Genomic DNA, 109456 nt, shown 5'->3' with positions numbered 1-109456 from the left:
TCGTTTCCGAGTGGTTCTGGTTTTTCCTGTGTCTTCCGTTGGCGGCGCTGGCCGGCTGGGTGATCGGACGTCGCGGCGGTCAACGCCACGGTGACAACCAGGTCAGCCACCTGTCGAGCACCTATTTCCGTGGCCTGAACTACCTGCTCAACGAGCAGCCGGACAAGGCCATCGAGCTGTTCCTGCATATCGCCGAGCTGGACAAGGAAACCTTCGAGACCCAGGTCGCGCTGGGTCATCTGTTCCGCCGCCGTGGCGAAGTGGACCGCGCGATCCGTCTGCATCAGGGCCTGGTCAACCGCCAGGACCTGAGCGATGCGCAGCGCGTGCAGGCCCTGCTGGCGCTGGGCGAGGACTACATGAAGTCCGGTCTGCTGGATCGCGCTGAAACCGTGTTCACCGAACTGGCGCAGCTGGACCAGCGCGCACCGCAGGCGCTCAAACACCTGATCGGCATCTACCAGGCCGAGCGTGACTGGGAAAAGGCGATCGACAACGCCACCCGTTTTGAAGATGTCACCGGCGAGCCGATGGGCAAGCTGATCGGACAGTTCGAATGTGAGCTCGCCGAGCGCTTCCGTGGCGCAGGCAAGCTGGAAGAGGCGAGGGGGGCCATTGCCCGGGCCTACCAGGCCGATGCCATGTCGGTCCGTGCCGGCATCATCGAGGGACGCCTGGAAACCGATTCAGGCAACGCCGAGGCCGCCGTGCGCGCCTTCGAGCGCGCTGCCCGCAACGATCCGGAGTACCTGCCGGAAGTGCTGCCGGCGCTGATGGACAACTACCGCAAGGTCGGCGACCTGGGCGGCGCACGCGCCTTCCTGTCCGAGATGACCGAGCATTACCGCGGCATTGCGCCGGTGCTGGCCCTGACCCGCCTGATGGAAGAGCAGGAAGGGGTCGCGCCTGCCCGTGCCTACCTCGGTCGCCAGCTCAAGGATCGCCCGTCGGTGCGGGGTGAATCGGCTCTGATCGACCTCACCCTGGCCGAGGGCGCAGATTCCACTGCGACCCTGCATGATCTCAAGCACATCACCGACCAGTTGCTGGTGCGCAATCCTGCCTACCGCTGTACCCGCTGCGGATTCGGCGCGCGCACCCACCACTGGCAATGCCCCAGCTGCAAGGAGTGGGGTACGGTCAAACCGCTGTTGAACTACGCGGTGCTCTGAACCATGCCGTGGCTCGTGATGGCCGCGCTGCTGGGCCTGGCCCTGCTCAGCGCGGCGTTGACCTGGGCGGCACGCGTGTATGCCCTGCGCAGGCAGTTGCTGGATCAGCCCGGCGAGCGCCGCAGCCACAGCATCGCCACCCCGCGTGGTGGCGGCATCGCCATCGTGATCAGCCTGCTGGTTGCTGCGGCCGTGGCCGCTTGCGTCTGGCCGGACGCTGCGCCCAGCCTGGCTGTCGCCGGCCTTGGCCTGCTGCTGGTGGCCGGCATCGGCTGGTGGGATGACCATCGGCCGCTGCCCGCCATGCGCCGGTTGCTGGTGCATTTCCTCGCCGCTACGTTGCTGGCGGGGTTGGTCAAGGTACATGGAGGCAGCTGGCTGTTGAGCCTGCTGGTGCTGTTCTTTACCGCCTCGCTGATCAACATCTGGAACTTCATGGATGGCATCAACGGGATCGCCAGCAGTCAGGCGGTCATCGTTGCGCTGGGCTTCGCCACGGTGCTTCCCTGGCCCTACTCGCTGGTGCCCATCGCCCTGGGCCTGGCATGCCTGGGTTTTCTGCCATTCAATTTTCCGCGGGCGCGGATCTTCATGGGGGATGTGGGCAGTGGCGCGCTGGGTTATGCCGTTGCCGTGGTGCTTGCCGTCGCTGCCCTGCAGACCGACATCAACTGGATCCTGCTCCTGCTGCCATTGTCTGCATTCCTTGTGGACGCGGGCTTCACGCTGTTCGCGCGCATCCTTTCCGGGCAACGCTGGATGGAACCCCACACCCAGCATGTCTACCAGCGCGCGGTGCAGGCAGGAGCCAGCCATGCGCAGGTGACAGGGATGTACTTTGTTTTGGGCCTGTTCAGTATTACAGTGCTCAATATCTGCTCCAATTTGCAGCCGAGGTGGGAGGCTGCCGTAGCGGTCGCGTGGTTTGTCGCGCTGACCCTGCTGTGGCTCCTCCTGCGCAATGGATTGCGCCACCGATAAGGAATTACTCGATCTATGTCTTCACCCTGGCGGGATAGAATCCTCGGTCTGATGCCGCGTACGGCCATCGTCTGCCACGACTTGTTCATGGTATGGGCCTGTTGGCAGTTGCTGCATGCGGGTCGCTACTCGATCCTCGCGGACGCTCCCGCATTGCCGCTGTGGAACGTGGATACCACGCTGGTCCTGGCGCTGCAGGGGCTGGTGTTCTGGCGTATCGGCCTCTATCGCGGGCTGTGGCGCTTTGCCAGCGTCAGCGACCTCTTGAACATCTTCAAGGCCAGCTTCATCGGTCTGATCGCCATTGTGCTGGTGCTGGCCTGGAAGCGCTTCAACGGCGTGCCGATGTCGGTGCTGGTGATCTACCCGTTCGCACTCTCGGCGCTGCTGGGTGCGCCGCGCCTGTTGTACCGGGCGTGGAAGGACTACCAGTCGCTGCAGTCCGATTCGACCGCGCGCCGCGTACTCATTCTCGGGGCGGGCCAGGCCGCTGAGACGCTGGTGCGCGACCTGCGCCGATCCGGCAATTTCGAGCCGGTCGGCCTGCTCGACGACGCGCCGCACCTGCGGGGTGCCAAGCTGCAGAGCCTGCCTATCCTCGGTACCCTGGATGATGCGCCGGCGGTGGCCCGTGAGACCGCGGCCAAGCTGCTGGTGATCGCCATGCCTTCGCTGGATGCCGTTGGCATGCAGCGCGTGGTGGCGATCTGCGAGAGCACCGGCATTCCATTCCGCACCGTGCCCAAGCTCAGCGACATCCTGCAGGGACAGTCGCTGCCGGGGCAGCTGAAGGAAGTGGCGATCGAAGATCTGCTCGGGCGCAAGCCGATCATGCCGGACTGGAACCTTATCCGTGGCTGGTTGGGCGGGCGCACGGTGATGGTGACCGGTGCCGGTGGCTCGATCGGGTCCGAGCTGTGTCGCCAGTGCGCGCGCCATGGCGCCGGTCGCATCGTGCTGCTGGAGATCAGCGAACTGCTGCTGTTGACCATCGAGGGCGAGCTGCGCCGCAGCTTCCCCGATGTCGAGATCGAAGCCGTGCTGGGTGACTGTGGCGATCCCGCGGTGATCCGCCATGCGCTGTCGCTGCATCCGGTCGACACCGCCTTCCATGCGGCCGCCTACAAGCACGTGCCGGTGCTGGAGCGCCAGCTGCGCGAAGCCGTGCGCAACAACATCCTCGCTACCGAAAACGTAGCCCGTGCCTGCCTGGAAGCCCACGTCGAGCACTTTGTGTTCATTTCGACCGACAAGGCGGTGGACCCGGTCAACGCGCTGGGCGCCAGCAAGCGCTATGCGGAGATGATCTGCCAGAGCCTGGACCAGAAGTCGACGCACACCCGTTTCGTGACCGTGCGCTTCGGCAACGTGCTGGCGTCGGCCGGCAGCGTGGTGCCGCTGTTCCGCGAGCAGATCCTCAAGGGCGGCCCGGTCACGGTGACTGACCCGGAGGTCAGCCGCTATTTCATGACCATCCCCGAGGCGTGCCAGCTGATCCTGCAGGCGGCCGCGTCGGCATCGCACGGAGCGATCTACACCCTGGACATGGGCGAGCCGGTGCCGATCCGGGTATTGGCCGAACAGATGATCCGCCTGGCGGGCAAGCAGCCCTACAAGGAAATTCCGATCATCTATACCGGCCTGCGCCCGGGCGAGAAGCTGCACGAGACGCTGTTCTATTCCGACGAGGACTACCGGCCGACCGCGCACCCCAAGATTCTCGAGGCAGGCGTGCGTACGTTCTCGCGGGACATCGTGCTGGGCAACGTGCCCAAGCTGCGCGAAGCAATTGCCCGGTACGACATCGATACGATCCAGGAAATCCTGTTTGCGACCATGCCGGAATTCTCGCCAATCGAACAGGATGCTTACATTTCATCCGCTAAGGTTGTGCCCTTTCCGGCACGTGAGGCCAGCAGGCACCAATGAGCAAGCGCATTCGCAAGGCGGTATTCCCGGTAGCAGGTCTGGGCACGCGTTTTCTTCCGGCGACCAAGACGGTGCCGAAGGAAATGCTGCCGATCATCGATCGGCCGCTGATCCAGTACGCGGTGGATGAAGCGATCGAAGCAGGTTGTGACACCCTGGTGTTCATCACCAATCGCTACAAGCACGCCGTCGCCGATTACTTCGACAAAGCCTACGAGCTGGAGCAGAAGCTCGAGCGTGCGGGCAAGCACGAACAGCTCGAATTGATCCGCCATGTGCTGCCGGAAGGTGTGCGCGCGATTTTCGTCACCCAGGCCGAAGCTCTGGGTCTGGGCCACGCGGTGCTGTGCGCCAAGGCGGTCATCGGTGACGAGCCGTTCGCGGTGCTGCTGCCCGATGATCTGATCTGGAACCGCGGCGCCGGTGCGCTGAAGCAGATGGCCGACCTCAACGAGGCCAGCGGCGCCAGCGTCATCGCCGTGGAAGACGTGCCACACGACAAGACGGCCAGTTACGGCATCGTCGCCACGGAGGCGTTCGATGGCCGCAAAGGCCGCATCTCGCAGATCGTGGAGAAGCCGAAGCCGGAAGACGCGCCGAGTGACCTGGCCGTGGTGGGGCGCTACGTACTGAGCCCGAAGATCTTCGAGCTGCTTGAGCAGACCCGGACCGGTGCCGGTGGCGAGATCCAGCTGACCGATGCGATCGCCGAACTGCTGAAGACCGACGAGGTCGATGCCTACCGCTTCGAGGGCACCCGATTCGACTGCGGTACCCATCTGGGGCTGGTCGAAGCGACGATCCGCTTCGCGCTGGACAACCCGAAACTGGCTGGCCCGGCGCGCGAGAAGCTGGCGGCGATGCTGGCGGAATAAGGTGTTTTCAAGCGCTCCGTTCGCGGCGCCTTGATTGATACGTGATAGGCGGGATGGGCGGGGCGGAATCAAGAGCAGGGCAGAAACAAAAAAGGCAGCCGATGGCTGCCTTTTTCGTTTCCGTAGCATCCACGCATGGCGTGGATCTACTGCCTTTGCTCACCCCTCCGCCGCGCGGAATGTTAGGTGGTCCGGGTGGGTGAGGCTGACCGGGACTGTCAGCGGCATGGATGCCGCTGCCAAGCCCCCATGGATGGGTTTACGGCGTGTCCCGGGCAGCCTCACCCACCCGGGCCCACAGCCAGCAATCAGCCGGCAGCGCTTTGAACCTTACAGCGCCTCGAAAATGCCCGCCGCACCCATGCCGGTGCCGATGCACATCGTCACCATGCCGTACTTCTGCTGGCGACGACGCAGGCCGTGCAGCAGGGTCGCGGTACGGATCGCACCGGTCGCACCCAGCGGGTGGCCCAGGGCGATCGCGCCGCCCAGCGGGTTGACCTTGCTCGGGTCCAGGCCGCAGTCACGGATGACGGCCAGCGACTGCGCGGCGAAGGCTTCGTTGAGCTCGATCCAGTCCAGCTGGTCCTGGGTCAGGCCGGCCTGCTTCAGTGCCTTCGGAATCGCGGCGATCGGGCCGATGCCCATCACTTCCGGGCGCACACCGGCCACCGAGAAGCTGACGAAACGGGCCAGCGGGGTCAGACCGTAGTCCTTGATCGCCTGCTCCGAGGCGAGCAGCACCGCGCCGGCGCCATCGCTCATCTGCGACGAGTTGCCGGCAGTCACTGTGCCGCCGAACTGGCCGTTGCGGAACACCGGGCGCAGCTTGGCCAGGCCTTCGGCGGAGGAATCCGGACGCGGGCCTTCGTCGGTGTCGGCGACCTTGTTGCGGGTGATGATGCGCTTGCCGTCGGCCAGGTCGGGCTGGTGCGAGACGATCTCGTACGGGCTGATCTCGTCCTTGAACTCGCCGTTCTGGATGGCGGCCATGGCCTTCTGGTGCGAGGCCAGGGCGAAGGCGTCCTGTTCTTCGCGCGAGACCTTCCACTCTTCAGCGACCTTCTCGGCGGTGATGCCCATGCCGTAGGCGATGGCGACGTGGTCGTTGTCGAACACGCTCGGGGCCATCGCGATCTTGTTGCCCATCATCGGCACCATCGACATCGATTCGGTGCCGCCGGCGAGCATCAGGTCGGCGTTGCCGAGGCGGATCGCGTCGGCTGCCTGCGCCACGGCCTGCAGGCCGGAGGAGCAGAAGCGGTTCACGGTCTGCGCGGCAATGGTGTTGGGCAGGCCGGCCAGCAGCACGCCGATGCGGGCCACGTTCATGCCCTGCTCGGCTTCCGGCATCGCACAGCCGATGATCGCGTCATCGATGCGGTTGACGTCCACGCCCGGCGCCTGCGCGACGACGCTGCGCAGCACGTGGGCGAGCATGTCATCGGGGCGGGTGTTGCGGAACATGCCCTTGGGCGCCTTGCCAACCGGGGTGCGGGTGGCGGCGACGATGTAGGCGTCCTGGATTTGCTTGGTCATTGCAGTGATCTCTTGAGTTTTTACCGGCGTGCCGACCACGGTCGGCACCTACCAGAAGCAGGGGACGGTGCGGCCCCGAATCAGGGGCGGCACCCACCATCAATCAATTACGCAGCGGCTTGCCGGTCTTGAGCATGTGCGCGATGCGGGCTTGGGTCTTTTCCTGCTGGGCCAGTTCGACGAAGTGCTTGCGCTCCAGGGTCAGCAGCCACTCTTCGTCGACCAGGGTGCCGCGGTCGACCTTGCCGCCGCACAGCACGGTGGCGATGCGCTCGGCGATCTCGTAGTCGTACGGGCTGATGAAGCGGCCTTCCAGCATGTTGACCAGCATCATCTTGAAGGTCGCGATGCCAACGTCACCGGCCACCTGGATGCGGCGTGCCGGCAGCGGCGGACGGTAGCCCGCTTCGGCCAGCGCACGTGCTTCGGCCTTGGCGATGTACAGCGCCTCGTAGCTGTTGAACACCACCTTGTCGGTGCTGCGCAGCAGGCCCAGTTCCTGGGCGTTGACCGCCGAGTTGGACACCTTGGCCATCGCTACGGTCTCGAAGGTCTTCTTCAGTTCGGCGAACACGTCACCGCCCGGGCCTGCGGCCTGCGAGGCGCGCACGGCCAGTTCCTTCAGACCACCACCGGCCGGCAGCAGGCCGACGCCGGCTTCGACCAGACCGATGTAGCTTTCCAGGAAGGCTACGGTCTTGGCGCTGTGCATCTGGAATTCGCAACCGCCGCCCAGCGCCAGGCCACGCACCGCAGCCACCACCGGCACCAGCGAGTACTTGATGCGCTGGCTGGTGCGCTGGAAGTTGTGCACCATTTCCTCGAACTGGTCGACCTTGCCGGCTTGCAGCAGGCCGAGGGCGCCGGCCAGGTCGGCACCGGCGGAGAAGGGCTCCTTCTGCTGCCAGATCACCAGGCCCTGGAAGTCCTTCTCGGCACGCGTGACGCACTCCTGCAGGCCATCCAGCACGTGGTCCGACACGGTGTTCATCTTGGTCTTGAAGCTGACCACGGCGATGCCATCACCGTCATGCCACATGCGCAGGCCGTCGTTCTCGAACACGGTCTCGCCCGGGGCGAACGTCTCGCCCAGCAGCGGATCGGGGAAGCGCTGGCGCTGGTACACCGGCAGCGACGAACGCGGCAGCTTGGCGTTGCGCGACGGGCTGTAGCTGCCCTCGGCGGCGTGCACACCATCGCGGCCATCGAACACCCAATCCGGCAGCGGGGCGTTGCTCATGCTCTTGCCGGCGACAATGTCGTCGGCGATCCACTGCGCGACCTGCTTCCATCCGGCGGCCTGCCAGGTTTCGAACGGGCCCAGCGACCAGCCGTAGCCCCAGCGGATGGCCAGGTCGACGTCGCGCGCGGTCTCGGCGATGTCGGCCAGGTGGTAGGCGCTGTAGTGGAACAGATCGCGGAAGGTCGCCCACAGGAACTGCGCCTGCGGGTGCTGGCTCTCGCGCAGCTTGGCGAACTTCTCGGCCGGGTTCCTGATCTTCAGGATCTCGACCACTTCCGGCGCGGCGGCGCGGTCAGCCGGACGGTAGTCCTGCTTTTCCAGGTCCAGCACCACGATGTCCTTGCCGACCTTGCGGAAGATGCCGGCGCCGGTCTTCTGGCCCAGCGCGCCCTTGGCAATCAGCGCGTCCAGCCACTTCGGCGACTTGAAGAATTCATGCCACGGGTCGTTCGGCAGGGTATCGCCCATGGTCTTGATGACGTGGGCCATGGTGTCCAGGCCGACCACGTCGGAGGTGCGATAGGTGGCCGACTTCGGGCGGCCGACCAGCGGGCCGGTCAGGCCGTCCACTTCATCAAAGCCCAGGCCGAACTGCTGGGTGTGGTGGATGGTGGACAGGATCGAGAAGACGCCGATGCGGTTGCCGATGAAGTTCGGGGTGTCCTTGGCGTACACCACGCCCTTGCCCAGGGTGGTGACCAGGAATGCTTCCAGGCCTTCCAGCACGCTGGCGTCGGTGGTGGTGGCCGGAATCAGCTCGGCCAGGTGCATGTAGCGCGGCGGGTTGAAGAAATGCACGCCGCAGAAGCGGTGGCGCAGCTGTTCCGGCAGCACGTCAGCCAGCTTGTTGATGCCCAGGCCCGAGGTGTTGGAGGCCAGCACGGCGTGGTCGGCCACGAACGGCGCGATCTTCTTGTACAGGTCCTGCTTCCAGTCCATGCGCTCGGCGATGGCCTCGATGATCAGGTCGCAGTCCTTCAGCTGTTCCAGGCCGGTCTCGTAGTTGGCCGGGGTGATCGCTTCGGCCAGCGACTTGCTGGCCAGCGGCGCCGGGCTCAGCTTGCCGAGGTTGGCGATCGACTTCAGCACGATGCCATCGGCCGGACCTTCCTTTGCGGGCAGGTCGAACAGCACGGTGTCGACGCCGGCATTGGTGAGGTGGGCGGCGATCTGGGCACCCATGACGCCGGCACCCAGCACGGCGGCGCGGCGGACTAGCAGGGAATTGGACATGGTGTAGGGCCTTTGTTGGTCAGCAGTTACTGGGTGGAATCAATGGAGGCGGGCAGGGCGCTGCCGCTGCGGGCGGCGGCGCGGAATCCGGCCTCGGCGAAATGGATCAGTTCATGCGCGGCATGGGCACGATGCGCCGTTTCGGTGACATCGGCGGGTCGCTTGATCAACCCGAAATCGGCCATGGCGTAGGTCAGCGAGCCGGCCAGGAAATCCAGGCGCCAATAGAGCTCTTCCTTGCTCAGGCCGGGCACGCAGGTGGCGATTGCTTTGCCGAACTCACGCAGCACGTGGCCGTAGTGGTCGGACAGGAACTTGCGCAGGTTGTCGTTCTTTTCAGCGTAGGCGCGAGCGATCACGCGGACGAAGGCGCCGCCGTTCTGGCGGTCCTGGGCCAGCGCCAGGGCCGGCTCGACGAAGGCGGCCAGCACCGGTCGCAGTTGTCCCGGATGTTCGTTGCGGGCGCGCTCGAGCTGGGCCAGGCGGGCGCCGGTCATCTCGTCCATGCGGCGGCGGAAGACCTCGTTGACCAGGTTTTCCTTGGAGCCGAAGTGGTAGTTCACCGCAGCGATGTTGACGTCGGCCTGGCTGGTGACCTGGCGCAGCGAGGTGCCGGCAAAGCCGTGCTGGGCGAACAGCTCCTCGGCGGCGCCGAGGATCCGGTCCTTGGTCGAGAAGTGGGCGGGCTTGGCCATCGGGCGGGCGACCTTAATCAAACGATTGTTTGATACTAGAACCAGACGGTAGCGTATGGCATTTTGCAGTGCAGCAAAAATGCTCGGGCCGGTCAGAATCCGCTCAGGTGGGTGAATGCGGTGGGTGCGGTCGGATCCCCGCCCGGGGCTCCGACCCCCGGTGCTGGCCCCGGAATGGGGGTCAGAGCCCCTGCGGGGATCCGACCCCGGCCGCCACAGCGGCCGGCACTACCACGTTGGCGCGTTATCTTTTACAATCCGCGCACGTTTATCAGGCTAAGCCCGCGTTTCGACGCGGCTTTTTTTTTGTTACCCTTCGGGCCATCAGCGGCCCGATTCCATTGGAGACATCCCATGGCGCTGGAGCGCACCCTTTCGATCATCAAGCCGGACGCCGTTGCCAAGAACGTCATCGGCGAAATCTACGCCCGCTTCGAGAAGGCCGGCCTGAAGGTCGTGGCCGCCAAGTACAAGCAGCTGTCGCGCCGTGAAGCCGAAGGCTTCTACGCCGTGCACCGCGAGCGTCCGTTCTTCAACGCGCTGGTCGAGTTCATGATCTCCGGCCCGGTGATGATCCAGGCCCTGGAAGGCGAGAACGCCGTCCTGGCCCATCGCGACCTGCTGGGCGCCACCAACCCGAAGGAAGCCGCTGCGGGCACCATCCGCGCCGACTTCGCCGAATCCATCGATGCCAATGCCGCCCACGGCTCGGACTCGGTCGAGAATGCAGCGATTGAAATCGCCTACTTCTTCGCCGCCACCGAAGTCGTCTCGCGCTGAGAGTAATGCCGTGAACGAGGTCGTACAGAAAATCGCCATCCAGCCGCTGCCGAAGTCGGCACCCACGGCTGGCAAGCAGAACCTGCTCGACCTCGATCGCGCGGGCCTGGAGAAGTTTTTCGTCGAGGTTCTCGGCGAGAAGAAATTCCGCGCCCATCAGGTGATGAAGTGGATCCACCATCGCTACGTCACCGAGTTCGATGAGATGACCGACCTCGGCAAGGTCCTGCGCGCCAAGCTGCAGGAGCATGCCGAGGTCCTCGTCCCGAACATCATCTTCGACAAGCCTTCCGCCGACGGCACCCACAAGTGGCTGCTGGCGATGGGCGTTGATGGCAAGAACGCCATCGAGACCGTGTACATCCCCGACAAGACCCGCGGCACGCTGTGCGTGTCCTCGCAGGTCGGTTGCGGCCTGAACTGCACGTTCTGCTCCACCGCTACCCAGGGCTTCAACCGCAACCTGACCACCGCCGAGATCATCGGCCAGGTGTGGATTGCGGCGCGCCACCTGGGCAACGTGCCGCACCAGATGCGCCGCCTCACCAACGTGGTGATGATGGGCATGGGCGAGCCGCTGATGAATTTCGACAACGTCGTACGCGCCATGAGCGTGATGCGCGACGATCTGGGCTACGGCCTGGCCAACAAGCGCGTGACCCTGTCGACCTCCGGCCTGGTGCCGCAGATCGACCGCCTGTCCACCGAAAGCGACGTGTCGCTGGCGGTGTCGCTGCATGCGCCGAACGACGAGCTGCGCGAGACCCTCGTGCCGCTCAACAAGAAGTACCCGATCGCCGAGCTGATGGCCTCCTGCGCACGCTACCTGCGCGCCAACAAGCGCCGCGAATCGGTCACCTTCGAATACACCCTGATGAAGGGCATCAACGACCAGCCCGAGCATGCCCGCCAGCTGGCGCGGCTGATGCACCAGTTCGACAACGCGGTGCAGGCCAGGGACTCGGGCAAGGTCAACCTGATCCCGTTCAACCCGTTCCCGGGCACCCGCTACGAGCGTTCGGAAGAAGCGCATATCCGCGCCTTCCAGAAGATCCTGCTCGACAGCAACGTGCTGACGATGGTGCGCCGTACCCGTGGCGACGATATCGACGCCGCCTGCGGCCAGCTCAAGGGCCAGGTCATGGACCGCACCCGCCGCCAGGCAGAGTTCAACAAGACGTTGCAGGCAGGGAAGGGGAGCGATGCGGCGGCCTGATCGCCTGCCGGTGGCCCTGTTCGCAGGCGCGCTGGCACTGGCAGCGGGCGGTTGCACGACCACGAGTGAGATTCCGATCGGCCCGGGCGGGGTCGCGCCGATCCACAGCGTCCGCGATGCGCCGGGCGTACGCCAGAAGTTCCACTACGAGGATCTGCTGGCGCTGGCCGCCCGCGACATGCAGGTGGGCAATCTGGACGAGGCCGAGCGCAAGGTGCGCCGTGCGCTGAAGCTCCAGCCCAGCGGGGTGGATGCGGTGATGCTGCTGGCCGGAGTCGAAGACCGCAGGGGGCGCGAGCAGCAGGCGGGGGATGGTTTCCGTCGCGCTGCGGAGCTGGCGCCGCAACGCGGTGACGTGCTCAACAATTACGCGGCATGGTTGTGCCAGCACGGCCACTCGGCCGAATCGCTGGTCTGGTTCGATCGTGCTCTGGCTGCGCCAGGCTACGCCACACCCGCCGCTGCGCTGGCCAACGCCGGTGGTTGCGCGCTGGATGCTGGCCAGCAGGAACGTGCCGAACGCGACCTGCGTGCCGCCCTGGCGCAGGTGCCGGACAACCCGGTCGCCCTGGAGGCGATGGCCCAGCTGAGCTACCGACACGGCCAGTTCATGGAGGCCCGGGCCTTCGCCGAACGTAGGATTGCGGCTGCACCGGCCACGCGTTCCGTGTTACAACTTGCGTCTGAAATCGAGGCGCGACTGGGTGATCAGGCGGCATCTGATCGCTATCTTCAGCGGATTCGACAGGAATTTCCGCAGGACGCGGGCTCCTAACTCCAGGGTTGATGCATTGTGATTGATGACCAGACTGTGAGCGATCTCGAGACTGTGGCCGGCTGCGGCACCCGCCTGCGCCAGGCCCGCGAGGCCGCCGGACTGACCCTCGAAGACGTCGGCCAGCGCCTGCGCATGCCGGTTCAAGTGGTGAAGTCGCTCGAGCAGGAGCAGTGGCAGAAGCTGGGTGCGCCGGTGTTCGTCCGCGGCCAGCTGCGCAGCTATGCCCGCCTGCTCGGTGTCGATGTCAGCGAACTGCTGGAACAGGCCCAGGTCGGCCCGGTGGTTCCGCCGACCCTGGTCAGCCATACCCATACCCCGCGTGCGCGCCGGATCGCCGAGAACCTCGGCCGCCGTGCGCTGTATGTCGGTATTACCGCCGTGCTGGCGGTCCCGGTCTGGTTTGCCACTCGGGGTCACTTCGATGGCGCCACACCCTCGCCGAGCACCGCCTCGCTGGACGTGATCCCGGCCGCCGTACCTGTCACCCCGGCCGGTCCCGGGTCTGCGGCTGCGGCGCCCGCCGAAGTGGCGGCCGCGCCCGTCGCCAAGCCGACCGCCACCCCCTACGTTGCCTCGCTGGCCCCGGTGCCGCGCGCCGCGCCGGCGCCTGCCGCCAACCTGGACATGCAGTTCAGCGGCGACAGCTGGGTCGATATCGGTGGCCCCGATGGCGCCACCGTGGAGAAGGCGCTCATCAAGTCCGGTGAGAGCCGCAGCTTCACGCCGGGCCAGGTTGCCCGCGTCACCTTGGGCAATGCTTCGGCGGTCCAGGTTCAGCAGAACGGCGCTATCGTCGATCTGACCCCCTACCAGCGAGCCAACGTGGCACGCTTTCAGGTATCCTCTGAAGGCTCCGTAGTCCCGGTTTCGCACTGAGGCGCGGTTTCACCACCTTCGATTAATCCCAATGGTCCCTCCCGATGGGCGGGGCGAGAGTACGCATGGCGATCGACGACCTGCTCGACGAGCACGAACAAAGTGAACGCGTCCGCAGCTGGCTGCGGAAGAATGGCGCCAGCATCCTCGGTGGCGTAGTCATCGCCATCGGTGCCATTGCTGGCTGGCAGTGGTACCAGAAGGATCAGGGCGGCAAGCTGGCCTCGGCCAATGTCGAGTACCAGAAGGCCCTGGCGGGTCTGCAGGCAAACAAGCTCGACGACGCCGCCAAGGCGGTCAAGGCGCTCGAGGCTGGCCCGTCCAGCATCTACGGCGACCTGGCTGCGCTGCAGCTGGCCAAGGCCCAGGTCGATGCGGGCAAGAATGAAGAAGCGCTGGCTACCCTGCGCGCGGTGAAGGTCGAAGGCGACCTGCAGCGCGTGGTCGACCAGCGTGTGGCACGCCTGCTGGTGGCTACCGGCAAAGGCGATGAAGCGATCAAGCTGCTGGGCAGCGCCACCGACAGCAGCAGCCTGGAAATCCATGGCGATGCGCTGATGGCGCAGGGCAAGCGTGACGCAGCCCGCGAACAGTATGAGAAGGCGCTGAAGACGCTGGACGTGGCAGCGCCGCAGCGGCGCCTGCTGGAAACCAAGGTTATGGACGCCGGCGGCACCGTCGCCGCCCCTGCGGAGTCGGTTTGATGAGTCAGAAGGTCATGATCACGCGCGTCGCCACCGTACTCCTGCTCGGTATGGCGCTGTCCGGTTGCAGCACCGTGAAGGGCTGGTTCGCCGGCAAGGACGCGGCAGCGAAGAAGGCGCAGGAGCCGGCCGAACTGGTCAAGTTCGAGCCGACCCTGAAGGTCAACAAGGCCTGGTCGGTCAACCTCGGCAAGGGCGAGCGCCGCATCGGCGTGCGTCAGGGTCCGGCAGTGGCCAACGGTCACGTGTTCGCCGCGGCGATCACCGGTGGCGTGCACGCCATCGACCTGCAGACCGGCAAGAAGGTCTGGACCTGGGAGCCGAAGAAGGAAAAGAAGAAGGCCAAGCTGCGGCTGTCCGGTGGCCCGGGCGTCGGCGAGAACCTGGTGGTCATCGGTACCCTCGATGGCCAGGTGATCGCGCTGGACATCAACGATGGCAGCGAGAAGTGGCGCGCACGCGTGCCGAACGAAGTCATCGCCGCGCCGGCCATTGCCCAGGGCATGGTCTTCGTGCGCAGCAATGATGGCCGCGTCACCGCGTTCGATGCCGGCAACGGCACCCAGAAGTGGTTCAATCCGAGCGAGCTGCCGGCGCTGACCGTGCGCGGCAACGCGCCGGTGGTGGCTGGTCCGGGCGTGCTGTTCATCGGCAAGGACGAGGGCGGTGTCGCTGCGCTGGCCATGCAGGACGGCCGCACGCTGTGGGACCAGAACGTGGGTTCCGGCGAAGGCCGTACCGAGCTGGATCGCATGGCCGACGTCGATGGCGCCCCAGTGCTCGACGGCAATACGCTGTTCGTGAGCAGCTTCAAGAACCAGACCATGGCCATCGAAGGCCCGACCGGTCGCCCCCTCTGGGCGCGTGACCACGGCGGTGCCGGTGGTGTGGCGGTGTCTTCGGGCAATGTTTTCGTTACCGACAACAAGGGCGGCGTGTTCGGCCTGGACAAGGCCAGCGGCGCGGCGATGTGGTCGCAGACCGCACTGGCCCGGCGCTCGCTGACCGGTCCGGCGCTGCACGGCGACTACGTGGTGGTCGGTGACTACAAGGGATACCTGCATTGGCTGCAGGCCTCCGATGGCGCGATGGCGGCGCGGGCGAAAAGCGGCGGTGATGCGCTTCTGGCCCAGCCAATCGTCGTCGATGGGGTGCTGCTGGTGCAGAACGTTGATGGCAAGCTGACCGCATTCCGGTTGGCAAATTAATACGGAGTAATCGCGATGCTGCCTTTGGTCGCCCTGGTTGGACGGCCGAATGTCGGCAAGTCGACCATATTCAATGCACTGACCCGTACACGTGACGCCCTGGTCCATGACCAGCCCGGCGTCACCCGGGACCGCAACTATGGCGTCTGCCGGCTTGACGAGGACAACCATTTCCTCGTCGTCGATACCGGCGGCATCGCAGAGGAAGAAGAAGGCCTGGCTGGCGCTACCACGCGCCAGGCCCGTGCTGCCGCTGGCGAAGCTGACCTGATTCTGTTCGTCGTTGATGCCCGCGAGGGCACCTCGGCGATGGACGATGAGATCCTGGCCTGGCTGCGCAAGCTGTCGCGGCCGACGCTGCTGCTGATCAACAAGATCGACGGCACCGACGAGGACACCGTGCGTTCGGAGTTCGCCCGCTACGGCTTCAGCGAGATGCTGACCGTGTCGGCTGCCCACCGCCAAGGCCTGGACGACCTGCTGGACGAGGTCATCCAGCGCCTGCCGGAAGAGGGCAGCGGCGAAGAACTGGACAACGACCCGAACCGCGTGCGCATCGCCTTCGTCGGCCGCCCGAACGTGGGCAAGTCGACCCTGGTCAACCGCATCCTCGGCGAAGAGCGGATGATCGCCTCGGACGTGCCGGGTACCACCCGCGATTCGATCTCGGTGGACCTGGAGCGTGACGGTCGCGAGTATCGCCTGATCGACACCGCCGGCCTGCGTCGCCGTTCGCGCGTGGACGAGGTCGTCGAGAAGTTCTCGGTGGTCAAGACCATGCAGTCGATCGAGCAGTGCCAGGTGGCCGTGCTGATGCTCGACGCCACCGAAGGCGTGACCGACCAGGACGCCACCGTGCTCGGCGCCGTGCTGGATGCCGGCCGTGCGCTGGTGATCGCGATCAACAAGTGGGACGGCCTGACCGACTACCAGCGTGAGCAGGCGGAAACGATGCTGTCGCTGCGTCTGGGCTTCGTGCCGTGGGCCGAATCGGTGCGCATCTCGGCCAAGCATGGCTCGGGCCTGCGCGAGCTGTTCCGTGCGGTGCACCGTGCGCACGAATCGGCGAACAAGACCTTCACCACCAGCGAAGTGAACAAGGCGCTGGAAGTGGCCTACGAGACCAACCCGCCGCCGACCATCCGCGGCCATGTCTCCAAGCTGCGTTATGTGCACCCGGCCGGCGCCAACCCGCCGACCTTCATCGTGCACGGCACCCGCCTGAAGGAACTGCAGGAGTCGTACAAGCGCTACCTGGAGAACTTCTTCCGCAAGCGCTTCAAGCTGATCGGTACGCCGGTGCAGTTCATCTTCCGCGAGGGTGCCAACCCGTACGAAGGCAAGAAGAACGTGCTGACCGAACGGCAGGTCAAGGCCAAGCGGCGCTTGATGAAGCACGTCAAGGGCAAGTGATCCACGAGAAGGCGGCCGCAGGGCTGCCTTTTTCGTTGTGGCCCATGGGCTGGCGCTACCCCCCGTTTGCGATGGTCCTGTAGAGCCGAGCCCGTGCTCGGCTCTACAGATTCTGGTCAAGGCGGGTAGGCGTGGCCTGCGTGATAATGCGGGCATGAGCATTCCAGAGATTTCCCCCGAGCAGGCACGGGCGCGCGTGGCCCATGGCGCGGTGCTGATCGACGTGCGCGAGGCGCATGAGCGGGCCGGCGGCATGGCCGAAGGCGCGCGTGGCGTCGCCAAGGGCGAGCTGCTGGCTGACGCGGCCGCGCACCTGCCGCTGCCGGAACAGGAGATCCTGCTGATCTGCCAGAGCGGCAAGCGCTCGGCCGATACGGCGCAGGCGCTGCTGGATGCGGGCTATACGAACGTGAGCTCCGTCGCTGGCGGCACCGTCGCCTGGCGTGAGCTGTCGCTGCCGTTGGTGCAGCCGCTGACCAGCGCCGCCGACCGCGATTTCTACGACCGCTATTCGCGCCATCTGCTGCTGCCGCAGGTGGGCGAGGCCGGCCAGCGCCGCCTGCAGCAGTCGCGGGTGCTGGTGCTGGGCGCCGGTGGGCTGGGCGCACCGGCCGGCTTCTATCTGGCGGCCGCCGGGGTAGGGCATCTGCGTTTCGCCGACCACGACCGCGTGGAGCGCAGCAACCTGCATCGGCAGATCGTGCATACCGAGGCCAGCGTCGGCCAGTTGAAGGTGGATTCGGCGCGTGAGCGGCTGCTGGCATTGAACCCGTCCATCGAGGTCGAGGCCGTGCCCGAGCGGGTGACCTCGGAGAACGTGGACCGCCTGTTGCAGGATGTCGACGTGGTGCTGGACGGCTCGGACAACTTCCCGCTGCGCTACCTGCTCAACGACGCCTGCATCAAGCACGCCAAGCCCATGGTCTATGCCGCCATCGAGCGCTTCGACGGCCAGGTGAGCGTGTTCGATGCCGGTCGCCAGCGTGGCGTGGCGCCGTGCTACCGCTGCCTGTTCCCGGAACCGCCGCCGCCGGAGTTCGCGCCCAACTGCTCCGAGGCGGGTGTGCTGGGCGTGCTGCCGGGCCTGGCCGGGGTGCTGCAGGCCACCGAAGTGCTGAAGCTGCTGCTGGGCATCGGCGAGCCGCTGGTGGGGCGCCTGCTGCGCTTTGACGCGCTGGGCATGCGCTTCCGCGAGACTGGCATCGGACCGGACCCGCAGTGCCCGGTGTGCGCGCCGGGGATCCCGTTCCCCGGGTATATCGATTACGCCGCGTTCTGTCGGGGCGGGTGAACCGCCTGGGTGGGCGAACCCGGTTGGGCCTCATCCACGCATGGCGTGGATCTACTGTAGAGCCGAGCCTGCGCTCGGCTGCTCTTCGCGCTGAGGCCGGAATCAGCCGAGCGTGGGCTCGGCTCTACAGGTCATGGCTTCGGGATTGTGCCAACCAAGGTTGGCACCTACCGAAGCACATGCATGGTTTCGGGATGATGCCAGGGGCTAGTCCGGGCATCGTTCCATCTCCAAGACAATAAAACGCAACACACGTGCTATTGCCGTCATCGGTGTTGCTCTATCGTTGAGTCCGATTTCGATTTCCGGGGAACCCACCGCATGGCGGTAGAAGCAGCGACCAGCGAGCTGGTCAAGGTCGTCGCCCTGTTGGGCGCAGCGGTGGTGATGGTGCCGCTGTTCCGTCGGCTCGGCCTGGGCTCGGTGCTGGGCTACTTCGCCGCCGGCCTGGCGATCGGCCCGTTCGGACTGGGCTGGTTCTCCGACCCGCAGGCGATCCTGCATACCGCCGAACTCGGCGTGGTCATGTTCCTGTTCGTCATTGGCCTGGAGATGCGGCCGTCGCACCTGTGGAGCCTGCGCAAGGAAATCTTCGGGCTGGGTACGCTGCAGATTGTCACCTGCGCGCTGGTGCTGACCAGCATCGTCAAGCTGTTCGGGCTGCCGTGGCAGATCGCCTTCATCGGCGCCACCGGCTTCGTGCTGACCTCCACCGCCGTGGTGATGCAGCTGCTGGCCGAGCGCGGCGACATCGCGCTGCCGTCGGGGCAGAAGATCGTCTCGATCCTGTTGTTCGAAGACCTGCTGATCGTGCCGCTGCTGGCGCTTGTCGCGTGGATGGCGCCGGCCGCCGGCAGCGCCGACGGCGAGGGCTCGCGCTGGATGTCGGTGGCGATCGGCGTGGGCGCCATCGTCGGCCTGGTGTTGGTCGGTCGCTTCCTGCTCAATCCGCTGTTCCGCGTACTGGCCGAATCGAAGGCGCGCGAAGTGATGACCGCCGCCGCGCTGCTGGTGGTGCTGGGTGCGGCGCTGCTGATGCAGCTGTCCGGCCTGTCGATGGCGATGGGCGCGTTCCTGGCCGGCGTGCTGCTGAGCGAATCGACCTTCCGCCACCAGATCGAAGCGGACATCGAGCCGTTCCGCGGCATCCTGCTGGGCCTGTTCTTCCTCAGCGTGGGCATGGCGCTGGACCTGGGCGTGGTGGCCGGCAACTGGCCGATGATCCTCGGCCTGGTGGTCGCGCTGATGGCGGCCAAGGCGCTGTGCATCTACGTGGTGGCGCGCTTGATGGGCAGCGACCATGCGCAGGCGCTGGACCGCGGCGTGCTGATGGCGCAGGGCGGCGAGTTCGCCTTCGTGCTGTTCTCGGCCGCTGCGAGCGCCGGGGTGATCAGCCTGGACATCAATGCCAACTTCACCGCCGTGGTGGTGCTGTCGATGGCGCTGACGCCGCTGGTGGTGCTGGTCTACAAGCGCGTGGCGCCAAAGCCGACCGTCAGCCTGGAAGGCGTGGATACCGCCGATGGCCTGTCCGGCAGTGTGCTGCTGATCGGCTTCGGCCGCTTCGGCCAGGTGGCCAGCCAGTCGCTGCTGGCCCGCGACGTGGACGTGACCATCATCGACAACGACGTGGAGATGATCCACAACGCCGAGCGCTTCGGTTTCAAGATCTATTACGGCGACGGCACCCGCTTGGACGTGCTGCATGCGTCCGGTGCGGGCAGTGCGCGGGCGGTGGCGGTGTGCGTGAACAATGCCGACGACGCCGACCGCATCGTCGAGCTGGTGGCCCATCAGTTCCCGCAGGCCAAGCTGTTGGTGCGCTCGTTCGACCGCGAGCATTCGCTGCGGCTGATCCATGCCGGTGTGGATTTCCAGATCCGCGAAACCTTCGAGTCGGCGCTGCTGTTCGGGCAGGCCGCGCTGGTCGAACTGGGCGCGGAAGAAGACGACGCCCGCGAGATCGCCGAGCAGATCCGCGAGCGCGACGCCGAACGCTTCGAACTGGAAATGGCCGGCGGCAACCTGCGGGCCGGCGCACACATGGTGTTCGGTAGCGCGCTGCCGGGTGTGCCGACGCCGACGCCGTTTACCGCGCCCAAGCGCAAGGCACGCACGCTCAATGCGGATGAAGTGCCGGAAGAAGAAGAGGAATGACCGCCCAAGGTCGGATCCCTTTCCAACGGAAAGGGCTCTGACCCCGTGGGTCGTCGCGCGTGTGGTTCGTGGGGTCAGAGCCCTTTGCCTTTGGCAAAGGGATCCGACCCCGTCTGTGCCGGTGGGCGAGGGGGCGTGAATCGGGGACAATAGCGTCCCCGCCGCCCCACGCCCGCACCCGATGACCGACTCCGCCCCCCAGCTTCCTGCCCGCATCCTCGATGGCCGCCGTATCGCCGAGGACCTGCTCGACAGCCTGAAGGTGCGGGTCGACGCCCGTGTTGCCGCCGGTGGCAGCCGCCCCGGCCTGGCCGTGGTGCTGGTGGGTGGTGACCCGGCCTCGACCGTGTACGTGCGCAACAAGCGCCGCGCCGCCGAGAAGGTGGGCATCGAGGCCTATGACCACGATCTGCCGGCCGGTACCACCGAGGCCGAGCTGCTCGACCTGATCGACCAGCTCAACGCCGACCCGAAGATCAACGGCATCCTGATCCAGCTACCGCTGCCGGGCATTCCCGATGCGCGCCGGCTGATCCAGCGCATCGACCCGCGCAAGGACGTGGACGGCTTCCACCCGGAAAACGTCGGCCATCTGGCCCTGCGTGAGTTCGGCCTGCGCCCGTGCACCCCGCGTGGCATCACCACGCTGCTGGGCCACACCGACCAGCCTGTGCGCGGCCGCAACGCCACCATCGTCGGCGTCAGCAACCACGTCGGCCGGCCGATGGGCCTGGAGCTGCTGATTGCCGGCTGCACCGTGACCAGCTGCCACAAGTTCACCCCCAAGGACGTGCTGGAACAGGCCGTGCGCAACGCCGACATCCTGGTGGTGGCGGTGGGTCGTCCGGGCATCGTGCCGGGCGAGTGGGTGAAGCCAGGTGCGGTGGTGATCGACGTCGGCATCAACCGGTTGGACGACGGCCGGTTGGTGGGTGACGTCGGGTTCGAGGCCGCAGCGCAGCGGGCGAGCTGGATCACCCCGGTGCCGGGCGGCGTGGGCCCGATGACCGTGGCCACGCTGATGCAGAACACGTTGGAAGCGGCGGAAGCCGGGGCCTGATCGGTACTACCGGCCGCTGGCCGGCACAGTGCCAGAGGGGTGGGATTCCTGCTGGCGTACAGGTGTCTGAGGGATTGTGCGGACCAACGGTCCGCACCCACCTAAGGCGGAGGATCTGGCCGGAAGGGCTGTTGGGGGGCCTGCTGTTGGTGGGTGCCGACCGTTGGTCGGCACAGTGCCAGAGAGTGGGATTCCTGCTGGGGTATAGGTGTCTGAGGGATAGTGCGGACCAACGGTCCGCACCCACCTAAGGCGGGGGGAATCTGTCCCCAGGGGGCTGTTGGGGAGATCTGCTGTTGGTGGGTGCCGACCGTTGGTCGGCACAGTGCCAGAGAGTGGGATTCCTGCTGGGGTATAGGTGTCTGAGGGATAGTGCGGACCAACGGTCCGCACCCACCTAAGGCGGAGTGCATCCGCCAAGGGCAGTGACCCGGGTGTCCTGAATAGATCTTCGCCCGCGCGACACTGCGTCGCATCTACCCCCTGCCACAGGCCGCCAAAACAGGGTAAAATGTCGCGCTTCCCCACATCTCGGGTATGCCGATGCTGCGCATCCAGGCTGAAGCTCTCACCTACGACGACGTCTCGCTCGTCCCCGCTCATTCGACCATCCTGCCCAAGGACGTCAACCTCGAAACGCGGTTGACGCGCGACCTGAAGCTCAAGCTTCCGATCCTGTCCGCAGCCATGGACACCGTCACCGAAGCACGCCTGGCCATCGCCATGGCACAGCTGGGCGGCATGGGCATCATCCACAAGAACCTCAGCGTGGAGCAGCAGGCCGCCGAAGTGGCCAAGGTCAAGAAGTTCGAGGCCGGCGTCATCCGCGACCCGATCACCGTCGGCCCGGAAACCACCATCCGCGACGTGCTGGCCCTGACCCAGGCGCACAACATCTCCGGCGTGCCGGTGGTGGGCAGCGACGGCCTGCTGGCCGGCATCGTGACCCATCGCGACATGCGCTTCGAGACCGAGCTGGACGATCCGGTCCGCCACATCATGACCAAGAAGGATCGCCTGATCACGGTCAAGGAAGGCGCCGCGTCTGATGAAGTGCTGCAGCTGCTGCACCGCAACCGCATCGAAAAGGTGCTGGTGGTCAACGATGATTTCGCCCTGCGTGGCCTGATCACCGTCAAGGACATCCAGAAGAACACCGACTTCCCGAACGCTGCCAAGGACATCGCCACCCGCCTGCTGGTCGGCGCGGCCGTCGGCGTTGGCGGCGATACCGATCGCCGCGTGGAAGCGCTGGTCGCTGCCGGCGTGGACGTGATCGTGGTCGATACCGCGCACGGCCATTCGCAGGGCGTGCTGGACCGCGTCAGCTGGGTCAAGAAGAATTTCCCGAACGTGCAGGTCATCGGCGGCAACATCTGCACCGGTGAAGCCGCGCTGGCGCTGCTGGACAGCGGCGCGGACGCAGTGAAGGTCGGCATCGGCCCGGGCTCGATCTGCACCACCCGCGTGGTGGCGGGCGTGGGCGTGCCGCAGATCACCGCGATCGACCTGGTGGCCGAAGCGCTGCAGGACCGCATCCCGCTGATCGCCGACGGTGGCATCCGCTACTCGGGCGACATCGGCAAGGCGCTGGCCGCCGGTGCCTCGACCATCATGATTGGTGGCCTGCTGGCCGGTACCGAGGAATCGCCGGGCGAAACCGAGCTGTTCCAGGGCCGTTCGTACAAGAGCTACCGCGGCATGGGTTCGCTGGCCGCGATGGAGAAGGGGTCCAAGGACCGCTACTTCCAGGACGCCGCTACCGCCGACAAGCTGGTGCCCGAAGGCATCGAAGGCCGCGTGCCGTACCGCGGTCCGGTGGGCGGCATCATCCACCAGCTGATGGGCGGCCTGCGCGCCACCATGGGCTACGTGGGTTGCGCCACCGTCGAGGACATGCGCAGCAAGCCCAAGTTCGTGAAGATCAGCGGCGCCGGCCAGCGCGAGAGCCACGTCCACGACGTGACGATCACCAAAGAGCCGCCGAACTACCGCTCCTGATGCGGGACGAGCAAAGAGGAACGAGGAAGCTGATTCCCGTTCCTCTTTCTCCATCTGCCGCTGAAAAATTCTGACGTTTTCGTTTTCCCTACTGCATTGCCGGGCGCCATGACCAACATCCATAACGACAAGATCCTCATCCTCGATTTCGGCGCGCAGTACACGCAGCTGATTGCCCGCCGCATCCGCGAGCTGGGCGTCTACTGCGAAATCTGGGCGTGGGACCACAACCCGGCCGAGATCGCCGGCTTCGGCGCCAAGGGCATCATCCTGTCCGGTGGCCCGGAATCGACCACTCTGCCGGACGCGCCCGCCGCGCCGCAGGAAGTGTTCGACAGCGGCCTGCCGATCTTCGGCATCTGCTACGGCATGCAGACCCTGGCTGCGCAGCTGGGCGGTGCCACCGAAGCGGCTGATCAGCGCGAATTCGGCCACGCCGAAGTGAACGTGATCAACCCCGATGCACTGTTCAAGGGCCTGAGCGACCACGGCGGCGAGCCGAAGTTGAATGTCTGGATGAGCCACGGCGACCACGTCTCCGTTGCACCGCCGGGCTTCACCATCACCGCCACCACCGACCGCATTCCGGTGGCCGCCATGGCCAACGAAGAAAAGCGCTGGTACGGCGTGCAGTTCCACCCGGAAGTGACCCACACCCTGCAGGGCCAGGCGCTGCTGCGCCGCTTCGTGGTGGACGTGTGCGGCTGCCAGACCCTGTGGACCGCCGCCAACATCATCGACGACCAGATCGCCCGCGTGCGCGAGCAGGTGGGCGATGACGAAGTGATCCTGGGCCTTTCCGGCGGCGTCGATTCGTCCGTCGTGGCCGCGCTGCTGCACAAGGCCATCGGCGAGAAGCTGACCTGCGTGTTCGTGGATACCGGCCTGCTGCGTTGGCAGGAAGGCGACCAGGTGATGGCGATGTTCGCCGAGCACATGGGCGTGAAGGTGGTGCGCGTGAATGCCGCCGACCGCTACTTCAACGCGCTGGAAGGCGTGAGCGACCCGGAAGCCAAGCGCAAGATCATCGGCAACCTGTTCGTTGAGATCTTCGACGAAGAGTCGAACAAGCTGAAGAACGCCAAGTGGCTGGCGCAGGGCACCATTTACCCGGACGTGATCGAGTCGGCCGGCAGCAAGACCGGCAAAGCGCATGTGATCAAGAGCCACCACAACGTGGGCGGCCTGCCGGAGCACATGAAGCTGGGCCTGGTGGAGCCGCTGCGCGAGCTGTTCAAGGACGAAGTGCGCCGCTTGGGCGTCGAGCTCGGCCTGCCGCGCACCATGGTCTACCGCCATCCGTTCCCGGGCCCGGGCCTGGGCGTGCGCATTCTGGGCGAAGTGAAGCGCGAGTACGCCGAACTGCTGGCCAAGGCCGATGCCATCTTCATTGATGAGCTGCGCAAGGCGGATCTGTACGACAAGACCAGCCAGGCGTTTGCCGTGTTCCTGCCGGTGAAGTCGGTGGGCGTGGTGGGCGACGCGCGCGCTTATGAGTGGGTGATTGCGCTGCGGGCCGTGGAGACGATTGATTTCATGACCGCGCACTGGGCGCATCTGCCGTATGAGTTCCTGGGGACGGTGAGCAACCGGATCATCAATGAGTTGCGGGGGGTGTCGCGGGTTGTCTATGACATCTCGGGGAAGCCGCCGGCGACTATTGAGTGGGAATGAGTTGAAAGAACGAGGGCGCCGAGAGGCGCCCTTGTTGTTTGGCGATGACCTCAACTTCTCGGATGCTTCGGTAGATCAGCGAACATTCGGTCATGCCCCAACTTGAGAATTCCATACGATCCTTGCTCTGGTACGACCTTCTCATCCAACGCGTGAATACGGATGAGAATTCTTGATCTGATAGGCTAGAAACTGCCCTTTAGAGCTCGCCTGCATCAACTGATCAAAGATCATCTGCGTCACGTTGTAATATTGGTAGATGGCGCCGCCAGTGAACTCTACTTCTAAAGTCTGAGATGGCTCGTCATACCCGATGGCGGCGATATTGGAAGAGGCTACTGGTTCTCGATTCAATCTCTATCCCCCTGCGATTCTGTTGTGTCTTCGACCGGGGCGCGCACAATGCCACGGTCCTGCGCAACTGCAAAAGTCCTTTGTGCTCGCCAGGATGCCAGGACTCGGTCATACCCTTCTGCGATTCGCTTGGTGGCCCAAGCTTCGGAGACCTGTGGGTCAGAGCTCTTTGGCCGGTGCTCAGGCGCGGGCAACGTAACGCGGCATCGTACCGGAAGTCTGGCGGCTTCTCCGGCGACAATCGCCTCTCCTGTTCTCAGCACCGGCAGTAGGTCTACTAGACCACCAAGGTTGTCAGGTAGTGCTCCCTTCACGCGAGTGCGGTCTTCTGGGTTCGATAAGCGTAGGGCCATGATGGTACCGCACTGCGACAGTATGGTCTCGTCGACCTCGGCAGGTCGTTGTGAAACAACCATCGCACCAATTCCGTATTTCCGTCCCTCCTTTGCAATGCGCTTAACTATCTCAGAAGCCGAGGCGTCTTCCTTGGCGCCTGACAAATAGCGATGCGCTTCTTCCATCACAACCAGCAGTGGGCGATGTACTCCGCCTTCGGATTTCTCTCGGCTCCAGTAAAGCGCCTCATAGACGATCCGCAAAATTGAGCCCACGAGAGTTGTCAGAACGGAACTCGGTACGCCAGAAAGGTCCAGGATGGTTACCGGCTTCTCATGTCCCACCCAGTCATCAAGAAGCTTATCTAGATCGAGTTGAACAGTCCCGTCCAGAGCGGGCTCCCAAGGGCCCGGATGAAGGATGAAGTCGAATCTGTGGTCGAGCAGGCGAGATCGCATCAGATTAAGCTGTCGGCGAATGCCCTTTGCTTGTCCATTTAAAAATGGGCCAGCAGACCCCAGTGCCGCAGGAGTGTACCTAGGCGGCGTCAGCGACATGGCGTCACCTGCTTGTTCTAATGCTGGTATGTCTCGCTGTGCTCCATTCAAGGTTCGAATTTCGAAATCAATGAGGTCGTACCAGCACTGCTTGAGGCTGAACGGTACTGGGCTATCCACAGTAAGTGACTGTGGATCCAGGCCGGGGAAGTTGGCCGAAGCCAAGACTGACGCCTTCATTTCCTGGATCTTGTCGGAAAACGCGATCTCCTGATTCTCATTCAGGCCTCCAGCCACGAAGTTGAGGAGGTCCTTCGCTTGGAGCGCCCAATAGGGTACGAATAGCGGGAGCTCTCCTGGCTGCGGTGTGGCACTGTAGACTCGGGAAAAATCTGCCAAGGCATGGGTGTATTCGCCATGCAAATCGAGAAGGAGGATTCGAGACGCTGGAGCTCCACCCTTTTGATCTGGTCGAACGATTGAGCGCAATAGACTGGCGACGGTTGTCGATTTGCCAGAGCCCGTTGATCCCAAAATTGCGGAGTGCCGGGTGACCAATGCGTCGAGTGAGAGCTTAACGGTGATGCTCTCTGAACTAGATAGAGTGCCTATTGCGATTTGGTCCAGTCCTTCGCTGCCGTAAATGCGCTTCAGGTCTGCCTCGCTAACGATGTGCACCGAGTCATTGATGGAGGGTAATTGACTGAGGCCCCGCTCAAAACTTTGGCCTAAGGCTTCCCCAGCGAGTTCTACGGTCATCCAGCGCCCGCCGTTTCCAGCTTTGGGCTCTCCTGATGCGCCGACCTCGCTCACGATGCCGAACAGATCTTGGTATCCCTGCGGTATCCGCACGAAGCCTCCAACCTGTGCAACGCGGTACATGTGTCCCTCAATTAGGGCGATGCCTGAAGCCAAGGACTCTGCAAGTGACACCTTAACTGTTGGGCCTGAAACCGAAGTTACCAAGCCTAAGAAGGTTGGATCCTTGGCACTCATGGTTTAGCCTCACCGGTCACCGCGACGGCAACCGCGATGGCGGCAGGAGCATCTCCATCCAGTACTGTGGCCGGGAGATCGGGTGCTGCTGTCTGTGAACTCATGTCGGTTGCTTGGGCGAGAGCGCAGAAGCGCGCTAGCAACGCAAAGTCGCCGAGCAGGAACTGGCTCTGCTCACCTCGCTTCCGACGTCCCCAGAACGTCGCACGGATATCTTCCCAGTTTTTAGGAGGGTCTCCAGGTCGCCACGTTCCCTTGATGCCTCCAATTACAGCGCCGTCGGACGCATACACTGAGAGGTTGGGACGTTCATACGCCAGTTTGCAGGCTGGCTCTTCGGATGCCAGTGGCATGTATTGAAAGGCCATCACCGAGGCGTTTGCATTCATAGCAAGCGCTTCGTCTAGCACAGCGCAGATGTGTGCGTCGCGGAACGAGAAGCCGGATACCAGTAAGATGCTGTCGGGGCTCAAGAGGAACTGGCGGAGTCGCTCGAACAATGCCGAATAAGGCTGTTTCTGGGTCAATTCATATTTCAGATGGTCGGGATAGACGAGTTGTGATGCAGCCCGCCCGCGTCCACGAACCACGGAGTCCCCCTCTAAAGCCCAGCCCAGTGATCCGTGCAGTTTCCACAGGCGAGACCATCTTGGTGGCAGATCGTCGCTTGCGACACTGACGGGATCAAAGAAAGGCAAATTTCCCCCGGTGAAGCCATCAAAGTATGAGGCCCGGGAGCGTTCGAAAGCCTCTTCGAACAGCAAGTCATAGTTTGTTGTGAAGATCTCGACGGCATGGGCTCGGAGCGTTCCGCTGACCCAGGACACCAGTTCTGTGTAGGCGTTTCGCTCCTTCGGAAGGGACGCACCCACTACTTCGCCGATCTTCTTGCACATCTCTGTACCGAGGGCCTTGTATCCCTCGCAATCCAGTCCATGAACTTGCGCGGGCCCCAGTGCCTGTTGCAACAGACGGACTCGGGTAAGTATTGATTCGATGTTTGCAGCTAACCCAAGTTCCTTCTGGATCGCTTCGGCAGCGATCTTCTGTTGTCCGGCTAACGCCTCGATCGACTGGGCGGTAAGTGCCTCAACCCCAGGCATCAATGGAGACCCGCCCTCTGCAACCAGCTCCCCCGCCTGGTTCACTCGAAGCGACATCGGCGCCCCGGCTCCCACGAGCAGGCCAAAGCGCTTTCGCCCCTGAGATAGGATCTGCCGAAGATCCGACATGAAGCGGTCGGGGTTATGGAAGGTATTCAAGCGAGGTCCCTCTCCAACTTGTCTGGCAGACCCATTCTGCACCTGAAGTGTCGGAGTTAACAATCCCCGAAGCATGCTTGTGCTGCAGACTCAGGAAGTCTGTGCCCCGTCCGAATTTTTGCGTGGCGCTTAGGGCCTGAAGGTCATCGAGCGGCACCCTTCTGGCCCCCTCTATTTCAGAGCGAACAGAGCCGCGCTAATTCGGCAAGTATTGGACTGCTCGCAGTCTGGGCAGCGTCGCCAGTTCTCCGGTGCTCGAAAGATGCCCGGCTCGTCGGCGCAAATTCCGCTCATGGTCGCGGCTGCGACGACGACAAAGCGTCGTGCTAAGCAGGCGGTATGGTTGCGCTGCTCAAACGGTTCTTTACATGGAAACGTCCTGAAAAGTTACTGCGCTCCTTGGCGGTCGCCGTTGCGTGACCAATGTTTGAAAGTGGATTGTGGCAATCAAAAGTGTGGCGGTGAATAAATGCCATCTCGGCCTCTTGGTTTGCCGGCTCGTAGTATCGGCATTGTGCTTGGCATTATTGAGCGGAAAGAAAGGTGCGCCAGCCTGCGCCTGCGCGGATCAATTCGATCTTCGCTGGATTGCTATGTGCGGATAATTATAAATCTATGGATAGCCCCGGTAATTTCGTGTCGAACAGATTTAACTCCATGTTGTTGGAGTGCGAGGATGAAGGGCAGCAGGTCGAGGTTCTGGGTGTCCACAAACTGGCGCAGTTGTTCAATGCTCCTGCCTATCCTGCCCTCAATATTCGACAGCTCCTTGCTCATTTCCCCGAGCTCGTCTGGCGTTGAGGAATCGTTGCCAACCAGTGCTTTAGCTCTTTGGAGGAGGGCTGGGGTTTCCACTTCAACAATATTATCAAGTCTTGCACTTGGCCGAAGGGCGGCAAGCCCACGCAGTCGTCCGCGCGAAACAGTTATTGTCTTAGGTCGCGGCAGTCTATTGTGGGCATGGTTTTCCCGAAAGGCTCGAAGTCTGACCTCTTCGGGAGTTTCTTGGCGAAGTTCGAAAATGGACGGGTCCGCCGAATTTGCGCGAATCTCAATTGCCTTGCGGAGAGTGTCTGGGATTTCATCGAAGGCTTTAAGAAGCGCGCGTGCCCACGCCGTTTCTTTGTTATCTAAGCTGCGCCAGTTGTCGATCTGGTCCCGAAGGCCGGAGCGTAGTGTGCGAATCGCTCGATCTTTGGATAGCTTATGCTTCTCCATTGAAAATGTCTTGCGCATCTTCTGCCAATCCGCGCCAAACTGGGATTTTCCGCAATCCTTCCCCACGTAGCTCCGCACTCCATTGTCCAGCTCCACAATGTAGCCACGCCTATGATCTTTATGGCATTGGGCGATGCCACAGGGTCTGAGTCCTGATCTCGGATCCATTTCGTAGTCGCCAACTATTCTGCCGTTGATCATTTGATCGCGCGGAATGTAGGAATCGCTAAGATTAGATATGCTGAATAGCTCTTCCCAGGTTCTTGGTGCAAATAATGTGCTCACGGAGCCTCTGCTGTTCGTGGAGTTGCAGCATCCTGGCAGAGGTCTGTCTCAGTAAATGCGACGCCACAAATGATCGAGCGATCTTTACGATCAACCGTTGCCAAAGGGGCAGTAAACGTAGATGTTCGAGGATGATTTCGTTTCACTGTCGGCATAATGTCAGGATGTTCACTCCGGCCTAACCTCACGACAAGCCCACTCAACCAACCCGCGGCAAGCCAGAAACAACCCATCAACCACCCCCTCATCCAGATGCCGCTCCGGCTCCGCTGCCACCCGACAGCGGTCCGCTGAATGCAGCACCTCGAGCACTGTCAGCAGCCCCACCAACGCGCGCTCGGTTCTCGCCAGGCTGACGCGGCGGCCGGGTGACACATCGTTCTCCGGCCAGGGCAGTCCGTCGGCGCCCTCACACCCGCGCATGCGCTTGAGGATGCCGAGGAGGGAGTTCAGGTCGGGCAGGGGAGTGTCGTCGTTGATGGGCTCAACAACGGTGTACGAAGAGAATGTATCGGAATCGTTCATGGCGTCGGTTTCCTTGGCTGTGCTTAACAGCGCCACCGCGTAGGCGGGGTGGCGGACGATGCGTGGCTGCAAACCGGTTGATGCAGCGCTATTGGCCGGTGAGTCCGAAGACTCCCACGCACCGCCCGCCAGAAAGGCCGACGGATTGCCCGCCGGCACCGGTTAAGGACGGTGCCGACGGGCAAGCGTAAACAACTTGCGCGTGCATCAAACGGGTTTGCAGACCCGTTGCCACCCGTTGTCGGTGGCGCGTCATGGTGTTTACGCGGTCGCTTCGAATGCAAATTGAAATTCGCGAAGAAATCGCGTGATTCGAGAGCGAAGAACTATTGTTGCACGCACCATTCGTGCAGCACGCGACGGCATCAGACGCATTCGCGCAGCTGCTCAGTTGATTGCGAATTAAAGTGCCGTAATCGCCCATGCCGCAAGCGAATAGTGCGATGGCCTTCTTTGCAACAGTTCTTAGTCGGCCTCGGCAGGGAGCTGCGCCGCATCAGCCGCGTGGTGCGAAAATCGGTTCAAACCCGACACCGCTAGGGAGGATCAGATACCTCAATCAACGCCGTCCTCGACGACCGCCGCATTCCCCACCAGCAGCTCAATCATCGCCCGCGCCGCCGCAGATTGCCGCCGATGCGGCGCATAGATCACCGAGAACGGTCGCGATCTACCCCGCAGCTGCGGCAGTACTTCCACCAGCTGCCCGCGCTGCAACCGCTCGCGCACGATGAACTCATAGCTCTGGCAGATGCCGATGCCCTGTTCGGCCAGCGACACCACGCCCAGCACATCGTCGGAGGTCTCGATGGACGAACGTGGCAGCCAGTCTACGTCGCGCCCGTCGTCGCGGAAGATCCACGGCGCCAGCCGCCCGGTGCGCGGCATCACGAAGGGCAGGCACAGGTGCTGCTGCAGGTCGTCCAGCGTCTGCGGTGTGCCGCGACGCTGCAGGTAGTCCGGCGCGGCCACCAGCAGCAGTGGGGCGTCTTCCAGCTTGCGCGCCACCAGCCCGCTGTCTGGCAGTTGGCCCAGGCGGATGGCCAGGTCGAAACCCTCTGCCACCAGGTCCACGTTGCGGTTGGTGATGTTCAGTTCCACCTGCACCTGCGGGTACTGCTGCGCAAAGCGCGCCAGCACGGGCGGCAGCCGGTAGTGGCCATAGGTGGTGGGCACGCTCAGGCGCACGCGGCCGGCCAGCGCACCGTCCTGGGCCAGTACGTCGCGCTCGGCGTCGTCCAGCAGGCCGAAGGCGGTGCGCACCTGTTCCCGGTAGAGCCGCCCGGCGTCGGTCAGGCCCACGCGGCGGGTGGTCCGCTGCAGCAGCTGGCGACCCAGCCGCGCTTCCAGGCGGGTGACCGCGCGGCTCAGCACCGAGGGCGTGGTGGACAGCGCCACCGCGCCGGCCGTGAACGAGCCGTGCTCGACCACCGCCAGGAACACCTCCACATCGCCCAGGTAGTCGAACTTGCGGCTCATTTGGCTCTCCGGGGAACAGATGTTTTGCGATGGGGCCAATTTATCGCCGCTGGGGCGATGAATAAAGTGGCGGCCATTCCCAGATAGGAGCTCCCCATGAACCTGATGACCCGGCTGGCCGCAGCGCTGGCCCTGACCCTGGCCGCCAGCGGCGCGCATGCCGCCAACGTGCTGGTGGTGCTGTCCGACGAAAACCACCTGGACCTGAAGGACGGCAAGGTGCTGTCCACCGGCTTCTATCTCAACGAGCTGATGCAGCCGGTCAAGCTGCTGCTGGACGCGGGCCACGAGGTGGCCTTCGCCACACCGCAGGGGCGGGCGCCCACGGTGGATGCGTCCTCGGTGACGCCGGCGTACTTCGGCAACGATGCCGCGCAGCTGACGCTGCACAAGGACCTGCCGGAGAAGCTGGCGCTGACCTCGCCAACGGCCTCGCCGGTGGTCAGCCTGGCGCGCGTCGAGCAGCAGGGCTACGCGCGGTTCGACGCGGTCTACATTCCCGGTGGACACGCGCCGATGCAGGACCTGCTGAAGAGCCCGGCGCTGGGCCGGTTGCTGGCCGACTTCCATCTGCGCAACAAGACCACCGCGCTGGTCTGCCACGGGCCGATCGCGCTGCTGTCCACGCTGCCGGATGCGGATGGTTTCGTGGCGAAGCTGGAAGCCGGTGCGATGCCGGCGATGCCGAAGTGGATCTACAGCGGCTACCAGATGACGGTGATCAGCAACCAGGAAGAAGAGCAGGCCAAGCCGATGCTGGGCGGCGGTGAGATGAAGTTCTACCCGCAGACTGCGTTGCAGCGGGCGGGTGCGCGGTTCAGCAGCAACGCCACGCCGTGGACGGGGCATGTGGTGGTGGACCGTGAGCTGATTACCGGGCAGAACCCGGCTTCGGCGCTGGAGGTGGGGCAGCGGTTGGTGGAGCGGTTGAAGTAAGTCGGTTTTTTCATCGCATGCTGCGCCATGGCACCATGGTGGACTGGCTTCGCTCCTTTGGGCGGGGCCGGTTATCCAGGGAATCCATTCAACACGACATGCGAACGTCCATCCGCTTCATTCTCTCCGCCCTGTGCCTGGTTCTGCTGTCTGGCTGCGCCAGTGGGCCGGACTACCACCATTCCAATCGCGAGATTACCGGCGCGTTCGTGGCCGATGACGGCAAGCTGTACCTGCTGCCGGTCTATGACGAGCCGATGCGCTTCGACGCAGCGCCGTTCCGTGATTACCGTGCGCTGATGGACAGCCCGCTGCGCGAGGCCGTGGTCTGCGCGCAGCTGTATTTCCGTGAGGACTGGCGCGTGCCGGCCGACAGGACCAAGGTGCATGGCAGCTACGCGCTGCTGCTGCGGCCGGAGCAGGTGACGCCGAAACAGGCCGCGCAGTTCAAGCTGGAGCGGTTGGAGATCAGCCCGCGTGTGGCCAAGGCCATCGACGAGTTGACGCGCCGGCCGTACATCCTTGAAGCCCGGAGCCGCTACGAGCTGGCGGCCAACCCGGACTGCAATCTTTCCAGGCAGGGCGGCAGCTATTACAGCGCGCTGTTCGAGAGTGATGGCGAGCGGGTGACGTTGCCGGACGCTGCGGCGCTGGCCGAGGAGGCGAAGCTGGCGCAGCCGATTGTCGCGCGGGCTGAGCGGATCCGGCCGGACGATACGGACAAGCCGGGGGTGGGGACGACGGCCGGGAAGGTGCTGGGCGCGGCGTTGGTGCCTGTGGCCGTTCCGGTGTTTGTGTTGAGCCTGCCGTTTTTGGGGCCGGATCATTGGAAGTGATGGGTTGAAGCCAAAGCATCCACGCATGGCGTGGATCTACTGGGCGTCGCCAATGCCTGAAAGTTCATCGTGGAGATCTGTGTGGCAAGCGCATTGGAAGGTGTTTTGAAGACCGTGGGCTTCATTGTCCTTGCGGCGCTTCCGTTGGTGAGCCTTTGGTTCATCCTTCGGCGAATGTCAGCGACCGCGCGTTCCGCGTTGGGATCAGGGCTGCGTTTGAATCCCCCTCGCCGGATTTCCGGCACGTCCATGACCTTGGTGATGGTGGATGGAAAGGAGGATCGGGAGCACTACTTCTTTGATGCGGAGTCCTTTTACCTGCGACGGGGTCCGGTGCCCACGGTTGTTCCGCTGTCGCAGATCACCTCAGTCACACGAACGCCTGACAGGATCTACGGGCGTTATGTCTGGCAGGTGTGCTTCAGCAAAGCAGCGGGCAGAAAGAGCGTAACGTTCACCAATAACCTGACGCTGTTCAACCGCGATTTTCTGCTGTTCCTGGAGGCGGTGCGGAAAGCCAATCCCCTGGCGACCGTTGAGCGAGCGGGCGTCCTCTTCTAACCGTGGTCCGCGACATGGGTAGCGCCATTCAAGGGGGCGGGCCCGTGAGGCTACACTGGCCACATACGCCCGATGGAAGCTCGCCCATGTTCAACGGAAAGGTTGCGGTAGTCACCGGCTCCACCAGCGGTATCGGTCTTGGCATTGCCACCGCACTGGCGCGGCAGGGCGCCGACATCGTGCTGAATGGATTTGGCGATGCGGCGGAGATCGAACGCATACGGTCCAGCCTGGAAGCCGATTTCGGCGTGCGGGTGGCGCATGACGGTGCCGACCTTTCGCGTGGCGATGCGGTGCGGGATATGATCGCCAACGCCGTTGCGACGATGGGGCGCATCGATATTCTGGTGAACAACGCGGGCATCCAGCACACCGCGTCGATCGAGGAGTTTCCTGTCGAGAAGTGGGATGCGATCCTCGCGCTGAATCTCTCGGCGGTGTTCCATTCAACTGCGGCGGCCTTGCCTTACATGAAGCAGCAGGGATCCGGTCGCATCATCAACATTGCATCGGTGCATGGGCTGGTTGGGTCGGTGAACAAGTCGGCCTATGTGGCGGCGAAGCATGGCGTGGTGGGGTTCACCAAGGTAACGGCGCTGGAGAACGCGGGCACGGGCATCACCGCCAACGCCATCTGCCCGGGGTGGGTGCGAACGGCGCTGGTCGAGCAGCAGATCACGGCATTGGCGGAGCGCGAGGGAACGGATCAGGAGTCCGCGGCGCGCGCGCTGCTGGCCGAGAAGCAGCCTTCATTGCAGTTCGTGACGCCTGAGCAGCTGGGGGAGATGGTGGTGTTCCTGGCCTCGGATGCTGCGGCGCAGATTACGGGCACGGCGCTTCCGGTGGATGGCGGCTGGACGGCGCGCTAGCTGGCCGGCTGCCCGCCGGGCATGGCCCGGCGCTACCGGGAGATCAGTGTGGGGTCCGGTGTTATCGGGAGGTTGGCGCGGTGGTTCGGCGTTACCGAAGGCGGGCGGGATCGATCAGGGGAACCTCGTCGAGGTCGCCCAGCGTGATGTAATGGCTGCAGAACCCGAACGGGATATCCGAGGCGGGCCGCACCTTGCGGCGTGGCACGCTTTCGATGTCCCGCACCTCGTCCACGGCCAGAGCGAAGGTCTCCGCGCCGGCCTGCACCAGCAGCATGGCTGGGCAACCGTGGCCGAACGCGGTCAAGCCGATGGCCTGGCGCAGGTCGACCACCGGCAGGGCGTGTCCGCGCACGGTGAGGTGCGGGCGCGTGCCACTGCCGGGGCGATCAAAGGATTCCGGGCCGCGGATTTCAATTGCGGCTTCGACATCGATGGCAAACAGGTGGGTACCGGCCCGCACAACAACAACTTCAATGAAGGCCGGCGACGACGGGGCCGGTTCACCGGCCGAAGGGGAAGAGGGCTGCAAGAGGAACCTGTGGAAGGGTATTTAGACTGCGTCGCAATGATGCCGTGTTGACGTGACGTAACGCGTGCTTTGCGGATGAGCGGCCAGCACGCGTTGCATGCGTCGTTCAGCGGGATCAAGGCGCCTTCACGGGTTGGCTTGGGCCGTGGGCGGATTGCCAGCCATGGTCTGGCACTACTGGGGTTTGGCGAATACGTCCAGGCCTTTGCCGGTTTCCAGCAACGATTTCAGGCTCGACAGCACGATCGGCCAGCCCTGGCGGATGCCGGTATCCATGCCGCTGCCCGGTTCCAGCTCGTCATGGGTCACCGTCAGCTTGACCATGTCCTCATACGGCACGATCTCGAACGTCACCCGGCTGTAGGCCTTCGGGTTGTCTGCCTGCGAGGCGGCCGCCCAGGTGATCACCAGCCGCGAGGGTGGGGTGTTTTCCACCACTTCGCCGACCAGTTCGACCTTGCGCTCGTCGTTGGCGCGCACGTGCTGCCAGCGCGAGCCGGGTGTCCAGTCCGATACGTTTTCATGGCCCCAGTAGGTGCGGGCAATCTCCGGCCGGGTGATGGCTTCGAACACCTTCTGCGGCGTGGAGGCGATATAGATCACGTGGATGAAACGGGTGGATTCAGCGCTCATCGTCATTGTCCTTCCAGTTCCTGTTTGAGGTCATGCAGCAGGCTCAGGCGCTGCTGCTCGAACTTGCTTACCCAGCGCGTATAGACTTCGTGCAGCGGCACCGGGTTGATGAAGTGCAGCTTCTCGCGGCCACGCCTGACGGTGCTGATCAGGTTGGCGTCTTCCAGCAGGCCCAGGTGCTGGGTGACCGATTGCCGGGCCATGTCTAAATGCTCGCAGAGCTGGCTGAGGGTCTGGCCGTTGTCTTTGCAGAGCAGGTCCAGCAGCGTGCGGCGCGTGGGGTCGGCCAGTGCCTTGAACACCTTGTCTGCATCCATGGGGTGCCTTCAATTCCAGTTGTCGATCTTGACGTCGTGCGGGCTGGGCTGACCGCGCCCGGTTTCCAGCAGGGATTTCAGGCTCATCAGGAAGATGGCCCACTTGGTGCTGCAGTGGTGCAGGAACTCCACGCGCTCCTTCCAGCCTTCATGGCTGAACAGCACGATGCAGTAGTCGCCGTCCTGGTGCAGGGCGAAGCGCGCGGTGGTGCCGATCCATTCCGGCGGGCCGTCGATGAATTCCCACTGCACGAGCTCGTTTGGCTGAAGTTGCAGCAGCTTCATCTGAATGGCGCCGATTTCCTGGCCTTCGGCGGTGAAGCGGGCGGTGACGGTGCCGCCGAGGTGGCGGTCGCCGGTGGTGTCTTCGGCCCACCAGGCGGCGATACCTTCGGGGGTGGCCAGGGCCCGGTAAACCTGGGCCGATGGGGCGTTGATGCCGACTCTGTGTGCGATATCCACCATGACTGCGGCTCCACGGTGGGCGGCGGGGTGCCGTCCGTGGGATTACAATAGGCAGGTAAATGCCTGCATGTCAACTCCGCTGCCGTGGAGCCTTGGCCGGCACTACCGGTCAGCGGTGCGCAATGGACTTTTGGCCGTGGTGATGCCTGGCGCGCGGCGGCATTCTGGGCGGAGCTGGGTGATTGCAGTCGTTCGGGTTCGTTGAATGAAAGGAGCACTACGCGTGAGTGATGCAGGAAAAGAGGCGCTGACGATCCGTCGCGCCAGCGTGGCCGATGCGCCTGCGGTGCTGGGCTTGTTCGATGAGGTGATTGCGTGGTTCGTGGCCATCGGCAATCCGCAGCAGTGGGGCACCGAGGCGTGGTCGTCCATTCCGCGCCGTATCACCCAGGTGACCGATGCCTGCGCACTGCCCGGTGCGTGGGTGGCGGAAACCGCGCAGGGCGAGGTGCGTGCGTTCCTGGCGTTGGGCGAGGCGATGCCGTATGTACCTGCGGCGACCGAACCCGAGCTGTACGTGCGCGTGCTGATTGCTTCACGCGATGCGCGGGTGCGTGGTATCGGCCGTCGCTTGATGGCGTTCGCGGACGAGCAGGCTCGCGCGGATGGATTGGATTACCTACGCGTGGATTGCTATGGCGGTGGCAGCGGCGAGCTGGTGCGCTTCTACGAATCGTGCGGTTACGAACGGCTGTCGACCTTCAACGTGGATGGCTGGCCGGGACAGGTGTTGGGTCGTCGTCTGTGAACTGACGGCGTCTCAGTTCTCTGCGTCCTGCAGCGCCGCATGCAGTTTGTCGGTGATCTGCTGCAGCGCGGCCAGGTCATCGGCTGAGAGGTGGTCGAGGAAATTCCGGCGCACGCTGGTGACATGGACCGGCCGTGCTGCGCCAAGCTGGGCGCGGCCCTCTGCGGTCATGCGGATCACCACCACGTTATCGCTGTCCGTGTCGCGCTCAATCAGGCCGCGGCCGGCCATGCGGGTGAGCTGGTGCGAGAGCCGGGTCTTGTCCCATTCCAGGTAGTCCAGCAGTTCGCGCTGGCGGCGGCAGCGGTCCTTGGCCTTGCTCAGTTCCATCAATACGACGAAGTCGGCACTGGAGAGCCCGGTGCTGCGGGTGATGTCGTGGACGATGCGGCCGGAGGTGATCTCGGCCATGCGCCGGAAGCCGCGCCAGGCGGCCCACTGGTCGGGAGTGATGGTGGGTGAGGTCATGAGCCCACGTTGCCCGTATGCGGTTGACGTGTCAACCAGAAGATTTTACGGTTGATGTGTCAACCATTCCATGGACCGCCTCATGCCGCACCCTCCATGTATCGCCATCATCGGCGGAGGCCCTGCCGGCCTGACCGCCGCCCTCATCCTGCATCGCGGCGGCCACCGCGTGTGCGTGTACGAGGGCGAGTCGTCGGGGCAGCAGCGCACCCAGGGCGGCACGCTGGATCTGCACGAGGATTCCGGTCAGGTGGCGCTGCAGCGCGCCGGTCTGCTGGAGGCGTTCCGCGCGGTGGCACGCCACGAGGGACAGGAACAGCGGACGGGCGATCCGTGGACCGGAGAGATTGTCGCCGGCGGATTCGGGCCGGAGGGAAGCATGGACAAGCCGGAGATCGACCGCGGCGACCTGCGCCAGTTGCTGCTGGGTGCGCTGCCGACCGACACGGTGCAGTGGGGCCATTGCCTGACCGAGCTGGAACCCGCAGATGCAGGCCACCACAGCCTGCGCTTTGCCAATGGTGTGCGGGCGGAGGCGGACATCGTGATCGGTGCCGATGGTGCGTGGTCGAAAGTGCGCGCAGCGCTGAGTGCCTGCCAGCCGCTGCCGACCGGCATTACCTTTTTTGAAGGATGGATCGCGCAGCCTGCGGCGGATATCGCGGCGATGGTGGGGCAGGGAAGCCTGTTCTGCTTTGGCGGCGAGGAGGCGATTTTCGCGCAGCGCAACAGCGGTGATCGGTTCTGCGTGTATGCGGCGCTGAAGCGGCCTTCTGATTGGCTTGATGCGCAGATCGCGCAGAAAGGCATGCGCGCGCTGGTGACAGGCAGCTATACGGGTTGGGCACCGAACCTGCGAAGGCTGCTGGACGCGTGCACCGACTTCGTGCGACGGCCGATCTACAGCCTGCCGGCGGATTTCCGCTGGACACCGCGCAACGGCGTGACGCTGATCGGCGATGCTGCCCATCTGATGCCGCCGGTGGGCGTCGGCGTGAACCTGGCGATGCTGGATGCCTCGGATGTGGCGATGGCGTTTTGCGCGCAGCCGGATGCAGTGAGTGCCATCCGCCAGGCCGAAGCGGTGGTCTGCAAGCGCGCCAGTGCGCTGATGCCGGATGCCATCGACGGGTTCCAGCGCTGGTTCACTACCGAAGCGACGGCTGACAGCGTTTGAGCGCGCTTGCATCGGGGCATGCGTCACTGCGTCGCAGTCTCTCTGCAGGATGCGGTACATCGGTTCAGCGCTAGAGTGGGCACACCCCATCCAGGAAGGAGACGCGCATGTACTACAGCAGTGGCAACTACGAGGCCTTCGCACGCCCGCGCAAGCCGGCGGGCGTGGACAACAAGACGGCCTGGTTCGTCGGCTCGGGCCTGGCTTCGCTGGCCGGTGCGGCGTTCCTGGTGCGCGATGGGCGCATGCCCGGCGAGCGCATCACCATCCTGGAACAGCATCAGATTGCTGGTGGCGCGCTCGATGGCCTGAAGGTGCCGGAAAAGGGTTTCGTGATCCGCGGCGGCCGCGAGATGGAAGATCACTTCGAGTGCCTGTGGGATCTGTTCCGCTCGATTCCGTCGCTGGAGATCGACGATGCCAGTGTGCTGGATGAGTTCTATTGGTTGAACAAGGATGACCCGAACTATTCGCTGCAGCGCGCCACCGTCAACCGGGGCGAGGACGCGCATACCGATGGTCTTTTCACCCTGAGCGAGCAGGCGCAGAAGGACATCATCGCGCTGTTCCTGGCTACCCGGCAGGAGATGGAAAACAAGCGCATCAACGAGGTGCTGGGCCGCGATTTCCTGGACAGCAATTTCTGGCTGTACTGGCGCACGATGTTCGCGTTCGAGGAATGGCACTCGGCGCTGGAGATGAAGCTCTATCTGCATCGCTTCATCCACCATATCGGCGGGCTGCCGGATTTCTCTGCGCTGAAGTTCACCAAGTACAACCAGTACGAATCGCTGGTGCTGCCGCTGGTGAAGTGGCTGCAGGAGCGCGGTGTGCGGTTCCAGTACGGCACCGAGGTGACCGATGTGGACTTCGCGCTGCAGGAAGGGCGAAAGCAGGCCACGCGCATCCACTGGACGCAGGATGGCCAGGCCGGTGGCGTGGATCTGGGCGCGGACGATCTGCTGTTCATGACGATCGGCTCGCTCACCGAGAATTCCGACAACGGCGACCACCACACTGCTGCGCGCTTGAATGAAGGCCCGGCACCGGCGTGGGACCTGTGGCGGCGCATCGCGGCCAAGGATGCGGCGTTCGGGCGCCCGGATGTATTCGGTGCGCATATACCGGAAACCAAGTGGGAATCGGCGACGGTAACCACATTGGACGCGCGCATTCCGGCGTACATCGAGAAGATCGCCAAGCGCGATCCGTTCAGTGGCAGGGTGGTGACCGGCGGCATCGTGAGCGTGCGCGATTCGCGTTGGCTGATGAGCTGGACGGTGAACCGCCAGCCGCACTTCAAGAACCAGCCGAAGGACCAGATCGTGGTGTGGGTGTATTCGCTGTTCGTGGATACACCGGGCGATTACGTGAACAAGCCGATGCAGGACTGCACGGGCGAGGAGATCACCCGCGAGTGGCTGTACCACTTGGGCGTGCCGGTGGAGGAGATCGACGAGCTGGCGGCGACCGGGGCGAAGACGGTGCCGGTGATGATGCCGTACATCACCGCGTTCTTCATGCCGCGCCAGGCCGGTGACCGCCCGGACGTGGTGCCGGAGGGCGCGGTGAACTTCGCCTTCATCGGCCAGTTTGCCGAATCGAAGCAGCGCGATTGCATCTTCACCACCGAGTATTCGGTGCGTACGCCGATGGAAGCGGTATACACCCTGCTGGGCATCGAGCGCGGCGTGCCGGAGGTGTTCAATTCCACCTACGACGTGCGCACGCTGCTGGCGGCGACCGGTCGCCTGCGCGATGGCAAGGAGCTGGACATTCCGGGACCGGCGTTCCTGCGCAACCTGCTGATGAACAAGCTGGACAAGACCCAGATCGGCGGGCTGCTGCGTGAGTTCAAGCTGGTGCAGGACGACTGAGCGAGCGCGTTATAGGTAGCGCCGGGCCATGCCCGGCGGTTTCTTTCGGCGCCGCTTCGCTCGCCGGGCATGGCCCGGCGCTACCGTCTGCACCTACGCCGCGTTGTCGGTGGAACGGCTCAGGCGCTCCCAGGCATCGATGCGTTCTGTCATGGCAGCCAGCTTGCCGCGTACCAGTTGCAGGGCATCGCTGCCCAACAGCAGGTGCGTGGGTGGGTTGGGGTTGTCGATCACCTGCAGCATGGCCTGCGCGGCCTTGATCGGGTCGCCCAGCTGATGGCCGCTCTTTTCCTCGCGTGCGCGGCGGATCGGGTCGAACAGCGCGTCGTAGTCGCCGATGCTGCGCGAGGCTCGCACCATCGAACGACCGGCCCAATCGGTGCGGAACGAACCCGGCGCGACAGCGGTCACGTGGATGCCGAACGGCGCGACTTCCTTGCCCAGCACCTCGCTGATGCCTTCCAGCGCGAACTTGCTGCCGCAGTACCAGGCAATGCCAGGCAAGGTGATGAAGCCGCCCATGGAGGTGATGTTGAGGATGTGGCCGCGGCGGCGCGCGCGCATGTGCGGCAGCACGGCCTTGATCAGCGCGGCGGGGCCGAACACGTTCACTTCGAACTGATGGCGCAGCTCGTCCAGCGTGGATTCTTCGAGGATGCCTTCATGGCCGTAGCCTGCGTTGTTGACCAGCACGTCGATGGCGCCGACGTTGCTTTCGATATCGGTGATGAGTGCATCGATGGTGCCGGCATCGGTGACGTCCAGCAGGCGGCCGAAGGCGCGGCCGGGGGCGAGTGCCTCGAATTGCTGGCGGGCCGATTCGCTGCGCACGGTGCCGACCACGCGATGGCCGGCCAGCAGCGCCTGCTGTGCGAGGGCGCCGCCGAAGCCGCTGCTGACGCCGGTGATGAGGAGGAGGCGGGATATGGTCATGGGCGAGGGCTCGTGGCTGGGGTCTTGCACGTTAGTGGTTGAGTGCGGGGTAGCCCAGGTCTAAGATTCGGTCGTTCTTGCCTATTCCTATGGGGCGCCCGATGCGATTGACCGATGATCCGCTGCAGCATCCCGCACAGGCGCGCATGGTCGGCCTGTTGCAGGCGCTGGCGGTGGACGAGGGCTACACGCTGACGGCAGTGCCCGGTGTGCGGCTGCTGCGCTCGAACCGGCCACTGGCGCGCACGCCGGTGCTGTACGACCCGGGCATCGTGATCGTCTGCCAGGGCGTGAAGCGCGGTTATCTGGGCGGGCAGGTCTACCAGTACGACGCGCAGCACTACCTGGCGGTGTCGGTGCCGGTGCCCTTCACGATGGAGACCGAGGCCACGGCGGAGGCGCCGCTGCTGGCGATCTACCTGCATCTGGACCTGCAACTGGCGGCGGATCTGCTGATTGAACTGGGCGAGCGCGCCGCCAGCACTGAAGTGCCCGCACAGAGCATGATGTCCAGCCCGATGCAGGGCGCGATGCAGGCCACCGTGCTGCGCTTGCTGGAAGCGCTGGCTGATCCGTTGGAGGCAGACGTGCTGGGCGCCTCGCTGGTGCGCGAGCTGTATTTCAGGGTGCTGACCGGTGCACAGGGCGGGGCGATGCGCGAGGCGCTGGCCATGCGTGGGCGCTTCGGCCGCATCGGCAAAGTGCTGCGGCATATCCATGCGGCCTATTCGACGGCGCTGGATGTTGACGCGCTGGCGGCGCAGGCGGAGATGAGCGTGGCCACGTTCCATGATCACTTCCGCAGCATTACCGGCACCTCGCCGATGCAGTACGTGAAGTCCACGCGGCTGCACCAAGCGCGGCTGCTGATGCTGCGGCAGGGCATGACGGCCGAGGCGGCATCGCTGGGGGTGGGGTACGCCAGCCCGTCGCAGTTCAATCGGGAGTTCAAGCGCCTGTTCGGGTTGCCCCCGGCGGCCGAGGTGACGCGCATGCGGCGAAGTTTTGCGTTGCCGCCGGCGTCGGCCGATGCGGTGTATGTGTCTTCGCATTGATGGCGGCATTCGGCGGGCATGGCCCGGCGCTACCAGGGAAGCCCGTGTCAGTTAGCGCCGGGCCATGCCCGGCGAGCGCAGCGGAGGGCGGTTGACAGGGAGTCTACCTACTAGTAGGTTTGCACCCATGAAAGAGTCACTCTCTCCCAAGGCCCACGAGATCCTGGCCCAGGCCCGTTCGCTGCTGGAAGCCGGTGGCTACAACGGTTTCAGCTATGCCGACGTGTCCGCGCGGGTGAACATCAGCAAGGCCAGCATCCACCACCATTTCCCCAGCAAGGCCGACTTGGTGCGTACGGTGGTGGAGCTGTACCGGGCGGAGGCACGCGAGGGCCTGGCGCTGCTGGACCGGCAGCTGGGCGACCCGCTGCAGGAGCTCAATGCGTACGTGGACTACTGGTCGACCTGCATTGCCGGTGGCACCGCGTCGTTCTGCATCTGCGCGATGCTGGCCGCCGAGATGCCGATGATTCCGCTGGAAGTTGCCGACGAAGTGCGCGGGCACTTCGAGGATCTGACCGGCTGGCTGACCGTGACGCTGGAGAAGGGCGTGGCCCGCGGCCAGCTGCGCCTGCACGGCACGCCTGCCGACGAGGCCAAGGCCTTCATGGCGTCGGTGCATGGCGCGATGCTGGCGGCGCGCGGTTTTGGTGATGCAGCGACGTTCGCGGCGCTGGCACGGTTGTCGATTGCCCGGGTGAGCGGGGCGGTCTGAGTGATTCCCGGAAGGCCTGCGCGAAGCGGGTCTTCTTTTTGTCCATCGAATCTACCTACTAGTAGGTTCATAACTCCAGCTGAGGTTGCCATGAGTCATCCGCTTTCTCCCTTGGGCGTCGTACACACCGCGATCAGCCTGATTCCCATCGTCGCCGGCGTTTACGGATTCATCCGCCATCGCGCTATTGATCCGGCTACGCGCGCCGGTAAGCTCTACCTGCTGGGATTGGTGCTGTCGGTGGTGACGTCGTTCACCGTCTCCAGCACCGGGGGCCTCAATCCAGGCCATGCGTTTGGTGTGGTGATCCTGCTGATTGCATTCGGTGGCGTGCTTGCGGCGCGGCTGCGGTTCCTTGACCGGTTGGCGCCCTATCTGTCGACGTTCGCGCTGTCTTTCAGCTTCCTGCTGTCGCTGGTGCCGGGCGTGAATGAAACGCTGACGCGACTGCCGGTGGCGCATCCGATTGCGGCTGCGCCGTTGGCGCCGGTGATCCTGCAGACGCTGCTGGGATGTACGGTGGTGTTTGCCATCGGCTTCGTAGCGCAGTGCTGGCGGATACATGCGCGCAACACGCGCGCACACGGCTGACGCTGCGCGGGACCGTCCGGGTGATCAGTCTGCCAGCGGTGCTGATGCGTGTTCGCCGTAAGTGGCGTTGGCGCTGCCGCAGGTCGCGTACGCCGCCGCGTTGGCAGGCAGGCCGGTGGCTTTGACGCCACGCCGCGAATCGCCCGCGAGCACTTCCACGTAGCGCTCTGCTGCCAGCGTGTCGTCGGGCAGAACGTAAAGCAGCACGCGCTGCAGGGTGGATTGGCCGTCCAATGGCTGTGGCTGGCGGAATGCAGGAACCTGCACGCGCGCGCTGTGCCATTCCTGCGGTGCGGCGGCAGTCTGCCAGCGAACCCGCAACGGCTGCTCGAGATTCAACAGCGCGACACCGGTGGTGTGGTTGGACGCCGTGCACGCAGCGGGGGGCGCAGCAATGGGCGCGATGGCGTCGTCGCCGATGTCCAGCGTCGCGCCGTTGATTTCCAGGCGCACGATCGGCGCGGCGCCGTAGTTGTGCGTCCTGAACTGCACCAGCCCTTCCACGCGGCTGCGCTCAAGCTCGTATTCGGTAGCGCCGGCCAGACGTGCCAGCGCGGGGGCAACCTCGACGTGGTCGGCATAGTGGTAGTAGAGGTGGACGATGTCTGGCCCCCCCGATGTGCCCCACACGGGGGTGAGCGCTGTGGTATCCGGATAGGACTGGCGATGCAGTGGCAGGCGGGTGCCGGTGCCCCCGGGCGGGGCGCCGTACTGGTAGTGCTCGATGCCTGGTTTCAGTCGTGCGTTGTCGTAGGGGAAGGCGCTGTCTGCATCGGACTGTGCGTTCGGGTAGCGGTGGAAGGCAACGAAGTGCTCGGGTGTCTGCCCATTCATGGGCAGGTCGGGCCCGGCACCGGAGTAGGTGGAGGCATAGGGTGAGGTGTCCAGCCACAGTGCATTGCCACTGAGGTTGATGTGCGTTTCGGCGATGGTTGCGCGTGAGCCGCCGGTGGTGGTGTCCACGGTACTGTGCAGCGCGTGCCCCAGCGGAACGATGAGCAGGGCGAGGACAGTGGGCAGGAACATCAGGGCATGCACGCCGCCCGGCACGTGTCCGCGCTCGCGCACCATGTAACGGATCCAGGCCAGCAGGAGCACCAGCAGCAGCGGCACGCCAACCCACAGCGCGAGGGTGACCAACGCCACTACGCCCCAGCCGAGATTCGGGGTGCAGACTGCGATCAGGCCGAGCGCGGCGAGGAGGCCGGCCAGGACCAGCGAGACGCCGATACCGAAGCGGTAGTTCCTGTACGGGGTAGCAGTCATCACCGTTCCATCGGCAGGCCGGGGCGTGCCTGCATCTTGCCGGGTGGATGGCTGCGTGGAAAGGCCGGCGGGCTGTCAGCACCCCACCAGCCGGTCGGCGCTGATGCCACTGCGGTGCTGGTTGCGGTATTCGATGGGGCTGGCATCGACCATGCCGCGGAAGTGCCGGCGGAACGATTCCTGCGAGCCGAAGCCCGCCTGTTCGGCCACCCATTGCAGCGGCCGGTCGGTGGTTTCCAGCAGTTCGCGGGCGTAGGCCACGCGTTCGCGGATCAGCCAGTCGATGGGCGACAGGCCGGTGGCTTCGAGGAACTGGCGCTGCAGGGTGCGCTGGCTCAACGCGGCCTGTTCGGCGAGGCTGCCCAGCGAATGCGGTTCGCGCAGGTTGCGCCGCATCCATTCCATCAGTTTCGCCAGCCGCGTGGGCTCGCCCAGCGGGATCGCGCGGCTGACGCGCTGGCTGCGTTCGGCATCGCGCCACGGCGCCAGCACCAGCCGTTCGGCGACCAGGTTGGCCACGCGCGCGCCGTAATCCTTGCGCACCATGTGCAGCATCATGTCCATGCCGGTGGCCGACCCGGCCGAGGTGATGATGCTGCCGGCGTCCACATACAGCACATCGTCGCGCACGTGGATGCGCGGGAACGCGCGGGCCAGCGTGTCGGTGAGCCGCCAGTGGGTGGTGGCTTGGCGCCCATCGAGCAGACCAGCCCACGCGAGCACGAACGCGCCGGAGCAGATGGACGTGATGCGGGCGCCGCGCGCGTGGGCGCGGGTGAGGGCATCGAGCAGCGCCTGCGGTGGGCGCTCGCTGGGTTCGCGCCAGCCGGGAATGACGATGATGTCGGCGTCGTCGACGGCGCTCAGATCGTAGGGCAGCTGCACCTGTGCGCTGCCGAGCATGCGCAGCGCACCGGGCTCGCCAGCGCAGAGCTGGGTGCGGTACCAGGCCACGCCGAGTTCGGGGCGGATGGGCGCGAACAGGCCGACCGCGCAGCCGAATTCGAACAGGCCCTGGCCGTGGCAGGCCACGATGGCGACGGTGGGCGCGTTCGGCTCGGCAGGCAGAGTGGGCATGGCTTGATGCTACCGACGCAGGCACGTACCACTGAGTGGCGCGCGGGCATGAGGTGATGCCCGCGGGGTATATGGCGCGGTCGCTCCCTTCTTGTAGAGCCGAGCCCACGCTCGGCTCAATACCGTAAGGGGGGATGCATTCTGTCGCGGTCGCGGAGAGCAGCCGAGCGTGGGCTCGGCTCTACAGACAGTAGTGCACCGGCGCGGCCGCCTAACCTCATTACCAGCAGTCATGTGGCTGGCGCGATGTGACGGTCACATGACGCGATATCCGCTGTTGCGTGTTGGGCGTGGGCCCTTGAATGGAGGCGTGTCTCCGGCCCACCCCCACGAGCCCCCATGCCTGCTGCCCACATTCCTGCGCTGTCCACGCTCTCCCTTCTGATTGCGGCCGCCCTGGCCGCTGCCCCGGCGTATGCGGCGGATGCCGATGCGCCGTCGGCGACCACTGCCACTTCTGCGAACCTTGCCGCGTCCACGCTGGATGCGGTGGTGGTGACCGGCTCGCGTACCAGTACGCGCACGGTGAAGAACAGCTCGACACCGATCGACGTGATTTCCGCCGAGGACTTGGCGGCTACCGGCCAGGCCAACCTGCTCGAAGCCCTGCAGCGCAGCCTGCCGTCGCTGAGCCAGATTGGCGGTTACCAGAGCGACCAGGAAAGCCTGATCCGCGGCTACCAGCTGCGCAACCTGTCGCCGGGTTACACGCTGGTGCTGGTGAACGGCAAGCGCCGCAACGCCAGTGCGTACGTCAGTGGCGCCAACGGCGGCGGCTATCCGGGCCACGCCTGGGCCGATCTGGCGCTGATTCCGGTATCGGCCATCGACCACGTAGAGGTGCTGCGTGATGGCGCATCGGCCATCTACGGTTCGGACGCGATCACCGGGGTGATCAACGTGATCCTGAAATCGCAGGCGCACGGTGGCGATGTGTCGGTGGAGAGCGGGCAGAGCACCGATGGCGACGGCAGCCGCACCAGCGTGCGCGCCAACATCGGTCTGCCCTGGGGCGAGGATGGCTTCATCAACCTGTCCGGCGAGAGCACGCGCCAGCATCACGCGATCCGCACGCGGCGCTATATCGATGGCTACCTGAGCTATCCGGCGGTGGACGGCAACGGCAACCTGGTGGCGCTGCGACCGAACAACCGGCTGCCGGCCGGGGCGTCGCCGAACCCGGCCGAGGCCGGACGCGATGCGGAGGCCAACATCATCCTCAGCTCGCCGTCGTATGCGTTGAAGGCCTTCGCGGTGAACGTGGGCCATGGGCTGGGTGAGAACGCGCAGTTCTACGCCAATGCGACGGCCAGTGACCGTACCGCGCAGGCGATCCAGAACTTCCGGCTGCCGGCGACGATCTTCACCACCTACAGGGCGCCGGGCGTGCTGAGCGTGTTTCCCGACGGCTTCCTGCCGGTGCTGGAAACCAAGGAGAAACAGTACACGGGCACGGCCGGGGTGAAGGGCCAGGTTGCGGGCTGGGACTACGACGTCAGCCTGACCGGCAACCGCAACACGGTGCGTACCTACACCCGCAATTCGGTGAACTATTCGCTGCCATATCCCGGCTCGCCCACCGACTTCTACGACGGCAAGCTGGACTATCAGCAGGGCATCGCCAACCTCGACCTGCGTCGCAGCTTCGAGGTGGCGGCCTTCGCCTCGCCGCTGGAAGTAAGTGCCGGTGCCGAGTACCAGCACGAGCAGTACGAACGCGGGGCAGGGCAGTGGGAGTCCTACACCGGCTTCGGTGCGGCCGCCTTCGTGGGCTATTCGACCGCCGATGCGGTGAAGGCCACCCGCAACAGCAAGGCGGTGTACGCCGGTGCGGCGACCAACATCACCTCGCGCTGGTACCTGGATGCGGCCGCGCGCTGGGAAGACCATTCCGACTTCGGCACGGTGTCGACCGGTCGGTTGACCACGCGTTTCGACTTCACTGATGCACTGGGCGTGCGTGCCACGGTCAGCAATGGCTTCCACGCGCCGAGCCTGGGGGCGCAGTTCTACCAGGCCACCGGGAGCTGCCCGTGCGGTACCACGCTGGTGGCGCAGGTCGCTTCGCCGGCAGCGGTGGCGCTGGGCGCTACCCCGCTGAAGCCGGAAAAGGCCACCAACTACAGTCTCGGCGTGACCTGGGACCCGAGCCCGGCCTTCCATCTGGCGGTGGATGCGTACCAGATCGACATCCGCGGGCAGCTCGGCCAGTCCAGCCAGATCGGCTACAACGCGCAGGACCCGGCGCGGGTGACCGACAACAGCGGCACCGTGCTGACCGCCGCGCAGAAGAACACGATTGATGCGCTGCTGGGTACGGCCGGCATCAGCATCCTGCCCGGTGATGCGTTCTACGCCAGCTATTTCACCAACGTGGGCGACACCCGCACGCGCGGTGTGGAGCTGACCCTGGAAGCGAACCAGGAAACGCAGTGGGGCAAGCTGCGCTGGAGCTACGCGGCCAACGTGGGCCGCACCACCATCCAGAAGGTGAGCGCGATTCCGCAGGCCTTGCAGGGGCTGCCGAACATCAACCTGCTGACCAAGTCGAGCGAGTACGCGCTGCGCTTCCGCACGCCGTCGTACACGCAGGTGGCGGGGCTGGGCTGGCAGAACGGACGCTGGCGCTCGAACGTGGACTTCACCTACTACGGCCCGATCAAGCGCCTGAACAACGGCGTGGAGTACAAGCAGCCGCCGGTGCTGGTGACCAATCTGTCCGGTGGGGTGGAACTTGGCGCGGGTTGGAGCGCGGCATTGGGCATCAACAACCTGTTCGACAAGCGCACCCGCAAGGTGCCCGCGTATGCACGCAGTGCTACCGATGTGGCCAGCATCGAGACCACCTGGGACAGCGGTGATGTGCTGAGCAACGTCGGCACCTTCTGGTACGGGCGCGCCAATTACCGGTTCTGAGGTTCATGCAACACGCAGCCGAGCGTGGCTCGGCGCTACATGGGAGCGTTTCATGTCATCTGCATTGAATGTGGTTGCGTTGATTGGTTCGCCGACGGCATCGGCCAACTCGCGCACGTTGCTGCTGGTGCGGCATCTGCTGGAAGAGCTGCGCGAGCGGGTCAACATCAGCGTGGAGCTGGTCGAGCTGGCGCTGATCGCGCGCTCGCTGGGGCAGGCGCTGCAGCGTAGTGAAGTGGAGCCGCAGGTGGAGCGCGCGCTGGCCACGATTGAATCGGCGCAGCTGCTGGTAGCGGCCACGCCGGTGTATCGCGGGTCCTATCCGGGCCTGTTCAAGCACCTGATCGACTTCATCGCGCTGGACGCGCTGGTGGATACGCCGGTGCTGCTGGCCGCGACCGGTGGCAGCGAGCGCCACGCGCTGGTGATCGACCATCAGCTGCGGCCGCTTTTCAGCTTCCTGCAGGCGCATACGTTGCCGATCGGGGTGTATGCCACGCCGGCCGACTTCGACGGCGACCGCATCAACAGTGCTGCACTGCAGGCGCGCATCCAGCTGGCAGCCGAGCGTGCAGCGGGACACGTGGCGCCACTGGCGGCGGCGCTGCCGGCGCCGCTGCGCAGGATCGCCTAGGACGTGGCGGTGCAGCTGCGGCACCTGGCGTTCCTCACGCCCGGAAGCTATCTGCCGGAACAACCACGCGCGGGCCTGGACGCGACGCTGGCCTTGATCGCGTTTGCCGAACAGCTGGGCTATGACGGCGCGTGGGTGCGCCACCGCCACCTGGAACCGGGCATCAGCTCGGCAGCGGTGTTCCTGGCGGCGGCCAGCCAACACACCACGCGCATCGAGCTGGGCAGTGCGGTCATCCAGCTGGGCTACGAAACACCGTTCCGTCTGGCCGAGGATCTGTCGTTGCTGGACGCGCTGGCCGGTGGCCGGCTGCAGGTGGGCGTCAGTACCGGCGCGCCGCCACATGGGGAACTGGTTGGGCCACTGCTGTACGACAGCGACCCTGCGCGCATCGACTTTTCCCATCGCCGGGTGGCGCGGTTGCTGGAAGCGCTGCGGGGTGAGCCGTTGGGTGCCGCCGATGCTGAAGTCGGCAATGCGGCCACGCGCTATCGTCCGCGACTGCAGCCGCATGCGCCGGGGCTGGTGGACCGGGTCTGGTATGGCGCTGGCTCTCTGCAGTCGGCGCGTTCGGCGGGTGAGCAGGGGCTGCATCTGCTGCTGGGCAACGTCAACCGCGCCGAGCTGAGTGATGACTTCTTCGTCGCGCAGCTGCAGCACCTGCAGGCCTATCGCGCAGCATTGCCGTTGGGCAGCCCGCGCCGCGTGGCGGTAGGGCGGGTGCTGGTGCCCACCGAAGGTGTGGATGCGGCCACGCGCCAGCGGATCGACGCCTTCAGTGCGCAACGGCATGCGCGCACCCTGGCGCCGCAAGGGCCACGCCGCACCATGTTCGCGCCCGACGTGGTCGGCAGCACGGCGCAGATCATCGCGCGGTTGCAGGCCGATCCGCTGCTGCAGCACGTGGACGAGCTTCGCGTGGAGCTGCCCTATGAGCTGCCCGAGCAGGACTACCGGCGCATCCTCACCACGGTGATCGAGGACATCGCGCCGGCACTGGGCTGGCGCGCGCCTGCACAGGCGGTCTGACGCCGCGAACGTCCATAACGGCCGGCAGTCTGCTTATTGCCAACCTGCATCTGCATGGCCGGATCCGACCGTGGATTGTCGAGTTCTGGCGCTGGCATCCGGCCTTCCTTCTCTAGCATCGATATCGAAGCGGCAGTGCATTGCCGGCCCCTACGAGGACGATTCCGTGGCTGTAGACGCAACCCACAAACCCATCCTGTTCCTGCTGGACCGCGAGTTCGAGGACGGCCAGTTGCCCGGACAACGCTTCTTCTGCCGGCACAGCCTGCTGCTGGAAGGTGCGCTGTCGAGCATCGACGGCCTGGACGCGCAGCTGGATGTGCGCCGCATCGGCTTCAGCCGGCCGCGCCGCGAGGTGATCGCCGAGATCGGCGAGCAGGACCAGTCGCTGCCGAAGCTGGTGCTGCCGCAGGGCGTGGTTAATGAGCACGCCAGTGGTGAGTACCAGCAGCGCCAGTACATCTCCGGTGCCGAACCGATCCTGGCAGCACTGAACGGCCTGCTGGGCATTCCCGTGGCCCATCCCTGAGCGAGGACGTGACGATGAGCTACCTCACCAGCGTGTTGGACAAGAGCCCGGTGGCCGACGGCAGCACGCCGGAACAGGCGTTGCGCAACAGCCTGCAACTGGCGCAGCGCGCCGAGCAGCTGGGCTATCACCGTTACTGGTTTGCCGAGCACCACGCGGCGCCGACCCTGGCCAGCCCGGCACCGGAAGTGCTGGCGGCGTGGGTGCTGGCGCAGACCCGGCGCATCCGCATCGGCAGTGGCGGGGTGATGCTGCGCCACTACGCACCGTACAAGGTGGCCGAGAACTTCAATCTGCTGGCCGCACTGGCGCCGGGTCGCGTGGATCTGGGCGTGGGCAAGGCACCGGGCGGTCTGCCGGCATCGACTGCCGCATTGGCTGCCGGTCGCCCGGCATTCGCCGATTTCGACCAGCAGCTGCGCGACCTGGAAGGCTATCTGTCCAATGCGCAGGCGAATGCGCAGGCGCGGCCGATTCCACAGACGGCGCCGGAGCGCTTCCTGCTTGGCGCGAGCCCGCAGAGCGCGCAGCAGGCGGCCGAACTGGGCTGGCGCTTCGTGTATGCCGCACATTTCGACGGTGACCCGAAGCACATTGAGGCCGCCTTCGAGGCGTATCACGCGGTGTCCACGCACGCCCCGCTGCTGGCGACCGTAGCCTTCGCCGCGCCCACCAGCGAGGCCGCTGCGCGCCATATCGGCGCGCTGCGCGTCTACAAGCTGCACCTGGGCCCGGGACAGACGGTGAACCTGCCCAGCCCCGAGGCCGCTGCCGAGTACGCACGGCAGGTGGGTGTCACTGATTTCCGCGTCGAAGAAACACGCCCCAGCGTGCTCTCTGGCGACGCGCAGCACGTACGCAGCGAGCTGGATGCGCTGCATCGACGCTTCGGCGTGGGTGAATTCATCCTCGACGCGCCGGTGGCCGACCTCGACGCACGCCTGACGTCCCTTGAACTGCTGTCGCCCGCTCCCCGCGCGGCGGTGGCCTGACTGCTGGAGCGACCCCATGAGCACGACCCCGCGTCCCATCCCGTTCGGCATCATGCTGCAGGGCCCCGGCAGCCACATGCATGCCTGGAAGCATCCGTCCAACGCGCCCGATGCCAGCGTCAACCTGGGCTACTACATCGATATCGCGCGTACCGCCGAGGACAACGGCATCGCCTTCGGCTTCGTCGCTGACGGGCTGTACATCAACGAGAAGTCGATCCCGCATTTCCTCAACCGCTTCGAGCCGATCTCGCTGCTGTCGGCACTGGCGACGGCAACGAAGAAGATCGGTCTGGCCGGCACGCTTTCCACCTCGTACAGCGATCCGTTCACCGTGGCCCGCCAGTTTGCGTCGCTGGACCTGCTCAGTGGTGGCCGTGCCGGTTGGAACGTGGTGACCTCGCCGCTGGAAGGCTCGGGCCGTAACTACGGCCGCCCGCATCCCGAACACGCACTGCGTTACCAGATTGCCGATGAGTACCTTGAGGTGGTGCAGGGCCTCTGGGATTCGTGGGATGACGATGCGTTCGTGCGCGACCGCGACAGCGGCACGTTCTTTGCGCCGGAGAAGTTCCGGCGCCTCGACCACAAGGGCCGCTTCTTCCAGGTGGAAGGTCCGCTCAACATCCAGCGCTCGCCGCAGGGGCAGCCGGTGATCTTCCAGGCCGGTTCGTCCGACGATGGCATTGCGCTGGCAGGCAAGTACGCCGATGCGGTGTTCACCCACGCGCCGTCGCTGGAGGAGACCCGTGCGTTCACCCAGAAGGTGAAGAACTCGGCGATAGCCCATGGCCGCAGCGCCGGTGACGTCAAGATCTTCCCGGGCATCGGCCCGATCGTTGGTCGCACGGCGGAAGAAGCCGAAGCCAAGTACCAGGCAATTGCCGCGCTGGCGGGGCTGGACGATGCATTGGCGTATCTCGGCCGATTCTTCGACCACCACGACTTCAGCCAGTACGACCCTGACGCGCCGTTCCCGGAGCTGGGCGATATCGGTGCCAATTCCTTCCGCTCCACCACCGACCGCATCAAGCAGGACGCGCGTGAGCAGGGCCTGAGCCTGCGCCAGGTGGCACTGCAGGCGGTCAGCCCGCGGCCGAACTTCATTGGTACGCCGGAGCATGTGGCCGACGAACTGATCCGCTGGTTCGACGCCGGTGCCAGCGATGGCTTCATTCTCGGCTTCGCGGCGCAGCGCGAAGGCCTGGATGATTTCGTAACGCTGGTGCTGCCGCTGCTGGAAGCACGCGGTTACCACCGCAGCGAGCTGGAAGGACAGACCCTGCGCGACCACCTGGGCCTGCCACGCAAGGCGAGCCGCTATGCGCCCGACGCCGAGCCGGCGCGGAAGGTGGGATAAGGCGATGAGCGGAGATACCTCGGTAGCGCCGGGCCATGCCCGGCGGAGTTCGCCGGCAACGGGCGTACTGCCCGAGATCGCGGCACGTGCCGACGAGGCCATCGCGATCCGCCATGACCTGCACCAGCACCCGGAACTGGCCTTCGAAGAGCACCGCACCAGTGCCCGCGTGGCGGAACTGCTGCAGCAATGGGGCTACGCGGTCAGTACCGGCATCGGTGGCACCGGCGTGGTCGGTACGTTGCAGCGCGGGCAGGGCAGTCGCCGGTTGGGCCTGCGCGCCGACATCGATGCGCTGCCGATCCATGAAGAATCCGGGCTGGCTTATGCCAGTCAGCGCGAGGGCCTGATGCACGCCTGCGGCCACGATGGCCACACCGCCATCCTGCTCTCGGCCGCCCACTACCTGGCACACCACGGCCGATTCGATGGCACGTTGCAGTTGGTGTTCCAGCCGGCCGAGGAAACCGGGTCAGGTGCTTCGAAGATGATCGCCGATGGCCTGTTCGAACGCTTCCCGGTTGATGCCATCTATGGCCTGCACAACTGGCCGGGCGTGCCGGTGGGTCACTTCGGCTTCGTCGACGGACCGGCGATGGCCTCGGTGGACTGGGCGCGGCTGCGGGTGATCGGCAAGGGTGGCCACGGCGCCGAGCCGCAGGGCAGCGTCGACCCGATCCTGGCCGCTGCACACATCATCACCGCGCTGCAGAGCGTGGTGTCGCGCAATGTCGACCCGCGACAGATGGGCGTGGTCACCGTGGGTTCGATCCATGGTGGGCAGGCCGCCAACGTGATTCCCGATGTGGTCGAGCTGAAGCTGACCGTGCGTGCGTACCTGCCGCAGGTGCGCGATACCCTGCGCCGACGGGTCACCGACATTGCCGAACAGACCGCCGCCGCGTTTGGTGCGCGTGCCGAGATCGAATTCCCGCGCGGCTTCCCCAGCGTGATCAATCATCCGGAGCAGACGGCGTACATCCGCGAGGTGGCGGTGCAGGGCTTCGGCGCCGGGCAGGTGGTGGAGGCCTTCGCACCGCGTACCGCCAGCGAGGACTTCGCCTTCCTGCTGCAGGCGCGGCCGGGCAGTTTCGTGTTCGTCGGCAACGGCGACAGCGCGCCGCTGCACAGCCCGCGCTATGTGTTCAACGATGCGGCCATCGCCCCCGCGGCCAGCCTGTGGGCGCGCCTGGCCGAGCACTACCTGGTGGAGGACGTGGCATGAGCGTGCGGTACGACAACGATCGCTTCCTGTACACCGCGGTGGATGACCCGTTGGCGCGGCCGCTGTTTGACGGCCTGGAACAGGAATACGACAACCGCTACGCGGACGTGCGTCGTCGGATTGGTGGCAGCGCCCGCGAAGAGCTGCAGCGCTACCCGGCAGAAGCGTTCGCGGCCCCGGTGGGTGCATTCGTGCTGCTGCTGCGCGACGGTGTGGCAATCTCCGGCGGCGCGTTCATGCCACATCGCGATGACGATACCGCCGAGTTCAAGCGGATCTGGACGCTGCCTGGTCTGCGCCGGCAAGGCATCGCCCGTCGCGTGCTGCAGGAACTGGAAGATCAGGCTGCGCGGCAGGGCTATCGACGCGTGTTCCTGACCACCGGCTTTCGCCAGCCGGAGGCAGTCGGCCTGTACCTCAGCCACGGCTACACCGCGCTGTTCGACCTGGATGCAGACCCGGAAACCATCGCGCATCTGCCGTTCGAAAAACAGCTGGTGCCGCAGCCGCAGGTGGGCATCGCGCCCGATATCGCACTGCACGGAGCGGTGGCATGAGCACGCCGTCCACCGCTATCGAGGGCATTCCCCGCCAGCCGGCCACGGCGCTGAAAATCGTGCCGGCGCGGCACCCGCTGCAGGTGATCGGGACGGTGCTGGCACTAGCGCTGATCCTGATCGGGCTGCAGTCGGTGCTGGGCAACCCGCGCTGGGGCTGGGGCACGTTTGCCGAATGGTTCTTTGTCCGCCCGGTACTGGAAGGGTTGGGACGGACCTTGCTGCTGACCGCGCTCGGTACCGGCCTCGGCTTCGCGCTGGGCACCCTGCTGGCCCTGGCCCGCGTCTCCGGTTCACCGCTGCTGTCGGCGGTGTCGTGGGGATACGTGTGGCTGTTCCGTTCGATTCCGCTGCTGGTGCTGTTGCTGCTGCTGAACAACCTGGGCTACCTGTACAGCACCATCGAACTGGGCGTGCCGTTTACCGGCATCAGCCTGTTCTCGTACCCGACCACGCAGTTGATCGGCGTGTTCACTGCGGCGGTACTCGGCCTCACCTTGAACCAGGCGGCGTTCTCGGCGGAAGTGATCCGTGGCGGCATCCTGTCGGTCGACCACGGCCAGTACGAAGCGGCCGCCGCGTTGGGCCTGCCGCGCGGTCGGCAGGTGCGCCGCATCATCCTGCCGCAGGCGATGCGTTCGATTCTGCCGGCGGCGTTCAACGATGTGATCGGTCTGGCCAAGAGCACCTCGGTGGTCTACGTGCTGGCGCTGCCGGAGCTGTTCTATACCGTGCAGGTGATCTACCGCCGCAACCTGGAGGTGGTGCCGCTGCTGATGGTGGCCACGGTCTGGTACCTGGTGATCCTGACGGTGCTGTCGCTGCTGCAACGGCGGGTGGAGCAGCGTTTCGCGCGTGGCCAGCTGCAGCATGAGCGCAACGTGTCGCGGGTACCGTCGACGCCGCCGCGTCCCGTAGCGCCGGCCAGCGCACGCATACCCAGCCGCGCGGCCTTTGCCGTGCCGATCGAGGCGGGCACGGGCGCCGCGGTTTCATTGCAGGGGGTGGGCAAGGCCTTCGGCGAGCAGACGGTGCTGGATGACGTGAACCTGGAACTGAAGGCGGGCAGCGTGACCGTGCTGATCGGTCCGTCCGGTGCCGGCAAGTCCACGCTGTTGCGGCTGATCAATCATCTTGAACGCGCTGACAGTGGCTTCGTCACCGTGGGCGGCCAGCTGATCGGTTACCGCCGCGACGGCGACACCCTGTACGAGCTGCCGGAAGGCGAGATCCGCCGTCGCCGCGCGGAAGTCGGCATGGTGTTCCAGGGCTTCAACCTGTTCCCGCACATGACCGCGCTGGAGAACATCATCGAAGCGCCCATCGCGGTACGCGGCATATCGCGCGCCCAAGCCGAGCAGCAGGCGCGCACGCTGCTGGAGCGGGTGGGGTTGGCCGACAAGGCCGATGCCTTCCCGCGCCAGCTGTCCGGTGGCCAGCAGCAGCGCGTGGCCATCGCCCGCGCGCTGGCGCTGCAGCCGAAGGTGCTGCTGTTCGATGAGCCGACCTCCGCGCTGGACCCGGAGCTGGTGTCCGAGGTGCTGAGCGTGATCGAGGAGCTGGCCAGTTCCGGCACCACGCTGGTGATCGTCACCCACGAACTGGGCTTCGCCCGCCGTGTGGCCGACCACGTGGTGATGATGGACCAGGGCCGGGTGATCGAGCAGGGCACGCCGGACGCGCTGTTTGAACACCCGCGCCAGCAACGCACCGCCGATTTCCTGGCCAAGACCCTGTAACCCCTTTCGAGAAACCCCATGAGCCCAGCATCGCAGCGACGTCCCGCACGCAGCACCCTGTTGATCGTCGGTGTGCTGGTCATCGGCATCGCCGGCATCGTCTACTCGCGCGTACGCCAGGGCCCCGATGGCGTGCCTGTTGCGGCGACATCGCTGGCAGCCAGCAACGCGGAGATACTGAAGGGCACGCCCGATCCGAAGGCGCAGGCGCTGATTCCTGCCGGTTACCGTTTCGTCACGCCGGGTGCCTTCACCATCGCTACTCATCCCGGCCAGCTGCCGTTGGCCGACTACGGTGCCAACAGCAAGGACGTGGTGGGCGTGGAGCCCGATATCGCACGATTGATCGCCGATGGCCTCGGCCTGAAGCTGGTGGTGGTGCCGGTGGCCTGGGCCGACTGGCCGCTGGGGCTGGAATCGGGCAAGTACGATGCGGTGCTGTCGAACGTGACGGTCACTGAAGAGCGCAAGAAGAAGTTCGATTTCTCCAGCTACCGTTTCGACCTGCTGGGCATCTATACCCGCACCGATGGGCCGATCCAGAAGATCGCCACGCCCGCCGACGTGGCCGGGCTGAAAGTGGTGGTGGGGGCCAGCACCAACCAGGACCAGATCCTGCGCCAATGGGACAAGCAGAACATCGCCGCGGGCCTGAAACCGGTGGAATACCAGTACTTCGATGACGCGGTGATCGGGCGGCTGGCGGTCATCACCGGTCGCGCGGATGTGTCGTTCGAGCCGAATGCCACCGGCGCCTATTCGGCACGCGATGGCAAGGTGCGCCGGGTTGGCCTGTTCCCGGGCGGCTGGCCGGATGCGGCGGCGATCTCGGTGACCACCCGCAAGGGCAGTGGCCTGGCCGATGCGGTGACCCAGGCGCTGAACACGCAGATAAGCAGCGGCACCTACGCGAAGGTGTTGGCGCGCTGGAACGTAGCCGAAGAGGCGGTGCCGCAGTCGCAGACCAATCCGCCGGGGTTGCCGGGGTTTTGAAGCAGGCGTGCCAACCAACGGTTGGCACCCACCGGAATGCGAGGCGGGGCGTGCCGACCAAGTTCGGCTTCTACCGGGGTCAGGACTGCCACTCGATGTGTTCCGGACGGGCGCCTGCATTGCTGTGAAAGAAACTGATTGCAGCAAAGCACGCCTCGAGGTCGATGCACCACGCCAGCGGATAGCCATCCACCTGGCCGTTGTCGAGACGGAAATAGGCGTTGCCCGCGCGATGTTCGTTTCCGCAGGAATGGAAGCCGTCATCGCCGGGCTCGCGCAGGTACATCAGCCACGCGTGCTCCGCATTGCGCAGCATGCACAGCGTAGGCCCATCGGGCACCGATGCCCACAGCTCGAACTGGGGCATGGATGCGGCCAGCGCCAGTGCACTGGCCAGTTGTTCGTCGGTGGTGGCGGCAACCGGGCCGCCATTGAGTAGAAGTTCGATCACTTCGGTTCCTGCAGGGGCGTCACTGCCAGCGTGCCTCAAGCATACGGAACGGGCCATCGAGCAGCACCCCGTCCTTGTCGAAGTTCTGTACCGATCGCCCATCGACGCGCACGTCCTTCGGCAGGGTGCGGCTCGGCCACCACACACGTACCGGCGTGCCCTTGCGCAGTCCCTTGCCGAGCGAGACCTGCAGCGTTCCATCGCGTTGGTGCGCCTGCATCTGCAGGGTGCCATAGGCAGTGGGCAGGCGGTCCACGGCCAGTCCTTCACCGGCCACCCAGGAAGGCGGCGTACCCGGCAGCAGCGACAGCGCGTCATCGTCTTCGCGCATCAGCATGCCGAACAGGGTGCGGCCGTATTCGGCGCCGATCCAGGTGTGCGGCATGTCGCCGAGGTAGCGCGGGAAACGCAGCCGCGAATGCACGACCTCGGCCAGCACCTGCCATTCCAGGGGCCTGCGATCGTGCAGCAGGCCCTGCAGCAGTTCGTCGGCCGCTTCAGGCTGACCCAGGTGCACGTAGCTCAGCACGTTGCGGATTTCATACGGCGTGTAGGCATACAGCGCACCGGGCTGGTTGCGCTTGCGCACATCGTCCAGGTAGCGGGCGAAGGTGGTGCGCAGGGCGTCGGCGGGCAGCACGCTCTGCGCACCGGTCGGGTCGAGTGCGATCGACACACCGGTCGGGTCGCCGTCGCCGAGGTCGGCCGACGAGGGAATGAAGTCGATGCCCTTCCATGCCATCGTTGCGCGGATCGAGGCATGCAGGGCGTCATACAACGCCTTGTACTGTTCGCGCGCCCACTTCGCGGTTTCGGGGTCGCCCAGTGATTCGGCCAGCCACGCGCCGTCATGCCAGCCCTTCAGACCCCAGTAGTCGTCCCAGTAGCTGTGGGTGGGCGAGGGGTAGCCCTCGTGGCTGATCGAAGGCGCCAGAATGCCGGCGAAGCGCTCCGGTACGGGCTGGTCGGCCATATAGCCCGGCACCAGCGTGCGTTCGCGCAGTTCCTGCAGGAAGCGCAGCGCGGCCTTCACCTTGGGCAGATAGGTGCGCACGCTTTCGGGGCCGCCATCCAGCCGAGCGACGTCGGCCACCAGGGTGACGTACTGGCCTTGGCTGTCGTACTCGATGTCCGAGCCGAAGCCGGTATTGACGCTGCCATCATCGTTGAGGATCGGCGACACCAGGCCATTGGCATGCACGCCATGTTCGCTGTACCAGGCCAGGTAGTCGCGTGCCACCTTGGCTTCGCCCATGCGCAGCAGCACCGCCGAGGTGGCCATGCCGTCGCGGATGAAGGAGCGGTTGTAGTTGCGTGGGCCGGGCTGCATCGCCGGGCCGGTCTGGTTGATCAACATGTACGCGGCCTGCGCGCGCAGCATGTCCACCAGTGAAGGGTCGGGCAGGCGCAGGCCGACCTGGCCCAGGCGTGCCTGCCAATCGGCGGAGGCGCGGCTGGCCAGCGCGTCGAAAGCCTTGTCGCCGTCGCGCGGCAGCGAGGCGAGGTCGAGTTCCGGCGCTTGTGGCAGCACGCCATTGGCATCGGCGGTGGCGGTACCGAGCGGGAAGGCCACCACCACTGCATCGCTGGCACCGGGTGCCAGGCGGACGCGATAGCTCAACGCCGCCGCTGCCAGGCCTGCGGCGTCGCTTGCCTGTTGTGCGGCAGGCAGTTGCCCGCTCGCGATGGCCGACGTGATCTCGGTGTCGCCTTCGTTGCCGAAGGGCGCGGCGCCGGCGGCATCCACCGCGGTGAGTGACTGCAGCAGCGTGCGGCCATTGACGCTCACGGCGTTGCCTGCAACGGCCACTTCGCGGATCGGCGACAGCCCGCCGTTCTGCCACGGCGGGTTCATCTGCATTGGTCGCACCGCGAGGGTCAGCGTGCCTTCGATCGCTGTGCTGCCGGTGTTGCGCAGGCGATGGCGCACGAAGGTGACCGGTTGCCCGTCGCGCTCGATGGCGAACGCCTCGCTGCGCAGCTCCAGCCCCGGTTGCGGTGACCACGTGGCTGAAGGCATCGGCTTCCAGCCATCGCGAAGCGCGTGCTGCACGGGGTTTTCGGCGGCACCCGCCGCGCGGCCATCGGCACTGCGCCAGATCGGCTGCACCAGCGGTGCGCCCTTGTAGGCCTCGATGTTGCCGTACTCATCGAAGATCGATTTCTGCCGGCCGGCGTGCACGCCCACCGCGGTCCAGTAGGTCTGCTGCATGTGCAGCGACGCGGGGAACAAGGCGCGCTGCGCGCCGCTGGCGGCGATCTGGTAGCGCTTCATCGGCGTCATCACCGCCTTTGGGCCGAGCAGGCGGATGCGCTTGACCTGCGGTGCATCGCCTTCCACGGTCAGCCGCAGTGCCTGCAGGTCGAGCGGGGCGTCGGCCGCCAGCCAGCTCTGCTGCCGGGTCGCCGCCTGCGCATCGCGTGCCAGGTCGTGCCAGCGGCCCTTCGCATCCTGTGCCTGCAGGCGTGCAGCGCCGTGCACGTTGGCCCAGTCCACCGCCAGCCCGGTGCTGGGCTGCGCACGGGGCAGGGTGATGTCGAGCGTGTGGATGCCGCCCTTGCCAGCGGGGATGGCAACCGTGCCACCGCCCTGCCACAGCGCAGCGGATCGGTTGTCATCCAGCCCGGTCACCCGTGCTGCAAGTGCAGCGTCCAGCGGTTCCATCTCGAAGATGGAGACGCCCCAGTCGGAGGTGCGCTGCGGGCTGGCCAGGCGCAGGTAGCGGGCCTGGCGCGGCGCGAAGTACAGCGTCTCGATGCCGCCCAGCGAATCGGCCATGACATAGGCCGTCTGCCACTGCTTGCCGTCGAGCGAGGTCTGCAGTGAATAGCCTTCGGGATTGGAGACATCCCAGGTGAGGCGGGTACCGGCCAGCATCGCCGGTTTGCCGAGATCGATCTGGAACCAGTGTCCCGGGCTGAACGCACCGCCGGTCACCGTCTTCGGATCGTTGTCGATCAGGTGGCTGATCGCCATCGCCGGAACCTGCTGCGAAGACGCGCTGGCCTGCCATTGCGCACGAGGCGGCAGGTTCTGCGAGCTTACCGCTGCAGCCAGTGCGAGGGTCGGCAGCAGCAGGGCCGCGGCAAGGCGCCGGTTCGGCAGGCGGGGAGCGGTCCAGCGGTCAGCGCACAACGTCATTGCGAAGGCCTCACATCAGCAGGGCCCGGGAACGGGCGGGCCTACGCTAGCAAGGGATGTAACCGGTTACATGACGCGTCGCAATATTTCCCGGACATGCTCCAGCCCGACGTGTCATGAATGCGCACAGATCCGCTCGCGCAACCAGCGATGCGCCCGATCGCGGTGCACGCTGCGTGTATGCCCTGACGGGGATGGCTCTGGAACCCGGGCGGAGAGGCTGTAGGGTCGAAGCGACCAAGCTCACCCATTGCAGGTTGTCACGTGACAACCTGTGCAATCACATCCAGAGTTCGAGGGAAAGGAATGCCCCGTTCGCGCCATCCAGACAAAGACATTGAAGCGGCTCTCCGTTTCGCCGAATCGCGTGGATGGAGGCTGCGGATCGGCGGCAGTCATGCTTGGGGACGAATGTACTGTCCCTACAACGACAAGGACTGCCGATGTGGCGAATTCTGAGTGGTGAGCATATGGAGCACGCCCCGGAATGCCTTGAACCATGCGCGAGCCTTGTGTCGCGCTGTCGAGAACTGCAGCCGTGAGCGATGACGCACCCGGCATCCTCCCAAGGACACGTCGATGATGGAATTCACCTTCATTCTCAAATATCGTCTGCCGGATTCAGGTACCGACGCTGGCTTGCTTGAGCAACGCCTTGCCGATGCCGGCTGTGATGATGCGCTGCTGGGCATTGGCAGGCCGGGCAGGTTGGCGCTTGAATTCTGCCGCCAAGCGGCCAGTGCGCGGGAGGCCGTGCTTTCCGCGCTGGCAGACGTCCAGCGTGCCGTACCCGGTGCAGAGCTGATCGAAGTCAGTCCCGATCTGGTAGGGCTGACGGACGTTGCTGATCTGCTGGGCATGTCACGGCAGAACATGCGCAAGTTGCTGCTCGCGCACCCGCAGACGTTTCCGGCACCGGTGCACGAGGGCAGCGCGTCGATCTGGCACCTGGCCGATATTCTTTCGTGGATGCAGGCGCGCGGCAGCCAGAAGGTCAGCAGCGAGCTGGCGGAGCTCGCTGCTGCGGCGCTTCAGATCAATGTGGCGAAGGAGCAGGAACGGCTGGTTAGCCATCCCGGCTGAGGGTCGCTGCGCGACAGACCGTTACAGTTCCACCCGCTCCCACCAGCGCGTTCCCGCGGTCGGTGCCTGCATGTCCAGTGCCTCGCCCATCATCGGCGTGGCTACCGTCACGTTCTTTGCCGCAGCCAATGCGCTGATGCGTTCGAACGGCTGCTGCCATTCGTGCAGGGCCAGGTCGAAGGTGCCGTTGTGGATCGGCAGCAGCCACTTGCCGCGCAGGTCCAGGTGCGCCTGCAGGGTCTGCTCGGGCTGCATGTGCACGAACGCCCAGCGCTGATCATAGGCGCCGGTTTCGATCATCGTCAGGTCGAACGGACCGTATTTCTCGCCGATGGCCTTGAAGCCATCGAAGTAGCCGGTATCGCCGCTGAAGAAGATGCGGAAGTCGCCGTCCTGGATCACCCACGAGGCCCACAGGCTGCGATCGCTGTCACCCAGGCCGCGGCCTGAGAAGTGCTGGCCCGGCGTGGCGGTCAGGCGCAGCCCAGCGGCTTCGGTGGACTGCCACCAGTCCAGCTGTTCGACCTTGGCCGCATCCACGCCCCAGGCAATCAGCTGGTCGCCCACGCCCAGCGGCGCGATGAAGCGCGCGGTCTTGCCGGCCAGCTTCATCACGGCCGCGTGGTCGAGGTGGTCATAGTGGTTGTGCGAGAGGATGACGCCGGCAATCGGCGGCAGTTCGTCGATGCTGATCGGCGGTGCATGGAAGCGCGCCGGGCCCATCCATTGCACCGGTGAGGCGCGTTCGGAGAACACCGGATCGGTCAGCCAGTACTGGCCGCGCAGCTTCAGCAGGATCGTCGAATGGCCCAGCCGGAACAGGCTGCGGTCAGGCGCTGCGTCCAGCGTGGCGCGGTCCAGCGTCTGCACCGGAATGGGGTGGTTGGGCACGGTGCCCTTGGGCTTGTTGAACAGGAAGGTCCACCAGATCTCCAGGCCATCGCGCAGGCCCATCGCCGGCTTCGGCAGGGCGTTGCGGAATTTGCCTTCGCGGTACTGCGGCGAATCTGGGAAGTCGGGGAGGGACCAGGATTTGCAGAAGGTATAGGCGGTCACGGCGAGGATTCCGAGCAGGAGGACAAGGAGCAGGCGCTTCATGGGTGACGTCCGCAGGGTACACTGCACAGTGTAGTTTCCGATTTCCGGAAAGTACACTGTCGGGTGTAAAATGGGTGTGTTCGTTCAGCTATCTGGTCCCGCCATGTCCCGTTCCCCGCAACGCCTTACCGACCGCAAACGCGAGGCCATCGTCCGCGCGGCGGTGGAGGAGTTCCGGTCGGCCGGCTACGAGGCGACCAGCATGGATCGCATCGCGGCGGTGGCGGGCGTCTCCAAGCGCACCGTCTACAACCACTTCCCGAGCAAGGAAGAACTGTTCGCGCTGATCCTTGAAGAGCTGTGGCACAGCAGCGTGGCCAGCGTCGAGCTGCCGTACCGGGCCGACCAGCCGCTGGACGTGCAGTTGCTGCAACTGCTGCGGCAGAAACTGGACCTGCTGGGCGATGCCAACTTCATCGATCTGGCGCGGGTAGCGATGGCCGAGATCATCCACTCGCCCGAGCGTGCGCAGGCGATCGTCTGCCGCATGGGCGAGAAGGAGAGTGGCGTCAGCGCGTGGATCCGGGCGGCGATTGCCGATGGGCGGCTGCGCGAGGTCGATCCGGAATTCGCCGGCCACCAGCTGCAGGGCCTGGTGAAGAGCTTCGCGTTCTGGCCGCAGGTGACGATGGGTCAGGCACCGCTGGCGCCGAAGGAACGCACGCGCGTTGCGGAGTCGGCGGTGGCGATGTTCCTCGGTTTCTACGCGGTGTAGAGCCCGGGCTGCGCGATCAGTGCGCGCCCAGATGCCGGAGGTAGGCGCAGAACATGTCGGCCACCGCATCGGCATGGACGCGCATCTCGGCGGGAGTGCGCGGGTCACTGGAGCATTTACTACCGGTGGCCTCCAGCGTGGTGTCGATCAGATCCACCGCCAGCTGGCGCGTGCCCACCGAGGCCGGCGGCAGCACCTGCAGCATCTCGCCTGCCCTGGCCGCAGTCCAACTGCGTGGGGCGTGTACGCGACACGCCGATGACGGTATCGCCGGGCTGGCAGAGGCCTTCCACGAAGGCGCGGCCGAGGCCTTTGCTGGCGCCGATGACCATGAGTTTCATGCGATGTTCTTTGCTGTGAGGTGTCCGCTTCGGAGAGAATCCAGGGTGTGACCTGGCCCGGAGCGATGGAGATGGAAGCAGGATCGAGCGGTGGCGGTGTCATGCCCTTGCCGTCGCAGTGGTGCAGCGCGCTGCGCGATGCAGAGATCGAGATGCAGAGCATCGGCGTGTCGCGCGCGGATGTAGCGCGGGTGCGACGTCTGGGGTCGCCGGACGCGTTCCTGAAATCGGAAGTGATCGATGCCTTCAGCGAGCTGGATGGCGAAATCCTTCGTCTGCGCTGGCTGCGGGCACAGGGACAGCCGGTGCCAACGGTGCTGGATACGGCGGAGGAGGGCGGTCGCCGCTGGCTGCTGATGAGCGCGTTGCCCGGCCATGACCTGGCATCGTCGCCGACGCTGGAACCCGCCGAGGTGGTCGTGCTGCTGGCCGACGCGCTGCGCGATCTGCATGCGCTGCCAGTCGCCGCGTGTCCGTTCGATCATCGCCTCGCATCGCGCTTGCCTGCGGTGGCCGCGCGCGTGGCGGCGGGGCAGGTCGATGCGGATGATTTCGACGATGAACGCCTTGGGCAGAGCGCGGAGCAGGTCTATGCCGAACTGCTGGCAACCCGTCCGGCGGATGAGGATCTGGTGGTGACGCACGGCGATGCGTGCCTGCCGAATCTGCTGGCGGCCGACGGCCGCTTCAGCGGCTTCATCGATTGTGGGCGGCTGGGCGTGGCTGATCGTTGCCAGGACCTGGCGTTGGCCGCACGCAGCCTGGTCCACAACTACGGCGACACCCGTTGGGTCGCACCACTGCTGGCCCGTTATGGCATGCGTGCCGATGAAGATCGACTGGCGTTCTACCGGCTGCTGGACGAATTCTTCTAGGGGCATGCCAGGTCCACAAGCGCTGCGGGGCGCGGCAGGATCGGCCCTCAACTGCGGTTGAGGTCAAGCTCGGCGGCCTGAACGGCGACTGGCCGGAGGCTTTGGATGGCCTGTCAAATGGACGAACGTTCGTTCATCGTTTGCCGCATGAACCGTACCGACCGCAACGAACAGCGTGCCGCGCAGATCCTGCAGGCTGCCCTGCAGTGCTTCCTGTCCAAGGGCTTCCACCAGACCAGCATGCGCGACATCGCGCAGGCGGCCGGGGTGAGCCTGGGCAATCTCTACAACCACTTTCCCGGCAAGCAGGCGCTGATCCTGGCTACGGCCGAAGCCGAACAGGATGAACTGCAGCCCCTGTTGCAACGGTTGACGGACTGCAATGGCGAACGTGCGCAGGTGCAGGGGTTCCTGCAGGACTACCACGCCTTGTGCCGGCAGCCGGAATGGGCGCTGCTGAGCGTGGAAGTGCTGGCCGAGAGTGCGCGCACTCCGGCGGTGGCGGCGGCATTCGCAGGCAACCGCGCGCTGTTGCAGCGCGGTCTGGCCGAGGCCCTGCAGCAGGTCGCACGGCGCGAGCGCCGCCGTCCTGCGCTGCCGGCGGCGCTGCAGGCGCAGGTAGTGCTGGATGCGATCGAAAGCGATGCGCTGCGGCAGGGGTTGGGTGAGGCGCGCGCTGCGGCTGCCGACGTGCTTGATCCTGGCTTGCTGGCGGCGCTGCTCGGAGGCCGTTCGTGAGCAGTGACGATCGACGATTGCATGGGCTGGACCTCGCGCGCTATCTCGCGCTGGCCGGCATGGTGCTGGTCAACTTCCGTCTGGCGATGGCCGTCGAGGCCGACGGTGGCGGGCTGCTTGCTGGATTCTTCCATCTGCTGGAAGGCAAAGCCTCGGCCACCTTCGTGACGCTGGCCGGGGTGGGGTTGGTGTTGGCCACGCAGCGGCAAGCGTGGTGGCAGGCGAGCATGCAGACCTGGCGACGGGCCGTGTTCCTGGCCGTACTCGGCCTGCTGAACCTGACCGTGTTTCCCGCCGATATCCTGCACTACTACGCGGTGTACTTCGCGGTGGCGGTGCTGTGGCTGCGCGCGTCGCCCCGTGTTCTGCTGGGCAGCATGGCCGCCTTGGCGATGGTCTCGTTCTGGGCCCTGCTGCGCTGGGACTACAGCCAGGGATGGAACTGGCAGACGCTGGCTTACGAAGGTCTATGGCAATGGCCGGGTGCGATGCGCAACCTGTTGTTCAACGGTTTCCATCCCGTGCTGCCGTGGCTGTGCTTCTTCCTGCTGGGCATGCTGCTGGCGCGGCTGCCGCTGTCGCAGCCACGGGTGCAGCGCGCCCTGCTGTTGCTCGGTCTGTTGTTGATGGGCGCCGGCCAGGCGTTGCAGCAATGGGGCCACGGCACGGCCTGGCAGCTGTGGCTGGCGACGCAGCCGATGCCGCCCGGCCCGGCCTATCTGCTGACCGGCGCAGGCGCGGCATGTGCAGTGATCGCCGCGTGCCTGTGGCTGGTGCGGCTGCATCCCGGTGATTGGCTGGAGCCGTTCACCGCAGCCGGACGGATGACGCTGAGCCTGTACGTCGCGCACATCCTGATTGGCATGGGCGTGCTGGAATCGCTCGGTCTGCTGGATGGCAGCGCCAGCCTGTCGTGGGTGTTGATGTCTGCGTTGCTGTTCGTGATGCTGGCTACTGCAGCAGCCTGGTTGTGGTCGTGGCAGTTCGCGCGCGGTCCGCTGGAAGCGGTCATGCGACGCGTTGCCGGCTAGTTATTTCGTCGCAGGACACCGATGTTGTGACCCGTTAGCCTGTGCGGATGCAGGGCCATCTGCGATAGTAGGTGTCGTCACCAAAGCACGCCTGCCTCCATGTCATTCGCTTCGGCGCAGCAGATCGTTGAGGTCCTGCAGCAGTCCTACGACATCAACGCGACGGCGGTGGTGCCGCGTCCGGTGGGTGCCGACGCCAACGCGTGCGTGTTCCGCATCGACGCCCGTCATGACCACTGGTGGTTGAAGTGTCGCAACTTCCAGGTTGCGCCAGCGGTCTGGGACAGCCTGCACTGGCTGCGTGGCACATTGGGCATCGAAGAGATCGTGGCGCCCTGGCCGGCATTGGCCGGCGGTGCCTCGGTGCAGCGCTGGGGCCTGCAGTTCACGTTGTTCCCCTATATCGAAGGGCAGTCGGGCTTCGAGGCACCGCTGAGCCGTGCGCAATGGCGCCGGCTGGGCGAGGTGCTGCGGCGCCTGCATGAGGCCGAGATTCCGCCGGCACTGCGCCAGGCATTGCCGACGCTGCGGCTTGAAACCGCGGCGGTCGATACGGTGGGTGCGTGGTTGCAGGATCCTTCGACGCTGGCGCAGGCGCAGGATCGATCCGGCAATGCGTTCCTGGCGCTGTGGCAGCAGCAGCGGCCGCGCATCGCCGAACTTCACCAGCGTGCTGAAGCACTGCGTCGTGCGTTGCAGGACGAAGCACCCGCACTTTGTCTGTGCCACACCGATCTGCACGCCGGCAATCTGCTGATGGGGCAGGACGATGCGCTGCATCTGATCGACTGGGACGGCCTGGCACTGGCCCCGCGTGAGCGCGACCTGATGTTTGTTGGCGCTGCGGTGGGTGGCCGTTGGGGGCGTGAGCATCCGCTGGGCTTTGCCGAAGGGTATGGCAGCGACCTTGGCGATCCGCGCTGGATTGCGTGGTACAGGCACTGGCGCATCCTGCAGGACCTGATCGAGTTCGAGCAGATGCTGCTGGGCCCCGGCGCGGCGCAGCGCTCGCTGCAGCAGCACCGGCAGTCACTGCACTACCTGGGCGAGCAGTTCGCGCCGGGGAATGTATTCGATGCGGCCGAGCGCGCGTATCGGGTGCTGTAGGGGGTGCGGCCGGGCTGCGCCCGGCACCTGCAGAGGCCGGAGCCGAAGCAACTGCGACAGCCGAAGCAACAGCAACCGCCGAAGCAACAGCAACCGCGGGCATTCCGTGGGAGGGCGGGGTGGGTCCGGTTGCGGGGGACGCCGTAAATACGTCCCTGTAGGCTTGGCCGCGGCATCCATGCCGCGGACACCCCCGCAACCGGACCCACCCCGCCTTCGACAGTTTTCCGCAATCTGTCTGGATGGCGTGGCTTGCTATTGGTGGGTGTCGACCCTGGTCGACACGTAGATCCACGCCATGCGTGGATGCTCTTCGATCATTTGATCAATTGTCGAAATATTCGATTTCGATGGAGATTCATCCACGCATGGCGTGGATCTACCAGACACCTGGAAACTGTCAGAGGTGGGGTGGTGTCGGATTGCGGGGTGTCCGCGGCATGGATGCCGCGGCCAAGCCTCCATGGACGGATTCACGGCGTCCCCGCAATCCGACACCACCCCGCCATCCCACGGAATGCCCGCTGTTGCTGTTGCTTCGGCTGTTGCTTCGGCTGTTGCCTTGGCTCCGGCCTCTGCGGGTGCCGGGCGCAGCCCGGCCAGACCCCTTACTCTGCCGGCTTGGCAGCCGCACTCGCGGCGACACTCGCTGCACGCCGTGACAGCACGGCTTCGCGGTGGGCAATGTAGGCGTTGGCGGCGAGGATGATGCCGGCGCCAACGATCGTCCAGCGATCAACCGTCTCGGCGAACAGCAGCCAACCGCACAAGGTCACCAGCGGCAGCTGCAGGAAGCTGATCGGGGTCAGCGCGGAGACCTCGCCCAGGCGCAATGCACGCGTCCACAGCAACTGTCCGATGGTACCCAGCACGCCGGTGGCCAGCAGCCAGACCCAGGCGATGCCGGCGGGCCAGACCCAGACGAACAATGCCGGTATCAGTGACAGCGGCACCCAGAACACGTAGGTGTAGAGCACCACGGTGTCGGCGCTGTCGATGCGGGTGAGCTGCTTGATCTGGATCGCCACCAGCGAGCTGAGCACGGCGGCAGCCACGGCGATCAGGCTGCCGGACGTGAAGCCGGCAGTGCCCGGCCGTACGATCACCAGCACGCCGATGAAGCCGACCACCACTGCCGCCCAGCGTCGTACGCGGACCTTTTCGCCCAGCCACAGCACGGCGGCGATGGTGACGAACAACGGCGTGGAGTACGACAGCGAAACGGCCTGTGCCAGTGGCAGGTGGCCCAGCGCCCAGAACGCGCACAGCATCGACCCTAGGCCGATCGCGCTGCGCACGAAATAGCGCGGCAGCTGCTGGGTCTTCAACGGCGCGTGGCCCGGGCGCAGCAACATCGGTAGCAGCGCAAGCAGGCCGAAAGCATTGCGGAAAAACGCTACTTCCTGGGTGGGCACGTAGCGGGTGGCGTAGCGGATCGCCACCGCCATCAGGCCGAACGCCATGGTGCTGCCGAGCATCAGCAGCGCCGCCCGCAACGGGGTGGCGCTGGCGGGTAAGGCCGGCGTGCTCACCACTGTGCGCCGAGCAGGCGGGGCTCCGGTTCGATCGGCACGCCGAACTTCTCCAGCACCGAGGCGGAGATCCGCCGTGCCAGCGCCAGCAGTTCAGTGCCGGTGGCGTTGCCGTGGTTGACCAGTACCAGCGCGTGGCTGGGCGCAACGCCGGCATCACCCTCGCGGAAGCCCTTCCAGCCACAGGATTCGATCATCCAGGCGGCCGAGACCTTGCGGCGGTCGTCCCGGTCTGCCGGGAACACCGGCAGCTCGGGGAAGTGCTGCAGCAGGACTTCCACCTGTTCCAGCGGCAGCACCGGATTCTTGAAGAAGCTGCCTGCATTGCCCAGCACATCCGGGTCGGGCAGCTTGCGGCGACGGATCGCGATCACCGCATTGGCGACGTCCACCGCACTCGGCAGTTCCACGCCCTGCGCCTGCAGTTCTTCGCGGATGCCGGCGTAGCCCATGCGCAGGTCGTGCAGCAGTGGCAGCTTCAGTTCAATGGCGGTGATCAGGTAGCGGTCCGGTTGCTGCTTGAACACGCTGTCGCGGTAGGCGAAGCCGCACTGTTCGTTGTCCAGCCGTACCCAGGTCTTTTCCTGGCAGTCCCAGGCCTCCACGGTCTGGATGAACTCGCCGACCTGGGCGCCATAGGCACCGATGTTCTGGATTGGCGATGCACCGGCCGTACCAGGAATCAGCGCCAGGTTTTCCAGCCCGGACAGGCCTTCCTGGAGCGACCACATCACCAGCCCGTGCCAGGACACGCCGGCGCCGGCGCGGATCACGGCGTGATCCGCGCGATGTTCAAGGAAGGTGATTTCGCGGTTGCCGAACACCAGCACGGTGCCCGGCAGGTCATCGGCGATCAGCACGTTGCTGCCGCTGCCGAGCACCAGCAGCGGGCCATCGGCTACCTCCGGCAGGGCCAGGACCTCCGGCAGCAGCGCGGCATCGTGCAGTTCCAGCAATTGCGCGGCGCTGGCCTGTACGTGGAAGGTGTTCAGGGCCTGCAGCGGGGAGTTGCGGGTGAGGGTCCAGCGCAGCGGGGCTGCAGTGTTGTTGATGTCGTCCATGGGGGTACTCACAGCGGTGCCACCGCGCCGCGGCTGGGCGCCTCGCGTCGGCGCCGGATCGCCTCCACACAATCGGCGACCAGCGCCGGGCCCTTGAAGATCAGACCGCTGTAACACTGCACCAGCGCCGCACCGGCGGCCATCTTGGCCACGGCGTCGGCACCGGACAGGATGCCGCCGACACCGACCAGCGGCACCGATTCGGGCAGGCGCGCGCGCAGGCGGCGCAGCACCAGGGTGGACTGCTCCAGCACCGGTGCGCCGGAAAGCCCGCCGGCTTCATTGGCGAGCGGATCACCGGCAACCCGGCTGTGGTCGATGGTGGTGTTTGTTGCGATCACGCCGTCCACCTGCAGTTCGCCCAGCACGCGCGCGGCGGCGTCGATGTCGCGCTCGCTGAGGTCCGGCGCCACCTTCACCAGCATCGGCACACGCCGGCCATGCTGCGCGGCCAGCGCTTCCTGGCGATCACGCAGCTGGCTGACCAGCTGCCGCAGCGCGGTCTCTTCCTGCAGCTCGCGCAGGCCAGCGGTGTTGGGCGAGGAGATGTTGACGGTGATGTAATCGGCCAGCGGGTACACCTTGTCCATGCAGGCGATGTAGTCATCGGCGGCCTGTTCGTTGGGGGTGTCCTTGTTCTTGCCGATGTTGATGCCGAGCAGGCCGCGCCGGTTGCGCACGCGTTCGACGTTGCGCACCAGCGCATCCACGCCCGCGTTGTTGAAGCCCATGCGGTTGATGATCGCATTGTGCGCCGGCAGCCGGAACAGGCGCGGCTTCGGGTTGCCGGCCTGCGGTCGCGGCGTGATCGTGCCGATCTCCACGAAGCCGAAGCCCAGCGCGAACAGTGCATCGATGTGCTCGCCATTCTTGTCCAGGCCGGCGGCAAGGCCGACCGGATTGGGGAACGTCAGCCCGAACACCGTGCTGGGCATCGGCGCGATGCGTGCGGCCACCAGCGGCGTGGTGCCGGTGCGAAAGGCCAGGTCCAGAGCGGACAGGCCGAGACCGTGGGCGCGTTCGGCGTCGAGCGAGAACAGGAAGGGGCGGGCAAGCGAATACATGCGTAGGTTTCAGTCCAGCGTGCCGAGGAAGGCTCGGGTTCGATATTCAAAAGCGACCTGGCCGTCGACCGCGTGGGCGGCGAACAGGTCCTGCAGCGCAGCCAGCATCGGCGCGTGGCGCGGATGGCCGGGCTGCGGCGCGTAGGAAGAAGACAGCAGGCGCCCACGCAGGGCGTCCAGGTCCAGGTGCTGCACGTTCGGCAGCTGCACCATGCCGCGCAGGCCGGAACCGAACCAGGCCTGCATGGTGGCGTCGTCCTGGTAGCGTTCGGCCACCGCGGTGTAGTCGGTGCCGTAGTCCAGCAGCAGTTGTTCGTAGGCGACCAGGAACGGGCTGGCATCGAGCAGGCGCGAGTTCCAGTAGATAAGCGCCAGGCCGCCGGGGCGCAGGATGCGCTGCCACTCGGCGCGCACGGCTACGGTGTCGAACCAGTGGAAAGCCTGCGCGGCACTGACCAGGTCAACGCTGGCATCGGCCAGGCCGGTGGCCTCGGCGCGGCCATCGACGGCGGAGAACTGCGGATACTGCGGCGCCAGCCACTGTTCGGCGGCGGCGCGCATCGCCGCGTTGGGTTCAACGGCGACCAGTGGATGGCCGGCGGCCAGGAACTGCCGGCTGGAGATGCCGGTGCCTGCGCCGATGTCGGCGACCAGCGCATCGGTTGCCACGGCCATCGGGCCATGCAGCCAGTCCATCAGCGCGGCTGGATAGTCGGGGCGGTAGCGGACATAGTCCGCGACGCGGCTGCTGAAGCGTTCAGTGCTGTCCGGGGAGGTCATCGTGCTCACCAGCGCAGTCCAGGTTTGGCGTCGGCACCGGCCGCCACCATCGCGAAGATCAGGATGGCCACCAGGCCCACCGCAGCGAGGATGTTCAGCCAGCCCATGATCAGCCCGGCCAGGGCCATGCCATCGCCGTCCTGTTCGCCAGCACGGCGGCGGATCTCGGCGCGGGCCAGGTGCCCGGTGATGATGGCAACGAGGGCGGCGACACCCGGCAGCACGGTCCAGCTGCAGATGCCCGCGATCAGGCTGACCACGGCCAGGGCGTTGCTCTGTCGGGGTGGCACGCTCATCGAGTCCTCCGTGGCGGTGCCTACATGATAGTGCCTCTGCCCTGGCAATCCCATGGGCAGTGCCCTGTAGAGCCGAGCCCATGCTCGGCTGACGCTTCGGCTGGTACGGCATCGCCCGCGCTGCGCGCGCAAGCCGAGCGTGGGCTCGGCTCTACAGATTCAGCCCATCAATACCTGGCCGCCATCGACGTTGAGCACGTGGCCGGTGATCCAGCGTGCCAGCGGCGAACACAGGAACAGCGCGGCATCGGCGATCTCGCGCGGTTGGCCGAAGCGGCCGAACGGAATCTTCGCCAGGGTGCCGTGGTACAGCGCCGGATCTTCGACACGACGGCGATCCCACAGACCATCGGCAAATTCGATCGAGCCCGGAGCAATGGCGTTGACCCGGATCCGATCCGGGGCCAGCGCCAGCGCCTGCGAGGTGGTGTAGTGCGAGAGCGCGGCCTTGGCCGCTGCATACGGTGCGCCGCCGGGACGCGGCTGCTGCGCGGCGATCGAGGACAGATTGAGGATGCAGGCATCGGGCGAGGCGCGCAGCCACGGCAACGCAAGGCGCGATGCGCGGACAGCCGCCATCAGGTCGATCTGCAGGCTGGCGGCCCAGCCGTCTTCGTCATCGGCCATGCCGTAGCCGGTGGCGTTGTTGACCAGCACATCGATGCCGCCGAGCGTATCGGCAGCGGCCTGCAGCCAGGCGCCTATGCGGCCAAGGTCGCCCAGATCTGCGGCGAAGGTGTGCAGCTGCGTGCCCTGCGCCTGCGCATCGGCCTGCAGGGCATCGAGGCCGGCCTGGCCGCGCGCGCAGACCGAAACCTGCGCACCGGCGCCGGCAAACGCCAGCGCCAGTTCGCGGCCGATGCCCTTGCTGCCACCGGCGATCAACACCCGGCGGCCGGTGAAATCGAGGGTCGGAGCCCCTGCGGGGATCCGGCCCTGAGTGGTCGGCACGGCATGGGTCGGATCCCCGGAGGGGCTCTGACCCATGTGCATGGCCGGACCGTTTGCCATCACAGGTCGAACTTGATGCCCTGGGCCAGCGGCAGCGAATCCGAATAGTTGATGGTGTTGGTCTGGCGGCGCATGTAGACCTTCCATGCATCCGAACCAGATTCGCGACCACCGCCAGTGTCCTTCTCGCCACCGAAGGCGCCACCGATTTCCGCGCCCGAGGTGCCGATGTTGACGTTGGCGATGCCGCAGTCCGAACCGGCCGCCGACAGGAAGCGCTCGGCTGTTTTCAGGTTGGTGGTGAAGATCGAGGACGACAGGCCCTGCGGCACGCCGTTCTGCATCTCGATGGCTTCGTCCAGCGTGCTGTACTTCATCACGTACAGGATCGGCGCGAAGGTCTCGTGCTGGACGACCTCGTCGCTGTTCTTCAGCCCGGTGACGATGGCCGGCAGCACGAAGTTGCCGGCGCGGTCGATGCGCGTGCCGCCGGTTTCGATGGTGCCGCCGCTGGCCTTGGCCTTTTCGATCGAGGCCAGGAACTGCTGTACGGCACCGTCGCTGTTGAGCGGGCCCATCAGGTTGGCCGGGTCGGTCGGATCGCCGATCTTGCCTTCCACCTGCTTGTACGCCTTGACCAGCGTGGCCAGCACGTCGTCATGGATGGATTCGTGCACGATCAGGCGACGGGTGGTGGTGCAGCGCTGGCCGGCGGTGCCGACCGCACCGAACACGATGCCGGGGATCGCCAGCTTCAGGTCGGCGGTTTCGTCGAGGATGATCGCGTTGTTGCCGCCCAGTTCCAGCAGGCAACGGCCGAGGCGATGCGCAACCTTCTCGGCGACCGTACGGCCGACCTGGGTGGAACCGGTGAAGCTGATCAGCGGCACGCGCTTGTCGGCCACCATCTTTTCCGACAGTGCGGTGCCTGCATCGTTGATCAGGAAGAACAGGTCCGGGAAACCGGCATCCCGCAGCGCTTCATTGCAGATGCGCATCGAGGCGATGGCGGTCAGCGGGGTCTTGTTGGACGGCTTCCACAGGCAGATGTCGCCGCAGATGGTGGCCAGGAACGAGTTCCATGCCCACACCGCGACCGGGAAGTTGAACGCGCTGATGATGCCGACCAGGCCGAGCGGCTGGTACTGCTCGTACATGCGGTGGCCCGGGCGCTCGGAATGCATGGTGTAGCCGTACAGCATGCGGCTCTGGCCCACGGCGAAGTCGGCGATGTCGATCATCTCCTGCACTTCGCCGTCGCCTTCCGGCTTGCTCTTGCCCATTTCCAGCGCAACCAGCGAACCCAGGGCATCCTTGTGCTTGCGCAGCGCTTCGCCGCACAGGCGCACGGCTTCACCGCGACGCGGGGCGGGGGTGGTGCGCCAGACCTTGAAGGCTTCCTGCGCGCGAGCGATGACGGTTTCGTACTCGGCTTCGGTGGTGGCGCGGACCTGCGCGATCGGCTCGCCGGTGGTCGGGTTGATCGGGGTGATCAGTTCACCGCCGGTAGCGCTCGACCACTCCCCGTTGCCCAGGTAGGTGCCAGCGTTGATCGCGTCCAGACCAAGGGACTTGAGCAGCTCGGAAGACATGCAGACTCCTGTGTTTCGTTACGTAGTGTTTGGTGCCGTCGCGGGCAGGTGGGGGCGCGACGAACTGAGCCGCCGATGGTAACAGAGCGACCCGAACTACCATGGTGCGCCGCGCCAGTGGCAGCGGTGTGGCAGATGAATGCTTGGAGGGCAGGGCGGCTTGCCTGTAAACTTGGCGGCTTCATGGCCCCGTAGCTCAGCTGGATAGAGCGTCCCCCTCCTAAGGGGAAGGTCGCCCGTTCGAATCGGGCCGGGGTCACCAGAATCAAAGGCTTACGCTAGTTCGCAACTGCTTGCGTTGGTCTATTCGGCCGTATTTAGGACACGTTGTGGCACAGGTGGCACACGGCTGATTGCGCGCCAATGCAGATGGGCACCTCACGGGTGCCCATCTTGCGTCGCGCTCGTCTAGAAAAAGTAGTTACGCCCAGATAGGCACGTACTCGGTGAATTTTCTTGAGGTGTTCTCAGGATCTGCCGCCTTGATCATGTTCTTCTCCAGCGCTTGTTGGATTAGGGTGGAGATCATCGATCGGTTCTTCTCGGCAACCTTTAGGCGCTCCCTCAACGACTTGTTGGTCATCGTTCCATTCGAGACATGTCTTAGTACTGCGTGTTGATAGCAAGCGGCCAAGCGTTCTGCTTGTGACATTTCCGAATAGGTTCGAGGCGAGAAAAGCGTCACGCGGAAGTAGTTGTCGCCGGTCTCGAACTTGATGGGCGGGAGGCCCCACATTTCGGATTGAAGTCCGACTTTGATCAAGCCTGAGCCAAGTTCTTCGCAAATCTTGTAGCGCCGATAAGCTTTAGCCAATACCTCGTTACGAGACTCCGGCTGGGTCCCAATGAGTCGATCAAGTCTTTTGGACGGAAGCAGTGTTCCTGGGTTTGTTACGGTAATTCGATCCGAGTAGATTTCGATCATCGGGCCAGATCCGCCGATCATGAAATCCTGATGGATAAGAGCATTGGCGATCAACTCTCGTAGTGCTAGCTCAGGATAGACCGTTCGTTTAACTCGAAAAGCGCGCTCGATTACTTCGCTCTGAGGGAGCTGTGACATCACGAAATCGAGCAGACCTTTGAACCCAACGGCGTAGCCCTTCGATCCTTCTATTTCCAACTTCAGCTGCGTTTTGTCGTTGCCGTTGTAGACAATAACTCGGGCAGCCTTACGCGATAGGGAAGGGAAGTTCTGGAGTCGTTTGGCTAGGGAGATTGCTCCAAGATTTGTGATGTAGAACCCGTCTTCTACAGTGCCAATTACGAATCCTTCTGCAATTGCCCAAGACCATAGCTCGTCGGAATCTCGCGGTTGGGGTCGTTCAAGAGCCTCGAAAATAGACGAGAAATCCAGGGCGGCGCGTACTTGATCCGCGTCCATCAATGGTGACGCGTGCAGTTCCTCCCAGCGCGGAGTCCGGCTATTAAGCAAGAGGTTTCCCACTTCTTGCCTAGAGGCTTTCCTGGTCGTTCCTCCAGAGCGTACGAAGGTCTCATCGATTGCCCTTCCCTTTGCGTGAACGGGCTTGGTAGTCGACTCAGGCACTCGCACGATCAGTACAGGCTTTCCCTCGAAGTCAACGACAGCGTGATCGATCGCGACGACTGGCTCCAAGCCCTGCCTGCCTACATTCGAAAGTTTGTTCAGAATCGTCTCGATCTGATCATCTGTGACGCCGATCACTTCACAACTGTCGGTGATTCCGAAGACGAAATGACCCCCTCCGGGGTAGTTGGCGAAGGCAGCGACATGCTCTGCGACGCGGGAACCCTTTCCCGACAGATCTGCCTTCCAGTCGAGCTCATTCAGCTCATGCGGAGGGTTGCCCATGCTGGCGCCCAGTAGGCCGTACGCTCGATTGATCCATGCTGCGGCCATGCCGTTTCTCACTCAATTAAAAATATACATTTATATCAATGACTTGCGTTGCCCCTCCTGTCGTGACTGACAAAGAGGATCTCTGCGACTCAGAGCTGCGTCCGTAAGGACAGGCTGCGTCGCTTTGGCAAGTGAGAGCATAGCTGAGCTAAGAGAAAAGCCAACCCATTCAGGTCTTTCGCCTGGCAGGGCGCTCAGAACCTCAGGCTCTCTACTGCTGCTGCGGCTCCGGCTGGAGTGAGATGGGCGTAGTACTTCTCCGTCGTTGCGTAGTCGGCGTGCCCGGCGAGAATTTGAACCCGTCGAAGTGGGACTCCGGCCATCACCATATGAGCGCAGAACGTATGACGGAGGCGGTGGAGGTGTCCGCCAACTCCAGCCAGCTCCGAATCCTTCTTGAACCAGTCCGACACGGTGTCCTTGTGTACGGTTACCAGCGGATCTGGCAGGCGGCGCAACGCCCACCTGGCATAGCGGTTGAGGGGAACCTCCCGCCACTTCCCTGATTTTGTCCGACCTTCACCGTTCTCGTCCGGGTCGCTCTCCACCAGCAGGCGCCCTGCCACGACCGAGCTTTTCTCCAAGCCGATGATCTCGCCCCGCCGTAGGCCGGTGTGGGCCATAAAGAGCCACAGTGGCGCCCGGACAGGGTTTGCCCGATACAGCCGGCGCATCGCCGCGCGGTCATAGAACTTGACTGCCACGCTCCGCACGCCGCGAGGCGCCTTCACAGACGCGAGCGGGTTCACGTCCAGCTCTTTCCATTCGACGCCGCGGTTGAACGCCGCCTTCAGGCGTCGAATCTCCTTCCCCACAGTTTCCTTTGCCGCCTTGTCGTCCAGTAGCCTGGCGCGCTTGTACTGTTCAACCTCGACCGCGCGGATGCTGTCGATCGGCCGGTGGCCGAAGCGCTCGATGAAGCGCTTCACCTCGCTCCTGGCCTTCGAGATCGTGGTCGGGTGCTCGGCCTCGTACCAGTCCAGATACCACTCCAGGTAGTCGCGAACCTTGGGCAGGCGCGCCAAGATCCGGACGCCATGGGTCAGTTCTGCTTCTTTCGCGGCACGTATTCTCTCCGCCTCACGGGCGTCAGGTTGCCCAATGGACCGGCGAAAGCGCTCGCCGCCTTCCGCCCAGTCGAGGTAGGCCTTGCTGCCGCGCCAGTAGAGTCGAACCTTTGCCATTCCTCTGCACCTTCGATCGCGGCATAGAGCGCCGCCTTTTCGTACAACTGCTTTCCCATGAAGCGCCTGGGCGTGAGCCCATAGCCCATGGCGTTCTTCCTGAACTGGCTGTTGGAGACGCCGCAGTAGTGCGCGGCTTCTTCGACCGTCAGCCAATCCTTCCCTGTTAGGTCGAGCTTTTCAGCGGCGCCCATGGGCACCTCCCGCCGTCAACCTCCTGCCGGCCTGCTGCTCGGCCAAGCCAAGGTCGAACTGCACCACGTTGTCAGGAACGGCCGGCCCTGCCGGCGCGCGCGCGCTGCGCGTTGGCCGGTTGATCCGGCGCCATTCGGCCAGAGCTGCATCGGCGTCGCCCTTCTTGCTGGTCGACCTGCAGCAGCATTCCACCAGGTGGCCACCACCGGCGTTGGTGCAGCGCATGTCGTGGATGTGGCGCGCGCGGTGGCCGGCGGCGCAGTTGGGCAGGCCTTCGGGATGGCTGATCTGCTTCTGTGTCATGGCTTTTCGCACTCCGCAATGTGGGTTTCCAGCTTTTCCAGCAGGAACGCGGCCTGTCCGGACCTGTGGCGCCTGTCGTATTGGTTGAGTTGGGGTGGAGCGTCACGCAGCCACTGCAGCGGCAGGACCAGCCAGCGCGGATCGAAGGGGAGCCGGGCGCGCGGATCCACTTTCTTCACCAGCGGCACGCAGTCCGGCCCGGCCCAGTCTTCGGGGTCGCCGCACCTGGTGCAGATGCGGTTCTGGAACACGTGCTCCTTCTCCGGCTGCGGGACGCGCGGCTTGTCGAACAGGGCGCGGATCACCAGGCCGCGCTGCGGGCCGTAGTAGACCTGTTCCGCGTTGGCCTCTGCCCAGCAGCCCGGCGCGAAGTCGTCCGCGTGGCGGTACTCCCAGCGGGCCACGTGAGCCGAGTAAAGCTCGGCCATCAGGGTGTCGGCCCAGGCGCGGACCTGGTTGGCGGCAACGGGACCGCCGGCGGGATCGATGCGTCGCATGGCGGCGACCACCGCAGCTACCGGCGATGACGCCTTGGTGGCGTCGGCCACGGCGGCTGGGCCAATCGGGAACTGCGCCGCGCTCACGCTGCCACCGCCATGCCCACTGGCACCGGGTCCAGATTTGCAGTTATAAGCGCGCAGAACGGCGGAGGGCTGACGCTGTTGCCGACCATACGCACTGCGGCGGTAGTAGTGATCGGTCGACCATCGGCCGTGCGATCGATGATGTAGTCCGGGGGGAAGCCCTGAGCGTTGAACAGCTCCCGCTTTACCAGCATGCGGTAAAGAATGTCGATGCGGTATTCGATCAGCACCGGCTCGGCCACGGCCATATCGCCGCCCTTGGCAGTGGTGATGGTGCGCACCGGGTCGCTGGCGAGCCTGACGCCGGCCGAGCTGGAATTGCACGTGCTGACGACGACCGGCTCAGCCAGGCCGAAGCGGCACTTAGTCGTCATGGTCGGGATTGGTTTGCTACAGGGCTGCCCTGTGGTTCCGCTGCCGCTGCCGTAGTACGGGGCAATGATCGGTTCCGCCAGGTTGCCGGCACCACCGGTAAGGATCGTCGGCGCCGGCTCATCGACAGAGCGAGCCCCACGGCCGCCAGCAGAGTTGTGCCGGTGGACGATGATGGGACGGACGAAGTGCGGGCGAGCACAGCCTGGCCGATCACTGCCTGCGCCGCCGGTCGTGATCGTCGGGATCGGTCTACACCCCACCTCACGCGCCACGCCGCCGCTGCCGGTCGCAAGTATCAGGCCTGTCTTGTGGCCGAACCGCTGCGCGATCTCGTCAGCCTGCTGCGGGGTGACGCGAAGGTCTGGCTGCTTGCCATCGCGCAGAGCTACCAGCGCATCCAAGTACGGTTGCGGCCAGTTCCCTCGCTGGGCACCGGAGAGGAGGCGCTTGATCGTGTTGGGGCGCAGAGGGCGCTTCCTGGAGAAGATGGACGTTCCGGGCAAATCCCAATCGATGCTGTCGGCTGCCACCTTCATTCGTTCGCGGGCGGAGGGGCCTGCGTGCGACGGCTCTGGCCAACGCACTGCCTCACCGTCGCGGCGACCTACCATGAAAAGACGCACGCGGTCGGTGCCGGCGCCAAAGTGGCTCGCGTCCAGTCGGCGCCAGTCGACGGTATAGCCCTTGCTTCGAAGGGCGGCGATGAACTGCCTCCAAGTCCGGCCCAGGTGGCGCTTGTCGGGCACCAGCTGCTGGTTGCCAACCGGCACACGCTCGCCGCGCGCTGCGACAGTCCCGTCCATCTTGATGACGCGCCCGGTCACCTTGCAGCGCTTTGCAACGAGCGGTCCCCACGTCAGGATCTGCCACACGTTCTCCATCGAGACGATCCGCGGTGCGGTGTTGGTGTCATTTCGCTTGTCAGCTGCCAAGAGCTGGCCGATCCACTTCAACCCGACCCACGACAATGCGCGGATCTTGCGGCTGCGTGGTTGGCCGCCTTTTGCCTGGCTGAAGTGCGTGCAGTCCGAGCTGAAGTGCAGCCAGCCAACAGGGCGACCGGCAACGTCCACACACGGGTCGGCGTGCCAAATGTCCTCGCGATGGTGGATGGTGAACGGGTGGTTTGCCGCGTGCATGCCGATGGCTTGCTCATCATGGTTGTAGGCCAACGCCGGATCGACGCCCAATGCGTCCTTGATGGCTTGGCTGGCGCCGCCACCGCCGGCGAACAGGTCCACCGAGATTTCGCCAGGCCGCAGGCGCGAGCGCTGCGGCGCGGGGAAGTTGAAGGAGCGGGAGCCGTCAGCCATGAAGTGGACCCTCAAAGTTGCCGCGGCCGCAGGCGGTGCGGGCGGGGTGATAGAGTCGGGCGACCGAAGCGATTGGAGCCCGATCACAATGAGTGCAGCTGACGAACAGGATCGAGATGCGTTTGCGTTGGAGGCGGATGGCAGGATCGCCACAGTGCAACTTCATCGAACGGAAGCTGGCTGGTCCGTTCACGTGATGGTCTTGGACCATCCAGATGCGGATACGGTGTTCCTCGGTCACGGTTTTGGCCCTATTGCGAGCCTTGAACAAGCGCGCGAGGTGGGAGCCACAAAAGCGACTGCCCTGCTTGGAGGGGCTGATCGAGTTGGCTTTTGGCTGAGAGCCGCTGCATATGAGCGCGCTCTTGATCCTGGGAACTTCGATGCTGTTGTGGAGGCAATCGATAACGATGGAAATGTCAGCGATCGTCAATTCATCAAGATCTTGAACGGAGGCAACCAGAGCCAAATCACTGCTCTGGAGACTGCGCGGCATGCGCTGCAGCACGTGGGGGGAGTCAACGATCAGGGGAAGATATTTACCTGACACAGGGCGGCTCTTGGGTCTCGATGAACGGCGGAAGTGGGTAGCCGACTTGTGGAAGTCCGGCTGGCGCGCAGCCCGGTTACTCGGGCGGGCGGTTGCTCAGTGGGTGTCGTCTGCGGGCAGCGGCGCGCGGTGTCGCTCTGCCGCGCGTTGTCGCATTTCCCTGCGGAAGGCGGGCCAGTTGTGCCGTAGGTCGCGCACGCCGCACCAGGTGAAGTAGGCGATACCGGCGCCGACGGGCAGGAGAAAGGACGCGGCGCCGGCGTAGATGGCGCGCGCGAGCAGCGCCAGCAGCAGTGCGACGATGACGGCGCAGTAGAAGGGCAGGGCCAGGTGGCGCATCACTTGCCCTCCACTTCAGTGATGAAGTCGCGCAGCTTTCTGCTGGAGGTGGCGGGCAGCGCCACGTAGGCACGGTCCACGATGACGTGATGCTGGCCGGCGTTCTCGCTGAAGGTGGGCGCACCGTCGGCGGAAGCGAACATGACCATGACCCTGGTGCCCTTTGTGCGACGCCAGCCCGAGACGCTCCAACCAGCCGGATCCCGCATGGCACGCAACCGCATGCCGCAGCCGGGGACTTCGATGACGGCGAAGTCTGGAATGGTGGAGGCGGTCATGCAGCACCGCCTTGGGCGCGCGCTGCACTGCGGACGGCGGCGACGGCGCCTGCAGCGCTCTGGCCGTGCCGCAGGACGGCATTGGCGGCGATGCTGGCAGCGACGACGACCTGAGAGGGGAGAAGGCCCCAGCGGCGCCCAGCGCGGGCGACGATGCCTGCGGCGGCAGCGGCGCGCTGTGCCTGGGAGTGGTTGGCGATGACGGCGCTCATGCGGCGGCGTCCTGGCTTTCGCCGCGCAGCTGCTTGGCAGCGGCGATCAGGGCGCGCGCTGCGGCGGTTGCCTCGTCGGCGGTGTAGTAGATCCGGGCGGCGCCGAAGTTCTGGACGACCTTCCCGCTGACCGTGTCAGCCTTGGCGGTGCCGGGGGCTGTTTCGGTGTTGAGGGCCAGAGTGGGCATGTGTGATCTCCTGCGCCCGGCCCCGGGATGGGGTGGTGTTGGGCGACGGAGCCAACATTAGCCGCAGGCTATTTCATCGTCAATAGCCTAAAGCTAATATTTTTATGAATGCGGCAATAGCCAACGAAAAAGCCCCGCTTAGCGGGGCTCGATCTTTGTCCCAATTTGGGACGCCACTTAGAACTTCCGCAGACCTGCGTGGATCAGGGCCTTGCCGAGGATGCTCACATCGCCTGGATCTGGCCGATAGGCGGGGAAGTCCGTGTTGACGCTGACCACGTAGAGCCCATCGCCGCGTTTCTGCAGCATCTTGATCTGCGTCTCGCCACCTACGTTGATTAGGTAGTAGTCGTCGCCGTCGAAGTAGTCGCAGCTCGTGTCGATCCACACAATGTCGCCGTCTTCCAGCTTGGGCCGCATGGAGGGCCCCCTGCCAGTGATGAGCTGGATGCGGCCAGGCTGGGGCAGGTAACCGAGCTTCCTGCGCACCTCCCATTCGGCGACCTCGATGGTCTGCACTACCTCCGGGTAGTCCTGGTTGACCATCCCTGCTCCCATCCCCGCACTCCCTTCAAACAAGTCGAAGCGAACATAGCCGGGGGGCGTCTCAGTCTCTAAGACCCTTGCGACTGGGTTCTCAGAGGCATCGTGCTGGGTGTCCATCCAGCCGTCTTGCAGGCCAAGTGCGGCCTCAATTGCGCGCGCTGAGCTGCCAGACATGACCCTTGGCTTGCCGGTGGCGGCGTTACGGCTCCGGTTCACCCATTGGCTCACTTGGGCAGGGTTCTTGATCCCCGCTGCGTCTGCGAAGTGGCGCTGCCCGCCCTTGGAAGCGATAAGGGCTAGCAGGTTCTCGTGGCGAATATCGTCGATTGGGCGCATTCCCCAATTGGATAGCGAAAGGCTATTCAAGCCAACGAGCTTTTGGCTATTGTAATCCGAATAGCCAGAGGCTAATGTTTGGCCTATGGACCTACTCACCTACATCTCCGATATGAGTCGCCGTGCCGCTCTCGCGGAGGCGTGCGGCACCAGCCCCGAGTACTTGTGGCAGATCGCCACTGGATGGCGAGGGAAGCGCCCAAGTCCGAAGCTTGCCTTTGCAATTGAGCGTGAGTCGACGCGGCTCGGGCCTGCGACAGTCCTCAAGGAACCGATGATTTTTGGTCATGCGGGGCAGGGCGGCATCAAGCAGATCGCCCAGATCGTAGATAGCCGCATGAGCAAGCGTGCGCTGCGCGCCAAGCTGGGCCTGAGCACCGACAAGCAACTGGCCAAGGTGCTGAAGCTGCCGGCAGAGCAGATCGAAACCTGGGCGGATGACGCCCCAGTCCCCGCTGTCCCGCAGGTTTTGCGCTTGCTCGGCATCGAAGATCCGCCGCCGTCCTTGGCGCCCGTGATCCATGACCCCGACGCGAACCGCATTGCTCCCGTCGATACCGCTTGAAAGGCCATCCATGGCCGTCGTCCCTGAATTGTTGATCTCCATGGCGCCAATCCTGCGCCACCCGAGCACAGCCCGAAACCTTGAAAAACCGTCCCTCCCAAGGTGACCCATGACCTGCCGCACATCCGCTCTCAACTGGCTCGACGTTCTCTACAACTCCGTGCGCAAGACGCCCGGCGGTGTCGTGGACGCGGCCGTATTCCTGGCCGACCGTCGCGGCAAGTCGATGCACCCCGAGACCCTGCGCGCGAAGTTGCGCGGGCTTGAAGGGGAATCGGTGACGATGGAAATCGCCGAACTGCTGACTGAGTGGATGCAGGAGAAGGCAGGCGGCAGCGATTACGCCCTGGACTGGATGCAGGCGCTGGCCGGGCAGTTCGGCATGGCCGTCGCTACGGTTCCGCCGCCGCCGGAGGGCGGCTGGTCGGACGAGATCGGCGCCATCCAGACGAAGTTGCTGGAGATCACCACGCGGGTGGGGCGCTTGTCTGGCACGGCGGTGGAGGCAATGGCCGATCACCACATCGACAGCGACGAAGCCAAGTTGATGGTGGAAGAAGCCAACTCTCTGATCACGATGGCACACCGGCTGATCCGCAACGTGTCGCGCGCTGCAGCAAAGGGGAGGGTGCGTCGATGAACCATCCCGCTCGCTCCACCGATCCCAGCACCAGCCACGAGGCGGCCAACTACATCGTTGCCACTGGCGTCCAAGGTGACCAACAAGCCGCAGCAGCTTCCGCCGTGCGTCGCTTCCCGGGCCTGACAAGCCTCGAACTGGCGAACGAGACGGGCATCTGCCGATACGTGCTCGCTCGACGCCTTCCCGAACTGGCAGAAACCGGCCGCGTGTGGCGGGGCCCGAAGAAGCCTTGCCCAGTGTCTGGCCGCAGTGCCTGCACCTGGTGGCCGGTGGCTCGGGGCCAAAACATGACGCTGGGGCTCTGACATGTCGACCATCATCATGTCGCAGTGCTGGCCGCTGCAGGGCCTGAGCGTCACACAGAAGGCTGTGTTGATCTCGCTGGCTGACCAAGCCAACGACGACGGCGTGTGCTGGCCGGCGGTGGGCACCATCGCCGCGCGCTGCTGCATGTCGCCGCGCGCTGTCCGCACCGCCATGGATCATCTGGAAGTCGTGGGCCTACTGACCCGCGACCGCAGGTTCAACAGCAGCACTGTCTACAACGTCACCCCGGCCAAGTTCGACAAGGCCGCAGCGCCATCGAAGGGCACTCGCAAGACCGGAAAAGCCGGTACTGCATCGGGCGCAGGTGCTGCGCCCCGTGCAGGGGGTGCGCCCGATGCAGGTGGGGATGCGCCCCGTGCAGGTGGGGATGCAGCGGGCGCAGGTCTGGAGGTGCGCCCCGTGCCGCCTAACCGTCATATAACCACCAATGAACCGTCAGAAGAACCGTCATCTCCGGCGGGCCTGTCGGCCGCGCCGCCGGTGGTGGATTCGGAAACGGAGTTGCAGGCCGCGTGCAGGGCGACATGGGCGGCATACGCCAGCGCCTACCGCATCCGCCATGGCGTGGCACCGGTCCGCAACGCGAAGGTCAACGCCAACGTGAAGCAGCTGGTGCAGCGGCTCGGGCATGCCGAAGCACCGGCCGTCGCCGGGTGGTTCCTGACCGTCAACGAGCGCTACGTGGTGCAGAACATGCACGACCTGGGCTCGCTGCTGTCGAAGTGCGAGGCCTACCGCACGCAGTGGGTCACCGGCAGGCAGATGACCGCGACCAGCGCCCAGCAGCAGGACCAGACCCAGAGCAACGCCAACGCCGCAGACGAGGCCAAGGCCAAGCTGCGCCAGCTGAGGGGGGCGACCAATGCTCACTGACGCCGAGCAGGATCAGCTGGTGGACATGCTGGCCTCTACTGCCGAGGTCATGGGCGAGAAGATCAGCCCCAACGCGGCGACGTACATGGTGCTGGATCTGGCCACCTATCCGCTGCGCGTGCTGGCCGAGGCGCTGACCGCCTGCCGCCGCGAGGTAAAGGGTCGGCTGAGCCTGGCCGCGATCATGGAGCGAATTGACGACGGGCACCCGGCACCGAACGAAGCGTGGGCTGTGGCGATCCGGGCCGCTGACGAGGCGGTGACCGTGGTATGGACCGAGCAGACCAGGGACGCATGGACGGCGGCGCTGCCGCTGGTCGAGGAGGGCGACAAGATCGCAGCCCGGCAGGCGTTTCTGGAGGTGTACGCCCGGTTGGTGAAGGGCGCGCGCGCTGTGGGTGGCTGCGCCGTCTATCAGCCGTCGCTGGGCCATGACGCGAGTGCCCGCGCCGCAGCGCTGCAGCTGGCGGTGGATGCTGGCCGCTTGGCGCACGAACAGGTAGCCGATCACCTGGCGCTGCCGCCGGCCACGCCCGCATTCAATCCGCTGGCCCTGCTCGCCGGCCGAGTGGAGGCGAGCCCGGAAGCGACCGAGCGCACCCGGAAGCACCTGGCCGAAATCGCCGAGCTGTTCGGCCCCGCTCAGGACGCAGCGGCATGAGGCAGGACCACGTCGAACTGGAGGTGCGCCCTGTGTCCGAGCCGGTGGCGGTGGCCGGCTGGTATTTGGCCTATGGCTACGGGATCAAGCCGCTGGTGCTGTACGCCACCCGTGGGGCGACCGTTTGGCGCGATGGTTGCCGGCAGATCCCGATCACCCGGTATGCCGGCCCGATTCCGGAGCTGCTCTGATGTGGTCGAACGCACCGCCGCCGACGAAGGCAGAGGCAGCGCGCATCGAACTGGCGAAAACGGGACCGTGCATGGCCTGCCTCGTTCGCTACGCGCAAGGCCTGATGGCGAAGAAGCACGTGGTCTACGGCTGCGAATACAACCACGCCAAGTCGGGGAACATCCGGCGCGGCCATTTCTTCGGCTATGCGCTGTGCCAGTGGCATCACCAGCGCTACCGCAGCGAACACATGACGCAGAAGCAAATGGTGGCCCGCTGGGGCCCACCTCTGCACTGGTCCAAGAAATTCCACGAGGCGTTCGGATCGGACGACGACCTGATCGCACAGCAGACCTACATCAACGAACTGAGGGCGGCAGCATGAAGACAACGAAGAAACTGGCACCGAGGTTGAACCCTCAGATCGCGCCCAGGGAGCGGCGGATGGACCACAACACGGTGTCCCGTCCCAAGCGAAGGAAGCCCGGCACGCTGGCGGCCGGCCAAGTCGAGACGGTAGAGCAGTTCGAGGCCCGTGGCGGCCAGGTGCAGCGACTTCCGGCCAGCTGGGAGCAGGCAGCATGAGCGAACTTGAAAGGAACGCGCGAAGCCTGCTATGCGAGGCCATGGAACTGGCGGCAGACGGAGTCACGGCCGAGCTGATGATGGATCTTTCGATCCCGCAACTCGGCATCGTCCCGACGGCCGCCGCGCTTCGAGCGATCCGCATGGCATTGGCCTACGACTGGAAGCCCATCGCAGGCGCACCGCAGGACGGCAAGCGGCTGATGCTGTGGGACTCGGTGAGCAAGCGACCGGTGTTCGGCAGCTGGCGCGGGGACAACCCGGCGATCACGCACTATGCGGCCGAGCCGGCCGGTCCGGACGCGGCCTGATGAACGCAATCAAGAAGCCGGCGCGATCGCGCGCTGCACAAGCACACCACCAAGGGGAAGGCGCATGCGAATGAACGATGCACGGGAACTGCTGTCCAGCCGGACGGGCCCAAAGACCATGAGCTTTGATGGGAGTGCGGGCGGCCCGACCACCCAAGAGATCGTGGCCGCACTGGCGTACGTGCCGCACGGGCTGGGGCATGAGCTGCTGCAGACAATGTGGTGGCCCGAGAGTGGGCAGCGCCGCCGCGAACAGCTGCGCCAGGCCGTCATCGCTTTGGTGGCGCCCGAGTTCACCCGCCAGATGCACGAACTGGCCGACGCTCGCACGCACTTCGGCATCGCCAAGGCCAGCATGGGCTGGTGCGGCGGGATGGTCACCGAAGTGCAGCGTCGCGAGCTGCGTCGCGCAGAGAAGGCGCTGGACGACGCGCGCGCTGCGACATGGCCGAACAACACGATGGAGCAGCTTGGGGTGCTGGCCGGGGCCGTGATCGCTGAGATGGTCGGTGCATGCGAGTGCGAGCGTTGCGGCGGCAGAAAGATCGTTCCCGATCCTGCGGGCGCAGGTGTCGTGAACTGCGGGGACTGCGGCGGAAGTGGTTGGGAGGCGCTGAGCGGCCGAAAGCGTGCAGGCGCCATCGGCGCGGATTGGTCTGCGTACAGCCGGTTCTGGCGCCCGGTCTACGAGTGGATGCTTGCCAACTTCCGCGCTGCTGAGGCGCGCGCTGCAAGGCAGTTCAGCAAGGCACTCACGATGGCGGCCTAACGATGACTTCCTAGGTCATCGAACTAGGCGGCAATCTTGCCACCATCCAATCGCAAGCCCCGGCCCAGCCGGGGCTTTTTCTTTGCCCGCGTCCCAGCCGGACAAACTCTCGTGCCCAGCCGGCGCCAGGGGCGGGCACCCATCAACCGGGAGGGGCTTATGCCGAACCGGACAAGTCACGGGGCCACCATGAAGGACGAGATCATCAGCACTGCGGCCGGCGCCGTGGCCAAGGCCGCACCGCCGGTAACCGTTGCCGGCGCCGTCGCTGCGGGCGCGGATCTAGACCGCGTGGTGGTGGTTTTGACCATCGTCTATCTCGTCGGCCAGATCGCCTACCTCGGTTGGCGCTGGGTCCGCGAGTGGCGGCAGAGGGCGCAGGCATGAAGGCGAAGATCATCGGCGGCACTGCTGCAGCCGTAATTGCCCTGTCCGCCGCTGTGCTGGTCAAGCCGCGTGAGGGCTACGCACCTACTCCCTACATCGACATGGTCGGTGTGGCGACGTACTGCTACGGCGATACGGGCAAGCCGAACAAGGCGCACTACACCGAGGCCGAGTGTGCTGCCAGGCTCAACAGCCGCCTTGGCGAATACCTAGCGGGGATACAGGCCTGCATCCATGTACCGCTGGAACAGCACGAGTGGGCAGCGCTGCTGAGCTGGTCCTACAACGTGGGGACCACCGCAGCCTGTGGCTCCTCGCTGGTGCGCAAGATCAACAGCGGGCAACCGGCCTCTGCGTGGTGTGCAGAGCTGGACCGGTGGGTCTATGCAGGTGGAAAGCGCGTGCAGGGACTGGTGAACCGTCGAGCGGCTGAGCGCCGGATGTGCGAGGGCCGGTCGTGAATCGCATCGCTATCGCCATCTTGGCATTCGCCATTTGGTCCACAGCCATGTTCGGCACTGGCTGGGCATGGCGCGGTGACCGATCTGAAGGTGCAGCCGCCAACCAACGCGCCGCCGGCGCTGAGGCAGTGGCCGACCAGGTGAACAAGACCCGCGCCACCGAGCAGAGCAAAGCCCTGCAGCTGGCCGACATTGGAGCCAAGCATGAAGAAGACCGGACTGCGGCCGAGGCCGTCCCTGCTGCTGTTGTGGCTGGCCTGCGCAGCGGCAATCTCCGCCTGCGCGACGACCTCGCTACCTGCCATACCGCTCGCCTGTCCGAAGCCGCCGCCGGCGCCGTCGAACGTGATGCGCGCGCCGAACTACGTCCAGAGGTTGTCGGAGCTGCTGTTCGAATCGTCACCGACGCCGAAGACCACATCCGGGCCTGCCAAGCCGTGATCCAAGCGGATCGCGATCAGCAGTAGCCACCACCAGAATCCCACTCTTACTTGAGGGCCGCCATGTGCGGCCCTCTGCCGTTTTGGTGTCCCGGATAGGCCGTGGCACCGATTACCGCCGTAATGGCAACAACCAGGAGCAATTCAATGAGCAAGAACGAGCACATGGACGACAAAGTGATGCAGCGCGCAGGCGGCGGCACGATCGATCAACCGATGGACGAGAGTGGCTGGCAGGTCAGCGGCAGTGTCATCAATAAGGATGGCCGCCCGGTAGGTGCGAGCTTCTCCGGCAACATCAACGGCACTGCTGTCAGCGGGGAAGCAAAGAAGGGCAACGCATTCGTGAAGGTCGGCGCTGACGACTCCTTCCTGCGTCTGAACTACGAGAACGAGCGCGTTTCCGGCACGATCGGCTACGGCGTGGGCACCGAGGAAGCTCGTCTGAGCGGCACCTTCGACAGCAACGGTAACCTCTCCGGCTCCGCCAAGGTCCAGTTCAAGGACACCACGATCGACCTTTCGCCGGCAAGCGTGGGTGTCACTTACAAGTTCAACGAGCACTGGTCCGGCAGCGTCCGTCAGGAGTTCGGTGGCGGCTTGGGCATCGATTTCAAGGGTAGTTCGTCTTTCGGTGCAGGCACCAGCTTCAGCCTTAGCCTGGGCGCGTCGGGCGGCGGTGGCGGCTCGTGGGGTGTGAACGCCAAGTTCCAGCTGATCCTTCTGGCGAACTAAGGCTGTGCCCGGTCAGCGAAGTCGCTGGCCGGGCAACATCTTCCAAGCAGATCGAAAAGGGATGACCTGTGCTGATCGTGACAGCTGCCGAGGCCTCTGATGGGTAGCTCAGATGGCACGAGGCGCCGCATCCTGGCGCTTGGCCGGTTGAAGACCGGCGAGATGAACAAGACAGAAGCCGCGTATGCCGAACGGCTGCGCGCGCTGCAGGCTGCCGTCGAGATCCAGTGGCACCGGTTCGAGGGCCTGAAGCTGCGGCTGGCGGACAACACCTTCTACACGCCGGACTTTGCCGTTTTGGAGGCCGACGGTGTCATGGCTTGCCATGAGGTGAAGGGCCACTGGCAGGACGATGCAAGGGCCAAGATCAAGATTGCCGCCGCCATGTACCCGTTCCGCTTCATTGCGGTGAAGGTCAAGCCCAAGCGGGACGGCGGCGGCTGGGCTGTGGAGGAGTTCTGATGGCTGGAGCGGTGACGACTTCCGTCCGCATGCGCTGGTGGCTGCGCTGCTACCTGGCCGCAGTGGTGTGGTTCGCCAGGGTTACGGGCATGGAACCGGAATGGGACCGGGTCGAGCGGTGGATTCGCCGCGGCCTGTTCCTGCGAACAACGAGGTTTGCTGATGGACGTTCCACGGATTGAAGACGTGGCGGCAGCACTCGCCGCTGAGCAGGCTGCGCGCGCTGCAGCAGTCACCGCCTTGGCCGCGCGCATCGATGGCAGCACAGACGCACGCATTGATCGACTGGTCGGGATCATGGAACAGCAGGGCAAGCAGCTCGCCGAACTGGTGACGCATGTCGGCATGTTGGTGCAGGCGGTCGCGCTCCTGTTGGGCGAGGAGGCGGGTACACCAGTGCAGGACGAAAGCGCCGAGCCCGAGCGTGTCGACTTGGACGGGAACTCGTACTGATGGCAGCAGCCCCTACCCAACGCCGCGGCAGGACACGACAGACCGGTGGCAGCGCCTTCGCCCACCTGTATGGCACCGCGCGCTGGCAACGCACACGCAAGGTGCAACTGGAGCGTGAGCCGCTGTGCAGCAAGTGCAAAGCGCGAGGCCACGTGACAGTGGCGACGGTGTGTAACCACACCAATGGGCATCCGGCCGGAGAGACCGAGGAGATGTTCTGGACAGGTCCCTTCGACAGCCAGTGCGCCAACTGCCACAGCAGCGATCAGGCGCGCCTTGAGCGTGGTTCTGCGCAGATCCGTGGGTGTGACAACGATGGCTGGCCCATTGGCATCTAGCGCGTTTCACGGAAATGTTCCACGAGGGGGTCAAATTTATGGAGGTGGTCGGCTCCTAGACCGTCCGCCCCCCCAAACACGCGTATCCACAATTCGTCGGACGACCCCCTGACGTTCTCAAAACCCCTTGATATCACCGCATTTTCCAGAGGAATTCATGGCAAGGCCTCGACTGCCCGTCGCAAAAGCTGCGACAAGCGGCGCCGCCATCAAGAACCCTGGCCGGCACGCCGGCAGGAAGCGCCCGACCGGCGTTCGCGCCTTGGGCGAGCCCTACAAGACGATGACGGCCGGCGAGAAGCGGGCGTGGAAGGAGTTCGCCGCAGAAATGCCCTGGCTCAACGCAAGCCACCGCGTGCTGCTGCGCCTGGCCTGCCTCTGGACCGCTCGCATGGAAGACCCGAAAGCCGAATTCGGCGTGTCAGCAACCCAGGCGCTCAGCTCGATCTTGTCGAAGCTGGGTGCCACTCCTGTGGATGAATCGAAGGTTTCGCATGGCGGTGACGACGAAGACGCGGGCGAAGAGTTCTTCGGTGGCGCAGGCTCCGGCCGATCGCACTAAGGCATATGCGCTGGACGTGGTAGCTGGCCGCATTGTTGCCGGGCCACATGTACGCAATGCGTGCCGTCGCCACCTCCAGGATCTAATCCAAGGCCCCGAACGGGGCCTTTTCTTTGACCACGAGGCTGCCGATTACGCGTTCCGGTACTTCGAGAACGTGCTGATGCTGTCGGAGGGCCAGTTCGAGGGCCGGAAGTTCGAGCTGCACCCGTCGCAGGCGTTCATCATCGGCTCGCTGTTTGGCTGGAAAGGGCCGGATGGACTGCGCCGCTTCCACCGCGCGTACATCGAACAGGGCAAGGGCAACGGAAAAAGCCCGCTTGCCGGTGGGCTTGGCCTGTTGGGAATGACTGCAGCCGGTGAGGCCGGCGCGCAAATCTATGCGGCGGCGGCAAAGAAGGACCAGGCGGGCATTCTGTTCGCTGACGCGGTGAAGATGGTCAAGAAGTCGCCGCTGCTGGCTAAGCGCGTCGACTTCGCTGGCGGTGAGGGCCGGGAATTCAGCATGGCCCACCACGCCAGCGCGAGCTTCTTCCGACCCGTATCGCGCGATACAGGGCGCACCGGCTCTGGCCCCAGGCCGTACTTCGTGCTGGTCGATGAGGTGCACGAGCTGCCCGATCGGCGAATCATCGAAATGTTGGAGCGCGGCTTCAAGTTCCGCCGCGAGCCGCTGCTTTTCATGATCACCAACTCCGGTAGCGACCGGACCTCGGTGTGCTGGGAAGAGCACGAACACGCGGTGAAGGTGGCAGCCGGCCACACCGAGGCGGTGAACGATCCGACCTTCATTGGCGACGTGATCGATGACCGCACCTTCAGCTATGTGTGCAGCCTGGACGACGGGGACGACCCGCTCGAGGACCCACGCTGCTGGGCGAAGGCCAATCCCCTGCTGGGGGTAACGATCACCGAACAGTACCTGGCGGGTGTGGTGGCGCAAGCCAAGGCCATACCCGGGTCGCTGAACGGCATTCTTCGGTTGCACTTCTGCGTGTGGACCGATGCGGAGACCGCTTGGATGACGCGCCCAACACTTGAACCTGCTCTGGCCGACTTCGATCCGCAGATGCATGCGGGCCTCAAGGTATACCTCGGCCTCGATCTGTCCCAAGTGCGCGATATCACCGCGATGGCGGCGGTGGTCGAGACCGGCAGCGTACCGGTGGAGGTTGAAGTCGAGGGCGAGAAGATCGTCATCGAGAAGCCGACATTCGACGCGTGGATCGAGGCTTGGACACCCGGCGACACGCTGGACGCGCGGCAGCTGCAGGACAAGCTTCCCTACCGCGCCTGGGTCAACGGTGGCTTCTTGCACGCGCCGCAGGGCCAGGCGATCAACTTCCGGCATGTGGCCCAAGTCATGGCCGAGTACGACAACCGGTACGACGTGCAGCTGGTTGCATACGACCGCTACGCGTTCCGGCGATTCGAGGAGGAGGTCAACGACATTGGCTTGTCGGTGGCCTTCGCTGAGCACCCGCAGGGTGGGTGCAAGAAGGGCAAACCACTGGAGGCCGCGGTGGAGGCCGCAGAGCAGGCGGGCCAGCCCGCTCCGGAAGGCATGTGGATGCCCGGATCGCTGCGGTTGCTGGAGGAGGCGCTGCTGGAAGGGCGCCTGCGCCTGCGTCGAAACCCGGTTCTGGTGTCCGCAATCATGTCCGCCGTCATCGAGTCGGACCGCTGGGGCAACAGCTGGCTGTCGAAGGCCAGGTCGGCAAACAAGATCGACGCCGCGGTGGCCCTTTGCATGGCCATCGGCGCGGCACACGCCATGCCGCAGGACTCCGGCGGCATTGATGACTACCTGGAAAACGGCTTCTTTGGACTGATCGGATGACAACTTTTCGCTGGTACAACCCGAAGAGCTGGCGGTTCTTCGGCTATGACGACCCCGCGACGGGGAACTACGTCGAGGTCGACCTCTCGGTCGGTGGAAAGGGCACGAAGGCCGGTGTTCGCGTAACCCAGAAGAGCGCCCTTACGGTCAGCATCGTCTGGTCGTGCGTGAAGGTGCTTTCCGAGTCCGCTGCCGGCCTGCCTTGGAAGCTGTACGAGGACAAAGGCGGTTTGCGAGCGCTCGTTAAGGGCAGCAGCGCCCAACGGCGCCGCCTGCTGAGGCTGCTGACCAAGCCCAACCCGTACATCAAGTGGCTGGACCTGATCAAAGCCGTGGTGGTGAACATGGCGTTGCGCGGTAACGCTTTCGCCATCATCCAACGCGACGACGACGGCGCATGGATCGGCCTGATCCCGGTAGGAGTGGACAACGTCCGCATCGACACCGACGACGGCCTAATCTATTGGGCAACGATCAACGGCAGTGAAACTCCTGTATCACCGGAGAACATGCTGCACTTCAAGCTGTTCAGTGCGGACGGCATTGCTGGCCTGTCGCCAGTCGAATACCAGGCTGAAACCATAGGCTTGGCGCGCGCTGCGCAGGATTGGTCGGCCCGCTTCATGCGCAAGGGCGGCTTCACCGGTGGATACATCACCTACCCGGGCTTCCTGACCAAAGAGCAGCAGGCCCAGATCAAGGCGAAGCTTCCGGATATCCGCCAGGGTGACGTGGATGACCTGGGCAAGATGGCCATCCTTCAGGGCGGACCAACGATCACGCCGGCCGGCCTGACGCAGAAAGACAGCCAGTTCATCGAATCGCAGCAGTTCCAGGAGGAGGCGCTTGCCGGCATCTGGGGCGTTCCGCTCTACCTGACGAACCGCGCTCGCTCCACTTCGGTGCTGGGCTCGAATCTGGAGCAGCAGACCAGCGGTTTCGTCACCTTCGGCCTGAAGCCATACCTCGACGCGATCGAGAGCGAGATCAACGACAAGCTCTTCGCTGAAGGCGAAATGTTCGTGGAGGCCGTAGTGGAGGGGCTGCTGCGCGCCGACAGCGGTGCCCGAGCCACTTATTACAAGACCGCCCTCGGCGGTTCGGGCGGCTCGGGGTGGATGGCGATCAACGAGGTACGGGTGAAAGAGAACCTGCCTGTGCTGGAAGGCGAGCAATACAACCAGGTCACACGGTGGACCAGCAACCAACCCGACTCCAGCAGCGACGACAAAACGGGAGATCCCGCCAATGCTTAGCAAGTATTCCTGCCCGTTCGAGGTAAAGGCGGCTGATGACGCCGGCAACTTCGAGGGCTATGCCTCGGTGTTCAACAACGTGGATCTCGGCGAAGACCTGATCCTGCCGGGCGCCTTCGTCAAGGTGAAGACCACCCGGACTGGCCGGCTGCGCTTGGCGCTGTACCACAACCTGACCCGCTTGATCGGCGATGCCGAGTTCAAGCAGGACGACAACGGACTGCACCTGAAAGGGAAGGTCAACCTCAACGTCAGCTATGCCAAGGACGCCTACGAGCTGATGAAGGCCGGCACGTTGGACGAAATGTCTGTCGGCTTCAACACGCTGGAGGACGCGATGGAAACCCGCGAGGGACGGCGGGTGCGCGTAATCAAGAAGGCCGAATTGTGGGAGGCCTCGGTCGTCCCCTTTGGCATGAATCCCGAAGCACAGGTGATGAGCGTCAAGTCCGACGTTCGCGCCTTCGAATCGGCCCTGCGCGAACGCATGGGGCTGTCCCAGAAAGAGGCGGCGGCCGTCGCCTCGCTCGGCTTTCCCGCGATCCACCGTGACGGTGGCATTGGGGACACGGAGACCGTGAAGCAGCTGCAGCAACTCGGCACATCCATCGAATCCATTTTCAAGGAAATCAACCCATGAGCGACAACATCACCGAGATCCGCGAAGGCCTGGAAAAGCAGCTGAAGGAAGGCTTTGCCGGCTTGCAGAAGAAGTACGACAGCGCATCGACCGAGATCGAGAAGGGCAACCAGGTCACCACCGACCTGAAGAAGCAGATCCAGACCGCCACTGACGAAATCCAGAAGGTGGTGGACAAGGTCCTGAAGCTGGAGGAGAAGGGCATCGGCCTGGCCAACCAGCCCGGCCAGAAGAAGGGCTTCATCGACTTCATCAAGGGCAACGACGAGTACAAGTCGCTGCTCGGCCGTGAAAAGCCGGCTGCCGAGATCGAGATCAAGAAGGATGATCTGGCAGCAATGCAGGAAACCAAGGCCGTTACCAGCGCCGGCATCGTCGTTCCCAACTACGACCCGACCATCCAGCAGGGTATTCGCCAGGAACTGCGCATCCGCGACCTGATCCCGTCGATCTCGGTCACCGGCCAGAGCTACACCTACTTCCGCGAGAAGCTGCACACCCGCGGCGCAGGCCCGGTCGGCGAGGGCGGCGCCAAGCCGCAGAGCAACGTCACCTTCGAGCAGAAGACCGACCTGGTGAAGAAGCTGGCGGTTTGGATCCCGGTCACCGACGAGGCCTTGGACGACGTGCCGCAGATGTACGGCTATCTGCAGCAGCTGCTGCGCTATGACCTGAAGCTGGAAGAAGAAGTCCAGATCCTGAAGGGCGACGGCCTTGGCAACAACCTGCCGGGCCTGATGACGGACGCCACGCTGTTCGATGATGACCTGTCCAAGGCCAGCGACACCTCGATCGACACGGTCCGCCGCGCGATCTACCAGGTGCGCAAGCAGTCGAAGCTGTCGGCCGATGCCACGGTGATGACCGAGCTGGACTGGATGAACATCGAGCTGGAGAAGGACAGCCAGAACCGCTACCTGTTTGCCAACCTGCAGGGCTTCGTGACCCCGATCCTGTGGGGCCGCCCGGTGGTGGCTTCGGACAGCATGGACGAGGGCGACGGCACCACTACCGGTGGCGAGTTCCTGGTCGCCAACTTCCAGCGCGGCGCCACGATCTACGACCGCATGAGCTTCCTGTTCAAGGTCGGCCTGATCAACGACGACTTCGTCAAGAACCAGCGCGTGCTGCTGGTGGAAGAACGCCTGGGCCTGGCCAAGCGCCGCGTCGAAGCGTTCGTGAAGGGCCGCTTCAAGCCGCAGGCCTAATCGCCGCCAACCACGAGGGAGGCCGGCAATGCGCCGGTCTCTCTCCCGATACCGAGTGACGAAGATGAAAATCAAAGCACTGTGGGGCTTCCGTGGTGATGCCCCGAAGCTCAAATCGCCGTCCGCAGATGTGAAGGCGGGCGATGTATTCCCGGACGTGGAGCCCGAATACGGGCACGCGCTTGTTGGCAAGCGCCTGGTGGTGCAGTTGCATGAAGGTGCTGCGCCAGAGGAGACGAAGCCGGCCGGCCCGAGTGAATTCAAGGCAGGCGAGGGCGACACCTCGACGGCGGCAGCTCCGGATGCCCAGGCGGATGCCGTGGCCGATGCGGGCGGCGCGCAGGCGGCCAGCGGCGATGCCACCGCCGCTAGCCAGCCGACAGCAGCTGTCGATGCCGGCACCGATGGTGTCGCCGATGCAGGCGGCGCAGATGAAAAGCAGCAGCTGATCCAGCAACTGGAGGCGGCAGGCGCCACCTTCGATCGTCGCTGGGGCGTGCAGCGCTTGGCAGAGGTGCTGGCGGACGCCCAGAAGAGCGGGAAGTCGGCGTAATGGCCATCACCCTCGACCTTCCACTGGTGCGCGAGCAGTGCCGGATCGTTGACGAAATCAGCGACGCGTTGCTGCAGTCATACGTTGACGCTGCCCTGGCCCATGTACAGATGCACTGCGATCGCACCTTGGTTGAGGGTGACCCTTCCAGCGAGGGCGAAATGGCGCTGACGGCTGACGTGCGCCAGGCAGTGCTGCTGATGGTCGGAAACTGGGCGGAAAACCGCAGCGCTGTAGGTGAGCTGACCTCAGAAATCGCGCTTGGCGTGTCCCGGCTTCTTTGGTACAGGAAACGATTCTGATGGCCACTTCAGCAGGGCAGCGCCGCCACCTGATCCGCTTCGAGCGGCCGGTCGAAGTACGGGATCCATTGGGCGGACCGAAAAAAAAGGGGTGGGAGTTCGTCGCCGAAGCGTGGGCGAAGAAGACGAACCAGCTCAGTGCCACGGCAGAGGCGGTCGCGGCCGGCGCCGAACGATATCGGGAGCAAGTCCGCTGGGACCTGATCCCGCGCCATGTCGAGCCCACCTGGCGCATTGTGGAGCGGGGCAAGCCGTATGCGATCAAGAGCATCGCCCCAAGCAACGATGGTAGCGAGATGGCGATCATCGCCGTAGCGGGGTTAAGCAATGGCTGAGCAGATATCCATTCACGGCTTGGCCGGCTTGCTGCGATCGCTACGGGATGCGCCCAGGGCCGTACGGGGAAGTGCGGTCCGAGCCGGTATGCGCAAGGGCGGCAATGTGATCCGGGACGATGCGAGGCGCCGTGCGCCGAAGGCGTCGGGGTTCTTGGCCAGCCAGATCATCACGCGCCGAGCCAACGCGCAAAACAGGTCCCGCGCTGGCGTGGGCAAGGACGGGGAGTACTTCACCGTTGGGGTGAAGTCTGGCCGCCGACGCAAGTACGCCAACACCAAGCGGAACAAGCGACGTGGTCGAGCAGGGAAATCCTACGTTGAACGCGGCTGGGCCTACTACTGGCGGTTCCTCGAGTTCGGCACGAAGAAGCAGCGGGCATCGCCGTTCCTGACGCCGGCAGGCGAAGCAAAAGGTCCGGAGGCGGCGCAGGTGATCATCGATGAGACTCGGGCCGCGCTCGACAAGCAGCTGAGGAAGGAGGGCTGGAGATGATGGTTCCCCTGATCCAGTCCCTGCTGGAAGACGATGCAACCGTCCGGCAGGTGCTCGGCGACCCCGCCCGTCTATTCCTTGGCAGCGCGCCCCAGGACACCCCGCTCCCGTACGCAACGTGGGAAGTGGTCGGCGGCTCACCGACCGCGATGCTGTCCGAACCACCGCCGGCAGACGGCTGGCGGGTCCGCTTGACCGTATGGGGCGACAGCCTGAGCCAGGGCAACGGCGTCGCCGTCGCCATCCGCGATGTGGTGGAGCGCGTGGGCAGCGTCGAGTCGTACAACCCGACGCCCGACAACGACGACACGGACGCAGTGGGCATTTCATTCGACGTGCGGCTGCTGCAGCTGCGCTGATCCACACAACGGCAATCCACCGGCCCCGCAAGGGGCTTTTTTCATGCCCGTCGACGGGCACAACGCAAGGAAACCCCTATGGGACAGGTACTCAAGTCGAAGCACACCCAGCTGTTCATCGCCATCGGCGCGGCGGAGGTCATCAAGGTGACCCGCATTCGCTCGGTCGGCTTCCCGGACGGCCAGGCGTCGGAAATCGACATTTCCGACTTCGATGACGACTGGGATCAGTTCGTCGCCGGCCGCAAGGCAACCGGCAGCACGAGCATCGAGGTCATCTATGACTCGGTGGACTCCGAAGCGCTGGAACAGCTGCACCTGACCGGCGCAGTGGTCAACTTCCTGGTCACGGCGCCAGGCAGCGAAACGGCCGGCGTGGCCAAGCCGGTGGCCGTTGATGGTGTGATCACCCCGCCCACCACCGTCGTATCCAAGCAGTTCAACGGGTTCGTCCAGAACTTCGCGGTGACGGTGGCCGACAACGATGTGTGGAAGGCCACGATGACCATCCGCGGTTCCGGTGCTGTGACCACCCACCGCCCGACGCCGTAAGGCTGCGGCAACGGCACACACCCAGGCCCGCTTCGGCGGGCCCTCTCTTTGGCAGGGCGCGCGGATCCTCCGCGTGTTAGCCGTGCGCGGCCCGCGCGCCCTGTCGCCATTCAAGGAAACGGCCAATGAGCAAGACCAACGAAACCCCCGAAACCCATCTGCAGCAGCCCGTGAGCATCCTGCAGTCGTTCACCAGCCTGGGCATGTTCGCGTCGAAGGATGTGCACGCCGACACGATCACGCTGCCCAACGGAGCCAAGGCGCAGTTCCACGTGCGCGAGCTGCCCGATGCGGAATTCCGCAAGCTGTGGAGCGAGGGCGACCGCGCCAAGCTGATCGCTGCCTCCATCTGCGACGAGGATGGCAAGCCGGTGATGAACGTGACGCAGGCCGCCCAGCTGAAGCCGCTGGTGGCGGCAGAACTGCAGCGCGTAGCCATGAAGCACTCCGGGTTCGGTGACGAGGCCGCGCAGGCCCAGGCGGACGCGGGAAACGACTAAGGCAGCGTGGCGAGGACTGGTTCTGGAAGGTCCTCGCCGGCCACCTACACCGGACGGTGTCGGAACTGCAGGCGGCCATGTCGCGCCGCGAGTTCCTGGAATGGTGGGAGTTCCACAAGCGCAATCCCATCGACCCGGTCAGCCTGCACCTGAAGCCAGCTGCCTTCGTCGCATACATCACCGCTGCACACAGCCAGGGCGGCACCAAGCGTGGCATGCAGCACTACCTGGACGCCCTTGTGCCCCGGTCCGACGACGACGAGGCAGAGGACTGGTTTGATTCTCTTGGATGACCCATGGCCGACACCTTCGGGCGCTTCGCTGCGCTTCCCATTGGACCGTTTCTCGCCGCCCGAGATGGGGGGCTCACTCTCGCAACGACGGCCGCGGCCGATCTCAACCGGTGCGCGCGATCGGACTTCACCCTGATCACCGGCGTTGTGGGCGTTGAATTCGCTCTGTGGGGTGACGACGACCTTTCCGCCGTGGTCGGGTTCGTCACGCCGGCGGCGCCACTCAACCAGGCGCCGGGCACAAACGGGGAGGGTATCGGTTGGGAGCTGGCAACCGGCCGGCTGATCCAAGGCATCGGCGCCATCGCCACGGGCCTCCCGTTGGTGCAGCACGGCGATATCGTCGGGATGCGGGTTTCCTTCGGGAGCCCGTCCAGGCTGCACCTCTATCTCAACGGCTCGCTGGTCCACCAGCGCGACCTACTGCTGGCCGGTCCGCTGCACTTTGCCGCTTCTCTGGCTGCAACCAAGGCCGGTGGGCTGTGCTTGGCCGTGAACGCTGGACAGTGGGGCGCGCGGAGTGATGCCGCGATCGCCGGGTGGAGGCTGGAGCAGGCCCAGGTCGCGTCGGCACGGCTGGCCGATGGCGACTGGCTTTCTGCGCCAGGCGATAGCCCGGCAAACGCCCGCTATGAAGGGTTGGTCGCAGAGGGCGTGAACCTGGTGCAGGAACTGAGTTTCTGGCCGTGGGGCGGCGACCCCGTCTCGCAATCGGCAGCGGCTGAGTGCGTCGTGGCAGATGCCGAGGGCATGCTTGATGGGCTCGCCCTCTCAGGCGGCTCCGGTGCCTCGGTCCAGATCCTGATGGTTGACGAGACCGCCATGCTCGCCGATGCGGTTCCGGTGTTTCGTTGTGCCATCGACCAGATCGAGATCAACGACGACGGCAGCAAGACCCTCCACCTGCGGGACGCGCACGACTATCTGGCCCAGCCCATCAACCGTGGCGTGTTCCTGCCCAATGTCGCGTCACTGGCATGGAAGCCACAGCCGGTCGTGATCGGCGCCGTGGCGAGTGTGCCGGCCGCCGGCGGTAACTCGGACGCCACCTCGATGTTCCTGGCCGATGGCCCGGTCTATGTCGATGCGGTCATGGATCGCGGCGACCTGATGGAGCCGGGGACCTTTGAAGTTGCGCCGGATCACCAGCAGCTGCTGATGAAGTCTCCACCGGTGATGCCAGTGGTGGTTGACCTGTCCAGCGTGGGAGCCGGTATGGCGCCAGCAACGCTGTCTCTGGCCGTCGCCGAGATCATGGGGCGCCTGGGCATGGGGGCGTGGTCGGCAGCCGACTGCGCGGCCATCGACGCCGCCACCGGCTACGAGGGGGTCGGGTACTACGCGGGAACGTCGATCACCGGCCGCGATGCGCTCAATGCGATCCTGCCCAGCTACGGAACCGGGTGCTACCAAGATGCGACCGGGGTGCTGCGGTTCGTTCGGGTAGTGGCTCCGGAGAGCTATGAGGGTGTGCCGGCGTTCGAGCTGACCGACGACGATATGGCCAGCGACCTGGTGGGCGTACCGGATGAAGCGCCCAACCTGACCCGCCGCATGGCCTACAGGCCGAATGCCCAAGCCTTGGGTGCGTCGGACCTGGTCACCGACGTGGTCGACGTTCCGCAGGCGCGGCGTGACGAACTGACCGCCTTGTATCGCGGCCAGGTGTTCGCGGCTGGGCCGCTGGACGCTCACTACCGCCGAGCCGAGGCAGCTGATCCGGTTATCTCGCTGTTCTGGCGGGCGGCCGATGCTCAGACCGAGATCGACCGGGTGGTGGCCATCTACCAGCGGCAACGCTTCTTCTACCAGGTCACCGTCCGCGGTGATCAGCAGCTTGCGCCGCTGCCTGGGCAGATTGGCCGGTTGTACTACAGCCGGTACGGCCTGGCTGACGGGAAGCCGGTACTGGTGCGCCGAGTTGAGAGAAACCCAGCCACGGGTGATGTGGTGCTGACCTTGTGGGGGTGAGAGTGTGCTTATCGGATATGGAATGCCGGCAGCAGTGACCGTGACGCTGGCCGGCGGAACATGGCTCAGTAGCGATCAGGGCGCCGCGCTGTTCGACGGCAAGCCGGGGCGCGCCAGCCGGATTCGACGGACGGGGGCCCTGTCCGTCACTGTGACGCTCGCCCAGGCCGTCGTGCCGGGAATAGTGGCGGTGCTGGGGCTGAACGTCCCAGCGGGCGTGGCGGTGCGCGCTGCGGGCGCCGTTGGCACGACGACGCGGCTCCCTGACGGAAGCGTGTGCGCATGGCTCTTCCCGCAGGGTTCGGTGCCTGTCACAACGGTGTCCGTGGAAATCGACACCACCGTGACCAACGTCGATATCGGCGAGATTGCCATCTTCCAGGCCGTGGATGTGGGAATCAGCGACGGCTGGGGCGTTGCCACGATCGACACCAGCGCCCACACCAGGACGAAGGGCGGGCAGGTCAATACCGTGCCTGGGGCGCTGTACCGCAGGCTGACCTGCAATCTGTCCGGCCGGGCCACGGACGTTGTGCGCGGCGGCGGCTTGAACGGAATGGACTGGGAGACGATCGGCGCGGCGCTGGCTGGCCGTCAGCGCTCCTGCGTTGTTCCGCAGTATCGGGATATGACGACCAAGGCGCTCGATCCGCTGCTGGCGGCCCGGTCAGCGCTCTACGGCTACCCCACGCAGCTGCCGACTGCCGAAAACATCAGCCGGCAGTACTTTTCCGGGTACATCGAGTTTGAGGAAGTCCCTGCGTAGCTGGCATGATCCCTGAAAATCTAGGGAGGTTTTATGAACTTTGGGAAGTTGTTCGCGCCGTTGCTGCTTGTGGCGCTGGCCGGTTGTTCGTCGCCCAAGGATGACGGCTCAAAGAAGGCCCTGTTGAACTGCATGAGCGCAATTCAGTCTGCCTCGGATAATCCGAGTGCTACGAAGGTCCCGTACTCCAAGGACTGGGGAACGGCTGGAGAGCACTACTTTGCTTGGCCGGCTGGGTCAGGCCTGATCTTGGCCACAAAAGGCGGGGCCGCGCAGCCGGCCTCGGCGTCCTGTATCACGAACGCAGCTGGAATCGTGACTGACATGACTATCAATGGGGCGGACGTCCCGATCCGCTAAGACACTCCCTCCATAAGTCTCAAAGCCCGCTCTGTGCGGGCTTTTTTTTTGGAAACGCGATGAGCCTCTACACCCTTACAGTGGACCTGCTGCTGAAGTCGGGATCCTTCGAGCGTGACAGCGGGAAGGCTGCGCGCGTTGTTCAGCGCGACATGGCGACGATCCAAACTTCGATGTCCGACGCCGCGCGTCGTGGTGCCGATGAAGTGGCCACAGGCTTCCGTCGAGTGGCATTCGAGGCCATCGGGCTCTCATCGGCGCTGACTGCGGTGAAAGCCGCCATTGGAAAGGCTGACGAGTGGACAAACCTCAACAATCGACTGCGCCTGGTGACTCAGGGGCAAGCGCAGTTCGCTGCGGCTCAGGCGGACGTGATTCGCATCGCTGGCGCGGCTCGACAGCCTCTTGGCGCCACTGCGGAGCTGTATCAGCGCATCGCGATGAACCAGGAGGCTACCGGTTTGTCTGGGGCCGCGCTGGCACGTGTCGTAGAGACCATCAGCAAGACCATGGTCATAAGTGGCTCAACCTCTGCTGGTGCAGAGGCGGCGCTAGTACAGCTTGGCCAAGCATTTGCTTCGGGCACTCTGCGTGGCGAAGAGCTGAACTCGGTGATGGAGCAGGCGCCGGCACTGGCGCAGGCCATCGCGAAAGGCTTGAACGTACCGATCGGGAAGCTGCGTGAACTCGGCGCTGCCGGCAAGCTGTCGTCTCAACAGGTAATCAGCGCGCTGCAAAGCCAAGCCGGTGCTGTTGATGAGGCGTTCGGCAAGATGGCCGCCACCGTTGGGCAGTCGCTGACCCTGTTCAACAACAATTTGCAGGTAATGATCGGTAGGGCCGACGAGGCGACTGGCGCATCGCAAGCGCTCGCCGCTGGTATTGGCGCGCTCGGCAACAACCTGCAGATGGTTGCCGTTGCGGGTGCGGCGGTAGCTTCGGGCCCACTGCTGAAAGCACTTCTCGCGCGGGTGGCTGCAACAAACGCAGGGATGGCCGCTGATCGTGCCGCGGCGGCGCAGAATCTGGCTGCTGCGCAGCAGCTTGAATTGCGCGCACGTGCAGCCATGCTTGATGCGCAGGCCGAAGTCCGCCGAATGGAAGTAATCGGCGGCAGTGTATCTGTCAGCGCCAAGGCTGCTGCCGCGACGCTTGAGCACCGGCAGGCGACCCTATTACTCGCTCAGGCGCAGACCCAGTCGGCGGCTGCAAGCGCAAGTTGGGCTGCGAGGGCGGGAGCGTCCACCTTGGCAATGCTGGGCGGGCCTGCCGGCATTGTCACGATGCTGGCTACCGCTGCCGCCGGCTGGCTGATCTTCCGGGACAACACCAATACGGCATCGGCAGCCTTGGTGGACTTCGGTGGCGCTGCGGACACCGCGATTGAGAAGTTCAGAACCCTCAACAGCCAGATGCAGGCGGGCGAGATCCTGCGCCTGCAGAAGGAGATCGACGCCAACTATCGGACCATCACCGATTCGATCACCGAGATGGTGGCCGCCGCCACCAACTTTGCGACCGTTGGGCAAGCCTCGGACTTCATCAAGGAAACCGAGCGGCTGGATTCCGCGTTCAAAGCCGGCAAGATCAGCGCTGACGATTTCTCGGCTGGCCTTGAGGCGGCGTGGAATTCAATGATTGAGGGGTCTCCTGCTGCAGCTGCTGTCGCAAAGAGCCTGACGGAAGAAACCGCCGCCGCGGCCACTGCTGGCCGGGAGGTCGATCGCAAGCGGGCAATCCTTGAGGCGTTCACCGGTAGCAGCACCCAGGCGAAGAGCGCTACCGATGCCCTGGCGGGCTCGTTCAACGTCCTGGGCGATTCGGCAGGCGCTGCCGGAAAGCGCATTGCTTCGGCGATGCAGGCGCTGCCTGGCCAGCTCGCGCGCGTAGGCAAGAGCGCGGGCGAGGTCGCCAAGCTGGATGTAGCCGACTGGTTCAAGGAAGCCCAGGCCGGCGGCGTGGACTTCTCCAAGCGCGACGACCCGAAGGTACAGCAGTACATCGAACAGGGGGCGCAGTACATCCGGTTGCAGACGGAGCTGGCTGCAGCGCAGAAGAACTTCACCGAATCGCGTAAGGGTTCGGCAGCTGCTGAGCGTGCTGGCGCCAAGGACCGCAAGGCCGACGCGGAGGCGACCAAGCGTTACAAGGAGCAGGCGGCGATGGCCGCCGCGACGATGGCTGGGCCGCTGGCTGAAGCCACCGAGCGCCAGAAGCAACTGGAGGACAAGCTCAAGGAGGCACTGAAGGAGGGGCGCATCGAGCGCGCGGCGTACAACACCCTGGTGCTGGAGTCGCAGAAGGCGCTGGAACTCTCAAGTGCTGAGGTCAACAAGGCACTGTCCAGCCCCGAAGCGCTGCTGGCGACCATGGACGCCGAGGTGGCCATGCTGGGCAAGGTCGGCCGCGCTCGCGAGCTGTCGCGCCGGCAGATGATGAACGAGCGCGACATGCGGCAGGAGCTGCAGAAGGCCGTGGAAGCCGCCGGGGGCAAGGAAGCACTCGCCCTAGCGAAGGGCGCGGAAAGCTATGAGGCCTACGAACGGTCAATGCTTGCCGCTGCCGACGCGTCCGCTGCGCTGTCGATCCAGGTGGAGGAAGCAGCGGCCAACGCCGAGGCTTGGGCGAATGTGGTCCTGGACGGCGTGGATGGTGTTGCCGATGCAATGGCCGATTTCGTGGCCAGTGGCTTGCGCGATTTCAACGGTCTGTGGGGCGACCTGAAGGACGTAGCCAAGCAGGGACTGCGGGACATTGCCCGGGAGCTGCTGCAGCAGAAGCTGGTGATCCCCATCCAGACGAAGATCATGGAGGGGATCAGCGGCTGGGGCGGGCAGGGTGGTGGCTTCAGCCTGGACAGCCTCATGGGTCTGTTCGGCGGAAACGGATCGGCTGCCGGTGGCAAGAACCTGAGCAACATCGCCGGCCTGCTGTCGAAGGGGCAGGGGTTGTTCAGCGCCGGCGCCGGTGCGGCCAGCGGTGGCATCAGCGCGGGGAGCCTCGCAGGGTTCGGCAACAACGTCGCAGCCTTTGCCGGTGGCGGCGCCTCCGCAGCGGGCGGAACCGCGGCAGCTGGTGCTGGTGCCGCTTCGACTGCTGCGGCAGCGGTGCCGATCATCGGCTGGATTGTTGCCGGCATGATGAAGAACGCCGAGTTGTTCGATCAGGGCTGGGACATTGCCAACGGCGAGAGCTGGGCCGGAAAGATCGCCACGGCCGGCGCCGTTGGGCTCGCGGACAAGGGGTTCCGCGGCCTGGGCTTCAACGACAAGACGGCATCCATCCTGTCGGGCTCCAGCATCCACGCCAAGTTGTTCGGCCGCAGCGCGCCCAAGGTGACCGGTCAGGGCATCACGGGCGATTACGGATTCGGGGGCTTCAACGGTCAGTCCTACGCCGATATCAAGGCCAAGGGCGGCCTGTTCCGCTCGGACAAGAAGTGGACGCAGTACGGGGCGCTGGATCCTGGCATCGATCGCACGTTCGACATGGCGGCTCGCCAGGTGCGCGGCGCAGCCACTGACCTGGCAAAGCAGCTGGGCGTGGATCTCTCCGGGCAGCTGGCCGGGGTGAAGGTGTCGCTGGGCAAGATGCAGCTGTCGGCGGATTCGGCAGAGGCGAAGGCGCAGCTGGAGGCCTACCTAGCCGACATGACGGACCGCCTGTTCACCGAGGCCGTTCGGGCTGCAGGGTTTGGTGGCCAGCTGGATGGCTACTTCGAAGCGTCGGATGTGTTCTCGGCCCTCAGTGCTTCCATCGCACTGGCCGTGGGCAATGCCGACGAGCTGGGCCGCGCCCTCAGCGGCATGGAGGTGGAGAAGGTCAACAAGGCCGTTGATTACTTCCAGGACCTGGCCAGCGTCGCCGGCACCGACTTGGCCACGCAGGTGCAGAAGGTGACGGGGCTGCTGGGCAACTACGCCACGCTGATGGCCGACGTTTCCACGCAGCTGATGACCGGCGACCTGTCGAGCTACCAGCAGCAGGCGCTGACCATTGAGCGCACCTACCGCCAGCAGGTGAAGTCGGCCAACGACTACGCCAAGGCGCTGGGCCTGTCCGGTGCGCGCGCTGAGGACTTGGCCAAGATCGAAGCCTTGCGGGCGATGAACATGGGCAAGCTGCAGGCGCAGATCGACAAGGACAAGAAGGCCATGCAGTACGGCCTGTCGATCAGCGACCTGTCGCCGCTGACGGACCAGGAGAAGCTGGGCGAGGCGATGAAGGAGCTGCAGCGGGCGGTGGCCGGTGGCGACACCAGCGCCGCTCAGTCGGCGGCCCAGGCGGCGCTGGGCTTCGGTCGGAACCTCTATGCCAGCGGTAAGGACTACAA

Annotated in this window: 115 protein-coding genes, 1 tRNA gene and 1 pseudogene (2 of these 117 cut by a window edge); 78 read left to right on the top strand and 39 right to left on the bottom strand. The window is 65.1% G+C overall.

All coding sequences use genetic code 11. From position 1 onward, the window contains the following. The 4 genes in view from lapB to galU are tightly spaced (at most 15 nt apart) and all read left to right on the top strand, a layout consistent with a single transcriptional unit that may run on beyond the window. Positions 1–1172, top strand: partial view of a lipopolysaccharide assembly protein LapB gene (gene lapB / locus MRBLST15_RS04640; RefSeq protein ID WP_367785366.1) — the 3' portion only. 7 nt of this gene lie to the left of the window's left edge; the window shows 1172 of its 1179 coding nt (coding positions 8–1179); its start codon lies off the left edge, out of view; it ends in the stop codon at positions 1170–1172. A gap of 3 nt (positions 1173–1175) precedes the next feature. Then, a complete protein-coding gene (locus MRBLST15_RS04635) occupies positions 1176–2153 on the top strand; it encodes an MraY family glycosyltransferase (protein WP_367785365.1) in 978 nt (325 codons plus the stop codon). 15 nt (positions 2154–2168) lie between these two features. Then, the gene (locus MRBLST15_RS04630) at positions 2169–4082 is read left to right on the top strand and encodes a polysaccharide biosynthesis protein (protein ID WP_265952371.1); all 1914 of its coding nucleotides are present in this window, start codon (positions 2169–2171) and stop codon (positions 4080–4082) included. Continuing rightward, positions 4079–4957: a UTP--glucose-1-phosphate uridylyltransferase GalU gene (galU, locus tag MRBLST15_RS04625; protein WP_025875017.1), complete on the top strand. Its 879-nt coding sequence runs from the start codon at positions 4079–4081 to the stop codon at positions 4955–4957. Before MRBLST15_RS04630 ends, galU begins: the two co-directional genes overlap by 4 nt. Before the next feature lie 330 nt (positions 4958–5287). Here the strand turns inward: galU and MRBLST15_RS04620 are convergent, their stop codons facing one another. The 3 genes from MRBLST15_RS04620 to MRBLST15_RS04610 all read right to left on the bottom strand — a co-directional run bounded on the left by MRBLST15_RS04620 (position 5288) and on the right by MRBLST15_RS04610 (position 9667). Continuing rightward, the gene (locus MRBLST15_RS04620) at positions 5288–6496 is read right to left on the bottom strand and encodes an acetyl-CoA C-acyltransferase (RefSeq protein ID WP_164139230.1); all 1209 of its coding nucleotides are present in this window, start codon (positions 6494–6496) and stop codon (positions 5288–5290) included. A gap of 103 nt (positions 6497–6599) precedes the next feature. Continuing rightward, positions 6600–8972, bottom strand: a complete 2373-nt coding sequence (locus MRBLST15_RS04615) for a 3-hydroxyacyl-CoA dehydrogenase/enoyl-CoA hydratase family protein (protein WP_367785364.1) — start codon at positions 8970–8972, stop codon at positions 6600–6602. A 26-nt stretch (positions 8973–8998) separates the two neighbouring features. Further along, positions 8999–9667, bottom strand: coding sequence for a TetR/AcrR family transcriptional regulator (locus tag MRBLST15_RS04610; protein WP_312704988.1), 669 nt, complete (start codon positions 9665–9667; stop codon positions 8999–9001). A gap of 354 nt (positions 9668–10021) precedes the next feature. On the opposite strand from MRBLST15_RS04610, the gene ndk reads away from it, so the two are divergent. From ndk to guaA, 12 genes are all read left to right on the top strand, one after another. After that, the gene (gene ndk / locus MRBLST15_RS04605; RefSeq protein ID WP_008265389.1) at positions 10022–10447 is read left to right on the top strand and encodes a nucleoside-diphosphate kinase; all 426 of its coding nucleotides are present in this window, start codon (positions 10022–10024) and stop codon (positions 10445–10447) included. Positions 10448–10457: 10 nt separating this feature from the next. Then, positions 10458–11663: a 23S rRNA (adenine(2503)-C(2))-methyltransferase RlmN gene (gene rlmN / locus MRBLST15_RS04600; protein ID WP_032977561.1), complete on the top strand. Its 1206-nt coding sequence runs from the start codon at positions 10458–10460 to the stop codon at positions 11661–11663. Further along, the gene (pilW, locus tag MRBLST15_RS04595; protein ID WP_367785363.1) at positions 11650–12438 is read left to right on the top strand and encodes a type IV pilus biogenesis/stability protein PilW; all 789 of its coding nucleotides are present in this window, start codon (positions 11650–11652) and stop codon (positions 12436–12438) included. Before rlmN ends, pilW begins: the two co-directional genes overlap by 14 nt. An 18-nt stretch (positions 12439–12456) precedes the next feature. Continuing rightward, complete coding sequence (locus MRBLST15_RS04590) at positions 12457–13317, top strand: helix-turn-helix domain-containing protein (protein WP_265953425.1); 861 nt, start codon at positions 12457–12459, stop codon at positions 13315–13317. 65 nt (positions 13318–13382) lie between these two features. After that, a complete protein-coding gene (locus MRBLST15_RS04585; protein ID WP_100552316.1) occupies positions 13383–14021 on the top strand; it encodes a YfgM family protein in 639 nt (212 codons plus the stop codon). Beyond that, positions 14021–15229: an outer membrane protein assembly factor BamB gene (bamB, locus tag MRBLST15_RS04580; RefSeq protein ID WP_265953424.1), complete on the top strand. Its 1209-nt coding sequence runs from the start codon at positions 14021–14023 to the stop codon at positions 15227–15229. Before MRBLST15_RS04585 ends, bamB begins: the two co-directional genes overlap by 1 nt. Positions 15230–15244: 15 nt before the next feature. Further along, positions 15245–16642, top strand: coding sequence for a ribosome biogenesis GTPase Der (der, locus tag MRBLST15_RS04575; protein ID WP_025874993.1), 1398 nt, complete (start codon positions 15245–15247; stop codon positions 16640–16642). A 154-nt stretch (positions 16643–16796) separates the two neighbouring features. Further along, entirely contained in the window at positions 16797–17933 is a 1137-nt protein-coding gene (moeB, locus tag MRBLST15_RS04570) for a molybdopterin-synthase adenylyltransferase MoeB (RefSeq protein WP_367785362.1), read from the top strand. Between the two features lie 321 nt (positions 17934–18254). Next, on the top strand, positions 18255–20090 hold the full coding sequence (locus MRBLST15_RS04565; RefSeq protein ID WP_367785361.1) for a monovalent cation:proton antiporter-2 (CPA2) family protein: 1836 nt from the start codon (positions 18255–18257) through the stop codon (positions 20088–20090). Between the two features lie 181 nt (positions 20091–20271). Then, positions 20272–21150, top strand: a complete 879-nt coding sequence (gene folD / locus MRBLST15_RS04560; RefSeq protein ID WP_367785360.1) for a bifunctional methylenetetrahydrofolate dehydrogenase/methenyltetrahydrofolate cyclohydrolase FolD — start codon at positions 20272–20274, stop codon at positions 21148–21150. 543 nt (positions 21151–21693) lie between these two features. After that, positions 21694–23151 carry an IMP dehydrogenase gene (gene guaB / locus MRBLST15_RS04555; RefSeq protein ID WP_032976170.1) on the top strand — a complete coding sequence of 486 codons (1458 nt, stop codon included), beginning with the start codon at positions 21694–21696 and terminating at the stop codon, positions 23149–23151. A 108-nt stretch (positions 23152–23259) separates the two neighbouring features. Further along, positions 23260–24825: a glutamine-hydrolyzing GMP synthase gene (guaA, locus tag MRBLST15_RS04550; protein WP_367785359.1), complete on the top strand. Its 1566-nt coding sequence runs from the start codon at positions 23260–23262 to the stop codon at positions 24823–24825. Positions 24826–24966: 141 nt separating this feature from the next. On the opposite strand, the gene MRBLST15_RS04545 is transcribed toward guaA, so the two are convergent. The 6 genes from MRBLST15_RS04545 to MRBLST15_RS04520 form a co-directional block, all read right to left on the bottom strand. Then, positions 24967–25179, bottom strand: coding sequence for a KTSC domain-containing protein (locus MRBLST15_RS04545; RefSeq protein ID WP_353088847.1), 213 nt, complete (start codon positions 25177–25179; stop codon positions 24967–24969). Further along, on the bottom strand, positions 25176–26894 hold the full coding sequence (locus MRBLST15_RS04540) for an ATP-binding protein (protein ID WP_367785358.1): 1719 nt from the start codon (positions 26892–26894) through the stop codon (positions 25176–25178). The genes MRBLST15_RS04545 and MRBLST15_RS04540 overlap by 4 nt, the downstream gene beginning before the upstream one ends. Before the next feature lie 110 nt (positions 26895–27004). After that, positions 27005–28270 carry an SIR2 family NAD-dependent protein deacylase gene (locus MRBLST15_RS04535; protein ID WP_367785357.1) on the bottom strand — a complete coding sequence of 422 codons (1266 nt, stop codon included), beginning with the start codon at positions 28268–28270 and terminating at the stop codon, positions 27005–27007. Positions 28271–28861: 591 nt separating this feature from the next. Beyond that, positions 28862–29773, bottom strand: a complete 912-nt coding sequence (locus tag MRBLST15_RS04530; protein ID WP_367785356.1) for a hypothetical protein — start codon at positions 29771–29773, stop codon at positions 28862–28864. A 168-nt stretch (positions 29774–29941) separates the two neighbouring features. Beyond that, positions 29942–30298 (bottom strand): hypothetical protein, encoded by a 357-nt coding sequence (locus tag MRBLST15_RS04525; protein ID WP_367785355.1) that lies wholly within the window; start codon positions 30296–30298, stop codon positions 29942–29944. Between the two features lie 555 nt (positions 30299–30853). After that, positions 30854–31777, bottom strand: a complete 924-nt coding sequence (locus MRBLST15_RS04520) for a LysR family transcriptional regulator (RefSeq protein ID WP_367785354.1) — start codon at positions 31775–31777, stop codon at positions 30854–30856. Between the two features lie 96 nt (positions 31778–31873). Here MRBLST15_RS04520 and MRBLST15_RS04515 point away from each other — a divergent pair, with 96 nt between their 5' ends. From MRBLST15_RS04515 to MRBLST15_RS04500, 4 genes are all read left to right on the top strand, one after another. Beyond that, on the top strand, positions 31874–32713 hold the full coding sequence (locus MRBLST15_RS04515; protein WP_367785353.1) for a type 1 glutamine amidotransferase domain-containing protein: 840 nt from the start codon (positions 31874–31876) through the stop codon (positions 32711–32713). A 98-nt stretch (positions 32714–32811) separates the two neighbouring features. Further along, positions 32812–33549 (top strand): hypothetical protein, encoded by a 738-nt coding sequence (locus tag MRBLST15_RS04510; RefSeq protein ID WP_367785533.1) that lies wholly within the window; start codon positions 32812–32814, stop codon positions 33547–33549. 81 nt (positions 33550–33630) lie between these two features. Next, on the top strand, positions 33631–34110 hold the full coding sequence (locus tag MRBLST15_RS04505) for a hypothetical protein (protein ID WP_367785352.1): 480 nt from the start codon (positions 33631–33633) through the stop codon (positions 34108–34110). An 86-nt stretch (positions 34111–34196) separates the two neighbouring features. Continuing rightward, positions 34197–34979 carry a 3-hydroxybutyrate dehydrogenase gene (locus tag MRBLST15_RS04500; RefSeq protein WP_367785351.1) on the top strand — a complete coding sequence of 261 codons (783 nt, stop codon included), beginning with the start codon at positions 34197–34199 and terminating at the stop codon, positions 34977–34979. Positions 34980–35070: 91 nt separating this feature from the next. Here the strand turns inward: MRBLST15_RS04500 and MRBLST15_RS04495 are convergent, their stop codons facing one another. The 4 genes from MRBLST15_RS04495 to MRBLST15_RS04480 all read right to left on the bottom strand — a co-directional run bounded on the left by MRBLST15_RS04495 (position 35071) and on the right by MRBLST15_RS04480 (position 36926). Continuing rightward, complete coding sequence (locus tag MRBLST15_RS04495; protein ID WP_367785350.1) at positions 35071–35442, bottom strand: chemotaxis protein CheW; 372 nt, start codon at positions 35440–35442, stop codon at positions 35071–35073. Positions 35443–35685: 243 nt separating this feature from the next. After that, the gene (locus MRBLST15_RS04490) at positions 35686–36144 is read right to left on the bottom strand and encodes an SRPBCC family protein (protein ID WP_127564747.1); all 459 of its coding nucleotides are present in this window, start codon (positions 36142–36144) and stop codon (positions 35686–35688) included. A 2-nt stretch (positions 36145–36146) separates the two neighbouring features. Then, positions 36147–36461 carry an ArsR/SmtB family transcription factor gene (locus MRBLST15_RS04485; protein ID WP_025874950.1) on the bottom strand — a complete coding sequence of 105 codons (315 nt, stop codon included), beginning with the start codon at positions 36459–36461 and terminating at the stop codon, positions 36147–36149. A gap of 9 nt (positions 36462–36470) precedes the next feature. Further along, positions 36471–36926 (bottom strand): SRPBCC family protein, encoded by a 456-nt coding sequence (locus MRBLST15_RS04480; RefSeq protein ID WP_367785349.1) that lies wholly within the window; start codon positions 36924–36926, stop codon positions 36471–36473. Between the two features lie 223 nt (positions 36927–37149). Here MRBLST15_RS04480 and MRBLST15_RS04475 point away from each other — a divergent pair, with 223 nt between their 5' ends. Further along, positions 37150–37674, top strand: coding sequence for a GNAT family N-acetyltransferase (locus tag MRBLST15_RS04475; protein WP_367785348.1), 525 nt, complete (start codon positions 37150–37152; stop codon positions 37672–37674). 12 nt (positions 37675–37686) lie between these two features. Here MRBLST15_RS04475 and MRBLST15_RS04470 read toward each other — a convergent pair whose 3' ends face one another. Continuing rightward, positions 37687–38142, bottom strand: coding sequence for a MarR family winged helix-turn-helix transcriptional regulator (locus MRBLST15_RS04470; RefSeq protein ID WP_367785347.1), 456 nt, complete (start codon positions 38140–38142; stop codon positions 37687–37689). 82 nt (positions 38143–38224) lie between these two features. On the opposite strand from MRBLST15_RS04470, the gene MRBLST15_RS04465 reads away from it, so the two are divergent. Together MRBLST15_RS04465 and MRBLST15_RS04460 are read left to right on the top strand one after the other, a co-directional pair. Further along, complete coding sequence (locus MRBLST15_RS04465; RefSeq protein WP_367785346.1) at positions 38225–39319, top strand: FAD-dependent oxidoreductase; 1095 nt, start codon at positions 38225–38227, stop codon at positions 39317–39319. Between the two features lie 107 nt (positions 39320–39426). Beyond that, positions 39427–41196, top strand: a complete 1770-nt coding sequence (locus MRBLST15_RS04460; protein WP_367785345.1) for an oleate hydratase — start codon at positions 39427–39429, stop codon at positions 41194–41196. 93 nt (positions 41197–41289) lie between these two features. Here the strand turns inward: MRBLST15_RS04460 and MRBLST15_RS04455 are convergent, their stop codons facing one another. Continuing rightward, positions 41290–42129 (bottom strand): oxidoreductase, encoded by an 840-nt coding sequence (locus MRBLST15_RS04455; protein ID WP_367785344.1) that lies wholly within the window; start codon positions 42127–42129, stop codon positions 41290–41292. A gap of 101 nt (positions 42130–42230) precedes the next feature. Between MRBLST15_RS04455 and MRBLST15_RS04450 the strand changes: the two genes are divergently transcribed. The 3 genes from MRBLST15_RS04450 to MRBLST15_RS04440 all read left to right on the top strand — a co-directional run bounded on the left by MRBLST15_RS04450 (position 42231) and on the right by MRBLST15_RS04440 (position 44490). Continuing rightward, positions 42231–43184: an AraC family transcriptional regulator gene (locus MRBLST15_RS04450; RefSeq protein ID WP_367785343.1), complete on the top strand. Its 954-nt coding sequence runs from the start codon at positions 42231–42233 to the stop codon at positions 43182–43184. Between the two features lie 127 nt (positions 43185–43311). Beyond that, positions 43312–43899, top strand: a complete 588-nt coding sequence (locus MRBLST15_RS04445) for a TetR/AcrR family transcriptional regulator (RefSeq protein WP_367785342.1) — start codon at positions 43312–43314, stop codon at positions 43897–43899. Between the two features lie 90 nt (positions 43900–43989). Further along, positions 43990–44490, top strand: coding sequence for a hypothetical protein (locus MRBLST15_RS04440; RefSeq protein WP_367785341.1), 501 nt, complete (start codon positions 43990–43992; stop codon positions 44488–44490). Between the two features lie 24 nt (positions 44491–44514). Here the strand turns inward: MRBLST15_RS04440 and MRBLST15_RS04435 are convergent, their stop codons facing one another. Both MRBLST15_RS04435 and MRBLST15_RS04430 read right to left on the bottom strand, forming a co-directional pair. After that, a complete protein-coding gene (locus tag MRBLST15_RS04435) occupies positions 44515–45756 on the bottom strand; it encodes a hypothetical protein (protein ID WP_367785340.1) in 1242 nt (413 codons plus the stop codon). 75 nt (positions 45757–45831) lie between these two features. Further along, on the bottom strand, positions 45832–46833 hold the full coding sequence (locus MRBLST15_RS04430; protein ID WP_265953284.1) for a helix-turn-helix domain-containing protein: 1002 nt from the start codon (positions 46831–46833) through the stop codon (positions 45832–45834). A 339-nt stretch (positions 46834–47172) separates the two neighbouring features. Between MRBLST15_RS04430 and MRBLST15_RS04425 the strand changes: the two genes are divergently transcribed. The 10 genes from MRBLST15_RS04425 (at position 47173) to MRBLST15_RS04380 (ending at position 58807) form a co-directional block, all read left to right on the top strand. After that, a complete protein-coding gene (locus MRBLST15_RS04425) occupies positions 47173–49749 on the top strand; it encodes a TonB-dependent receptor plug domain-containing protein (protein ID WP_367785339.1) in 2577 nt (858 codons plus the stop codon). A gap of 52 nt (positions 49750–49801) precedes the next feature. Continuing rightward, the gene (gene msuE, locus MRBLST15_RS04420; protein ID WP_367785338.1) at positions 49802–50383 is read left to right on the top strand and encodes an FMN reductase; all 582 of its coding nucleotides are present in this window, start codon (positions 49802–49804) and stop codon (positions 50381–50383) included. A gap of 3 nt (positions 50384–50386) precedes the next feature. After that, on the top strand, positions 50387–51412 hold the full coding sequence (locus MRBLST15_RS04415) for an LLM class flavin-dependent oxidoreductase (protein WP_367785337.1): 1026 nt from the start codon (positions 50387–50389) through the stop codon (positions 51410–51412). Positions 51413–51578: 166 nt separating this feature from the next. Continuing rightward, positions 51579–51941, top strand: coding sequence for a DUF3088 family protein (locus MRBLST15_RS04410; RefSeq protein ID WP_089240600.1), 363 nt, complete (start codon positions 51579–51581; stop codon positions 51939–51941). Between the two features lie 14 nt (positions 51942–51955). Continuing rightward, complete coding sequence (locus MRBLST15_RS04405) at positions 51956–52933, top strand: LLM class flavin-dependent oxidoreductase (protein WP_367785336.1); 978 nt, start codon at positions 51956–51958, stop codon at positions 52931–52933. A gap of 16 nt (positions 52934–52949) precedes the next feature. Next, on the top strand, positions 52950–54293 hold the full coding sequence (locus MRBLST15_RS04400) for an LLM class flavin-dependent oxidoreductase (protein WP_367785335.1): 1344 nt from the start codon (positions 52950–52952) through the stop codon (positions 54291–54293). Between the two features lie 4 nt (positions 54294–54297). After that, positions 54298–55518, top strand: coding sequence for a M20 aminoacylase family protein (locus MRBLST15_RS04395; RefSeq protein ID WP_367785334.1), 1221 nt, complete (start codon positions 54298–54300; stop codon positions 55516–55518). Continuing rightward, on the top strand, positions 55515–56075 hold the full coding sequence (locus MRBLST15_RS04390) for a GNAT family N-acetyltransferase (RefSeq protein WP_265953293.1): 561 nt from the start codon (positions 55515–55517) through the stop codon (positions 56073–56075). Before MRBLST15_RS04395 ends, MRBLST15_RS04390 begins: the two co-directional genes overlap by 4 nt. Further along, complete coding sequence (locus MRBLST15_RS04385) at positions 56072–57814, top strand: amino acid ABC transporter permease/ATP-binding protein (protein WP_367785333.1); 1743 nt, start codon at positions 56072–56074, stop codon at positions 57812–57814. The genes MRBLST15_RS04390 and MRBLST15_RS04385 overlap by 4 nt, the downstream gene beginning before the upstream one ends. Positions 57815–57832: 18 nt before the next feature. Next, a complete protein-coding gene (locus MRBLST15_RS04380; RefSeq protein WP_265953292.1) occupies positions 57833–58807 on the top strand; it encodes an ABC transporter substrate-binding protein in 975 nt (324 codons plus the stop codon). A gap of 79 nt (positions 58808–58886) precedes the next feature. On the opposite strand, the gene MRBLST15_RS04375 is transcribed toward MRBLST15_RS04380, so the two are convergent. Both MRBLST15_RS04375 and MRBLST15_RS04370 read right to left on the bottom strand, forming a co-directional pair. Continuing rightward, a complete protein-coding gene (locus MRBLST15_RS04375; protein WP_265953291.1) occupies positions 58887–59258 on the bottom strand; it encodes an Imm1 family immunity protein in 372 nt (123 codons plus the stop codon). A gap of 19 nt (positions 59259–59277) precedes the next feature. Further along, positions 59278–62400 carry a discoidin domain-containing protein gene (locus MRBLST15_RS04370; RefSeq protein WP_367785332.1) on the bottom strand — a complete coding sequence of 1041 codons (3123 nt, stop codon included), beginning with the start codon at positions 62398–62400 and terminating at the stop codon, positions 59278–59280. Between the two features lie 306 nt (positions 62401–62706). On the opposite strand from MRBLST15_RS04370, the pseudogene MRBLST15_RS04365 reads away from it, so the two are divergent. After that, positions 62707–62949, top strand: a pseudogene (locus MRBLST15_RS04365) (hypothetical protein). A 33-nt stretch (positions 62950–62982) separates the two neighbouring features. Continuing rightward, positions 62983–63483, top strand: coding sequence for a helix-turn-helix transcriptional regulator (locus MRBLST15_RS04360; RefSeq protein WP_367785532.1), 501 nt, complete (start codon positions 62983–62985; stop codon positions 63481–63483). Positions 63484–63504: 21 nt separating this feature from the next. Here the strand turns inward: MRBLST15_RS04360 and MRBLST15_RS04355 are convergent, their stop codons facing one another. Next, positions 63505–64581 (bottom strand): MBL fold metallo-hydrolase, encoded by a 1077-nt coding sequence (locus MRBLST15_RS04355; protein WP_367785331.1) that lies wholly within the window; start codon positions 64579–64581, stop codon positions 63505–63507. 103 nt (positions 64582–64684) lie between these two features. On the opposite strand from MRBLST15_RS04355, the gene MRBLST15_RS04350 reads away from it, so the two are divergent. After that, positions 64685–65296: a TetR/AcrR family transcriptional regulator gene (locus tag MRBLST15_RS04350; RefSeq protein WP_265953289.1), complete on the top strand. Its 612-nt coding sequence runs from the start codon at positions 64685–64687 to the stop codon at positions 65294–65296. 16 nt (positions 65297–65312) lie between these two features. On the opposite strand, the gene MRBLST15_RS04345 is transcribed toward MRBLST15_RS04350, so the two are convergent. Then, the gene (locus MRBLST15_RS04345; RefSeq protein WP_367785330.1) at positions 65313–65501 is read right to left on the bottom strand and encodes a hypothetical protein; all 189 of its coding nucleotides are present in this window, start codon (positions 65499–65501) and stop codon (positions 65313–65315) included. Positions 65502–65738: 237 nt separating this feature from the next. On the opposite strand from MRBLST15_RS04345, the gene MRBLST15_RS04340 reads away from it, so the two are divergent. The 4 genes from MRBLST15_RS04340 (at position 65739) to MRBLST15_RS04325 (ending at position 69388) form a co-directional block, all read left to right on the top strand. Further along, a complete protein-coding gene (locus MRBLST15_RS04340) occupies positions 65739–66512 on the top strand; it encodes an APH(3')-II family aminoglycoside O-phosphotransferase (RefSeq protein WP_414716146.1) in 774 nt (257 codons plus the stop codon). Between the two features lie 147 nt (positions 66513–66659). After that, complete coding sequence (locus tag MRBLST15_RS04335) at positions 66660–67250, top strand: TetR/AcrR family transcriptional regulator (RefSeq protein WP_312704948.1); 591 nt, start codon at positions 66660–66662, stop codon at positions 67248–67250. Further along, positions 67247–68281, top strand: coding sequence for a DUF418 domain-containing protein (locus MRBLST15_RS04330; RefSeq protein WP_367785328.1), 1035 nt, complete (start codon positions 67247–67249; stop codon positions 68279–68281). The genes MRBLST15_RS04335 and MRBLST15_RS04330 overlap by 4 nt, the downstream gene beginning before the upstream one ends. Before the next feature lie 99 nt (positions 68282–68380). Beyond that, the gene (locus MRBLST15_RS04325) at positions 68381–69388 is read left to right on the top strand and encodes a phosphotransferase (protein WP_367785327.1); all 1008 of its coding nucleotides are present in this window, start codon (positions 68381–68383) and stop codon (positions 69386–69388) included. A gap of 608 nt (positions 69389–69996) precedes the next feature. Here the strand turns inward: MRBLST15_RS04325 and MRBLST15_RS04320 are convergent. The 7 genes from MRBLST15_RS04320 to MRBLST15_RS04290 all read right to left on the bottom strand — a co-directional run bounded on the left by MRBLST15_RS04320 (position 69997) and on the right by MRBLST15_RS04290 (position 76664). After that, a complete protein-coding gene (locus MRBLST15_RS04320) occupies positions 69997–70884 on the bottom strand; it encodes a DMT family transporter (RefSeq protein WP_265953415.1) in 888 nt (295 codons plus the stop codon). Between the two features lie 32 nt (positions 70885–70916). Then, complete coding sequence (gene murB / locus MRBLST15_RS04315) at positions 70917–71981, bottom strand: UDP-N-acetylmuramate dehydrogenase (RefSeq protein WP_367785326.1); 1065 nt, start codon at positions 71979–71981, stop codon at positions 70917–70919. A gap of 8 nt (positions 71982–71989) precedes the next feature. Further along, entirely contained in the window at positions 71990–73045 is a 1056-nt protein-coding gene (locus MRBLST15_RS04310; protein WP_367785325.1) for a quinone-dependent dihydroorotate dehydrogenase, read from the bottom strand. A gap of 9 nt (positions 73046–73054) precedes the next feature. Continuing rightward, positions 73055–73825 (bottom strand): class I SAM-dependent methyltransferase, encoded by a 771-nt coding sequence (locus MRBLST15_RS04305; RefSeq protein ID WP_367785531.1) that lies wholly within the window; start codon positions 73823–73825, stop codon positions 73055–73057. A 5-nt stretch (positions 73826–73830) separates the two neighbouring features. Next, the gene (locus tag MRBLST15_RS04300) at positions 73831–74121 is read right to left on the bottom strand and encodes a DUF4190 domain-containing protein (RefSeq protein ID WP_025874887.1); all 291 of its coding nucleotides are present in this window, start codon (positions 74119–74121) and stop codon (positions 73831–73833) included. A 159-nt stretch (positions 74122–74280) separates the two neighbouring features. Continuing rightward, positions 74281–75108, bottom strand: coding sequence for an SDR family NAD(P)-dependent oxidoreductase (locus tag MRBLST15_RS04295; RefSeq protein ID WP_414716143.1), 828 nt, complete (start codon positions 75106–75108; stop codon positions 74281–74283). Positions 75109–75131: 23 nt separating this feature from the next. Beyond that, positions 75132–76664 carry an aldehyde dehydrogenase family protein gene (locus MRBLST15_RS04290; protein WP_367785323.1) on the bottom strand — a complete coding sequence of 511 codons (1533 nt, stop codon included), beginning with the start codon at positions 76662–76664 and terminating at the stop codon, positions 75132–75134. Positions 76665–76849: 185 nt separating this feature from the next. Here MRBLST15_RS04290 and MRBLST15_RS04285 point away from each other — a divergent pair. Then, a tRNA-Arg gene (locus tag MRBLST15_RS04285) sits at positions 76850–76926 on the top strand. 159 nt (positions 76927–77085) lie between these two features. On the opposite strand, the gene MRBLST15_RS04280 is transcribed toward MRBLST15_RS04285, so the two are convergent. The 6 genes from MRBLST15_RS04280 to MRBLST15_RS04255 form a co-directional block, all read right to left on the bottom strand. Beyond that, a complete protein-coding gene (locus MRBLST15_RS04280; protein WP_367785322.1) occupies positions 77086–78546 on the bottom strand; it encodes an ATP-binding protein in 1461 nt (486 codons plus the stop codon). A 194-nt stretch (positions 78547–78740) separates the two neighbouring features. After that, positions 78741–79571: a tyrosine-type recombinase/integrase gene (locus tag MRBLST15_RS04275; RefSeq protein WP_367785321.1), complete on the bottom strand. Its 831-nt coding sequence runs from the start codon at positions 79569–79571 to the stop codon at positions 78741–78743. Positions 79572–79588: 17 nt separating this feature from the next. Further along, entirely contained in the window at positions 79589–79924 is a 336-nt protein-coding gene (locus tag MRBLST15_RS04270; protein ID WP_367785320.1) for a hypothetical protein, read from the bottom strand. Further along, on the bottom strand, positions 79911–80228 hold the full coding sequence (locus MRBLST15_RS04265) for a hypothetical protein (protein ID WP_367785319.1): 318 nt from the start codon (positions 80226–80228) through the stop codon (positions 79911–79913). Before MRBLST15_RS04265 ends, MRBLST15_RS04270 begins: the two co-directional genes overlap by 14 nt. Further along, positions 80225–80812, bottom strand: coding sequence for a hypothetical protein (locus MRBLST15_RS04260; protein ID WP_367785318.1), 588 nt, complete (start codon positions 80810–80812; stop codon positions 80225–80227). Before MRBLST15_RS04260 ends, MRBLST15_RS04265 begins: the two co-directional genes overlap by 4 nt. Then, positions 80809–82500 (bottom strand): DNA cytosine methyltransferase, encoded by a 1692-nt coding sequence (locus tag MRBLST15_RS04255; protein ID WP_367785317.1) that lies wholly within the window; start codon positions 82498–82500, stop codon positions 80809–80811. The genes MRBLST15_RS04260 and MRBLST15_RS04255 overlap by 4 nt, the downstream gene beginning before the upstream one ends. Between MRBLST15_RS04255 and MRBLST15_RS04250 the strand changes: the two genes are divergently transcribed. Then, a complete protein-coding gene (locus MRBLST15_RS04250; RefSeq protein ID WP_367785316.1) occupies positions 82499–83047 on the top strand; it encodes a hypothetical protein in 549 nt (182 codons plus the stop codon). The genes MRBLST15_RS04255 and MRBLST15_RS04250 overlap by 2 nt on opposite strands. A 99-nt stretch (positions 83048–83146) precedes the next feature. Here the strand turns inward: MRBLST15_RS04250 and MRBLST15_RS04245 are convergent, their stop codons facing one another. The 5 genes from MRBLST15_RS04245 to MRBLST15_RS04225 form a co-directional block, all read right to left on the bottom strand. Beyond that, entirely contained in the window at positions 83147–83389 is a 243-nt protein-coding gene (locus MRBLST15_RS04245) for a hypothetical protein (RefSeq protein WP_367785315.1), read from the bottom strand. Next, complete coding sequence (locus MRBLST15_RS04240; RefSeq protein ID WP_367785314.1) at positions 83389–83667, bottom strand: hypothetical protein; 279 nt, start codon at positions 83665–83667, stop codon at positions 83389–83391. Before MRBLST15_RS04240 ends, MRBLST15_RS04245 begins: the two co-directional genes overlap by 1 nt. Beyond that, a complete protein-coding gene (locus tag MRBLST15_RS04235; protein ID WP_367785313.1) occupies positions 83664–83879 on the bottom strand; it encodes a hypothetical protein in 216 nt (71 codons plus the stop codon). The genes MRBLST15_RS04240 and MRBLST15_RS04235 overlap by 4 nt, the downstream gene beginning before the upstream one ends. Beyond that, on the bottom strand, positions 83876–84067 hold the full coding sequence (locus MRBLST15_RS04230; RefSeq protein WP_280883804.1) for a hypothetical protein: 192 nt from the start codon (positions 84065–84067) through the stop codon (positions 83876–83878). The genes MRBLST15_RS04235 and MRBLST15_RS04230 overlap by 4 nt, the downstream gene beginning before the upstream one ends. Positions 84068–84244: 177 nt before the next feature. Beyond that, complete coding sequence (locus MRBLST15_RS04225) at positions 84245–84949, bottom strand: S24 family peptidase (RefSeq protein ID WP_367785312.1); 705 nt, start codon at positions 84947–84949, stop codon at positions 84245–84247. 85 nt (positions 84950–85034) lie between these two features. On the opposite strand from MRBLST15_RS04225, the gene MRBLST15_RS04220 reads away from it, so the two are divergent. The 33 genes from MRBLST15_RS04220 to MRBLST15_RS04060 form a co-directional block, all read left to right on the top strand. Further along, positions 85035–85514 (top strand): hypothetical protein, encoded by a 480-nt coding sequence (locus tag MRBLST15_RS04220; RefSeq protein ID WP_367785311.1) that lies wholly within the window; start codon positions 85035–85037, stop codon positions 85512–85514. Positions 85515–85623: 109 nt separating this feature from the next. Next, the gene (locus MRBLST15_RS04215; protein ID WP_367785310.1) at positions 85624–86154 is read left to right on the top strand and encodes a phage regulatory CII family protein; all 531 of its coding nucleotides are present in this window, start codon (positions 85624–85626) and stop codon (positions 86152–86154) included. Then, entirely contained in the window at positions 86151–86462 is a 312-nt protein-coding gene (locus tag MRBLST15_RS04210; protein WP_262204844.1) for a winged helix-turn-helix domain-containing protein, read from the top strand. The genes MRBLST15_RS04215 and MRBLST15_RS04210 overlap by 4 nt, the downstream gene beginning before the upstream one ends. Before the next feature lies 1 nt (position 86463). Further along, positions 86464–87357, top strand: coding sequence for a helix-turn-helix domain-containing protein (locus MRBLST15_RS04205; RefSeq protein WP_265951159.1), 894 nt, complete (start codon positions 86464–86466; stop codon positions 87355–87357). Beyond that, the gene (locus MRBLST15_RS04200) at positions 87347–88018 is read left to right on the top strand and encodes a hypothetical protein (protein ID WP_265951158.1); all 672 of its coding nucleotides are present in this window, start codon (positions 87347–87349) and stop codon (positions 88016–88018) included. Before MRBLST15_RS04205 ends, MRBLST15_RS04200 begins: the two co-directional genes overlap by 11 nt. Beyond that, positions 88015–88209 (top strand): hypothetical protein, encoded by a 195-nt coding sequence (locus MRBLST15_RS04195; protein WP_367785309.1) that lies wholly within the window; start codon positions 88015–88017, stop codon positions 88207–88209. Before MRBLST15_RS04200 ends, MRBLST15_RS04195 begins: the two co-directional genes overlap by 4 nt. After that, on the top strand, positions 88209–88574 hold the full coding sequence (locus MRBLST15_RS04190; protein ID WP_367785308.1) for a Ref family recombination enhancement nuclease: 366 nt from the start codon (positions 88209–88211) through the stop codon (positions 88572–88574). Before MRBLST15_RS04195 ends, MRBLST15_RS04190 begins: the two co-directional genes overlap by 1 nt. 59 nt (positions 88575–88633) lie before the next feature. Then, positions 88634–88774: a hypothetical protein gene (locus MRBLST15_RS04185; RefSeq protein ID WP_367785307.1), complete on the top strand. Its 141-nt coding sequence runs from the start codon at positions 88634–88636 to the stop codon at positions 88772–88774. Then, on the top strand, positions 88771–89085 hold the full coding sequence (locus MRBLST15_RS04180; protein ID WP_367785306.1) for a hypothetical protein: 315 nt from the start codon (positions 88771–88773) through the stop codon (positions 89083–89085). Before MRBLST15_RS04185 ends, MRBLST15_RS04180 begins: the two co-directional genes overlap by 4 nt. Before the next feature lie 70 nt (positions 89086–89155). After that, positions 89156–89854 carry a hypothetical protein gene (locus tag MRBLST15_RS04175; protein WP_367785305.1) on the top strand — a complete coding sequence of 233 codons (699 nt, stop codon included), beginning with the start codon at positions 89156–89158 and terminating at the stop codon, positions 89852–89854. Between the two features lie 189 nt (positions 89855–90043). Next, on the top strand, positions 90044–90241 hold the full coding sequence (locus MRBLST15_RS04170; RefSeq protein ID WP_117311878.1) for a hypothetical protein: 198 nt from the start codon (positions 90044–90046) through the stop codon (positions 90239–90241). Further along, entirely contained in the window at positions 90238–90702 is a 465-nt protein-coding gene (locus MRBLST15_RS04165; RefSeq protein ID WP_367785304.1) for a lysozyme, read from the top strand. The genes MRBLST15_RS04170 and MRBLST15_RS04165 overlap by 4 nt, the downstream gene beginning before the upstream one ends. Then, complete coding sequence (locus MRBLST15_RS04160; RefSeq protein ID WP_312704271.1) at positions 90699–91169, top strand: lysis system i-spanin subunit Rz; 471 nt, start codon at positions 90699–90701, stop codon at positions 91167–91169. Before MRBLST15_RS04165 ends, MRBLST15_RS04160 begins: the two co-directional genes overlap by 4 nt. Positions 91170–91289: 120 nt before the next feature. Further along, positions 91290–91877 carry a hypothetical protein gene (locus MRBLST15_RS04155; protein ID WP_312704272.1) on the top strand — a complete coding sequence of 196 codons (588 nt, stop codon included), beginning with the start codon at positions 91290–91292 and terminating at the stop codon, positions 91875–91877. 162 nt (positions 91878–92039) lie between these two features. Then, positions 92040–92339 carry a DUF1064 domain-containing protein gene (locus MRBLST15_RS04150; RefSeq protein WP_367785303.1) on the top strand — a complete coding sequence of 100 codons (300 nt, stop codon included), beginning with the start codon at positions 92040–92042 and terminating at the stop codon, positions 92337–92339. A 162-nt stretch (positions 92340–92501) separates the two neighbouring features. Continuing rightward, the gene (locus MRBLST15_RS04145) at positions 92502–92792 is read left to right on the top strand and encodes a hypothetical protein (RefSeq protein WP_312704274.1); all 291 of its coding nucleotides are present in this window, start codon (positions 92502–92504) and stop codon (positions 92790–92792) included. Beyond that, positions 92792–93130: a hypothetical protein gene (locus MRBLST15_RS04140; RefSeq protein WP_312704275.1), complete on the top strand. Its 339-nt coding sequence runs from the start codon at positions 92792–92794 to the stop codon at positions 93128–93130. The genes MRBLST15_RS04145 and MRBLST15_RS04140 overlap by 1 nt, the downstream gene beginning before the upstream one ends. 157 nt (positions 93131–93287) lie before the next feature. Further along, on the top strand, positions 93288–93692 hold the full coding sequence (locus MRBLST15_RS04135; RefSeq protein WP_312704276.1) for a hypothetical protein: 405 nt from the start codon (positions 93288–93290) through the stop codon (positions 93690–93692). Beyond that, complete coding sequence (locus MRBLST15_RS04130) at positions 93625–95532, top strand: terminase large subunit (RefSeq protein WP_367785302.1); 1908 nt, start codon at positions 93625–93627, stop codon at positions 95530–95532. Before MRBLST15_RS04135 ends, MRBLST15_RS04130 begins: the two co-directional genes overlap by 68 nt. Further along, on the top strand, positions 95529–96788 hold the full coding sequence (locus MRBLST15_RS04125) for a phage portal protein (RefSeq protein ID WP_367785301.1): 1260 nt from the start codon (positions 95529–95531) through the stop codon (positions 96786–96788). The genes MRBLST15_RS04130 and MRBLST15_RS04125 overlap by 4 nt, the downstream gene beginning before the upstream one ends. Further along, the gene (locus tag MRBLST15_RS04120; protein ID WP_367785300.1) at positions 96781–97428 is read left to right on the top strand and encodes an HK97 family phage prohead protease; all 648 of its coding nucleotides are present in this window, start codon (positions 96781–96783) and stop codon (positions 97426–97428) included. The genes MRBLST15_RS04125 and MRBLST15_RS04120 overlap by 8 nt, the downstream gene beginning before the upstream one ends. Continuing rightward, positions 97425–98636, top strand: coding sequence for a phage major capsid protein (locus MRBLST15_RS04115; RefSeq protein WP_197649711.1), 1212 nt, complete (start codon positions 97425–97427; stop codon positions 98634–98636). The genes MRBLST15_RS04120 and MRBLST15_RS04115 overlap by 4 nt, the downstream gene beginning before the upstream one ends. A 28-nt stretch (positions 98637–98664) precedes the next feature. Beyond that, positions 98665–99189 (top strand): hypothetical protein, encoded by a 525-nt coding sequence (locus MRBLST15_RS04110; protein WP_367785299.1) that lies wholly within the window; start codon positions 98665–98667, stop codon positions 99187–99189. Next, positions 99189–99491 carry a head-tail connector protein gene (locus MRBLST15_RS04105; protein ID WP_367785298.1) on the top strand — a complete coding sequence of 101 codons (303 nt, stop codon included), beginning with the start codon at positions 99189–99191 and terminating at the stop codon, positions 99489–99491. Before MRBLST15_RS04110 ends, MRBLST15_RS04105 begins: the two co-directional genes overlap by 1 nt. Next, on the top strand, positions 99491–99826 hold the full coding sequence (locus MRBLST15_RS04100; RefSeq protein WP_367785297.1) for a phage head completion protein: 336 nt from the start codon (positions 99491–99493) through the stop codon (positions 99824–99826). The genes MRBLST15_RS04105 and MRBLST15_RS04100 overlap by 1 nt, the downstream gene beginning before the upstream one ends. Further along, positions 99819–100322 carry an HK97-gp10 family putative phage morphogenesis protein gene (locus MRBLST15_RS04095; protein WP_367785296.1) on the top strand — a complete coding sequence of 168 codons (504 nt, stop codon included), beginning with the start codon at positions 99819–99821 and terminating at the stop codon, positions 100320–100322. Before MRBLST15_RS04100 ends, MRBLST15_RS04095 begins: the two co-directional genes overlap by 8 nt. Further along, the gene (gp17, locus tag MRBLST15_RS04090) at positions 100319–100681 is read left to right on the top strand and encodes a tail completion protein gp17 (RefSeq protein WP_367785295.1); all 363 of its coding nucleotides are present in this window, start codon (positions 100319–100321) and stop codon (positions 100679–100681) included. The genes MRBLST15_RS04095 and gp17 overlap by 4 nt, the downstream gene beginning before the upstream one ends. Positions 100682–100759: 78 nt before the next feature. Further along, a complete protein-coding gene (locus tag MRBLST15_RS04085) occupies positions 100760–101233 on the top strand; it encodes a phage tail tube protein (protein WP_367785294.1) in 474 nt (157 codons plus the stop codon). Between the two features lie 125 nt (positions 101234–101358). After that, the gene (locus MRBLST15_RS04080; RefSeq protein WP_367785293.1) at positions 101359–101733 is read left to right on the top strand and encodes a hypothetical protein; all 375 of its coding nucleotides are present in this window, start codon (positions 101359–101361) and stop codon (positions 101731–101733) included. 77 nt (positions 101734–101810) lie between these two features. Continuing rightward, entirely contained in the window at positions 101811–102026 is a 216-nt protein-coding gene (locus tag MRBLST15_RS04075; protein ID WP_367785292.1) for a hypothetical protein, read from the top strand. A gap of 3 nt (positions 102027–102029) precedes the next feature. Continuing rightward, on the top strand, positions 102030–103997 hold the full coding sequence (locus tag MRBLST15_RS04070) for a hypothetical protein (protein WP_367785291.1): 1968 nt from the start codon (positions 102030–102032) through the stop codon (positions 103995–103997). Between the two features lie 34 nt (positions 103998–104031). Then, positions 104032–104763, top strand: coding sequence for a hypothetical protein (locus MRBLST15_RS04065; RefSeq protein WP_367785290.1), 732 nt, complete (start codon positions 104032–104034; stop codon positions 104761–104763). A 440-nt stretch (positions 104764–105203) separates the two neighbouring features. Next, positions 105204–109456 carry the 5' portion of a tape measure protein gene (locus MRBLST15_RS04060; protein ID WP_367785289.1) on the top strand. It continues 316 nt past the right edge of the window, so only the first 4253 of its 4569 coding nucleotides appear in the window; its start codon is at positions 105204–105206; the stop codon falls past the right edge of the window.

This window comes from Stenotrophomonas sp. LST15-1-1.1 (assembly GCF_040815575.1).
GTDB lineage: Bacteria > Pseudomonadota > Gammaproteobacteria > Xanthomonadales > Xanthomonadaceae > Stenotrophomonas > Stenotrophomonas lactitubi_B.
This window is presented reverse-complemented; position numbering and strand designations above follow the sequence as displayed.

Excerpts from the sequence above, each read along its gene's own strand:
- MRBLST15_RS04140 (WP_312704275.1), top strand. The coding sequence starts at position 92,792 with ATGGCAGCAGCCCCTACCCAACGCCGCGGCAGGACACGACAGACCGGT.
- MRBLST15_RS04515 (WP_367785353.1), top strand. The coding sequence starts at position 31,874 with ATGAACCTGATGACCCGGCTGGCCGCAGCGCTGGCCCTGACCCTGGCC.
- MRBLST15_RS04180 (WP_367785306.1), top strand. The coding sequence starts at position 88,771 with ATGAGCGAACTTGAAAGGAACGCGCGAAGCCTGCTATGCGAGGCCATG.
- MRBLST15_RS04325 (WP_367785327.1), top strand. The coding sequence starts at position 68,381 with ATGTCATTCGCTTCGGCGCAGCAGATCGTTGAGGTCCTGCAGCAGTCC.
- MRBLST15_RS04525 (WP_367785355.1), bottom strand. The coding sequence starts at position 30,298 with ATGAACGATTCCGATACATTCTCTTCGTACACCGTTGTTGAGCCCATC.
- MRBLST15_RS04295 (WP_414716143.1), bottom strand. The coding sequence starts at position 75,108 with ATGGGTCAGAGCCCCTCCGGGGATCCGACCCATGCCGTGCCGACCACT.
- MRBLST15_RS04620 (WP_164139230.1), bottom strand. The coding sequence starts at position 6,496 with ATGACCAAGCAAATCCAGGACGCCTACATCGTCGCCGCCACCCGCACC.
- MRBLST15_RS04135 (WP_312704276.1), top strand. The coding sequence starts at position 93,288 with ATGGCAAGGCCTCGACTGCCCGTCGCAAAAGCTGCGACAAGCGGCGCC.
- MRBLST15_RS04240 (WP_367785314.1), bottom strand. The coding sequence starts at position 83,667 with ATGACCGCCTCCACCATTCCAGACTTCGCCGTCATCGAAGTCCCCGGC.
- MRBLST15_RS04335 (WP_312704948.1), top strand. The coding sequence starts at position 66,660 with ATGAACCGTACCGACCGCAACGAACAGCGTGCCGCGCAGATCCTGCAG.
- MRBLST15_RS04585 (WP_100552316.1), top strand. The coding sequence starts at position 13,383 with ATGGCGATCGACGACCTGCTCGACGAGCACGAACAAAGTGAACGCGTC.
- MRBLST15_RS04490 (WP_127564747.1), bottom strand. The coding sequence starts at position 36,144 with ATGAGCGCTGAATCCACCCGTTTCATCCACGTGATCTATATCGCCTCC.
- MRBLST15_RS04170 (WP_117311878.1), top strand. The coding sequence starts at position 90,044 with ATGAAGGACGAGATCATCAGCACTGCGGCCGGCGCCGTGGCCAAGGCC.
- MRBLST15_RS04565 (WP_367785361.1), top strand. The coding sequence starts at position 18,255 with ATGGCGGTAGAAGCAGCGACCAGCGAGCTGGTCAAGGTCGTCGCCCTG.
- MRBLST15_RS04395 (WP_367785334.1), top strand. The coding sequence starts at position 54,298 with ATGAGCGGAGATACCTCGGTAGCGCCGGGCCATGCCCGGCGGAGTTCG.
- MRBLST15_RS04110 (WP_367785299.1), top strand. The coding sequence starts at position 98,665 with ATGCGCCGGTCTCTCTCCCGATACCGAGTGACGAAGATGAAAATCAAA.
- MRBLST15_RS04155 (WP_312704272.1), top strand. The coding sequence starts at position 91,290 with ATGAGCAAGAACGAGCACATGGACGACAAAGTGATGCAGCGCGCAGGC.
- MRBLST15_RS04510 (WP_367785533.1), top strand. The coding sequence starts at position 32,812 with ATGCGAACGTCCATCCGCTTCATTCTCTCCGCCCTGTGCCTGGTTCTG.
- bamB (WP_265953424.1), top strand. The coding sequence starts at position 14,021 with ATGAGTCAGAAGGTCATGATCACGCGCGTCGCCACCGTACTCCTGCTC.
- MRBLST15_RS04440 (WP_367785341.1), top strand. The coding sequence starts at position 43,990 with ATGAGTCATCCGCTTTCTCCCTTGGGCGTCGTACACACCGCGATCAGC.
- MRBLST15_RS04300 (WP_025874887.1), bottom strand. The coding sequence starts at position 74,121 with ATGAGCGTGCCACCCCGACAGAGCAACGCCCTGGCCGTGGTCAGCCTG.
- MRBLST15_RS04310 (WP_367785325.1), bottom strand. The coding sequence starts at position 73,045 with ATGTATTCGCTTGCCCGCCCCTTCCTGTTCTCGCTCGACGCCGAACGC.
- MRBLST15_RS04540 (WP_367785358.1), bottom strand. The coding sequence starts at position 26,894 with ATGTACCGCGTTGCACAGGTTGGAGGCTTCGTGCGGATACCGCAGGGA.
- MRBLST15_RS04145 (WP_312704274.1), top strand. The coding sequence starts at position 92,502 with ATGGACGTTCCACGGATTGAAGACGTGGCGGCAGCACTCGCCGCTGAG.
- MRBLST15_RS04225 (WP_367785312.1), bottom strand. The coding sequence starts at position 84,949 with ATGCGCCCAATCGACGATATTCGCCACGAGAACCTGCTAGCCCTTATC.
- guaA (WP_367785359.1), top strand. The coding sequence starts at position 23,260 with ATGACCAACATCCATAACGACAAGATCCTCATCCTCGATTTCGGCGCG.
- MRBLST15_RS04350 (WP_265953289.1), top strand. The coding sequence starts at position 64,685 with ATGTCCCGTTCCCCGCAACGCCTTACCGACCGCAAACGCGAGGCCATC.
- MRBLST15_RS04305 (WP_367785531.1), bottom strand. The coding sequence starts at position 73,825 with ATGACCTCCCCGGACAGCACTGAACGCTTCAGCAGCCGCGTCGCGGAC.
- msuE (WP_367785338.1), top strand. The coding sequence starts at position 49,802 with ATGTCATCTGCATTGAATGTGGTTGCGTTGATTGGTTCGCCGACGGCA.
- MRBLST15_RS04450 (WP_367785343.1), top strand. The coding sequence starts at position 42,231 with ATGCGATTGACCGATGATCCGCTGCAGCATCCCGCACAGGCGCGCATG.
- MRBLST15_RS04610 (WP_312704988.1), bottom strand. The coding sequence starts at position 9,667 with ATGGCCAAGCCCGCCCACTTCTCGACCAAGGACCGGATCCTCGGCGCC.
- MRBLST15_RS04480 (WP_367785349.1), bottom strand. The coding sequence starts at position 36,926 with ATGGTGGATATCGCACACAGAGTCGGCATCAACGCCCCATCGGCCCAG.
- MRBLST15_RS04430 (WP_265953284.1), bottom strand. The coding sequence starts at position 46,833 with ATGCCCACTCTGCCTGCCGAGCCGAACGCGCCCACCGTCGCCATCGTG.
- MRBLST15_RS04280 (WP_367785322.1), bottom strand. The coding sequence starts at position 78,546 with ATGGCCGCAGCATGGATCAATCGAGCGTACGGCCTACTGGGCGCCAGC.
- MRBLST15_RS04120 (WP_367785300.1), top strand. The coding sequence starts at position 96,781 with ATGCTTAGCAAGTATTCCTGCCCGTTCGAGGTAAAGGCGGCTGATGAC.
- MRBLST15_RS04235 (WP_367785313.1), bottom strand. The coding sequence starts at position 83,879 with ATGAGCGCCGTCATCGCCAACCACTCCCAGGCACAGCGCGCCGCTGCC.
- MRBLST15_RS04215 (WP_367785310.1), top strand. The coding sequence starts at position 85,624 with ATGACCTGCCGCACATCCGCTCTCAACTGGCTCGACGTTCTCTACAAC.
- MRBLST15_RS04245 (WP_367785315.1), bottom strand. The coding sequence starts at position 83,389 with ATGCGCCACCTGGCCCTGCCCTTCTACTGCGCCGTCATCGTCGCACTG.
- MRBLST15_RS04070 (WP_367785291.1), top strand. The coding sequence starts at position 102,030 with ATGGCCGACACCTTCGGGCGCTTCGCTGCGCTTCCCATTGGACCGTTT.
- MRBLST15_RS04250 (WP_367785316.1), top strand. The coding sequence starts at position 82,499 with ATGAAGTGGACCCTCAAAGTTGCCGCGGCCGCAGGCGGTGCGGGCGGG.
- MRBLST15_RS04630 (WP_265952371.1), top strand. The coding sequence starts at position 2,169 with ATGTCTTCACCCTGGCGGGATAGAATCCTCGGTCTGATGCCGCGTACG.
- MRBLST15_RS04385 (WP_367785333.1), top strand. The coding sequence starts at position 56,072 with ATGAGCACGCCGTCCACCGCTATCGAGGGCATTCCCCGCCAGCCGGCC.
- MRBLST15_RS04125 (WP_367785301.1), top strand. The coding sequence starts at position 95,529 with ATGACAACTTTTCGCTGGTACAACCCGAAGAGCTGGCGGTTCTTCGGC.
- MRBLST15_RS04230 (WP_280883804.1), bottom strand. The coding sequence starts at position 84,067 with ATGCCCACTCTGGCCCTCAACACCGAAACAGCCCCCGGCACCGCCAAG.
- moeB (WP_367785362.1), top strand. The coding sequence starts at position 16,797 with ATGAGCATTCCAGAGATTTCCCCCGAGCAGGCACGGGCGCGCGTGGCC.
- MRBLST15_RS04425 (WP_367785339.1), top strand. The coding sequence starts at position 47,173 with ATGCCTGCTGCCCACATTCCTGCGCTGTCCACGCTCTCCCTTCTGATT.
- MRBLST15_RS04195 (WP_367785309.1), top strand. The coding sequence starts at position 88,015 with ATGAGGCAGGACCACGTCGAACTGGAGGTGCGCCCTGTGTCCGAGCCG.
- murB (WP_367785326.1), bottom strand. The coding sequence starts at position 71,981 with ATGGACGACATCAACAACACTGCAGCCCCGCTGCGCTGGACCCTCACC.
- MRBLST15_RS04265 (WP_367785319.1), bottom strand. The coding sequence starts at position 80,228 with ATGACACAGAAGCAGATCAGCCATCCCGAAGGCCTGCCCAACTGCGCC.
- MRBLST15_RS04185 (WP_367785307.1), top strand. The coding sequence starts at position 88,634 with ATGGACCACAACACGGTGTCCCGTCCCAAGCGAAGGAAGCCCGGCACG.
- MRBLST15_RS04075 (WP_367785292.1), top strand. The coding sequence starts at position 101,811 with ATGTCGCGCCGCGAGTTCCTGGAATGGTGGGAGTTCCACAAGCGCAAT.
- MRBLST15_RS04210 (WP_262204844.1), top strand. The coding sequence starts at position 86,151 with ATGAACCATCCCGCTCGCTCCACCGATCCCAGCACCAGCCACGAGGCG.
- MRBLST15_RS04130 (WP_367785302.1), top strand. The coding sequence starts at position 93,625 with ATGGCGGTGACGACGAAGACGCGGGCGAAGAGTTCTTCGGTGGCGCAG.
- MRBLST15_RS04175 (WP_367785305.1), top strand. The coding sequence starts at position 89,156 with ATGAACGATGCACGGGAACTGCTGTCCAGCCGGACGGGCCCAAAGACC.
- MRBLST15_RS04405 (WP_367785336.1), top strand. The coding sequence starts at position 51,956 with ATGAGCTACCTCACCAGCGTGTTGGACAAGAGCCCGGTGGCCGACGGC.
- MRBLST15_RS04390 (WP_265953293.1), top strand. The coding sequence starts at position 55,515 with ATGAGCGTGCGGTACGACAACGATCGCTTCCTGTACACCGCGGTGGAT.
- pilW (WP_367785363.1), top strand. The coding sequence starts at position 11,650 with ATGCGGCGGCCTGATCGCCTGCCGGTGGCCCTGTTCGCAGGCGCGCTG.
- MRBLST15_RS04380 (WP_265953292.1), top strand. The coding sequence starts at position 57,833 with ATGAGCCCAGCATCGCAGCGACGTCCCGCACGCAGCACCCTGTTGATC.
- MRBLST15_RS04270 (WP_367785320.1), bottom strand. The coding sequence starts at position 79,924 with ATGGGCGCCGCTGAAAAGCTCGACCTAACAGGGAAGGATTGGCTGACG.
- MRBLST15_RS04190 (WP_367785308.1), top strand. The coding sequence starts at position 88,209 with ATGTGGTCGAACGCACCGCCGCCGACGAAGGCAGAGGCAGCGCGCATC.
- MRBLST15_RS04400 (WP_367785335.1), top strand. The coding sequence starts at position 52,950 with ATGAGCACGACCCCGCGTCCCATCCCGTTCGGCATCATGCTGCAGGGC.
- MRBLST15_RS04635 (WP_367785365.1), top strand. The coding sequence starts at position 1,176 with ATGCCGTGGCTCGTGATGGCCGCGCTGCTGGGCCTGGCCCTGCTCAGC.
- MRBLST15_RS04080 (WP_367785293.1), top strand. The coding sequence starts at position 101,359 with ATGAGCAAGACCAACGAAACCCCCGAAACCCATCTGCAGCAGCCCGTG.
- MRBLST15_RS04205 (WP_265951159.1), top strand. The coding sequence starts at position 86,464 with ATGTCGACCATCATCATGTCGCAGTGCTGGCCGCTGCAGGGCCTGAGC.
- MRBLST15_RS04435 (WP_367785340.1), bottom strand. The coding sequence starts at position 45,756 with ATGACTGCTACCCCGTACAGGAACTACCGCTTCGGTATCGGCGTCTCG.
- ndk (WP_008265389.1), top strand. The coding sequence starts at position 10,022 with ATGGCGCTGGAGCGCACCCTTTCGATCATCAAGCCGGACGCCGTTGCC.
- MRBLST15_RS04370 (WP_367785332.1), bottom strand. The coding sequence starts at position 62,400 with ATGACGTTGTGCGCTGACCGCTGGACCGCTCCCCGCCTGCCGAACCGG.
- galU (WP_025875017.1), top strand. The coding sequence starts at position 4,079 with ATGAGCAAGCGCATTCGCAAGGCGGTATTCCCGGTAGCAGGTCTGGGC.
- MRBLST15_RS04105 (WP_367785298.1), top strand. The coding sequence starts at position 99,189 with ATGGCCATCACCCTCGACCTTCCACTGGTGCGCGAGCAGTGCCGGATC.
- MRBLST15_RS04455 (WP_367785344.1), bottom strand. The coding sequence starts at position 42,129 with ATGACCATATCCCGCCTCCTCCTCATCACCGGCGTCAGCAGCGGCTTC.
- MRBLST15_RS04445 (WP_367785342.1), top strand. The coding sequence starts at position 43,312 with ATGAAAGAGTCACTCTCTCCCAAGGCCCACGAGATCCTGGCCCAGGCC.
- MRBLST15_RS04165 (WP_367785304.1), top strand. The coding sequence starts at position 90,238 with ATGAAGGCGAAGATCATCGGCGGCACTGCTGCAGCCGTAATTGCCCTG.
- MRBLST15_RS04340 (WP_414716146.1), top strand. The coding sequence starts at position 65,739 with ATGCCCTTGCCGTCGCAGTGGTGCAGCGCGCTGCGCGATGCAGAGATC.
- MRBLST15_RS04290 (WP_367785323.1), bottom strand. The coding sequence starts at position 76,664 with ATGTCTTCCGAGCTGCTCAAGTCCCTTGGTCTGGACGCGATCAACGCT.
- MRBLST15_RS04100 (WP_367785297.1), top strand. The coding sequence starts at position 99,491 with ATGGCCACTTCAGCAGGGCAGCGCCGCCACCTGATCCGCTTCGAGCGG.
- MRBLST15_RS04255 (WP_367785317.1), bottom strand. The coding sequence starts at position 82,500 with ATGGCTGACGGCTCCCGCTCCTTCAACTTCCCCGCGCCGCAGCGCTCG.
- MRBLST15_RS04355 (WP_367785331.1), bottom strand. The coding sequence starts at position 64,581 with ATGAAGCGCCTGCTCCTTGTCCTCCTGCTCGGAATCCTCGCCGTGACC.
- folD (WP_367785360.1), top strand. The coding sequence starts at position 20,272 with ATGACCGACTCCGCCCCCCAGCTTCCTGCCCGCATCCTCGATGGCCGC.
- MRBLST15_RS04220 (WP_367785311.1), top strand. The coding sequence starts at position 85,035 with ATGGACCTACTCACCTACATCTCCGATATGAGTCGCCGTGCCGCTCTC.
- MRBLST15_RS04500 (WP_367785351.1), top strand. The coding sequence starts at position 34,197 with ATGTTCAACGGAAAGGTTGCGGTAGTCACCGGCTCCACCAGCGGTATC.
- MRBLST15_RS04200 (WP_265951158.1), top strand. The coding sequence starts at position 87,347 with ATGCTCACTGACGCCGAGCAGGATCAGCTGGTGGACATGCTGGCCTCT.
- MRBLST15_RS04095 (WP_367785296.1), top strand. The coding sequence starts at position 99,819 with ATGGCTGAGCAGATATCCATTCACGGCTTGGCCGGCTTGCTGCGATCG.
- MRBLST15_RS04150 (WP_367785303.1), top strand. The coding sequence starts at position 92,040 with ATGAACAAGACAGAAGCCGCGTATGCCGAACGGCTGCGCGCGCTGCAG.
- MRBLST15_RS04460 (WP_367785345.1), top strand. The coding sequence starts at position 39,427 with ATGTACTACAGCAGTGGCAACTACGAGGCCTTCGCACGCCCGCGCAAG.
- MRBLST15_RS04615 (WP_367785364.1), bottom strand. The coding sequence starts at position 8,972 with ATGTCCAATTCCCTGCTAGTCCGCCGCGCCGCCGTGCTGGGTGCCGGC.
- guaB (WP_032976170.1), top strand. The coding sequence starts at position 21,694 with ATGCTGCGCATCCAGGCTGAAGCTCTCACCTACGACGACGTCTCGCTC.
- der (WP_025874993.1), top strand. The coding sequence starts at position 15,245 with ATGCTGCCTTTGGTCGCCCTGGTTGGACGGCCGAATGTCGGCAAGTCG.
- MRBLST15_RS04085 (WP_367785294.1), top strand. The coding sequence starts at position 100,760 with ATGGGACAGGTACTCAAGTCGAAGCACACCCAGCTGTTCATCGCCATC.
- MRBLST15_RS04520 (WP_367785354.1), bottom strand. The coding sequence starts at position 31,777 with ATGAGCCGCAAGTTCGACTACCTGGGCGATGTGGAGGTGTTCCTGGCG.
- MRBLST15_RS04465 (WP_367785346.1), top strand. The coding sequence starts at position 38,225 with ATGCCGCACCCTCCATGTATCGCCATCATCGGCGGAGGCCCTGCCGGC.
- MRBLST15_RS04115 (WP_197649711.1), top strand. The coding sequence starts at position 97,425 with ATGAGCGACAACATCACCGAGATCCGCGAAGGCCTGGAAAAGCAGCTG.
- MRBLST15_RS04360 (WP_367785532.1), top strand. The coding sequence starts at position 62,983 with ATGGAATTCACCTTCATTCTCAAATATCGTCTGCCGGATTCAGGTACC.
- MRBLST15_RS04485 (WP_025874950.1), bottom strand. The coding sequence starts at position 36,461 with ATGGATGCAGACAAGGTGTTCAAGGCACTGGCCGACCCCACGCGCCGC.
- MRBLST15_RS04345 (WP_367785330.1), bottom strand. The coding sequence starts at position 65,501 with ATGCTGCAGGTGCTGCCGCCGGCCTCGGTGGGCACGCGCCAGCTGGCG.
- MRBLST15_RS04470 (WP_367785347.1), bottom strand. The coding sequence starts at position 38,142 with ATGACCTCACCCACCATCACTCCCGACCAGTGGGCCGCCTGGCGCGGC.
- gp17 (WP_367785295.1), top strand. The coding sequence starts at position 100,319 with ATGATGGTTCCCCTGATCCAGTCCCTGCTGGAAGACGATGCAACCGTC.